Origin of the sequence: Burkholderia sp. S171 (genome assembly GCF_009766085.1) — a bacterium.
In the GTDB taxonomy this organism is placed as follows: Bacteria; Pseudomonadota; Gammaproteobacteria; order Burkholderiales; family Burkholderiaceae; genus Caballeronia.
In genome coordinates, this window is sequence record NZ_LMUF01000007.1 from 173,069 (window position 1) to 287,380 (window position 114,312).

At 60.1% G+C, this 114,312-nt stretch carries 102 protein-coding genes, 2 tRNA genes and 2 pseudogenes (1 of these 106 running past the window's edge); 66 read left to right on the plus strand and 40 right to left on the minus strand.

Annotated elements, in window-relative coordinates:
* Nucleotides 1-334: 334 nt before the first annotated feature.
* From rpsU to GSQ93_RS03790, 4 genes are all read right to left on the minus strand, one after another.
* The gene (gene rpsU / locus GSQ93_RS03775) at nt 335-547 is read right to left on the minus strand and encodes a 30S ribosomal protein S21 (protein ID WP_006999077.1); all 213 of its coding nucleotides are present in this window, start codon (nt 545-547) and stop codon (nt 335-337) included.
* Nucleotides 548-768: 221 nt separating this feature from the next.
* Nucleotides 769-1,125, minus strand: coding sequence for a 2Fe-2S iron-sulfur cluster-binding protein (locus GSQ93_RS03780; protein WP_158934294.1), 357 nt, complete (start codon nt 1,123-1,125; stop codon nt 769-771).
* A gap of 5 nt (nt 1,126-1,130) precedes the next feature.
* A complete protein-coding gene (locus tag GSQ93_RS03785; protein ID WP_158934295.1) occupies nt 1,131-1,724 on the minus strand; it encodes a YigZ family protein in 594 nt (197 codons plus the stop codon).
* A 150-nt stretch (nt 1,725-1,874) separates the two neighbouring features.
* Nucleotides 1,875-2,420, minus strand: a complete 546-nt coding sequence (locus tag GSQ93_RS03790; RefSeq protein WP_158934296.1) for a GNAT family N-acetyltransferase — start codon at nt 2,418-2,420, stop codon at nt 1,875-1,877.
* A 472-nt stretch (nt 2,421-2,892) separates the two neighbouring features.
* Between GSQ93_RS03790 and GSQ93_RS03795 the strand changes: the two genes are divergently transcribed.
* The 9 genes from GSQ93_RS03795 to astE all read left to right on the plus strand — a co-directional run bounded on the left by GSQ93_RS03795 (nt 2,893) and on the right by astE (nt 13,000).
* On the plus strand, nt 2,893-4,113 hold the full coding sequence (locus GSQ93_RS03795; protein ID WP_254073734.1) for an EAL domain-containing protein: 1,221 nt from the start codon (nt 2,893-2,895) through the stop codon (nt 4,111-4,113).
* A 33-nt stretch (nt 4,114-4,146) separates the two neighbouring features.
* Nucleotides 4,147-4,581, plus strand: a complete 435-nt coding sequence (locus GSQ93_RS03800; RefSeq protein WP_254073735.1) for a hypothetical protein — start codon at nt 4,147-4,149, stop codon at nt 4,579-4,581.
* A 144-nt stretch (nt 4,582-4,725) separates the two neighbouring features.
* Nucleotides 4,726-5,541, plus strand: coding sequence for an ABC transporter ATP-binding protein (locus tag GSQ93_RS03805; protein WP_158934298.1), 816 nt, complete (start codon nt 4,726-4,728; stop codon nt 5,539-5,541).
* A gap of 259 nt (nt 5,542-5,800) precedes the next feature.
* Entirely contained in the window at nt 5,801-7,012 is a 1,212-nt protein-coding gene (locus GSQ93_RS03810; RefSeq protein ID WP_158934299.1) for an aspartate aminotransferase family protein, read from the plus strand.
* A gap of 43 nt (nt 7,013-7,055) precedes the next feature.
* Nucleotides 7,056-8,111, plus strand: coding sequence for an arginine/ornithine succinyltransferase subunit alpha (aruF, locus tag GSQ93_RS03815; RefSeq protein WP_158934300.1), 1,056 nt, complete (start codon nt 7,056-7,058; stop codon nt 8,109-8,111).
* Entirely contained in the window at nt 8,108-9,145 is a 1,038-nt protein-coding gene (astA, locus tag GSQ93_RS03820) for an arginine N-succinyltransferase (RefSeq protein ID WP_158934301.1), read from the plus strand. The genes aruF and astA overlap by 4 nt, the downstream gene beginning before the upstream one ends.
* 11 nt (nt 9,146-9,156) lie before the next feature.
* Entirely contained in the window at nt 9,157-10,632 is a 1,476-nt protein-coding gene (gene astD, locus GSQ93_RS03825) for a succinylglutamate-semialdehyde dehydrogenase (protein WP_158934302.1), read from the plus strand.
* A gap of 9 nt (nt 10,633-10,641) precedes the next feature.
* Nucleotides 10,642-11,985 carry an N-succinylarginine dihydrolase gene (gene astB / locus GSQ93_RS03830; RefSeq protein ID WP_158934303.1) on the plus strand — a complete coding sequence of 448 codons (1,344 nt, stop codon included), beginning with the start codon at nt 10,642-10,644 and terminating at the stop codon, nt 11,983-11,985.
* A complete protein-coding gene (gene astE / locus GSQ93_RS03835) occupies nt 11,969-13,000 on the plus strand; it encodes a succinylglutamate desuccinylase (protein WP_158934304.1) in 1,032 nt (343 codons plus the stop codon). The genes astB and astE overlap by 17 nt, the downstream gene beginning before the upstream one ends.
* Here astE and GSQ93_RS03840 read toward each other — a convergent pair.
* From GSQ93_RS03840 to GSQ93_RS03855, 4 genes are read right to left on the minus strand one after another with little or no spacing between them, the layout of a single operon-like run.
* Nucleotides 12,995-13,873, minus strand: coding sequence for an HlyD family secretion protein (locus GSQ93_RS03840; RefSeq protein ID WP_158934305.1), 879 nt, complete (start codon nt 13,871-13,873; stop codon nt 12,995-12,997). The genes astE and GSQ93_RS03840 overlap by 6 nt on opposite strands.
* 25 nt (nt 13,874-13,898) lie before the next feature.
* Nucleotides 13,899-14,099, minus strand: coding sequence for a DUF1656 domain-containing protein (locus tag GSQ93_RS03845; protein WP_158934306.1), 201 nt, complete (start codon nt 14,097-14,099; stop codon nt 13,899-13,901).
* Entirely contained in the window at nt 14,089-16,269 is a 2,181-nt protein-coding gene (locus tag GSQ93_RS03850; RefSeq protein WP_158934307.1) for an FUSC family protein, read from the minus strand. Before GSQ93_RS03850 ends, GSQ93_RS03845 begins: the two co-directional genes overlap by 11 nt.
* 2 nt (nt 16,270-16,271) lie before the next feature.
* Nucleotides 16,272-17,771: an efflux transporter outer membrane subunit gene (locus GSQ93_RS03855; RefSeq protein ID WP_158934308.1), complete on the minus strand. Its 1,500-nt coding sequence runs from the start codon at nt 17,769-17,771 to the stop codon at nt 16,272-16,274.
* A 207-nt stretch (nt 17,772-17,978) separates the two neighbouring features.
* Here GSQ93_RS03855 and GSQ93_RS03860 point away from each other — a divergent pair, with 207 nt between their 5' ends.
* Complete coding sequence (locus GSQ93_RS03860; RefSeq protein WP_158934309.1) at nt 17,979-18,917, plus strand: LysR family transcriptional regulator; 939 nt, start codon at nt 17,979-17,981, stop codon at nt 18,915-18,917.
* A 181-nt stretch (nt 18,918-19,098) separates the two neighbouring features.
* Nucleotides 19,099-19,269: a hypothetical protein gene (locus GSQ93_RS03865; protein ID WP_158934310.1), complete on the plus strand. Its 171-nt coding sequence runs from the start codon at nt 19,099-19,101 to the stop codon at nt 19,267-19,269.
* Nucleotides 19,270-19,517: 248 nt separating this feature from the next.
* On the opposite strand, the gene GSQ93_RS03870 is transcribed toward GSQ93_RS03865, so the two are convergent.
* The 4 genes from GSQ93_RS03870 to wrbA form a co-directional block, all read right to left on the minus strand.
* Nucleotides 19,518-20,321: a metallophosphoesterase gene (locus GSQ93_RS03870; RefSeq protein ID WP_158934311.1), complete on the minus strand. Its 804-nt coding sequence runs from the start codon at nt 20,319-20,321 to the stop codon at nt 19,518-19,520.
* 35 nt (nt 20,322-20,356) lie between these two features.
* Nucleotides 20,357-21,850 (minus strand): FAD-binding oxidoreductase, encoded by a 1,494-nt coding sequence (locus tag GSQ93_RS03875; protein WP_158934312.1) that lies wholly within the window; start codon nt 21,848-21,850, stop codon nt 20,357-20,359.
* 110 nt (nt 21,851-21,960) lie between these two features.
* Complete coding sequence (locus tag GSQ93_RS03880) at nt 21,961-22,413, minus strand: DUF2069 domain-containing protein (RefSeq protein WP_158934313.1); 453 nt, start codon at nt 22,411-22,413, stop codon at nt 21,961-21,963.
* Nucleotides 22,414-22,416: 3 nt separating this feature from the next.
* Complete coding sequence (gene wrbA, locus GSQ93_RS03885; RefSeq protein WP_158934314.1) at nt 22,417-23,019, minus strand: NAD(P)H:quinone oxidoreductase; 603 nt, start codon at nt 23,017-23,019, stop codon at nt 22,417-22,419.
* 122 nt (nt 23,020-23,141) lie between these two features.
* On the opposite strand from wrbA, the gene GSQ93_RS03890 reads away from it, so the two are divergent.
* A complete protein-coding gene (locus GSQ93_RS03890) occupies nt 23,142-24,449 on the plus strand; it encodes a YihY family inner membrane protein (RefSeq protein ID WP_158934315.1) in 1,308 nt (435 codons plus the stop codon).
* A 36-nt stretch (nt 24,450-24,485) separates the two neighbouring features.
* Here the strand turns inward: GSQ93_RS03890 and GSQ93_RS03895 are convergent, their stop codons facing one another.
* The 3 genes from GSQ93_RS03895 to GSQ93_RS03905 all read right to left on the minus strand — a co-directional run bounded on the left by GSQ93_RS03895 (nt 24,486) and on the right by GSQ93_RS03905 (nt 27,172).
* Nucleotides 24,486-24,806: an Mpo1-like protein gene (locus GSQ93_RS03895; RefSeq protein ID WP_060819075.1), complete on the minus strand. Its 321-nt coding sequence runs from the start codon at nt 24,804-24,806 to the stop codon at nt 24,486-24,488.
* Nucleotides 24,807-25,028: 222 nt separating this feature from the next.
* A complete protein-coding gene (locus GSQ93_RS03900; protein ID WP_158934316.1) occupies nt 25,029-25,850 on the minus strand; it encodes an alpha/beta fold hydrolase in 822 nt (273 codons plus the stop codon).
* Nucleotides 25,847-27,172: an O-acetylhomoserine aminocarboxypropyltransferase gene (locus GSQ93_RS03905; protein ID WP_158934317.1), complete on the minus strand. Its 1,326-nt coding sequence runs from the start codon at nt 27,170-27,172 to the stop codon at nt 25,847-25,849. Before GSQ93_RS03905 ends, GSQ93_RS03900 begins: the two co-directional genes overlap by 4 nt.
* Before the next feature lie 266 nt (nt 27,173-27,438).
* On the opposite strand from GSQ93_RS03905, the gene GSQ93_RS03910 reads away from it, so the two are divergent.
* From GSQ93_RS03910 to aroC, 3 genes are all read left to right on the plus strand, one after another.
* Nucleotides 27,439-27,891, plus strand: coding sequence for a CBS domain-containing protein (locus GSQ93_RS03910; protein ID WP_031359018.1), 453 nt, complete (start codon nt 27,439-27,441; stop codon nt 27,889-27,891).
* Between the two features lie 233 nt (nt 27,892-28,124).
* The gene (locus tag GSQ93_RS03915) at nt 28,125-30,059 is read left to right on the plus strand and encodes an MFS transporter (RefSeq protein ID WP_158934318.1); all 1,935 of its coding nucleotides are present in this window, start codon (nt 28,125-28,127) and stop codon (nt 30,057-30,059) included.
* Nucleotides 30,060-30,208: 149 nt separating this feature from the next.
* Nucleotides 30,209-31,312, plus strand: a complete 1,104-nt coding sequence (aroC, locus tag GSQ93_RS03920) for a chorismate synthase (RefSeq protein WP_158934319.1) — start codon at nt 30,209-30,211, stop codon at nt 31,310-31,312.
* Between the two features lie 62 nt (nt 31,313-31,374).
* Here the strand turns inward: aroC and GSQ93_RS03925 are convergent, their stop codons facing one another.
* Nucleotides 31,375-33,048, minus strand: coding sequence for an electron transfer flavoprotein-ubiquinone oxidoreductase (locus GSQ93_RS03925; protein ID WP_158934320.1), 1,674 nt, complete (start codon nt 33,046-33,048; stop codon nt 31,375-31,377).
* A 226-nt stretch (nt 33,049-33,274) separates the two neighbouring features.
* Here GSQ93_RS03925 and GSQ93_RS03930 point away from each other — a divergent pair, with 226 nt between their 5' ends.
* Nucleotides 33,275-34,048 (plus strand): SDR family oxidoreductase, encoded by a 774-nt coding sequence (locus GSQ93_RS03930; RefSeq protein ID WP_158934321.1) that lies wholly within the window; start codon nt 33,275-33,277, stop codon nt 34,046-34,048.
* A complete protein-coding gene (locus tag GSQ93_RS03935) occupies nt 34,045-34,512 on the plus strand; it encodes a thioesterase family protein (protein ID WP_158934322.1) in 468 nt (155 codons plus the stop codon). The genes GSQ93_RS03930 and GSQ93_RS03935 overlap by 4 nt, the downstream gene beginning before the upstream one ends.
* Here the strand turns inward: GSQ93_RS03935 and GSQ93_RS03940 are convergent.
* Nucleotides 34,509-35,054: a LuxR C-terminal-related transcriptional regulator gene (locus GSQ93_RS03940; protein WP_158934323.1), complete on the minus strand. Its 546-nt coding sequence runs from the start codon at nt 35,052-35,054 to the stop codon at nt 34,509-34,511. The two genes, GSQ93_RS03935 and GSQ93_RS03940, sit on opposite strands and share 4 nt — an antisense overlap.
* 208 nt (nt 35,055-35,262) lie before the next feature.
* Between GSQ93_RS03940 and GSQ93_RS03945 the strand changes: the two genes are divergently transcribed.
* From GSQ93_RS03945 to GSQ93_RS04010, 14 genes are all read left to right on the plus strand, one after another.
* Complete coding sequence (locus GSQ93_RS03945; RefSeq protein WP_158934324.1) at nt 35,263-35,967, plus strand: CoA transferase subunit A; 705 nt, start codon at nt 35,263-35,265, stop codon at nt 35,965-35,967.
* A 2-nt stretch (nt 35,968-35,969) separates the two neighbouring features.
* A complete protein-coding gene (locus GSQ93_RS03950; RefSeq protein ID WP_158934325.1) occupies nt 35,970-36,611 on the plus strand; it encodes a CoA transferase subunit B in 642 nt (213 codons plus the stop codon).
* Between the two features lie 291 nt (nt 36,612-36,902).
* On the plus strand, nt 36,903-37,820 hold the full coding sequence (locus GSQ93_RS03955; RefSeq protein WP_158934326.1) for an alpha/beta fold hydrolase: 918 nt from the start codon (nt 36,903-36,905) through the stop codon (nt 37,818-37,820).
* A gap of 48 nt (nt 37,821-37,868) precedes the next feature.
* Nucleotides 37,869-38,222 carry a RidA family protein gene (locus GSQ93_RS03960; protein WP_158934327.1) on the plus strand — a complete coding sequence of 118 codons (354 nt, stop codon included), beginning with the start codon at nt 37,869-37,871 and terminating at the stop codon, nt 38,220-38,222.
* Nucleotides 38,223-38,255: 33 nt separating this feature from the next.
* The gene (locus GSQ93_RS03965) at nt 38,256-40,490 is read left to right on the plus strand and encodes a bifunctional (p)ppGpp synthetase/guanosine-3',5'-bis(diphosphate) 3'-pyrophosphohydrolase (protein ID WP_158934328.1); all 2,235 of its coding nucleotides are present in this window, start codon (nt 38,256-38,258) and stop codon (nt 40,488-40,490) included.
* Between the two features lie 171 nt (nt 40,491-40,661).
* Nucleotides 40,662-40,738 (plus strand) — tRNA-Val (locus GSQ93_RS03970).
* Between the two features lie 278 nt (nt 40,739-41,016).
* Entirely contained in the window at nt 41,017-42,924 is a 1,908-nt protein-coding gene (thrS, locus tag GSQ93_RS03975) for a threonine--tRNA ligase (RefSeq protein ID WP_158934329.1), read from the plus strand.
* 50 nt (nt 42,925-42,974) lie between these two features.
* Nucleotides 42,975-43,499, plus strand: a complete 525-nt coding sequence (infC, locus tag GSQ93_RS03980; RefSeq protein ID WP_075583340.1) for a translation initiation factor IF-3 — start codon at nt 42,975-42,977, stop codon at nt 43,497-43,499.
* Nucleotides 43,500-43,725: 226 nt separating this feature from the next.
* Nucleotides 43,726-43,923: a 50S ribosomal protein L35 gene (gene rpmI, locus GSQ93_RS03985; protein ID WP_158934330.1), complete on the plus strand. Its 198-nt coding sequence runs from the start codon at nt 43,726-43,728 to the stop codon at nt 43,921-43,923.
* A gap of 29 nt (nt 43,924-43,952) precedes the next feature.
* Complete coding sequence (gene rplT / locus GSQ93_RS03990) at nt 43,953-44,312, plus strand: 50S ribosomal protein L20 (RefSeq protein WP_007585475.1); 360 nt, start codon at nt 43,953-43,955, stop codon at nt 44,310-44,312.
* A gap of 210 nt (nt 44,313-44,522) precedes the next feature.
* On the plus strand, nt 44,523-45,536 hold the full coding sequence (gene pheS, locus GSQ93_RS03995) for a phenylalanine--tRNA ligase subunit alpha (RefSeq protein WP_174254573.1): 1,014 nt from the start codon (nt 44,523-44,525) through the stop codon (nt 45,534-45,536).
* A 96-nt stretch (nt 45,537-45,632) separates the two neighbouring features.
* Nucleotides 45,633-48,068, plus strand: coding sequence for a phenylalanine--tRNA ligase subunit beta (gene pheT, locus GSQ93_RS04000; RefSeq protein ID WP_158934331.1), 2,436 nt, complete (start codon nt 45,633-45,635; stop codon nt 48,066-48,068).
* A gap of 47 nt (nt 48,069-48,115) precedes the next feature.
* Entirely contained in the window at nt 48,116-48,526 is a 411-nt protein-coding gene (locus tag GSQ93_RS04005) for an integration host factor subunit alpha (RefSeq protein ID WP_031359001.1), read from the plus strand.
* 87 nt (nt 48,527-48,613) lie between these two features.
* Nucleotides 48,614-49,003 carry a MerR family transcriptional regulator gene (locus tag GSQ93_RS04010; protein ID WP_158934332.1) on the plus strand — a complete coding sequence of 130 codons (390 nt, stop codon included), beginning with the start codon at nt 48,614-48,616 and terminating at the stop codon, nt 49,001-49,003.
* Between the two features lie 129 nt (nt 49,004-49,132).
* On the opposite strand, the gene GSQ93_RS04015 is transcribed toward GSQ93_RS04010, so the two are convergent.
* Nucleotides 49,133-49,378, minus strand: coding sequence for a hypothetical protein (locus GSQ93_RS04015; RefSeq protein WP_089160902.1), 246 nt, complete (start codon nt 49,376-49,378; stop codon nt 49,133-49,135).
* A 735-nt stretch (nt 49,379-50,113) separates the two neighbouring features.
* Here GSQ93_RS04015 and GSQ93_RS04020 point away from each other — a divergent pair.
* The 3 genes from GSQ93_RS04020 (at nt 50,114) to GSQ93_RS04030 (ending at nt 52,841) form a co-directional block, all read left to right on the plus strand.
* Nucleotides 50,114-50,584, plus strand: coding sequence for a VOC family protein (locus GSQ93_RS04020; protein ID WP_158934333.1), 471 nt, complete (start codon nt 50,114-50,116; stop codon nt 50,582-50,584).
* Nucleotides 50,585-50,882: 298 nt separating this feature from the next.
* Entirely contained in the window at nt 50,883-52,382 is a 1,500-nt protein-coding gene (locus GSQ93_RS04025) for an MFS transporter (protein ID WP_158934334.1), read from the plus strand.
* Between the two features lie 132 nt (nt 52,383-52,514).
* Nucleotides 52,515-52,841 carry an NIPSNAP family protein gene (locus tag GSQ93_RS04030; protein WP_158934335.1) on the plus strand — a complete coding sequence of 109 codons (327 nt, stop codon included), beginning with the start codon at nt 52,515-52,517 and terminating at the stop codon, nt 52,839-52,841.
* A 128-nt stretch (nt 52,842-52,969) separates the two neighbouring features.
* Here the strand turns inward: GSQ93_RS04030 and GSQ93_RS04035 are convergent, their stop codons facing one another.
* Both GSQ93_RS04035 and GSQ93_RS04040 read right to left on the minus strand, forming a co-directional pair.
* Nucleotides 52,970-53,272: a hypothetical protein gene (locus tag GSQ93_RS04035; protein ID WP_158934336.1), complete on the minus strand. Its 303-nt coding sequence runs from the start codon at nt 53,270-53,272 to the stop codon at nt 52,970-52,972.
* Between the two features lie 625 nt (nt 53,273-53,897).
* On the minus strand, nt 53,898-54,239 hold the full coding sequence (locus GSQ93_RS04040; RefSeq protein ID WP_254073736.1) for a hypothetical protein: 342 nt from the start codon (nt 54,237-54,239) through the stop codon (nt 53,898-53,900).
* Nucleotides 54,240-54,407: 168 nt separating this feature from the next.
* On the opposite strand from GSQ93_RS04040, the gene GSQ93_RS04045 reads away from it, so the two are divergent.
* Nucleotides 54,408-54,647, plus strand: a complete 240-nt coding sequence (locus tag GSQ93_RS04045) for a hypothetical protein (protein WP_158934337.1) — start codon at nt 54,408-54,410, stop codon at nt 54,645-54,647.
* Nucleotides 54,648-54,794: 147 nt separating this feature from the next.
* Here GSQ93_RS04045 and GSQ93_RS04050 read toward each other — a convergent pair.
* The 5 genes from GSQ93_RS04050 to GSQ93_RS04070 all read right to left on the minus strand — a co-directional run bounded on the left by GSQ93_RS04050 (nt 54,795) and on the right by GSQ93_RS04070 (nt 58,413).
* A tRNA-Pro gene (locus tag GSQ93_RS04050) sits at nt 54,795-54,871 on the minus strand.
* 173 nt (nt 54,872-55,044) lie between these two features.
* Nucleotides 55,045-55,422: a hypothetical protein gene (locus GSQ93_RS04055; protein ID WP_158934338.1), complete on the minus strand. Its 378-nt coding sequence runs from the start codon at nt 55,420-55,422 to the stop codon at nt 55,045-55,047.
* A gap of 121 nt (nt 55,423-55,543) precedes the next feature.
* Nucleotides 55,544-56,512, minus strand: a complete 969-nt coding sequence (locus GSQ93_RS04060; RefSeq protein ID WP_158934339.1) for a LysR family transcriptional regulator — start codon at nt 56,510-56,512, stop codon at nt 55,544-55,546.
* 66 nt (nt 56,513-56,578) lie between these two features.
* Nucleotides 56,579-57,559, minus strand: a complete 981-nt coding sequence (locus tag GSQ93_RS04065) for a LysR family transcriptional regulator (protein WP_158934610.1) — start codon at nt 57,557-57,559, stop codon at nt 56,579-56,581.
* Between the two features lie 38 nt (nt 57,560-57,597).
* Complete coding sequence (locus GSQ93_RS04070) at nt 57,598-58,413, minus strand: IclR family transcriptional regulator (RefSeq protein WP_158934340.1); 816 nt, start codon at nt 58,411-58,413, stop codon at nt 57,598-57,600.
* A 255-nt stretch (nt 58,414-58,668) separates the two neighbouring features.
* Between GSQ93_RS04070 and GSQ93_RS04075 the strand changes: the two genes are divergently transcribed.
* The 8 genes from GSQ93_RS04075 (at nt 58,669) to GSQ93_RS04110 (ending at nt 68,764) form a co-directional block, all read left to right on the plus strand.
* Nucleotides 58,669-59,373, plus strand: a complete 705-nt coding sequence (locus GSQ93_RS04075) for a 3-oxoacid CoA-transferase subunit A (protein ID WP_158934341.1) — start codon at nt 58,669-58,671, stop codon at nt 59,371-59,373.
* Nucleotides 59,374-59,481: 108 nt separating this feature from the next.
* Nucleotides 59,482-60,150 carry a 3-oxoacid CoA-transferase subunit B gene (locus GSQ93_RS04080; protein WP_158934342.1) on the plus strand — a complete coding sequence of 223 codons (669 nt, stop codon included), beginning with the start codon at nt 59,482-59,484 and terminating at the stop codon, nt 60,148-60,150.
* A 25-nt stretch (nt 60,151-60,175) separates the two neighbouring features.
* Nucleotides 60,176-61,378 (plus strand): 3-oxoadipyl-CoA thiolase, encoded by a 1,203-nt coding sequence (gene pcaF, locus GSQ93_RS04085; protein WP_158934343.1) that lies wholly within the window; start codon nt 60,176-60,178, stop codon nt 61,376-61,378.
* Nucleotides 61,378-62,763 carry a 3-carboxy-cis,cis-muconate cycloisomerase gene (locus GSQ93_RS04090; RefSeq protein ID WP_158934344.1) on the plus strand — a complete coding sequence of 462 codons (1,386 nt, stop codon included), beginning with the start codon at nt 61,378-61,380 and terminating at the stop codon, nt 62,761-62,763. Before pcaF ends, GSQ93_RS04090 begins: the two co-directional genes overlap by 1 nt.
* Nucleotides 62,763-63,551 (plus strand): 3-oxoadipate enol-lactonase, encoded by a 789-nt coding sequence (pcaD, locus tag GSQ93_RS04095; protein WP_158934345.1) that lies wholly within the window; start codon nt 62,763-62,765, stop codon nt 63,549-63,551. The genes GSQ93_RS04090 and pcaD overlap by 1 nt, the downstream gene beginning before the upstream one ends.
* 1 nt (nt 63,552) lies before the next feature.
* Nucleotides 63,553-63,939 carry a 4-carboxymuconolactone decarboxylase gene (gene pcaC / locus GSQ93_RS04100; protein ID WP_089160921.1) on the plus strand — a complete coding sequence of 129 codons (387 nt, stop codon included), beginning with the start codon at nt 63,553-63,555 and terminating at the stop codon, nt 63,937-63,939.
* Between the two features lie 603 nt (nt 63,940-64,542).
* Nucleotides 64,543-67,605, plus strand: coding sequence for a YadA-like family protein (locus GSQ93_RS04105; protein WP_158934346.1), 3,063 nt, complete (start codon nt 64,543-64,545; stop codon nt 67,603-67,605).
* 94 nt (nt 67,606-67,699) lie between these two features.
* The gene (locus GSQ93_RS04110; RefSeq protein WP_158934347.1) at nt 67,700-68,764 is read left to right on the plus strand and encodes an OmpA family protein; all 1,065 of its coding nucleotides are present in this window, start codon (nt 67,700-67,702) and stop codon (nt 68,762-68,764) included.
* Nucleotides 68,765-69,001: 237 nt separating this feature from the next.
* Here the strand turns inward: GSQ93_RS04110 and GSQ93_RS04115 are convergent, their stop codons facing one another.
* Entirely contained in the window at nt 69,002-70,021 is a 1,020-nt protein-coding gene (locus tag GSQ93_RS04115; RefSeq protein WP_367889733.1) for a DUF3443 domain-containing protein, read from the minus strand.
* Here GSQ93_RS04115 and GSQ93_RS38635 point away from each other — a divergent pair.
* Complete coding sequence (locus GSQ93_RS38635; RefSeq protein ID WP_367889736.1) at nt 69,924-70,388, plus strand: hypothetical protein; 465 nt, start codon at nt 69,924-69,926, stop codon at nt 70,386-70,388. The two genes, GSQ93_RS04115 and GSQ93_RS38635, sit on opposite strands and share 98 nt — an antisense overlap.
* On the opposite strand, the pseudogene GSQ93_RS04120 reads toward GSQ93_RS38635, so the two are convergent.
* Nucleotides 70,324-70,817 (minus strand): annotated as a pseudogene (locus tag GSQ93_RS04120) (DUF2844 domain-containing protein). The gene GSQ93_RS38635 and the pseudogene GSQ93_RS04120 sit on opposite strands and share 65 nt — an antisense overlap.
* 509 nt (nt 70,818-71,326) lie before the next feature.
* Between GSQ93_RS04120 and bamC the strand changes: the two are divergent.
* Together bamC and GSQ93_RS04130 are read left to right on the plus strand one after the other, a co-directional pair.
* Nucleotides 71,327-72,538, plus strand: coding sequence for an outer membrane protein assembly factor BamC (gene bamC, locus GSQ93_RS04125; protein ID WP_158934349.1), 1,212 nt, complete (start codon nt 71,327-71,329; stop codon nt 72,536-72,538).
* 630 nt (nt 72,539-73,168) lie between these two features.
* Nucleotides 73,169-73,456 carry a putative quinol monooxygenase gene (locus GSQ93_RS04130; protein WP_158934350.1) on the plus strand — a complete coding sequence of 96 codons (288 nt, stop codon included), beginning with the start codon at nt 73,169-73,171 and terminating at the stop codon, nt 73,454-73,456.
* A 96-nt stretch (nt 73,457-73,552) separates the two neighbouring features.
* Here GSQ93_RS04130 and GSQ93_RS04135 read toward each other — a convergent pair whose 3' ends face one another.
* The 3 genes from GSQ93_RS04135 to GSQ93_RS04145 all read right to left on the minus strand — a co-directional run bounded on the left by GSQ93_RS04135 (nt 73,553) and on the right by GSQ93_RS04145 (nt 75,360).
* Entirely contained in the window at nt 73,553-73,816 is a 264-nt protein-coding gene (locus GSQ93_RS04135) for a hypothetical protein (protein WP_031358965.1), read from the minus strand.
* Nucleotides 73,817-74,042: 226 nt separating this feature from the next.
* Nucleotides 74,043-74,282 (minus strand): hypothetical protein, encoded by a 240-nt coding sequence (locus tag GSQ93_RS04140; protein ID WP_158934351.1) that lies wholly within the window; start codon nt 74,280-74,282, stop codon nt 74,043-74,045.
* Between the two features lie 298 nt (nt 74,283-74,580).
* Nucleotides 74,581-75,360 (minus strand): YdcF family protein, encoded by a 780-nt coding sequence (locus GSQ93_RS04145; protein ID WP_158934352.1) that lies wholly within the window; start codon nt 75,358-75,360, stop codon nt 74,581-74,583.
* A gap of 253 nt (nt 75,361-75,613) precedes the next feature.
* On the opposite strand from GSQ93_RS04145, the gene GSQ93_RS37970 reads away from it, so the two are divergent.
* On the plus strand, nt 75,614-75,928 hold the full coding sequence (locus GSQ93_RS37970; protein ID WP_158934353.1) for a hypothetical protein: 315 nt from the start codon (nt 75,614-75,616) through the stop codon (nt 75,926-75,928).
* Nucleotides 75,929-76,243: 315 nt separating this feature from the next.
* Here the strand turns inward: GSQ93_RS37970 and GSQ93_RS04155 are convergent, their stop codons facing one another.
* A complete protein-coding gene (locus GSQ93_RS04155; RefSeq protein ID WP_158934354.1) occupies nt 76,244-76,513 on the minus strand; it encodes a hypothetical protein in 270 nt (89 codons plus the stop codon).
* A 456-nt stretch (nt 76,514-76,969) separates the two neighbouring features.
* Nucleotides 76,970-77,356 (minus strand): annotated as a pseudogene (locus GSQ93_RS04160) (transposase); the annotation flags it as partial.
* A 413-nt stretch (nt 77,357-77,769) separates the two neighbouring features.
* On the opposite strand from GSQ93_RS04160, the gene GSQ93_RS04165 reads away from it, so the two are divergent.
* Both GSQ93_RS04165 and GSQ93_RS04170 read left to right on the plus strand, forming a co-directional pair.
* Nucleotides 77,770-78,684: a LysR family transcriptional regulator gene (locus GSQ93_RS04165; protein ID WP_158934355.1), complete on the plus strand. Its 915-nt coding sequence runs from the start codon at nt 77,770-77,772 to the stop codon at nt 78,682-78,684.
* Between the two features lie 171 nt (nt 78,685-78,855).
* Nucleotides 78,856-80,142 carry a pyridoxal phosphate-dependent aminotransferase gene (locus GSQ93_RS04170; RefSeq protein WP_158934356.1) on the plus strand — a complete coding sequence of 429 codons (1,287 nt, stop codon included), beginning with the start codon at nt 78,856-78,858 and terminating at the stop codon, nt 80,140-80,142.
* A 133-nt stretch (nt 80,143-80,275) separates the two neighbouring features.
* On the opposite strand, the gene GSQ93_RS04175 is transcribed toward GSQ93_RS04170, so the two are convergent.
* A complete protein-coding gene (locus GSQ93_RS04175; protein ID WP_158934357.1) occupies nt 80,276-80,542 on the minus strand; it encodes a hypothetical protein in 267 nt (88 codons plus the stop codon).
* Between the two features lie 27 nt (nt 80,543-80,569).
* Here GSQ93_RS04175 and scpB point away from each other — a divergent pair, with 27 nt between their 5' ends.
* From scpB to truB, 7 genes are all read left to right on the plus strand, one after another.
* Nucleotides 80,570-81,700: an SMC-Scp complex subunit ScpB gene (scpB, locus tag GSQ93_RS37975; protein WP_254073737.1), complete on the plus strand. Its 1,131-nt coding sequence runs from the start codon at nt 80,570-80,572 to the stop codon at nt 81,698-81,700.
* A 100-nt stretch (nt 81,701-81,800) separates the two neighbouring features.
* Nucleotides 81,801-83,771, plus strand: a complete 1,971-nt coding sequence (gene rluB / locus GSQ93_RS04185; RefSeq protein ID WP_254073738.1) for a 23S rRNA pseudouridine(2605) synthase RluB — start codon at nt 81,801-81,803, stop codon at nt 83,769-83,771.
* A 435-nt stretch (nt 83,772-84,206) separates the two neighbouring features.
* Nucleotides 84,207-84,668, plus strand: a complete 462-nt coding sequence (rimP, locus tag GSQ93_RS04190; protein ID WP_047898052.1) for a ribosome maturation factor RimP — start codon at nt 84,207-84,209, stop codon at nt 84,666-84,668.
* Nucleotides 84,665-86,140, plus strand: a complete 1,476-nt coding sequence (nusA, locus tag GSQ93_RS04195) for a transcription termination factor NusA (protein ID WP_158934358.1) — start codon at nt 84,665-84,667, stop codon at nt 86,138-86,140. Before rimP ends, nusA begins: the two co-directional genes overlap by 4 nt.
* Nucleotides 86,141-86,233: 93 nt before the next feature.
* The gene (gene infB, locus GSQ93_RS04200) at nt 86,234-89,233 is read left to right on the plus strand and encodes a translation initiation factor IF-2 (RefSeq protein ID WP_158934359.1); all 3,000 of its coding nucleotides are present in this window, start codon (nt 86,234-86,236) and stop codon (nt 89,231-89,233) included.
* A gap of 96 nt (nt 89,234-89,329) precedes the next feature.
* Entirely contained in the window at nt 89,330-89,773 is a 444-nt protein-coding gene (rbfA, locus tag GSQ93_RS04205) for a 30S ribosome-binding factor RbfA (protein WP_158934360.1), read from the plus strand.
* A 3-nt stretch (nt 89,774-89,776) separates the two neighbouring features.
* Nucleotides 89,777-90,706: a tRNA pseudouridine(55) synthase TruB gene (truB, locus tag GSQ93_RS04210; protein WP_158934361.1), complete on the plus strand. Its 930-nt coding sequence runs from the start codon at nt 89,777-89,779 to the stop codon at nt 90,704-90,706.
* A gap of 72 nt (nt 90,707-90,778) precedes the next feature.
* On the opposite strand, the gene GSQ93_RS04215 is transcribed toward truB, so the two are convergent.
* From GSQ93_RS04215 to GSQ93_RS04230, 4 genes are all read right to left on the minus strand, one after another.
* Nucleotides 90,779-92,338 (minus strand): DHA2 family efflux MFS transporter permease subunit, encoded by a 1,560-nt coding sequence (locus tag GSQ93_RS04215; protein ID WP_158934362.1) that lies wholly within the window; start codon nt 92,336-92,338, stop codon nt 90,779-90,781.
* Nucleotides 92,339-92,369: 31 nt separating this feature from the next.
* On the minus strand, nt 92,370-93,626 hold the full coding sequence (locus tag GSQ93_RS04220) for an efflux RND transporter periplasmic adaptor subunit (RefSeq protein ID WP_158934363.1): 1,257 nt from the start codon (nt 93,624-93,626) through the stop codon (nt 92,370-92,372).
* Nucleotides 93,627-93,668: 42 nt separating this feature from the next.
* Nucleotides 93,669-95,201 carry an efflux transporter outer membrane subunit gene (locus GSQ93_RS04225; protein WP_158934364.1) on the minus strand — a complete coding sequence of 511 codons (1,533 nt, stop codon included), beginning with the start codon at nt 95,199-95,201 and terminating at the stop codon, nt 93,669-93,671.
* A 132-nt stretch (nt 95,202-95,333) separates the two neighbouring features.
* A complete protein-coding gene (locus GSQ93_RS04230) occupies nt 95,334-95,855 on the minus strand; it encodes a MarR family winged helix-turn-helix transcriptional regulator (protein ID WP_158934365.1) in 522 nt (173 codons plus the stop codon).
* 403 nt (nt 95,856-96,258) lie between these two features.
* Between GSQ93_RS04230 and typA the strand changes: the two genes are divergently transcribed.
* The 6 genes from typA (at nt 96,259) to GSQ93_RS04260 (ending at nt 106,210) form a co-directional block, all read left to right on the plus strand.
* Nucleotides 96,259-98,085, plus strand: coding sequence for a translational GTPase TypA (gene typA / locus GSQ93_RS04235; protein ID WP_158934366.1), 1,827 nt, complete (start codon nt 96,259-96,261; stop codon nt 98,083-98,085).
* A gap of 336 nt (nt 98,086-98,421) precedes the next feature.
* The gene (locus tag GSQ93_RS04240; protein ID WP_158934367.1) at nt 98,422-101,280 is read left to right on the plus strand and encodes a 2-oxoglutarate dehydrogenase E1 component; all 2,859 of its coding nucleotides are present in this window, start codon (nt 98,422-98,424) and stop codon (nt 101,278-101,280) included.
* A gap of 225 nt (nt 101,281-101,505) precedes the next feature.
* The gene (gene odhB, locus GSQ93_RS04245) at nt 101,506-102,807 is read left to right on the plus strand and encodes a 2-oxoglutarate dehydrogenase complex dihydrolipoyllysine-residue succinyltransferase (protein ID WP_158934368.1); all 1,302 of its coding nucleotides are present in this window, start codon (nt 101,506-101,508) and stop codon (nt 102,805-102,807) included.
* A gap of 105 nt (nt 102,808-102,912) precedes the next feature.
* Nucleotides 102,913-104,343 (plus strand): dihydrolipoyl dehydrogenase, encoded by a 1,431-nt coding sequence (lpdA, locus tag GSQ93_RS04250; protein WP_158934369.1) that lies wholly within the window; start codon nt 102,913-102,915, stop codon nt 104,341-104,343.
* A gap of 116 nt (nt 104,344-104,459) precedes the next feature.
* On the plus strand, nt 104,460-105,557 hold the full coding sequence (zapE, locus tag GSQ93_RS04255) for a cell division protein ZapE (protein WP_158934370.1): 1,098 nt from the start codon (nt 104,460-104,462) through the stop codon (nt 105,555-105,557).
* A 167-nt stretch (nt 105,558-105,724) separates the two neighbouring features.
* Entirely contained in the window at nt 105,725-106,210 is a 486-nt protein-coding gene (locus tag GSQ93_RS04260; protein WP_158934371.1) for a transposase, read from the plus strand.
* A gap of 122 nt (nt 106,211-106,332) precedes the next feature.
* Here the strand turns inward: GSQ93_RS04260 and GSQ93_RS04265 are convergent, their stop codons facing one another.
* The 3 genes from GSQ93_RS04265 to GSQ93_RS04275 all read right to left on the minus strand — a co-directional run bounded on the left by GSQ93_RS04265 (nt 106,333) and on the right by GSQ93_RS04275 (nt 110,937).
* Complete coding sequence (locus GSQ93_RS04265) at nt 106,333-106,806, minus strand: DUF2147 domain-containing protein (protein ID WP_158934372.1); 474 nt, start codon at nt 106,804-106,806, stop codon at nt 106,333-106,335.
* Nucleotides 106,807-106,978: 172 nt separating this feature from the next.
* Nucleotides 106,979-108,682 carry a ShlB/FhaC/HecB family hemolysin secretion/activation protein gene (locus tag GSQ93_RS04270; protein WP_158934373.1) on the minus strand — a complete coding sequence of 568 codons (1,704 nt, stop codon included), beginning with the start codon at nt 108,680-108,682 and terminating at the stop codon, nt 106,979-106,981.
* A 488-nt stretch (nt 108,683-109,170) separates the two neighbouring features.
* Entirely contained in the window at nt 109,171-110,937 is a 1,767-nt protein-coding gene (locus tag GSQ93_RS04275; RefSeq protein ID WP_158934374.1) for a collagen-like triple helix repeat-containing protein, read from the minus strand.
* 881 nt (nt 110,938-111,818) lie between these two features.
* Here GSQ93_RS04275 and GSQ93_RS04280 point away from each other — a divergent pair.
* The 4 genes from GSQ93_RS04280 to cpaB all read left to right on the plus strand — a co-directional run.
* Nucleotides 111,819-111,980 carry a Flp family type IVb pilin gene (locus GSQ93_RS04280; protein WP_158934375.1) on the plus strand — a complete coding sequence of 54 codons (162 nt, stop codon included), beginning with the start codon at nt 111,819-111,821 and terminating at the stop codon, nt 111,978-111,980.
* Between the two features lie 231 nt (nt 111,981-112,211).
* On the plus strand, nt 112,212-112,781 hold the full coding sequence (locus GSQ93_RS04285; protein WP_158934376.1) for a prepilin peptidase: 570 nt from the start codon (nt 112,212-112,214) through the stop codon (nt 112,779-112,781).
* Nucleotides 112,782-112,894: 113 nt separating this feature from the next.
* Nucleotides 112,895-113,314 (plus strand): TadE/TadG family type IV pilus assembly protein, encoded by a 420-nt coding sequence (locus GSQ93_RS04290; RefSeq protein ID WP_254073757.1) that lies wholly within the window; start codon nt 112,895-112,897, stop codon nt 113,312-113,314.
* 33 nt (nt 113,315-113,347) lie between these two features.
* Nucleotides 113,348-114,312, plus strand: the 5' portion of a protein-coding gene (gene cpaB / locus GSQ93_RS04295; RefSeq protein WP_158934378.1) for a Flp pilus assembly protein CpaB. 1 nt of this gene lie beyond the right edge of the window; 965 of the gene's 966 nt are visible here — the first part of the coding sequence; the start codon lies at nt 113,348-113,350; only part of the stop codon is in view: it crosses the right edge, with 2 bases visible at nt 114,311-114,312.

Here is a 114,312-nt window from a genome sequence, read left to right on the forward strand (position 1 = left end):
GGAAGCATGGAGCGCGTTTTATGATTCGCGCGATCTATTCATGCGGACGAGTCGTCATGATTGATTCAGCCACTGCGCTTTAAACGGTGCTCAATGCGGCTGCCGCCTGAGCTTCGCCCGGGTTCGCCTCGATGGGCGAAGTGCTTCATGATTGATTCGTGGGTCGAGCCACAAATTGGCCGCCGGGCTAGGGCGCCTCGGCCGGTAACTGAGGTCCGGCACTGATCCGGCCTAATACCCCGGGACTTATCGGTATCGAATAAGCTCCCGGCTACTCGGCGCTTCGATCGAACGTGATTCGACCTGCAAGCCGCCGGTCAGACGTGCAACAACATCAATAGAATTTCTTCGGCAACTGTGCGCGACGGATCTGCTTGCGCAGGCGAGCAACAGCAGCAGCTTTCTTGCGCTTGCGCTCGGTGGTCGGCTTTTCATAAGCCATACGCGACTTCAGTTCCTGAATCAGGCCGGTACGTTCGACGGTGCGGCGGAAACGGCGCATGGCGACGTCGAAAGGCTCGTTCTCTTTCAACAATACTTTAGTCATTGAGATCTCAGTTGGTCTGGCCCTGCCAGAAAATTGGGCAAAACGCAATTGTACACTTTTCGGGGCCTTCATTACAGGCCGCTGAACAATCGGACGCGCTTCGCCGCTCGGGATTGTCATCGTATGTCTTTGATAAAAGACAACAATCCCGGATTACCCGGGGGCGGGCTTGAGGGCGTCGGCGATTCGCGCGCGCTCGTGCCGAGCCCGATTTAAAGCGCTCAGAAGCCCCGGCCGCGACCTCGTTTTGTGTCGCCGGTGTCGGCGGAATTTGGAATTTCCAGAAAATCCACTTGATCGATAAGCAGGTCGGACGTGGGCAGCGCCACGCACGGCAGGATCCAGCCAGTGGCTTTTTCGTCCGCACTCAGACCCGGCCAGTCGATCCGATACTGCACGGTGCCATCGAGCAGACGACACAGGCACGCGCGGCACGTACCGTTGCGGCACGAACTCGACAGGCGTAGTCCAGCGAGCGCGGCCGCTTCGAGGATCGTGGTCTGCCCGGTCGACGCAAAGCTCCGCCGGGAGGGAAGCAGCGTGATCGCAAAAGAGTGCGGGTCGTCGGCGGTGCTCATGATGGTCAGTGCGATTTGGTAATGACCGCGCGACCGTGGGTCAGGTCGCGGATAACGTCGGCGGCCTGGTCACGCACGGCAAGCGGCATCTGGATCGACAGGCGGACGGTCATGCCGTAGCCGGGTTCATCGAGGGCATGGCCTTCCTGCTCGACCCAGCGCCGCACGCGCGCTTCATCGGCGTAATCCACTTCCACTTGCAGCAGGCCGAGCGCGACGCGTTCTATGCGTTCGGCCAGTTGCATCGTGGTGGCAATGGCGTCCGTGTACGCACGGACCAGGCCTCCAGCACCGAGCTTGATGCCGCCGTAGTAGCGCACGACGGCGGCCAGTACGCCATCCACTTCATGATGCCGCAGCACTTCGAGTATTGGTCGGCCGGCTGTGCCGGAAGGCTCGCCATCGTCGGACATGCCGGATTCACCGCCCGCCAGCAGCGCCCAGCAGACGTGCGTTGCGCCGGGATGCAAGGCGCGCAGCGTGTCGAGTTCGAGCATCGCGGCTGCGCGGTCGGCGACAGGAATTGCCAGCGCGATAAAACGGCTTTTGCGAATGTCGATTTCGGCACTGACGGCGGCAGCGAGGGTGTAAGTGGGCAACTAAAGCTCAAGGGGTAAGAGAGGCGACGAGCGGGTCGCAACGTAATTCAATTCAACGTAATGCAATGCAATGGTATGGGGAAAGCGCTGCCGCTGCGAACTATCCGGCGATGAACCCCGTGCTCGGACCGCTGCGGCTTATGCTGCGTCTCATTTCTGCGCAATCAACGCCTTGTCTTCGCCGAGGGAGCGTTGCATCAGCACCGTGTCCACCCATTGGCCGTGTTTGTAGCCCACCTTGCGCAACACGCCGACATGCTCGAATCCAAGGCGCGCATGCAATGCGATCGACCCGGCGTTGCTACTGTTACCGATCACCGCGATAAGTTCGCGCCACGGCCCGGCATCGCAACGTTCGATCAGCGCCGTTAACAGCGCGAGACCGAGGCCACGCCCGCCGAAACCATCGGCGATATAAACCGAATCTTCAATCGTGTGCCTGTACGCCGACCTGGGCCGATACGCCGTCGCATACGTATAACCCACCACCACGCCGTCCATTTCAGCCACCAGATAGGGCAGGCCCGCGCCGGTGATCGATGCGTGCCGGGCGCGCATTTCGTCGACACCCGGTGGCGTTTCCTCGAAGGTCGCCAGGGCATGCAGCACGTAGTGGGCGTAAATGCGGGTGATCGTATCGAAATCGGCGGCGTTCGCGTCGCGGATTGTTAGAGCGTTGGCTTGGTGCAATGTCATCGAGTGCCTCCGTGGTTCGGGTGTTGATCGTCTTAATCGGGTTGATCGTGTCAATCGGCCAGTGAGAAAGGTCATCAACCGGAGGTTTGATTTTCTCACGACTAACGGACTCATCCGCCAATTGCCAGACGTCTGGGCACGCGCGCCGGAAAAGCATCGAGCCGGCGTGCGCCAGCCCACCAAAGCGGGCATTTCGTGAGCAGCGAAGCATTGAAGCCCGACGTACCCGGCCGCTACACTGGGCTGTTTGCAGGGACGATGCAAGGAACAAGGATACAAACAGGGATACGATTGTCAGCCAAGTGGACACGACTTACGGCGCGAACAACCGGACCATAAACAACGACGCTAACAGCGCGAGCGACCCACGTTGACCCAATCGCGCACGACACAGATGTCATCAGGTGCCTCATTAAAAACGATTATGCAGCGCGCATCCGGCGCAAAGGCGTCGCTTCATGAAAAGCGCACGATGAACACGTTCAAACGCAGCGGGCGCGTCGCGTTCCTGGCTGGCATCGTGCTGATCGTGGCGTTGCTGCCGGGGGTGTTGTGCGTCCTGTTTGCGCCCGGCGTGGACGAGCGCGTCGCTGCAGCCCGGGAAGCCGCGGCGCTAGAAAGCTATGTTGTGCGCATGGTCGATACCGGCGCGATACGTTTGATTGCCAACACGTCGGTGGCCGCGCCTTCCAGGCTGTTTGCCCAGTTTCCGGTACCTGCATTCGCCGCGACGGCGATGCCTTCGATCCCCAGCACGGCCCACCGCGCTTACGAGTCAGCGCGTGCATCAAACGCATCAAACGCAGCGAACACATCGGACGCGACGTTCGCTGAACGCCTGCGCGCGCTGCCCTGGACCTGGCTGCTTGCAGGCGTCGCGGGCGGCCTGACGCTCTCTGCGTGGCTCGGCCTCTTGATGGTGCGCCGTCTCTCGCCGGTCGGGCAGCTTAGCGACGCCGTGCGCCGGCATCAGTTCATCGTGGCGTACCAGCCGATCGTCGATCTCACGACGCGGCGATGTATTGGCGCTGAAGCGCTGGTGCGCTGGAAGCACCAGGATCGCATCGTGCGTCCCGATCATTTCATTCCGCTCGCGGAACATCGTGGCTTGATCCAGGCCATCACGGACCAGGTATTCGATACGGTCCTGCTCGAACTCGGCGAGTTCTTGCAGCGCTACAGCGAGCTCTACGTGTCGATCAACCTGAGCGCGCCGGACCTGACCTCGCGGCGGTTCCTGGAGCGCCTGACGCCCGCGCTCGCGGCGGCGAACATCTCTCCACGGCAGATCCGGATCGAGGCGACCGAGCGCTGTTTTCTCGATGCCGACGCCGCTAAGGAAGTGATCCAGGCATTCCGCGATGCCGGGCATCCGGTGTATATCGACGACTTCGGGACGGGTTATTCGAGCCTCTCGCATCTGCAGAATTTTCAGGTGGATGCGCTGAAGATCGACAAGTCTTTCGTCGATACCGTCGATCAAGATTCGGCGTCCAGCAGCGTGGCGTCGCACATTATCGACATGGCGCTGACGCTGCATGTGCAGGTGGTCGCCGAGGGGATCGAGCGCGAGGAACAGGCGTGTTACCTGCGCACGCGCGGCGCTCAATTCGGGCAAGGCTGGCTCTTTTCCGCGCCGCTGACCGCGCCGGATTTTATTCGCTATGTAGGGCGCGGTCTGGTGACGGTGTAGGCTTGGCTCATTTTCCACTTCGGGGCAATGACCATGACCGTCATCAGGATGACCGACCCGGTCGCGACCACGTTTCTCAAGGACGTGCGCCATCCGCTGCTGGCGCTGCACCGTAGCATCCTCGACGAACTGCGCACCCGCCACGAAGCCGAATTCGGCGCGGTGTCGCCGGGCGAGTTCCTGCAGATCGTGATCAACGGCAGCGCTTACAAATGGCTTGGTCCGCTCTCCACGCTGATTGCGGCGCTTGACGACGTACTCGACGATACCGACGCCACGCCCGACGGCCGTATCGACATGGCGCACGCGGTAACGGCCATGTTCGGCGCGAAGGATCGCAACGCCGCATTCGATACCCAATACCTGCCAATGCTGCAAACCAGCCCCGAAATCGCGATGGCCAATGGCCGCGTGGCACAGCAAGTGCGGGCAGCGGCGCCGCCGCCTGCCCCGGACGCAAAGGAGTGACCAGGGATCAATGACCGCCGGCCGCCGGGCGAGGGCGTTTGTCCCTATGCCTGCCCGCTGGCGGCTTTCGGTAGAATCCGCAGCCATGATCAACCTAGGGCGGGTTTCTTGGACCCGTCAGACCCACCTTCCGGGGAGAATGCGTTGGAATCATCCGCACAAAATGCTGCATCGGCTGCCGCGCAAAACGCAGCGGTCAAACTCGTCGCCCGCGATATCCACAAGCGTTTTGGCGAGAACGAGGTGCTCAAGGGCGTGTCGCTCGCTGCCAACGCCGGCGATGTGATCAGCATCATCGGCTCGAGCGGCTCGGGCAAAAGTACCTTCCTGCGCTGCATCAACTTCCTCGAGCGGCCGAACGCGGGCGAGATTATCGTCGACGGCGAGCCGGTGCGCACGAAAGCCGATCGCATGGGCAATCTCGAAGTCGCGGACCACAAGCAGTTGCAGCGCGTGCGCACGAAGCTGGCGATGGTGTTCCAGCATTTCAACTTGTGGGCGCATATGACGTCGATTGAAAACGTCATGGAAGCGCCGATGCACGTGCTGGGGTTATCGAAGAAGGAAGCGAGCGAACGGGCGCGCGAATGCCTGGAGAAGGTCGGGCTGGCGCCGAAGGTCGAGAAGCAATATCCGTCGCATTTGTCGGGCGGGCAGCAGCAGCGGGTGGCTATTGCTCGCGCGCTTGCCATGCATCCTGATGTGATGCTCTTCGACGAACCCACCTCCGCGCTTGATCCCGAACTGGTGGGCGAAGTGCTGAAAGTGATGCAGAAACTGGCTGAAGAAGGACGCACGATGATCGTTGTGACGCATGAGATGGGCTTTGCGCGCAATGTATCGAATCATGTGATGTTTCTGCACCAGGGCCGCACGGAAGAAGAGGGCGCGCCGGGTGAAGTGCTGAGCACGCCCAGGAGCGAGCGGCTGCAGCAATTTTTGTCGGGCAGTCTTAAGTAAGGCTGGGCTTTTCGGCGCGGGCTCCGGCATGGCTGCGGGAGCCTGGCGGGGCGATCAGCGTGATCGCTCCGCGTTCAATGCGCCGTGGCGCCTCAGACGCCTATGTCTTTCGGCTGACTTACACACGTCAATCCTCTCGAATACCATGAAACCTTGTCGCGTTCCCGCAAGACGCGACGCCCGCGCACGCCTACCATCTGATAACGATGCGTAAGCTGGAACATAAGCTGGAATACCCGAACAAGCAAAGGAGCGGTTCATGACGGATCTCAATGTAACGCGCGGTACGTTCGACGAAGTAATGGTGCCTCTATTCTCCCCGGCGAATTTCGTGCCGGATCGCGGACTGGGTTCGCGCGTATGGGACACGGAAGGCCGCGACTATGTCGATTTTGCTGGCGGTATCGCGGTGACGGCGCTGGGCCATGCGCATCCCGAACTGTTGAAAGTGCTCCACGATCAAGGCCAGAAGCTCTGGCATATCGGTAATGGCTACACCAACGAACCGGTGCTGCGGCTTGCGACTCGCCTCACCAACCTGACCTTCGCTGACCGTGCGTTCTTCGCCAACTCCGGCGCGGAAGCGAACGAAGCCGCGCTGAAACTCGCGCGCCGTTACGCGATCGACACCACCGGTCCGCAGAAAGTCGAAATCATCTCGTTCACGCAGTCGTTCCACGGCCGGACGCTGTTCACCGTCAGCGTGGGCGGCCAGCCGAAATACGCCGAAGGCTTCGGCCCGACGCCGCAAGGCATCACGCATCTGCCCTATAACGATTTGGCTGCTGCCCGTGCAGCAATCGGCCCGCAAACCTGCGCGGTGATCGTCGAGCCGGTGCAAGGCGAAGGCGGCGTGCTGCCCGCCGATCCCGCGTTCCTCCAGGGTCTGCGCGATGCTTGCGACCAGCACGGCGCACTGCTGATTTTTGACGAGGTACAAACGGGCGTGGGCCGTACTGGCACGTTCTACGCATACATGGGATACGGCGTCACGCCGGACATCCTGACGACCGCGAAAGCGCTCGGCAACGGCTTCCCGATCGGCGCGATGCTGACCACGGACAAGATCGCCGCGCATTTCAAAGTGGGCGTGCACGGTACGACGTACGGTGGCAATCCGCTGGGCGCGGCTATCGCGGAGAAGGTGGTTGAACTGATCAGCGACCCTGCCGTGCTCGAAGGCGTGCAGCAACGCAGCGCTGCGATCAAGGCGCATCTGAAGCGCATTGATGAGCGTTTCTCCGTGTTCAAGGAGATCCGTGGCAAGGGCCTCTTGATCGGCGCCGAACTCGCCGATGCCTACAAGGACCGCGCGAAGGACGTGCTCACCGCTGCCGCGAAACACGGCGTGATCATGCTGATCGCCGGGCCGAACGTGCTGCGTTTCGCGCCGTCGCTGATCATGCCCATGGCCGACCTCGACGAGGGCTTCGCGCGCATCGAAAAGGCTATCGCCGACGTGGCGCAATGAACGTGCGGACTTCGGTCCATCCTCTCAACCAATGGAACCGCCGATGTTAATCGTCCGCCCCGCAAGACTCGCCGATCTCGACGCGCTCGAACGGATGGCGAATGCCGCGCATCCGGTGCTGCATTCGTTGCCGCGCGACCGGCGTGTACTGGAAACGCGCGTTGCGCTTTCCGAAGATTCGTTTCGTGCGGAAGTCGAGTTTCCGGGCGAGGAGTTTTATCTCTTCGTGCTTGAAGAGACCACGACTGGCGCGTTGCTCGGCACGTCGAGCATCGTGGCATCGGCGGGATATTCGGAGCCGTTCTATGCGTTCCGCAATGACGCGCTGATCCACGCATCGCGCGAACTCAAGGTGAACCGCAAGATCCACGCGCTCACCATGTCGCATGAACTCACCGGCAAGAGCCGCCTGACAGGTTTCTACATTGAGCCATCGGTGCGCGAAGCCACGCACGATGCCGCCGCGCATCTGCTTTCGCGCGCTCGCATGATGTACGTGGCCGCGAACCGCAAGCGTTTCTCCGACGACGTCTTCTCGCTGATGCTCGGCGTTACCGATGAAGCCGGCGTATCGCCGTTCTGGGAAGCGGTGGGGCGGAAATTTTTCGGTCGCGATTTCGAGCAGGTCGAACTGGAATCGGGCGGCCGCAGCCGGACGTTTATCGCAGAAGTTATGCCGAGTTATCCGCTCTACGTGCCGCTGTTGCCGCCTGAAGCGCAACGCGTGTTGGGCGAGCCGGATGACGGCGCGTTGCTCGCGTATGACATCCATCTTGAGGAAGGATTCGAGCCGGATCGTTTTGTCGATATCTTCGATGCCGGCCCGGTCCTGACCGTTGCGGTGGAACGCAGCGCGTCCGTACTGGCGAACGAAGTTCGCGCCGTGCGAACGGCTCAGGATGACACGGGCACGTCAGGGACGCCGTACCTGATCGCAGCCGGTGGCGCGCACGCGTTTCGTTGCGCTGTAGTCAATCTGCCGTCCTCGCGTTCGACCGGTGCGCCGCTGTCTGCGGAACTGTGCAAGGTTTTAAGCGTGAAAGATTCCGATACGGTGCGTTGTGTGCCGCTTCATCAGGCTTCGGGAGAATTGCAATGATTGTTGTCCGCTGCGTGCAGCCTGGAGATGTCGACGCGCTCGTCGCGCTCGCGCACGAGACCGGACCGGGACTCACCACCTTCAAGCCGGATCGCGATGCGCTGACGGCGCGCGTTGAACGTGCACGACGCACGCTCGCCGACGAAGCGGACGCCTTCGAAGCAGGGTATTTGTTCGCGATGGAAGACACTGCTACAGGCGATATTGCGGGGGTGTGCGGTATTGAAACGGAAGTCGGGCTGGAGCAACCGTTTTATAACTATCGTGTGTCGACGGTCGTTCATGCCAGCCGCGATCTGGGCGTGTGGACCAAGATGTCGCTGCTCAACATTTCGCACGATCTCACCGGTTACGCCGAAGTCTGTTCGCTTTTCTTAAGTCCGCGATATCGCACGGCAGGCGTGGGCGGTTTGCTGTCGCGCTCGCGCTTCATGTTTATGGCGCAATTCCTCGAGCGTTTCCCTGAACGCCTGTGCGCTGAATTGCGTGGCCACTTCGATGAAACCGGCGCGTCGCCATTCTGGCAGGCAGTGGGATCGCACTTCTATCAGATCGATTTCAACGCCGCCGACTATCTCAGCTCACACGGCAAGAAGTCGTTCCTCGCCGAGTTGATGCCGCGGTATCCGGTCTATCTCGCAATGCTTCCCGACGATGCGCAAGCGGCGGTTGGGTTGACGCATCGCGACACCCTGCCCGCGCGGAAGATGCTCGAAACGGAAGGGCTGCGCTATGAAAATCACGTCGATATCTTCGACGCCGGTCCCGTCCTCGAATGCCACGTCGCGGATTTGCGCACGGTGCGCGAGAGCGTGCTGGTGACGGTGCGCATTGGTGAGCGTGCAGAGCACGGCGAGGCTCGCAGCCTGGTATCGAATACATCGCTTGAGGACTTCCGCTGCGGCGCGACGTTCGGCGTGCCCGAGGACGGCACTTTCCTGCTGACACCGGAGGAAGCCGCCGCGCTGCGCGTGCAAGCCGGCGATACGGTGCGTGTACTGGCATCGCAACCGCGCCTGAAGAACGCAAGTTAAGGACAAGGAACATGACGAAGTTTTCGACTCAATTGTTTATCGATGGCGCGTGGAGCGAGGGTACGGGTGCACCGTTCGCATCACGTAACCCGGGCAATGGCGACGTGGTGTGGGAAGGCGCGAGCGCAGCGGCTCAAGACGTCGAGCGTGCCGTGCTTTCAGCACGACGCGCGTTCGCTTCGTGGTCCGCGTTGACGCTGGACGAACGCATTGCGATCACGCGGCGGTTCGCGGCGCTGCTGACCGAGCACAAGGAAACGCTGGCTCACACCATCGGTCTCGAGACCGGCAAGCCGCTGTGGGAAGCGCGGACCGAAGTCGCGACCATGGCCGCTAAAGTCGATATCTCCGTCAAGTCGTACCACGACCGCACCGGCGAGAAGCGCCAGGAAATGGCCGATGGCATCGCGGTATTGCGGCATCGCCCGCATGGCGTTGTTGCCGTGTTTGGACCGTATAACTTCCCCGGACATTTGCCGAACGGGCATATTGTCCCTGCGCTGATCGCGGGGAATACGGTTGTGTTCAAACCATCGGAATTCGCGCCCGGCGTGGCTGCGCTGACGGTGGATTTGTGGGCGCAGGCCGGCTTGCCTGCCGGCGTGCTGAATCTTGTGCAGGGCGAGAAGGACACCGGCATTGCGCTGGCGAATCATCGGCAGATCGATGGCTTGTTCTTCACTGGCAGCTCGGATACCGGCACGTTGCTGCATCGGCAATTCGGCGGACGTCCGGAGATCGTGCTCGCGCTGGAAATGGGCGGCAACAATCCGCTGGTCGTGGCTGAGGTCGAAGACATCGATGCCGCCGTGCATCACACGATCCAGTCGGCGTATTTGTCGGCAGGGCAGCGCTGCACGTGCGCGCGTCGGTTGTTCGTTCCAGACAACGCATTCGGCGAGCGCTTTACCCAGCGATTGATCGACGTAACATCGAAGATTAAAACGGGCGCTTTCGATGCTGATCCGCAACCGTTCATGGGCGCGGTGATCTCGGCACGCGCAGCCGCGAAGCTCGTGCAGGCGCAGACGCAGTTGATCGAAGCGGGCGGCAAGCCTTTGCTTGAAATGACGCAACGGTCTGCGCAACTTGGCTTCGTCACCCCGGCGATAATCGACGTCACGAATGCGCGCAACATCCCCGACGAAGAGCACTTCGGCCCAATGCTGCAACTCACGCGCTACAGCAACTTCGATCATGCAATAGAGCGTGCCAACGACACCGCGTTCGGTTTATCCGCGGGTTTGCTGGCCGACGATGAAACCGCGTGGACCCATTTTCAGCGCACGATTCGCGCCGGCATTGTGAACTGGAACCGGCCGACTAACGGCGCGTCGTCAGCCGCGCCGTTCGGTGGTATCGGACGTTCGGGCAATCAGCGTCCGAGCGCGTTTTACGCAGCGGATTACTGCTCGTATCCTATGGCATCGGTCGAAAGCACCCAGTTGCAAATGCCCGCGAGCGTCTCGCCCGGCCTTCAGTTCTGAGGAACCACGATGCAAGCATTCGAAGCGAACTTCGACGGGCTGGTCGGCCCGACGCACAACTACGCGGGGCTGTCGTTCGGCAATGTCGCGTCGCGCAACAACGAGAAATCGGCTGCCAATCCGAAGGCCGCGGCGAAGCAGGGTCTGCGCAAGATGAAGCAACTGGCCGACCTTGGATTTCACCAGGGCGTGCTGCCGCCGCTTGAACGGCCGTCGCTCAAGTTGCTGCGCAGCCTGGGTTTCACCGGTGACGACGCTGCGGTAGTCGAACGTGCGTCGCGAGAAGCGCCGGAATTGCTCGCCGCTGCGAGTTCCGCTTCGGCAATGTGGACCGCGAACGCGGCGACCGTAAGCCCATCGGCGGATACGAACGATGGCCGTGTGCATTTCACGCCGGCTAACCTGAGCACGAAGTTGCATCGTGCGATCGAGCATGAAGAAACGCGCCGTTCGCTCTCGGCCATTTTCTCCGATGAGGAGCATTTCAGGATTCATCATGCGTTGCCAGGAACGCCCGCATTAGGCGATGAAGGCGCGGCCAATCACACGCGTTTTTGCAGCGAGTACGGCGAGAAGGGCGTGGAATTTTTCGTGTACGGACGCAGTGAATACGCTCAGGGCGCGGCTGAACCAAAGCGATTCCCCGCACGCCAAACGCTGGAAGCAAGCCGTGCCGTCGCGCGCCTTCATGGTCTTTCCGACGACGCTACCGTGTTCGCGCAGCAACTTCCTGACGTGATCGATGCCGGTGTGTTTCATAACGACGTGATCGCAGTCGGCAACCGCAATACGTTGTTTTGCCACCAACGGGCGTTCCTGGATCAGGACAACGTGTACGACCAGCTTCGCGCGAAACTTGATGCCCACGGCGGCGCGTTCACCGCGATCGAAGTGCCGGAAGACGAAGTCAGCGTGGCCGATGCCGTCTCGTCGTATCTGTTCAACAGCCAGTTGCTGACACGTCCGGACGGCCGGCAAGTGCTGGTCGTGCCGCAGGAGTGCCGTGAAAACGCGCGGGTCGCCAAGTACCTTGATTCATTGCATGCACGGTCCACGTCTATTGACGACGTCCTCGTCTTCGATCTGCGCGAAAGCATGAAGAACGGCGGCGGTCCCGCCTGCCTGCGCCTGCGCGTGGTGCTCAATGAGGCGGAGCGCGTCGCAGTGAACCCCGGCGTGTGGATGAACGACACGTTGTTCGCGCAACTCGATGCCTGGATCGACACGCATTATCGCGACCGCATTGCGCCCGCCGATCTCGCCGATCTGAAACTCCTCGATGAATCACGCGCGGCGCTTGATGCGCTGACCGGCATTCTCAAGTTGGGTGCTATCTATGACTTCCAGCGTTGAGCCGGCCATGTTCGCGAACTTTCTCGACTTTGTGCTCGATGGAAAAAAGCCCGCGCTGACTGAAGGCACGTTGCCAAGCGGCGTGAAGTGGACGTGGCTCGGCGAGGGCATTGTTCGATTTGAACCCGAGGGCGCGGTGCGGCAGAGCGTGGTGGCATCGGCGGGGATTCACGGGGATGAAACCGCGCCGATCGAAATCCTGTCGATGCTTGTCGCGGATATCGCGAGCGGCAAGGCGGTGTTGCAGAGCCGCGTGCTGGTCATCTTCGGCAACATCGACGCGATGCGTGCGTCTTGCCGGTATCGCGACGACGATCTCAACCGGCTGTTCAACGGCCGCTATCTTCAACTCGCAGCAAGTCATGAAGCGCCGCGTGCAGCGGAACTGGAGAATGTGACGCGTGCGTTTTTTGCCGAAGCTGACGGCGACGCTACACACGCGAAGTGGCACATTGACATGCACACGGCTATCCGCCCCTCGGTGTTCGAGCAGTTTGCGTTGCTGCCGTACACGGGCGAGCCGCTGTCACGCCTGATGTTCGACTGGTTGCAGGACGCGGGGTTGTCGGCTGTATTGCTGCATAAAGAGAAGTCGAACACGTTCACGCATTTCACGGCGGAGCAATCGGGCGCGCTCGCCTGCACGCTGGAGCTCGGCAAGGTGCGGGCGTTCGGGCATAACGATCTGTCGCGCTTCGCCGCATCGGACGCTGCATTGCGGCGGTTGATCGCGGGGCTTGGACCTGTCGAACCGTCCAGCCAGACGTTGAAGGTGTTCACGGTCGTCGGACAAATCAATAAACAGAGCGAGGCGTTCAAGCTCCACGTAGCCGGCGATGTCGCCAACTTCACGCCATTCGCGCGTGGCACGGTGCTCGCCGAGGATGACGGTTACACGTATGAAGTGCTGCGCGACGAGGAGCGCATCGTATTTCCGAATCCGACGGTGAAGCCGGGTTTGAGGGCGGGGCTCATGGTCATCGATACGACTCAGGAAACGTTCGACTCGCTATGAACGGTTCGTCTTGCCGGTGGGCTCGACAACCACCGTGCACGTCGTCCCCGCAGCCAGCACGACATCTTCTGGAACCTCGTCGATATGAATCCGCACCGGCACGCGCTGCGCGAGCCGTACCCAGTTGAACGTGGGGTTCACATCGGCGAGCAGTTCGCGGCTTTGCGGATTATCGCGGTCATAGATGCCGCGCGAAATACTCTGCACGTGGCCCTTCAACATGCCGCCGCTCATCAGCCGCATCTCGGCTTTATCGCCGATACGCACACGCGGCAGTTTCGTTTCCTCGAAATATCCATAGACCCAGAACGAATGGCTGTCGACGATAGCGAGCTTCGCTGCGCCCGTTGTCGCATAGTCACCGCGATGCACGTTCAGGTTTGTCACGTAGCCGTCCACCGGCGCGAACACCTTGGTGCGTGCCAGATTGAGCTCGGCGGCGTCGAGCGCTGCCTGCGCTTGCTGCAAGTTCGCAGCCGCGCCGGATGCAGCCTGGCTTGCATTGTCACGCGACTCCTTCGACACCACTTCGTTGTCCATATCCGCCCGGCGCGCGGCGTCGTCGCGACGCATGCGTAGATCTGCGTTGCGTGCTGCGACGGTGGCCTGTGCCTGTTCCACCGCGATCTTGTAATGCGACGGATCGATCTCCATCAGCAGATCGCCCTTGTGCACGAACTGGTTATCGGCGACCGGCATGGTCACAACGGCGCCCGAGACATCCGGCGCGACGTTGATGACGTCGGCGCGCACGCGACCGTCGCGGGTCCACGGCTGGTCCATGTAATGCACCCACAGCGCGCGCCCGATCAAGATGGCCGCGCAGAAAATGAGCGCGGTCATGAAGATGCCGAAAATTTTCCTGATGATCATGATGCGGTTCTAGTCCTTCAATATTTCAGCGATACACCGCGAGCCCGAGCAGGCCGCAGGCAGACACGAGCAGACATGCGCGAAAGAGCGACGGATGCCACACCACGCGATACAAACCGGTGAGCGCGAGCAGCCGGTCGATGAACCAAGTCAACAAGCCGCCCGCGATAAACAGCAGCAGGATCGTTGGTACGTAGGCATCGAGAATGGCGATATCACGCGGCATGGGGCGCTCCTTCGTGCGAGCGTGCGGGCTGGTTGAGATGGCCTATCGGCGATTGTGGATCGAGCAAGGCCGTACGAATGAAATGCAGGTGACTCGACATGCGTTGCAACCGATGGCGTTCCTCGCGAGGCTCATGCACGGTATCGAGCTGCGCACGCAGATCGTCGATGGCCAGCGTGGTCGCCGACAACGCGGCATCGAAGTATCGAGGGGTGGGGTGATCGAAGAGGCGGGCTACCTGATGCAGCGCCTGCTTGATTAATGCGCTGGATGCCAGCGCGGTCGTGTCCGAGCGAGTGCCCGAGAGGCTCAACTCGGTACGCAGATCAATCACCGCGTGGCCCACTTCAAGCACCGCGAACAACCAGCGCAACGCCTCGCGCTGCAAATCCTCTCGACCCGCCGCGAGCGCATCGATCTGCGAAAGCAGATCGCGCGCGCCGCTTTCAAAACGCATCGCGAGCCGGGTCAAGTTGCCCTTGCTCGTCATCACGACTTGCCGCCGCAGTTCACGCATCAGCAGACGGCGCAGCCACGGTGCGTCCGTGGGCAGCAGCACGGCAAAGGCCATCGAACAAACGAGCATGGAAACGACCAGCGCGATAGCGTCGTTGATGAAGGCTGACGGATCGTACTGAGTGACGTTGTCGGGCCCGGCGAGGAAGCAGAAGAAGATGCAGTAACCGGCGCCAATGCCCATCATGCCGGGCCGCGTGCTGATGAAAACGCCGAGCATCAGGAACGGCAGGAGCACAGCCGACAGCAGCAAGAATCCGTCAATATGGGGATACAGCGCAAACACTACGATCATTCCGGCGACGGCTGCGAGCGCGGTTCCCCCTGCCATCTGGAAAGCCATTTGCGTCGGTCGCGGCGACGATGAGGCCAGTGCAATCACCGCTGCCGCGTCGAGCACGGCGGTGCCACCGCTCGGCCACGCCGACAGCATCCAGAAGCCGCTCAGGATCAGGATCACGATGAACGCCCGCAGTCCGGAAACGCCCGCCGCGAGCAGGCTGGTCTTGGGTACATAACGCGTGATGCGGTGCTCGCGTTCGTGCGTGGGCACCGCGAGGGAGGCGTAGGTCAGCGTGTAGGCATGCAGGTCATCGACGAATCGATACAGCAGTTCGGCGGCGGTATCGAATTCCAGTAGGTCGATTGCCGGATCGAGCGCGAGCCGCGTTGCCCGGATGCGCTTGGGCAGCGCCGCCTTGAACGTGTCGAGTTGCGCGGCGGCGTGGACGGCATCGGCGGCTTTCTCCACCGGCGCGCCCGCTGCGCTCAGCAAAGGCGCGACTTCGCGGAAATAGGGTTCCAAAGCATCGACCGTCGGCGCTGCGCCGTTGACCCGAAGCCGGTTCATCAACTGATGCAGCGCGTGAAAGCGCGTGGATACGCTCATGAATTCGCCGTTCAGCCGCGCGACCCGGCCGCTGCGCATGCGCGTGTCGGGATCTTCGAACACGGCCACGCTGCGCGCAGCCTCGAGCCCGACTACGTCCGCGACGAACGCTGCGTTGATACGCTCGATCTGCGCGCGTTCGATACCCCCGCCCAACGCCTTCGACACATAGTCCACGAACGCGGTGAAACGCTTTCGCACGGTAGCCCGGACTTGCTCGCCGGCATTCCGTGGGAAGACGAGCGCACTGACTGCGCCAGAACACAGGATCCCTAACGATACTTCGGCAACTCGGGTCATCGCTGTGAGGAAGGCAGCATCCGCATGCTGCGCGGCGGGTATGCCAATGAGCGCGGCGGTATAACCCGACAACACAAATCCGTATGAACGGAAGTTGCGGTTACGCGCCGCGCCCGCTGTGCAGATGCCGACCCAGAGCGCTGTCGCCGACAGAAACAGGACAGGTTGCTGCGAGAACAAGCTGATCAGCGCGAGCATCACGACGAGGCCGACGAGCGTCCCGCAGAAACGGTAAAAGCTTTTCGCCAGCACCATGCCGCTTTGCGGCTGCATCACGACAAACACCGTCGTCATGGCGGTGCGAGGTTGCGGCAGATCGAGACGCATCGCGATCCACAGTGCCAGGAACGCTGCTAGCGAGGCCTTGAAGATGTGAACCCACGCGAGACCGTCGGTAGCCGCCCAGTCCGCGAGCAGGGGGTAGAAACGGTTCAGCCTGTTCGGCGTAGAGGAGGGCGTCGACATGCTCACTCGCTCCGCTCGCTGGACGACGCGTTCTTGTGCTCCGCAAACGGCCCGATGTGCTTCGCGGGGTTCATCTGCGTGTCGGCGGGGCTTTCACTGGAACTATCGATGCCGTCGCCCAACGCTGCCGAGAACGTCGCGTACACCGCGAGCCGTTCAGCGCGCACGCGCGCTTCCCCATCCTGCGCGCGCAGCAATTGCGTCTGTGCGACGAGCACGTTCAGGTAATCGGTCAGGCCGCGCTTATACCCCTCGTCCGCCAGCCGATAACTTTTCTGCGCCGCCGCAACCGAGCGGCCTGACGCATCGAGCTGTCGATCGAGCGATTTGATTCGCACGGCCTGATCGGCGATATCGCGCAATGCAGCAACCAGCGTGGCGTTGTAGTGATCCACGGCCTGGTCGTATTGCGCCGATGCCGCCCCCAGTTGCGAGCGCAGCCGGCCGCCTTCGAAAATAGGCAGAGTCACCGCGGGTCCTGCAGTCCAACCGCTGCCATTGCCGGTGAGGAACGTCAGCAGCGCACCGCCCGCGGACATTTGCGTCAGCGACGCCATGAGGTTGATGTTCGGATAGAACTGTGCCTTCGCGACATCAATACCGCGCGCCTGAGCTGCAACCGTCCAGCGCGCCGCCACCACATCCGGACGACGTCCAATCAGCTCAGCGGGCAAGGCCGACGGCAAGCCGAGCGGGGTTGCCAGCGAAAGCACGGGGCGCGTGATCGAATCGCCCGCACCTGGCCCAGCGCCGGCAAGCGCCGCGAGCTGATTACGGGCGAGCGCGATGGCTTCGTCGTAGGTTTCTACCTGACGCTCGTAGTCTGGCAATGACGCTTCCGCCTGCGCGACTTCAAGCTGCGTGCCAATCCCGCCCTGCAGCCGCCGACGCGCACGCGCCGCGATTTTCTGCTGCTGGTCGAGCGTGGATTGAGCGATGTCGCGCAGCGCAAATCCCTGCGATAAACCGATGTATGCGCGCACCACGTTCGCTTCGAGTTCGAGTTGCGCGGCGCGGGCATCGGCGGCGCGAGCGTGGGTGGCATCCAGTGCGCGTTCCGCGGCGTTACCGTCGCGACCCCAGAGGTCGAGGTTGTACGACAGTTGCAGCGCGCCCGTGTTGTCCCACGTGTTGACGTTGTTGAACGGGCCGGGACCGTAATAGCCGTTTTCCGGCCACTGTTGGCGGTTGATCGCCAGCGACCCGTCGACTTGAGGCGCGAGGGCGGCTTGCGCCACGCCTGCCATCGAATGGGCTTCGCGTACGCGCGCGGCGGCCAGCGCCAGGGTCGGATTTCCGGCCTGCGCACGCGCAACCCACGCGTCGAGCTGCGGGTCGTTGTAGGCGCGCCACCATGTCGACGCCGGCCACGCCGCGTCGGCGTTAGCCGCGCGCAGCGTCGCGCCGGCATCGAGCGAAGACGCGTCCTTGAGAGTATCTTCGGGAGCGACGTTTTTAGTGCTCGCGCAGCCTGCGATTGTTAGAATAAATGTAAGAACCATCGTAATGATGGTCTTTCTGATCGTGCGGTCGGGCAAAATTATTTCTCAAAATGGATTGAGACACAGACCAGAATTATATTTTTGCCCTGATTGGCGAGTAACCGGTAAAAATGCAAAGCATTGTTACGCGTTATGAGATAATAATCATTGCTCAGATTGCAACAATAGGGCAACAATGTTAGATCATTTGGACGAGACTGAAGGCTCATGGATACGCTTCAAAACATGCGTGTGTTTTCACGGGTTGTCGAAGCCGGCAGCTTTACGGCCGCGGCTCAGCAACTGAACACGACCACCGCCTACGCTTCGCGCGCGGTCTCGGATCTCGAAGCGCATTTGCGGACTCGCTTGCTCAACCGGACGACGCGCCGGATAGCGCTGACCGAAGCCGGCGAGCGCTACCTGCAGCGGTGCGAGCAAATTCTGGCTTACGTAGATCAAGCCGAAGCGGAAGCGGGCGATGCGCACGCGCGCCCGGCCGGCAAACTCAAGATGCACGCCATGGCGGGTATCGGCCAGCATTACATCGTGCCGATGATTTCGCGCTACCAGAAGCTTCATCCGTCGGTGCAGATCGACCTGACGCTCGCGCAGCGCGTGCCCGACCTGCTGGATGAAGGCTTTGACGTGTCCATTGTGCTTGGCACCGAACTGCCTGATTCAGGACTGGTTTCCCAACGACTGGGAAGTGCGTTCAGCATTGCCTGCGCATCGCCGGGCTATATTCAGGAACACGGCGTGCCACACGTTTTGTCTGATCTGGTGCGGCATACGTGCTTGCAACTCATGACGCCCGCGTTTCCGCCGAACAAATGGACCTTTGATGGTCCAAACGGGCAGGAAACCATCAGTCTCGGACCGGCAACCTTTACGGTGAATGTGGCCGAAGCCATGGCGGTGGCAATTAGCGAAGGCATGGGCGTGGGAATATTGCCCACTTCGTCCGCATTGCCTGCATTGCGTGCAGGGACCTTGGTGCGTGTCTTGCCGCAATACACCATGCAGATGCTCAACGTGTTTGCGCTGTATCCGTCACGTCAGTACCTGGATGCGAAAATACGGACCTGGGTAGAGTATTTGCGCGCAGAGTTGCCCGCCGCACTCGCCGCCGACGAAAAATCGCTGCAAGAATTTGTGGCGTCGTAAGCTTATGAGCAGGAGAATGGGGGTAAGCCGGCTGATGTGCTTTCATCAGGTTTTTCGTTTGCCGCGACGCAACACTTGCTTACGTCTATTTCAGCCTCATCTTGATAGCTTGTGGTTTGTCTTACATGCCTTATAGTTTCACCGATACGCTTTTACCGATTCGACAACATCCGAGGAAGTTATGAATACGCCGCTGATGATCGCCATCTATGCACTGCTGGCTCTGATCGCCGTGCCCGCTACCCGTGAACTGCTCCGTACGGCCCGCGAAAACGCGAAACGCGCGCGTCTGATCCCGATTCGTATTGACGAACGCAAGAACCGCCAATCGCGCGATTCTTCGGATCGCTGAGATAAAAGACCGATCTATCGGTCTTTTTGTTTGCATGTGGCGCAGCGAGGTTTAATCCTGCGCTGGGTAAGCTGTATCCAGCGGCCGAGCTTTCTCGGCCTGGAAAGGGTGTTTTTTGCCCATAACGCTGACGGGCGGGCGGTTCCTCCGTGATCGGTTAGCGTTCTCACCGGCCGCTCGCGTCTCCAGCGGATCTAACCGAAATTCCCTGAAAGCGCGATTCTTAGCGAATCATTGCCGCTGGCTGCTCATATCTCGACCACCTTGTCCCATTTGAACAACGGATTTTCAGGCGCCCCCGTGCGCCGGTCGCGATATCCGCGCGGATTACAAATCACGCGGGTTCCCTCCGCGAAATAATCGAATGCGGTATGCGTGTGGCCATGAATCCACAGCGAAACCGGCGCGCGCACGAGCGAGGGTAGATCGCTCACAAAACCTGCCGATGCCCGATCCGTCGCGAACTTTTCTGCAAGGCTTGGTTTGAGGGGAGCGTGATGCGTGACGACAATCGTCTTGCCATCGAAGGGCTTTGCCAGCTCATCCTCCAGCCATGCCCGCGCTTGCTCGTGGAGGGCAAGCGAGTCGCTGGGACTAAACGAGCGTGGCTCGTCTTCGGGCTCGGGCCATGCGACCTGGATCACGCCCCGGAAGTCGAGCATCACCCGCTCGGCCGCGGCGATGGACTCGCGCAACGCCTCATCGCTCGCACCGAACAGCCTGAAATCTGTCCACAACGTAGTGCCGAGTACGCGCCATTTGCCGTATCGGTCGGTGAGGGCGGTGTTGTTCAGGAAATGCACGTTGGGCAGGCTGCGCGCGGCGTCCTGCATCGCGCTTTCAAGTGCGCCGAATTCGCCGTCGTAATACTCGTGGTTGCCCGGCACATAAACAACGGGTACTTGCGAACCGAAGTTTTCCGCCGCCCAGCGCAGGCCTTCCGCGTGATTGTGGATGTCACCGGCCAGCACGACGAGATCAGCCTCCGCGTACGGAATGGCGAGCGGTTCGTCGTGCTCGAGATGCAGGTCGGACAGAACACGAATCTTCACAGCGCTTATCTCCTCAATACTGTTTTTACTTGCACTCACGAAGGCAGGTGCGACGCACCTGACGCATTCGGCGTAAGCACCGCACCCGGCGCACGCACGTCCGGCAACACCTTGGCCGGATTCATCAGGTTCTCAGGGTCAAGCGCTGTCTTGAGCGCGCGCATGAGGCGCAATTCCACCGGCGACTTGTAGTGCATGGCTTCGGCTACCTTCAATTGCCCCAACCCGTGCTCTGCACTGATACTGCCGCGATGCGCATGCACGCTTTCATACACCAGCGCATTGACCGGCGCCTGGAATTCGGCGAGAAAGCTTTCGGGATCGACCCCTTCCGGCGCCTGCACGTTGTAGTGCAGATTACCGTCGCCGAGGTGGCCGAATGTCACCATGCGCACACCCGGAATGGCTTGGGCGATGAGCGCATCGGTTGCCTGAATAAAATGCCCGATGCGGGAAATAGGCACCGCGATATCGTGCTTGATGTTGAGCCCTTCCGCTGCTTGCGCAAGCGGAATATGTTCGCGCAAGTTCCAGAACGCCCGCGACTGCGACAAATTCTCCGCTACGACTGCGTCCTCGACCAGGCCTTGCTCCATCGCATGTTCCATCAGCCGTTCGAACAGCGCGCGGCCGTGCTCCTCGCTCTCGCTATCTGACAACTCAAGTAGCACGGTCTGGCCGTGTTTCTTATTGAACGGATAACGCATCTGCGGGAAATGCGTGGTGACGAGATGAAGCGAAAAATCCGACATCAGTTCGAAGCCGGTCAGCAACGGGCCTGCATAACGCTGCGCGGTAGCAAGGAAAGCGAGCGCGGCCTGCGGTGAAGCCAGCGCCGCGAGTGCCGTTACGCGAGCGACCGGCGCCGGATGCAGTTTCATGACCGCGGCGGTGATGATGCCGAGCGTCCCTTCCGCGCCGATATACAAGTCGCGCAGATCGTAACCGGTGTTGTCCTTGCGTAGCCCGCGCAAACCGTCCCAAATTTCACCTTGCGGCGTCACCACTTCCAACCCAAGGCACAACTCACGCGTGTTGCCATAGCGCAGAACGGCCGTGCCGCCGGCATTCGTTGAAAGATTGCCACCGATCGTGCAACTGCCCTCGGCGGCCAGGCTCAGCGCAAAGAGTCGCTGCTCCTGCTCGGCGCGCGACTGGATATCGGCGAGGATCACGCCGGCTTCCACCGTAATGGTGTTGTTGAGCGGATCGACATCGCGAATCCGCTTCAGTCTGCGCAAGCTGATGACCACTTGTGTGCCGCTGGCGTCTGGCGTTGCCCCACCGGAATGACCAGTGTTGCCGCCTTGCGGCACGATAGGAACCCGAAATTCCCGCGCAAGCTGCACAACTTTAGCGACCTGTTCGGTGGTGCCGGGAAGCACCACGGCGCGCGTCTGACCATGATAACGCTTGCGCCAGTCAGTGAGAAACGGCGCGGTGTCGTGGGCGTCGGTCAGCACATGGGCGCCGCCGATCGCTTCGATGCAGGCTTGAACAAAGTAATTTGAACGGTCGGATGCGGTCATGAGGTTCGGTAGCAGTGGCGTGGACGACAGGTGACACAGTATCGCGTAACGTCGGGCCGGGCGAATCCTGGCCTGATGGCATAGGTCTCGTTCACGCTGACTGTTCCGTGCTACAAATGATTTCCGTCGAGCGTTGAGTCTTGCGTTGAGGCTGTCGCAGCCGTCGCGGCCTTTGCTCGCTTCGCGGCACGTGCAGCGCGTTTGAACGGCGCGACAAAGCCAAGCGCGCAGACGAAGAAAACCAGAGCGAGCAGCGCTTCGAGCCAGCCAAGGCGTGCTGACAATCCACCGTCCGTCATACCGCGCACAATGCCTTCAGCGAGGTATAGCAGCACGAGCATCGACGCCCATTGCAGCGTGTACACGTTACGCCGGAACGTGCCGCGCAGCGCGAACAGCAGCGGGACAGCCTTGAGCGCTAGAGCGGAGCCGCCCGGGCGCAGCGGCGCGAGCCAAAGCTCCCACGCGATCGACAACGCAATCAGCGCAATCAGGCTGAACAGCGCGCCGCGTGCAAAGCCGGGTTGGGTGCTGTCCGCATCCAGGACGGGCGTAGTGGTCATCAATCAGGCGCCGCGTTGAAGCGTGAGCGCCGTCGTGGCCAGGCGTGCGCCCAAGGCCATGGCCAAGGCTTTCTCGTCCGCGGAGATGCCGCTGTCCGCCGTTTCAGCGCGGGCGAAATGGGATGCGCCATAAGGCGTGCCCCCGGTTTGCGTGGTGGTCAGCTTCGGCTCCGTGTACGGAATGCCCACGATCAGCATGCCGTGGTGAAGCAAGGGCAGCATCATGGAAAGCAGGGTGGTCTCCTGCCCGCCATGCAAGCTGCCGGTTGAGGTGAAGACGCTGGCGGGTTTGCCGGCGAGCGCGCCGGACAACCATTGCGGCGATGTGCCGTCGAGGAAATATTTCAGCGGGGCGGCCATATTGCCGAACCGCGTGGGCGACCCGAGCGCGACTCCGGCGCATTCTTCTAGGTCGCGCACTTCGGCGTAGGGAGGGCCGTCGGCGGGAATATCCGGCTGCGTGGCTTCGCAAACGGTGGAGACAGGGGGCACGGTGCGCACGCGCGCCTGCATGCCGGGCACGCTGTCGACGCCTTGAGCGATCGCCTGGGCGAGTTCGCGGGTAGCGCCGTTGCGGCTGTAATAGAGCACGAGAATGTCGTTCATGAGCCTTTTCGGTGAACGGGTATTATAAGGATCAGGTGCGTGGGCATGGCGTTTTGGCATGGTTTCGCCTGCCATTCAAGCCGCGTTGCGGATCTGTTGTAGTGTTTCAAGGAGAGAGATTCTTGCTGAAGTTTCCCATCGATCTCGACACAACGAAGCGGCTTGCCGCATTCGTCGCCCGTCGTACGGGTGAGGATCGCGTGCCGCAGGTAGCCGGCAGCCTGACATTTACCACCGTGTTGTCGCTCGTGCCGCTTGCGACGGTCGCGTTCGCGCTCTTTACCGCGTTTCCCATCTTCGCTTCGTTCCAGATGTCGCTGCAGGATTTTCTTGCCGCGCACCTGATGCCGTCGCAGATCAACAGCCAGATCTTCAAGTATCTGAACCAGTTTGCGTCGAAGGCAAAGGGGCTTACTACGGTCGGCATGATCATCTTGTTCGTCACGTCGGTGATGACCATGATGACCGTCGAGTCCGCGTTCAACGTGATCTGGCGCGTGCGTAAATCGCGGCCATTCGCTCAACGCGTCCTGGTGTACTGGGCCATCATCACGCTCGGGCCTATCCTGTTCGGCGTGAGTCTGTCCATGTCGTCCTACCTGTTCGCGCAATCCATTGCATTCGCCGGCTCTCATAATCTCCTGCCGCCGGTGGTCGAGTGGGCGCTTGCCAGCGCGACGTTGCCGTTCACGATGCTGGCGTTCTCCATGCTCTACGTGTTCCTGCCGAATTGCAAAGTGGAGTGGCGCGACGCGCTGGTTGGTGGGCTTGTCGCGGCGATCGCGTTCGAACTGACGAAGCGCGGTTTTGGCTATTACGTGCGCCGTATTCCAACTTATACCGCCGTGTATGGCGCGTTCGCGGCGTTGCCCGTGTTCCTGCTATGGGTCTATTTGTGCTGGATGATCACGCTGATCGGCGCGATGCTCACGTCGGCGTTGCCGGCTATTCGGATCGGCCAGTTTCATCGAAATGATTTTCCGGGGAGCGATCTGCTCGATGCCCTCGAATTGCTTGCTCGCCTTGCGGAGGCGCGTGAAGCCGGCTTGCCGGGTTACACGGGGTTGGAGCTTGCACGGATGCTGCGATGTGACATGGATACCTCCATGCGCCTGGTTCGAAAGCTTGACTCCCTGGAATGGATCGCGCGGCTGGAGAACCTTCGTGTGCCGCGCTATGTGCTGATTGCCAATCCGCAACAGATCACGGTGGCGCGCCTCTTCGACCTGTTCGTGATCGAGCGTGAAGAGCTGGACTATCAGTTGCGCCTCGATTCGTCGCACATTGACCGTGCTGTATTGATGAACGCGCTGAGCAACGAGAAGCTTGACGTCACGTTGGCTACGTTGCTGGCTGCGCGCGCCGCGTCTCGTCAGGAAGACACTCGCGCGGCGCAAGGGGTCGCGTCCATGCCGCATCAAACTGCCTGAAGCGACCTCCTAAGGCGCCTCACGCGCCGAAGTGGGCTAAAGCGAAATCCTGCCGATGCAGATGTCCTTGAACATGACCCAGTCGCCCATCAGGCTGTAGAGCGGATGGCGAAAGGTCGCCGGACGGTTTTTCTCGAAGAAAAAATGGCCGACCCAGGCGAAGCCGTAGCCACAAATCACGGCTGCCGGAAGCCAGAGCCAGTCGCCTGTGGCGATGGCCATTGCAAGGCAGCCAATCACGCCTAGCGACCCGATGAAGTGCAGCCGACGCGAAACCACGTTGCGGTGCTCTTCGAGGTAATACGGATAGAACTCGGCGAAACTCGCGAAGTGATCGGAATGCGCGGTTTGGGCCATGACAGTCTCCTTCGAGCAGGTTGCAGCATCGGCTCAGCAAGATTCATTCTCCAGCGATTGGACCCTCTGCGCAACTGCGTTTTCTGGTCTGGAAACAAGTTGGACACCCCCTCCCATCCGGCTAATAGCGGAGCGGGGAGAGGGCGGGTAAGCTTGCTTCATTGGCTGCGTTCATGAGCCGGGTTCGCGGATTGAGTCTACGAGCGCAGAGCGATCTGTCACCTAAACCGGTCGCGTCGCGAAGCTGAATAATGCGGTGAGGGTCGCATCGGGTTGTTCACTCATCAGGGCGTGCCCGGCGTCCAGCATGATTGTTTCGACCGGGACCCCCGCTTGTTTCATTGCGTCAATCAGCGCCCGGTTGGCGCGGGGCGGTGTCATGGCATCGTGGCGGCCGGCAATGACCTGTACCGGGCAACGTAACGCCGCTGCCCGTTCAAGGCCCTCGGCATAGGTGTTGCATGCGCTGAAATCGGTATGGAAGAGATGGGGCTCACCGAGTGCGGCTACTCGATCCATCAGGCGCTGGTTGGCGCCATGCAGCCAGAAGCCCGGCGCGGGGCAGGACGGTTTTGCGGCGATCGACGAGTGCGACCACTGGTTGACCATGTCGATGGCGTCGGCTTCCCGATTGAGCGCGGCATCGAGAAGCGTGTCGGACACGGTCATCGGATACGCGGTGGCGAGCAGCGCCAGACGGGTAACGCGCGACGGATAGCGCGCGGCGCAGTCGAGCGTAATCAACGAGCCCATGCTGTGACCGATCAGCATCGCTTCGTTGACGTTGGCAGCGTCCAGTGACGCAACAAGCCAGTCCGCGAGCGCTGCAATGCTTCGCCGCGCCGGCCCCGCGCTGCGGCCGTGACCGGGAAGGTCGACGGCGAGCACGTTCAGGCCGTGATGGGCAAAGTAGCGTGTCTGGAGTGCCCAGACGCTGTGATCGTGCTGTGCGCCGTGCACGAACACGGCCACGGGGCGGTTTGGCTCGAACGCGTGTCCGCCGGTGTAGGCGTAGGCCGGAGCGCCCTCGACTTCGAGCATCATGTGCGGCTCCCGTCGTTGCTCCGCGGGGCAGTGGGCGAAGCCTTCTGTGAAGCCTTGAGACCGCGTTTGAGGTCGTCAATGAGATCGTCGGGATCTTCCAGGCCGATCGACAGCCGGATACGTCCCGGTGCAATGCCCGCTGCAGCGAGGGCAGCGGCATCCATGCGGAAATGCGTGGTCGAAGCGGGGTGGATGACGAGCGAGCGTGCGTCGCCAACGTTCGCAAGATGCGAGAACAGCGTCAACGCTTCAATGAAGCGCCGCGCTGCCGCCACGTCGCCCCGCAGATCAAAGCTGAACACGGCGCCCGCGCCGCGCGGCAGCAGGCGTTTGGCGAGCACGTAGTCGCGATGGCTGTCGAGTTCCGGATAAGCCACGCCTTCAACGGCCGCGTGAGCGAGGAGGAATTCGACCACCTTTCGGGTGTTGGCGACGTGCCGATCCATCCGCAAGGGCAAGGTTTCGATGCCCTGCAAGAGTTGCCACGCAGCTTGCGGATGCAGGCAGGCTCCGAAGTCGCGCAACCCCTCGCGACGGGCGCGCAGCAGGAACGGTGCGACGGTGCTTTCTTCGGCGAAGACCATGCCGTGGAATCCGTCGTAGGGTTCGGTGAATTCGGGGAAGAGATCGGTAGCGGTGAAGTCGAACGTGCCGCCGTCCACCAGCACGCCGCCAATCGTGGTGCCGTGGCCGCCCAGGAATTTGGTCGCCGAGTGGTAGACGAAGTCGGCGCCATGGTCAAACGGACGAAGCAAATAGGGCGTGGTGAAGGTCGAATCCACCAGGAGCGGTACATGGTTCGAATGGGCGATGTCCGCAATGGTCTCGATGTCGAGGACATCGAGACCCGGGTTCCCCAGCGTTTCGCCGAACAGCAGGCGCGTGTTGGGCCGGATAGCCGCGCGCCAGGCGTCGGGATCGTGGGGCGGCACGAAAGTGGTGTCTATGCCGAAGCGCCGCATCGTGTAATGCAGCAGGTTGTGCGAGCCGCCGTACAGCGCGCTCGACGCGACCACATGCGAGCCCGCGCCCATCAGCGTAGCGATCGCCAGATGCAGCGCGGCCTGTCCGCTGGCCGTGCCGATAGCGCCCACGCCGCCTTCCAGCGCGGCTACGCGCTCCTCGAATACAGCGACGGTCGGGTTGGAAATGCGCGAGTAAACGTGTCCGGAGCGCTCCATGTTGAAGAGCGACGCAGCGTGGTCGGTGTCGCGGAACGAGAAAGACGTAGTCTGGTAAATCGGCGTGGCGCGGGCGCCGGTGGTAGGGTCGGGCGCAGCGCCGGCGTGGAGCACGAGCGTGTCGAAGCGGTTGGCGGGCATCGTGGGCGGGCTACCAGTGGAAAAGAGTCATTTATCGTAACATCGGGTGTGGCCCGACAAACTTGGGGTAGACGCCAGCGTCGGCGTTTGCACCATTCGGCGCCATGCCACGCAAGGGCAGCCTTGGCGATGCATGCGCCGACCCGGTGCAAAAGCCCGCCACGCTTGGCTTTTGCAGACAAAACACGGGGTTCTTGCGCGCTTTCTTTTTAAGTGCCTTTCCGCTAGGATCGACAGATATTCATGCTTTTCGCGAGGAGACAATCATGCGAGTCAGCGACATTTTGAACGTCAAGGGCAATGCGCTCTTCACGGTTACACCGGACACGCCGCTGCACGAAGCCATCAATACAATGGCGTCACACGACATTGGTTCACTCGTGGTGATCGAGTACGGCGATCTCGCCGGCATGCTGACGTTCCGCGAGATTATTCTCACGCTGAGCGAGAACGGCGGCAGCGTGGGTACTTCCACTATCCGCAAGGTCATGGACGATCACCCCATCACGTGTACGCCGGAAACGGACGTGAACGAGGTGCGCCGGATGATGCTGGAGCATCACGTTCGTTACCTGCCGGTCATGGAAAAGAACGTGCTGATGGGCGTTATTTCTTTCTACGACGTGGCCAAGGCCGTGGTAGAAGAGCAGGGTTTCGAGAACAAGATGCTCAAGGCCTATATTCGCGATTGGCCGGAGCAGCAAGAAGAAGCGCGTTGATCGAGGGCGCGCACGGTTAGCGCGATTAGCGCGACTGACACGGGCTGCACGAGTTACGCCACCCGGTCGAAACGCATCCTAACGTCACGCACAAAATGCGCGCCCGAGCGGCGCGCATTTTTTTCGTCCCTTCGGTCCTTTGCGCTCGGTATCGGGCCCGGTCATCACGGATTCGCCTGTAACCGTCAGACTCAACAGATCACCACTCTCTCAGCGACCAATTCCAATAATCCATGAGCGAAACATCTGCATCACCCCGCGCGAAAAAGGCCGGCGCCCAACATGGCGACGGTCAGTTCCGCCTGTTGCGTGAACGTCGTTTCGCGCCGTTCTTCTGGACGCAGTTTCTCGGCGCACTCAACGACAACGTCTTCAAGGTCGGCTTTACGTCGCTGGTCACGTTTCAGGCCGCACGCTTTTCGGGTGTCGATCCGAAAACCGCCGCTTTCCTCATTTCCGCCATCTTCATCATCCCTTTCGTGCTTTTTTCCGCGACATCCGGCCAAGTCGCCGATAAATACGACAAGGCCACGCTCACGCGCTTCGTGAAGACATTCGAAATCGTGGTGATGCTGATCGGCGGCGCGGGTTTCATCTTGCACAGCGCGCCCCTGCTTTACGTCTGCACGTTCCTTATGGGCGTGCATTCGACCGTGTTCGGACCGGTGAAATACGCGTATTTGCCACAACACCTCCAGCCATCAGAACTTGTTGGCGGCAATGGCCTCGTCGAAATGGGGACGTTCGTGGCCATTTTAATCGGGACGATCATCGGCGGCGCGGCGGCGGGGCTGACCGAGCACGGCGCCATAATGCTTGCCGCGTGCTGTGTGACGGTTGCACTGATCGGGCGCGTGGCGTCGAGTTTCGTGCCGAAAACAGCGGCGTTGCAGCCTGATCTCAAGATCAACTGGAACCCGTTCACCGAGACGTGGCGCAATCTCGCGCTCGCGCGCCAGGACCGCACCGTATTCCTGAGCCTGCTTGGGATTTCGTGGCTCTGGTTCGTCGGTGCGACGTTTCTCACGTCGTTTTTCAACTTCGCGAAGGACGTCCTGTCGGCGAATCCGGACGTAGTCACCGTGCTGCTCGGCACGTTTTCGATCGGTATCGGCATCGGTTCGCTGATGTGTGAAAAGCTCTCGAAACGCCGTGTTGAGATCGGACTGGTTCCGCTCGGGTCAATCGGCATCAGCGTTTTTGCCATCGACCTGTTTTTTGCCAGCCACGGCATTGTGCCGGCTGGTCATCTCATGGGCGTCGGCGAATTCCTTCAGATCGGCGTGCACTGGCGCATCCTGGCCGACCTGTTCCTGCTTGCCATGTTCGGCGGCTTCTACAGCGTGCCGCTCTACGCGCTGATCCAGTCGCGCAGCCAGCCGACGCATCGCGCGCGCATCATCGCCGCGAACAATATTCTCAACTCGTTTTTCATGATCGTGTCGGCGTTGATGGCGGTCGGTTTGACGTCGGCGGGCGTTGGCATTCCCGGGTTGTTTCTCATCACGGCGTTGTTGAATATTGTGGTGGCCGCGTATATCTATTCGCTCGTGCCCGAGTTCCTGCTGCGCTTTCTCGCGTGGATTCTCGTGCATACGTTCTACCGGATCAGGCTCGTGAACGCCGAGCGCATTCCCGAGCACGGCGCTGCCGTGCTGGTGTGCAATCACGTGAGTTTCGTCGATGCCATCGTGATCATGTCGGAAAGTCCGCGGCCGATCCGCTTCGTGATGGATCACCGGATTTTCCGCTCGCCGCTGGTCGGCTGGCTGTTCCGTCACGTCAAGGCCATTCCGATTGCACCGGCTCACGAGGACGCAAGACTGCTGGAAAAAGCCTACGACGCCTGCGGCCGTGCGCTCGCCGACGGCGATCTGGTCTGCATCTTCCCGGAAGGCAAGCTCACCCGAACCGGCGATATCAACCCGTTCCGCCATGGCATCAGCGAGATTCTCAAGCGCCATTCGGCAGTGGTTGTACCTATCGCTTTACGCGGCTTGTGGGGCAGCGTTTTCTCCCGTCACGACGACAACCGCTGGCCGCGTCCTATTCATCGCGGGGTGATGAGCCGCTTGACGCTGGCGGTTGGTGAGCCGATTGCCCCAGCCGATGCCACGCCTGAGCACTTGCAAGAGTTGGTCTCAGCGCTGCGAGGCGCTCGTAAATAAGGCGCGAAAGGGGCTTCGCGCAGCCAAGAGTCTTCGTTAAGCGGTGTTTTTGCCGACGAAAGGGCTGCGCACAACCGGTTTCGAGCGTGGGCGCATCATCTGTCGGCTGGCATAATATCGGCTCTTTCGCTTTTTTCAGGACGACGCTCATGTCCGGCAATACACTCGGCACGCTTTTCACCGTCACGAACTTTGGCGAGTCGCACGGTCCCGCGATCGGCTGCGTGATCGACGGCTGCCCGCCGGGCATGGAGTTGTCAGAGGCGGATATCCAGATCGAGCTGGATCGGCGCAAACCGGGTACGTCGCGGCATGTGACGCAGCGTCAGGAAGCCGATCAGGTCGAGATTCTGTCCGGCGTGTTCGAAGGTAAAACGACCGGTACGCCTATCGCGTTGCTGATCCGGAATACGGACCAGCGCAGCAAGGATTACGGCAATATCGTCGAGACCTTTCGTCCCGGGCACGCCGATTACACCTACTGGCAGAAGTACGGAATCCGCGACTATCGCGGGGGCGGACGGTCGTCAGCGCGGTTGACGGCGCCAACTGTCGCGGCCGGTGCTGTAGCGAAGAAATGGCTGCGTGAGCGTATGGGCATCGAAACACGCGGGTTCATGAGCGCGCTCGGCGAGATCCCCATTCCGTTCGTTGCGTGGGAACACGTGCGCGAAAACCCGTTTTTCGCGCCGAATGCGGAAATCGTGCCGCGCCTCGAGGAATACATGGACGCGCTGCGCAAGGACGGTGATTCAATTGGCGCGCGCATCGGCGTGATGGCGACTGGCGTGCCGGCCGGGCTGGGCGAACCGCTTTATGACCGCCTCGACGCCGATATCGCGAAAGCGATGATGGGCATCAATGCGGTGAAAGGCGTTGAAATTGGCGCGGGTTTCGCGAGCGTGGCGCAACGCGGTTCGGTTCACGGCGACGAAATGACGCCCGAGGGGTTCGCGGCGAACAACGCTGGCGGCGTGTTGGGCGGCATTTCGAGCGGGCAGGACATTACTGTATCGATCGCGATCAAACCGACGTCGAGCATTCGCACGCCGCGTGAGTCCATCGATAAAGCCGGTCATTCCGCGACGGTCGAAACCTTCGGTCGCCATGATCCGTGCGTTGGCATCCGGGCGACGCCGATCGCTGAAGCGCTGCTCGCGCTCGTGCTGATCGATCATGCGTTGCGGCATCGCGCGCAGAACGGCGACGTGGTGACGACAACGCCTCATATTGCTGCGCATATCGCCAAATAAAAAATCGCCGGTTCTTAACATAAAGAACCGGCGATTTTTTTTAAAGCTTCAACTCCGAACACTCACATATTCGGATAATTCGGCCCACCGCCGCCTTCCGGCGGTACCCACACAATGTTCTGCGTTGGGTCTTTGATATCGCAAGTCTTGCAGTGCACGCAGTTCTGCGCGTTGATCTGCAGGCGCTCGCTGCCATCATCGTTCTTCACGAACTCGTATACCTGTGCCGGGCAATAGCGTCCTTCCGGTCCCGCATAGGTCCTTAAATTCACATCCACCGGCACCGATGCATCCTTCAGCGTCAAATGTGCCGGCTGGTTTTCCTCGTGATTCGTATTCGATATAAACACCGATGCCATCCGGTCGAACGTCAGCTTGCCATCGGGCTTCGGATACACGATCGGCTTGCATTGCGAAGCGGGTTTAAGCGTTTCGTTATCGGCGTGCTGATGATGCAGCGTCCAGGGCACATTGCCGCCCAGGACCTTCTGCTCAAGCCCGACCATGAACGTGCCGAGGTACAAACCCTTGCTCATCCACTGCTTGAAATTGCGCGCACGATAGAGCTCGGTCTTGAGCCACGAGCTATTAAACGCGTCAGGGTAGGCGCTCAGTTCATCGGCTTGACGACCGGCTTGCACAGCGTCGAACGCGGCTTCAGCGGCCATTTTGCCGGACTTGATCGCGGCGTGACTGCCCTTGATCCGCGATGCATTCAGGAACCCGGCATCGTCACCCGCCAGTGCTCCGCCCGGGAATACGAGCTTCGGCAACGACATCAACCCTCCGGCCGTGATCGCCCGTGCGCCGTACGACACGCGCTTGCCGCCTTCAAGGAATGTGCGGATCGCCGGATGTGTCTTGTAACGCTGGAATTCCTCAAACGGTGACAGGTACGGATTCGAATACCCCAAGCCGACGACAAAGCCCACCATCACCTGGTTATCGTCCATGTGATAGAGGAACGAGCCGCCATACGTATCGGTTTCCAGCGGCCAGCCGGCGGTGTGAATCACGAGGCCCGGCTTGTGTTTGGACGGATCGATCTGCCACAGCTCTTTGATGCCGAGGCCGTAGACTTGCGGATCGGCGTCGCGGCCGAGCTTGAATTTATCCATGAGCTGGCGGCCCAGATTGCCGCGTGCGCCCTCGCAAAACAGCGTGTATTTGGCGTGCAATTCCATGCCGAGCTGGAAGTTGCCGGTCGGCTCGCCGTCCTTGCCCACGCCCATGTTGCCCGTCGCCACGCCGCGTACGGCGCCGGCTTCAGTGTAGAGCACTTCGGCCGCAGGAAAGCCCGGGAATATCTCGACGCCCAGCGCTTCAGCTTGTTGTCCCAGCCAGCGCGTGACGTTCGCGAGACTCACGACATAGTTGCCGTGGTTCTTGAAGTTGTCCGGGAGCAGCCAGTTCGGAACTTGCTTTGCGCTGTCCTTCGACAAAAACAGGAAGCGGTCTTCGGTGACTTCCACATTAAGCGGTGCGCCCTGGGTCTTCCAGTCGGGGAGCAGTTCGCTTAAACCCCGCGGGTCCATCACGGCGCCCGAGAGGATGTGCGCACCAATCTCTGAGCCTTTCTCCAGCACGCAGACGCCGAGTTCCACGCCTTTTTCCTGCGCGAGCTGCTTCAGCCGGATCGCCGCCGATATCCCCGCAGGACCGCCGCCCACGATCACGACGTCGTACTCCATGGATTCACGGGGACCGTACTGCTCGATGAGACTCTCCGGGGTCATCCAATGCTCCTGTCTAACGTTAGAATGCTTTTTTTGGGGATCGCGTATTGTCAGGGAACCCTTCGCGGGGTGCAACCGACGATCCTGAAATTAGCACGACCGTATTATTTTAGGATAGCATATCGGCTGTGTCGATTCGATGCTTATTTGGGGCGAGCCGCGGGGCGAACGACGTCAAGCCGGTCCGCTTTCGGGCACCTCAATCGCTTTCAACCAAGGAAAAACAATGGGCCGTTCGATTAACCTGGAAGGCAAATGCGCGCTGATCACCGGCGCCTCCAGCGGACTTGGCAAGCGCTTTGCGCAAGTGCTGTCGCAGGCGGGCGCACGGGTCGTGCTGGCGAGCCGGCGCACGGAGCGCCTGAAGGAACTGCGCGCCGAGATCGAAGCATCTGGCGGCGCGGCGCACGTTGTGTCGCTCGACGTCACTGACTACCAAAGCATCAAGTCGGCCGTCGCGCACGCGGAGACGGAGGCTGGCACGATCGACATCCTCGTGAACAATTCGGGCGTGTCTACCCAGCAAAAACTGACGGATGTGACGCCGTCGGACTTCGACTTTGTATTCGATACCAACACGCGCGGCGCGTTTTTTGTCGCTCAGGAAGTAGCGAAACGGATGATCATGCGCGGCAACGGCACGGTCAAGCCGGGTTATCGGATCATCAATATCGCGTCCATGGCGGGGCTCAAGACCTTGCCGCAGATCGGCGTTTACTCCATGAGCAAGGCCGCCATTATTCATATGACGAAGGCAATGGCGCAGGAATGGGGCCGTCACGGCATCAATGTGAACGCGATCTGCCCGGGTTATATCGATACCGAACTCAATCACCATCATTGGAAAAGCGAGGCGGGCCAGAAACTGCTCGCCATGCTGCCGCGTCGCCGGGTGGGTACGCCTGAAGACCTGGATGGCTTGCTGCTGCTGCTTGCCGCGGACGAATCGCAGTTCATCAATGGCTCGGTGATCGCGGCCGACGACGGATTTGGTCTATGAGCCAGGTTCTTGAGCAGGCGGCCGTAACACCCGGTTTTCATCGCGTAATCGATCTGTCCATGCCGTTGCGGTGGGGCGACATGGATGCATTCGGCCACGTGAACAACACGGTCTACTTCCGTTTCATGGAGGAAGTGCGGATTTCGTGGTTCCGGCAACTGGCCCTTGCCGGTGCAAATGTTGAAGGGCAGGGACCGGTGATTGTGAATGCGTCGATGGAGTTCCTGAGACAGCTCCACTATCCCGGCGATGTCATCGGCAGCATGTTCGTGGGGCCGCCGGGCCGCAGCAGTTTCGACACACGTTTCGAGCTGTTTCGTGCCGACGATCCCGCGACGCTCTACGCCCGGGGCACAGCGAAATGCGTGTGGATCGACTACGCGGCGGCGAAATCGGTGCAGATTCCTGACCTGTTGCGCCATGCCATTGAAACGGCTGCAGTGGGCATCAAACCGGGCGCCTAGTCTCCCAGCAGCCGCTGTAACAACTCGGTCGCGTTGCCCGTGTCGTATTTGCGCATGAGCTTTGAACGGTAGACGTCCACGGTCCGCGAACTGATATCCAGCGCGCGGCCGATCTGCTTGCTGGTCTTGCCGGTGACGAGCTGCGCGGCAATTTCACGTTCGCGCGGCGTCAGTTCGATAGCAACCCGGCGGGTGGCGCTCAGATCCTCGAAAGTCCAGACACCGGCGGCGTGCGGCGCGCTCAGATCGAGCGAGCGCCCGGTCACATGGCACCAGAACAATTCCCCGTTTGCGCGTTTCATGATGCGGTCGTCGGCGTAACTGCCTTGCCGCTGCATCAATGCGGCGATCCGGGCGCCGATCCGCTCGAACTCCACCGGCGACGGATACAGAACCTGGAACGACTGGCCCAGCAGGGCCTTCGGCGCAACACCGAAAATCGCGCAGAGCTGCTCGTTGCAGTCTTCGATGATCCGTTCCCGTGACAACACCAGTCCGACTGGCGCAAGATGAAACGCTGTTTGGTAATCCAGTTGACGCATTTGGCTCGCACGTGTCGGGTTTAACCCGCGTTTAACTATTTCATCGCCGTGCAGTACGGCAATTACTTATGTATTTTTGCGTATTGTGCCGGATCGATCCGGCGTCGTACTCTTTTGCCACGTCAGAAAGTCGTCTCGCGCTATGCAAGCCGGTCGCGCGGACGGCTTAAATAAACGGATTTCATCCAGATCAGGAAGGGACAAACAGATGAACAAGGTCTATCCCAGCGCGAAAGAGGCGCTCGATGGCATCGTAAAGGACGGGCAGACGTTCGCCGTCGGCGGTTTTGGCCTGTGCGGCATTCCCGAGGCGCTGATCGCGGCATTGCGCGACACGGGCGTCCAGGGCATTACGTGCATCAGCAACAACGCGGGCGTTGACGGCTTCGGACTCGGGCTGCTGCTCGAAACCCGTCAGGTCAAGAAAATGATTTCGTCGTACGTCGGCGAGAACAAGGAATTCGAACGCCAGTATCTGGCCGGCGAACTCGAGCTTGAATTCACGCCGCAAGGCACGCTGGCCGAAAAGCTGCGCGCGGGCGGCTCGGGCATTCCGGCATTCTTCACCAACACGGGTTACGGCACGGTGATCGCAGACGGCAAGGAAACGCGCCAATTCGGCGACAACCATTACGTACTCGAACATTCGCTGACCGCTGACGTCGCGCTCGTAAAGGCGTGGAAAGCCGATAAATCAGGCAATTTGATTTATCGCCGCACGGCCCGCAACTTCAACCCGATGTGCGCCATGGCCGGCAAGATCACAGTGGTCGAAGTGGAGGAAATCGTGGAAGTCGGCGCGCTCGATCCTGACGCCATTCACACGCCGGGCATCTTCGTGCAGCGCATTGTGCTGAACGCGCATCCGGAAAAACGCATCGAACAACGCGTCGTGCGCGCAAAAGGAGACTGATCATGGCATGGGACCGGAACCAGATGGCCGCGCGGGCGGGCAAGGAATTGCAGGACGGTTTTTACGTGAATCTGGGCATTGGCTTGCCCACGCTGGTGGCGAATTTCGTGCCGGAGGGCATGGAAGTGTGGCTGCAATCGGAGAATGGCTTGCTCGGTATCGGGCCGTCGCCTACCGAGGAAGAAGTCGACGCCGACCTGATCAACGCCGGCAAGCAAACGGTGACCACGCTGCCGGGGTCGTCGATTTTTTCGTCAGCGGATTCGTTCGCGATGATTCGTGGCGGCCACGTGAACCTGGCCATCCTTGGCGCCATGCAGATCAGCAAGACGGGTGACCTCGCCAACTGGATGATCCCCGGGAAGATGATCAAGGGCATGGGCGGCGCGATGGACCTTGTCGCGGGCGTCAAGCGCGTGATCGTGTTGATGGAGCACGTGGCGAAGGGCGACCAGCACAAGATTCTCGACGCATGCACGCTGCCGCTGACGGGTGTGGCCGTGGTCGACCGGATCATTACGGATCTTGGCGTGATCGATGTCACCGACGCAGGTTTGAAACTCGTCGAACTGGCGCCGGGCGTCAGTGTGGAAGAGATCCAGCAGAAAACCGGCGCACCGTTGGATGTGAGCGGCGTCAAGTAAGGTTTTTCTGCATCTGCGCCAGTTTGTTTTCCGGCCGAAACGAGCCGTTCCGACGTGAGTCGGGGCGGTTTTTTTATTTTGGATGATGGCGTTTGTTAAAGCCGAGGCGGGCCGTAAAGGGGCTCTTTGGGGGCTCGTGGTCCGCGTTTTCTGCGAGGCATGGTGCGTTTTCGTACAGGCCATTCGGCTAACGCTGCGGCATCGCGCCGAAGCGCACCCGGCAAAGCGTTTACAATCGATTTCGGTTGAGTTGTTCGCATGTCGCAGCGCCATCGCACAGAGGAAAATCTTATGTCCGCGTCTATCGTCGAAGCTGCGCTTTCGTTTGTTCCCACGCCACGCCAACGTCATGTGCAGTGCATCAGCCCGTCGGGCCTGCATCGGATGGCTTATACCGAATGGGGTGATCCGGCGAACCCGCGCGTGCTCGTGTGTGTGCATGGGCTGACGCGCTCCGGCCGGGATTTCGACGCGGTGGCGAAAGCGTTCGCTGGCGAGTATCGGGTGGTGTGCCCGGACGTGGTGGGGCGAGGTTTGTCTGACTGGCTGGTCGATCCCAAGCATTACGGGGTGCCACAGTACGTAGCTGACATGGTCGCGCTCATTGCACGGCTGAACGTGGAAACGGTGGATTGGTTCGGGACGTCCATGGGTGGGTTGATCGGCCTTGGGCTTGCCGGACTGCCGAATTCGCCGATCCGGAAAATGCTGCTCAACGACGTGGGGCCGCATATTGAACCGGTGGCGCTCGAGCGTATTGGTACCTATCTTGGCCGCGGCGATACCTTCGCGACGCTGCAAGAAGGTATCGACAACGCGGCGCAGCTCGCTGCGTCGTTCGGACCCTTGACCGCCGATGAATGGCGCGCAATCAACACGCCGTTGATGCGGGAGCACGAGGGGCGCTGGGGGTATCGGTACGACCCGAAAGTCGCGGTCCCATTTGCCGCGGCCGACGCAAATGCGGCTTCGCTCGGCGAGGCGATTTTGTGGCATTCGCTGGCGTCGATCCAGCATCCGGTGCTGGTCGTTCGGGGTGAGCATTCGGATTTGCTGTCGCGCGAGACCGTCGAAAAAATGGTCGCAAGCGGGCAGGCCGTGACGGCCAGGGAATTCGCGGGTGTGGGTCACGCGCCAGCGTTTTTGACACCTGATCAGATCGCGATCGCATACCGGTTCTTCCTCAATACGGAAACGTCCGAGGCATAATATTGAGCTTCGTACGGTTTTTTTGACCATTCACTCTCAGGAACACTCATGGCAGTCATTCGTCACCATGTCGGCGCGCGTCTTTCCGAAATCGCGATCCACAACGGCACCATTTATCTTGCCGGCCAGATCGCGGAAGACACCGAGCAGGACATCACGGGCCAGACCCGTGAAGTGCTTGGCCATATCGACCGTTTGCTGGAAGAAGCCGGCAGCGACAAGACGCAGCTTTTGTCGGTCCAGATCTATCTCGCCGACATGGGCAATTTCGCGGCCATGAACGCAGCGTGGGACATGTGGGTTCCAGAAGGCAATGCGCCGCCGCGCGCTACCGTGGAATCGAAGCTTGCCAACCCGGCGTGCCTCGTGGAAGTGGTGGTCGTGGCTGCGGTCCGCAGCTAAGCCGGGAACATTTGGAGCACTAGATTAATCCGTATGCCTGATACCGCCGTTTCTCCTGCGCTGACACCCGAGCCGTCCTTGGACGACGCGCTCGCGTTCGTGCGCGAACACGCGGGAGATGCGCGGTTGACCAGCGGGGAATTGCTGGTCGAGCACGCGGCCGGCACGGCGCGGATCATGCAAACGTTGAACGTCGATCCTGCAGCTATTTTGGCGGCGGCGCTGTTCGCAATTGCGCCGCATATCGACGACCCCGAGCGTGTCATCAGCGAGCGTTTTGGCGCGGAAGTGCAAGGCCTCGTTGCGGATGTCCGCAAGCTGTGGCGGCTGGGTTCGGTCAGCTCGAGGGCCTCGCAGGCAACGTTGCCGGAAACAGGCCGTGAAGCGCAAGCTGCGCGCCGTGCCCAGGTCGAAGCGTTGCGCAAGATGTTGCTCGCGTTCGCGCAGGATATTCGCGTGGTGTTGATCCGCCTGGCGTCACGGCTGCAGTCACTGCGCTACTACGCGGCGAACAAGCTCGAACCTTCGCCCGACGTGCCGCGTGAAACACTCGAGATCTATGCGCCGCTCGCAAACCGGCTGGGCATCTGGCAATTGAAGTGGGAACTGGAGGACCTCGCGTTTCGCTTCGAGGAACCGCCCACCTACAAACGCATCGCGAAGTTGCTCGACGAAAAGCGGGTCGAGCGCGAAGCGTATGTGACCGACGCTATCGCACGTTTGCAGAAGGAACTGGCCACCGCGACTATCCGGGCGGAAGTGAGCGGCCGGCCGAAGCACATCTACAGCATCTGGAAAAAGATGCGCGGCAAGGAACTGGATTTTTCCGAGCTGAATGACGTGCGCGCGTTTCGCGTGATCGTCGACGACATCAAGGATTGCTACACGGTGCTCGGTATCGTCCACAATTTGTGGCAGCCGGTGCCGCGGGAATTCGACGACTACATTTCACGGCCGAAAGCGAACGGGTACCGGTCGCTGCATACCGTCGTGGTAGGCGACGACGGGCGAGCATTTGAAGTCCAGATCCGCACGCAGGAGATGCACGGCTTTGCCGAATATGGCGTGGCGGCCCACTGGCGCTACAAGGAAGCCGGCGCGCGCGCATACGGCGGGCAGGTTACTGCCAGCGACAAATACGACGAAAAGATTGCGTGGTTGCGCCAACTGCTGGCGTGGAAAGAAGACGTCTCCGAGGCGGATCAGCCGGGCGCGCAGCCCTGGCAGCATTTGCGCGAGGCCACACTCGACGACGACCACATCTACGTACTCACGCCGCAGGCACGCGTGATTGCCATGCCGCAAGGCTCGACCGCTGTCGACTTCGCGTATCACCTGCACAGCGAGCTTGGGCACCGTTGCCGCGGCGCGCGTGTCGACGGGGCCATGGTGCCGCTCAACACGCCCCTGCAGAACGGCCAGACGGTCGAGATCGTGGCGGTGAAGGAGGGCGGCCCGTCACGCGACTGGCTCAATCCGTTGCTTGGCTACTTGCACAGCCCGCGAGCGCGGCAAAAGGTGCGCGCGTGGTTCAACGCGGTCGATTCCGAGGAAAACATCGCGAACGGGCGCACGCTCGTTGAAAAGACCCTGCAGCGTGAGGGCAAGACGTCCGTCAACCTCGATCAACTGGCATCGAAACTCGGCTTCAAGACGCCTGAAGATCTGTACGCGGTCGTCGCCAAGGAAGAGTTCAGTCTGCGCAACGTCGAGCAAGCGCTGCACGACACACCGCCGCCGGAACCTGAACCCGAAGCGCCGGCGCAGTTCGAGAAGCGCAGCAGCGGGCAAAGCGTGGCGCAGGGTGCGTCTACTGGCGTGCTGGTCGTCGGCGTAGATGCGTTGCTGACGCAACTGGCACGGTGTTGCCGTCCGGCTCCGCCGGACGGCATCGCGGGCTTTGTCACGCGTGGCAAGGGTATGTCGATCCACCGCAGTGACTGCGCGACCTTCCAGCGCATGGCCGAACGCTCACCCGAACGGGTGCTTGAGACCGCGTGGTCCGCGGACGTAATGAGCGGACGCGGATCGTCGGTGTACCCGGTCGATCTCGCCGTGGAATCGAACGATCGGCAGGGCTTGCTGCGCGATATCTCCGAAGTGTTCGCGCGCGAGAAAATGAACGTGACTGGCGTAAAGACGCAGAGCCGGCGTAACGTCGCGTACATGCAATTTACGGTCGAGGTGTCGAGTGCCGCGCAAATTCAACGCGCGTGCTTGTTGCTGGGGGAAGTGCAGGGTGTGATGCGCGCGTCGCGACGGGCGTGAGCCGCACCGACGTATAAATTCCTGCTTGACCTACGCGCTTGATGCGTTGATAAGGCGTTGAATTTGAAGCGCATTGTTGAGGCTTCTTAAACGTATCGACGAATATCTGCAGTGTCATCGCATGAAAGCACTTGCCAAGATTCAAAACGCTCCATATAATTTCGCTTCTTCAGGCTCGTAGCTCAGCTGGTTAGAGCACCACCTTGACATGGTGGGGGTCGTTGGTTCGAGTCCAATCGAGCCTACCAACGAAAGTGAAAATCCGGTTCACGCTGGATTTTCAAAACTGCAGCAAGCGTCTTGGCGCGAAAGGCAAATGAATAAGATGGCACCGCGAACGTTGACCGAAACAACTTCGGAACGACGCTAGTCGAGGACCACTTTCGCCTTTGCAGTTGTAGGAAAGTGAATGCGGCCCCTCAAAATGTGGGGCCGCATTTTTTTTGCCTTCGCGCGGTCGACTTGGCGTTTGCAAGGCATTGTTGAATGAACTTGGGCGTCGGCTGCCGGCGTCTTGGAGAACGAAATGGTTTCGATACGTTTGCCCGACGGGTCAGTTCGACAGTACGACCACCCTGTGACGGTCGCGGAAGTCGCTGCGTCGATTGGCGCGGGACTCGCGAAAGCTGCCTTGGGCGGCAAGCTCGACGGCGAACTCGTCGATACGTCCACGCTGATCGATCACGACGCGTCGCTTGCCATCGTCACTGAAAAAGACGCTGACGGTCTCGACATCATTCGTCACTCCACGGCACATTTGCTCGCCTACGCGGTCAAGGATCTGTATCCGGACGCACAAGTGACGATCGGCCCGGTGATCGAAAACGGCTTCTACTACGACTTCGCGTACAGCCGTCCGTTTACGCCGGAAGATCTCGAGAAGATCGAAAAGCGCATGGCCGAAATCGCGAAGAAAGACGAGCCGGTGTCGCGCCGGGTGGTAACGCGCGGCGAAGCGGTCGATTACTTCAAGAGCATCGGCGAAAAGTACAAGGCCGAGATCATCGAATCGATCCCCTCCACCGACGACATCAAGCTGTACTCGCACGGCAGTTTCACGGATCTTTGCCGCGGCCCGCACGTGCCGTCTACCGGCAAGTTGAAGGTCTTCAAGCTGATGAAGGTCGCGGGCGCTTACTGGCGCGGCGACTCGAAGAACGAACAATTGCAGCGTATCTACGGCACGGCCTGGACGAAGAAGGAAGACCAGGAAGCGTATCTGCACATGCTCGAGGAAGCCGAGAAGCGCGATCACCGCAAGCTCGCCAAGCAACTCGACCTGTTCCATCTGCAGGAAGAGGCGCCGGGCATGGTGTTCTGGCACCCGAAGGGCTGGGCGATCTGGCAACAGGTCGAGCAATACATTCGCCATCGTCTGAACGAAGTTGGTTATCTTGAAATCAAGACGCCGATGATCATGGATCGCTCGCTATGGGAAGCGTCGGGTCACTGGCAGAACTACCGTGAAAACATGTTCACGACGGAGTCGGAGAAGCGCGATTACGCGATCAAGCCGATGAACTGTCCTGGACACGTGCAGGTGTTCAACCATGGCTTGCGTTCATATCGCGATCTGCCGCTGCGTTACGCGGAATTTGGCTCGTGTCATCGGAATGAAGCGTCGGGCGCATTGCATGGCCTGATGCGCGTGCGTGGTTTCGTTCAGGACGATGCTCACATTTTCTGCACGGAAGACCAGTTCATCGAAGAGTCGATCGCGTTCAATACGCTCGCGATGAGCATCTACAAGGATTTCGGCTTCGATCACATCGACATCAAGCTGTCGCTGCGTCCCGATTCCCGTGCCGGTACCGACGAAACCTGGGATCGCTCGGAACAGGGCCTGCGCGACGCGCTGACCGCGTGCGGTCTCACGTGGGAAGAACTGCCGGGCGAGGGTGCGTTCTATGGTCCGAAGATTGAGTACCACATCAAGGACGCGCTTGGCCGCTCGTGGCAATGCGGCACGCTGCAACTTGACATGGTGCTGCCGGAGCGCCTGGGCGCCGAATACGTCGCGGAAGACAACAGCCGCAAGCGGCCGGTGATGTTGCACCGTGCGATCGTCGGTTCCATGGAACGTTTTCTTGGTATTTTGATCGAGCACCACGCTGGTGCAATGCCGTCCTGGCTCGCGCCTGTGCAGGCTGTGGTCTTGAATATCGCTGAAAGTCAGGCTGAATATGCACTGCAAGTGACCCAATCGTTGCAAAAACAAGGGCTTAGAGTAGAGAGCGATTTGCGCAACGAGAAGATTAGCTATAAAATACGAGAGCACACGCTGCAGAAGGTCCCCTATTTGCTGGTCGTCGGGGACAAAGAGCGTGAGGCACAAACCGTAGCCGTGCGTGCTCGTGGCGGTATTGACGCTGGCGTGATGCCCGTTGATGCATTCCTTGAGCGTCTGCAGCAGGACGTGCAGGCGTACAAGTAAGCCCACCCGCAGCGCGGCTAGTTTTTTTAGATTTTTAGAGGAAACGTAACATCGCTACTGATAAGTCTGCACATCGCATCAACGGGGAAATCACGGCACCTGAATTGCGCCTGGTCGGAGTGGACAACGAGCCGCTGGGAATCGTGAAGCTCGCCGATGCTTTCCGTATGTCGGAACAACAGGACGTGGATCTCGTCGAAATCGCGCCTCAGGCTGTCCCGCCTGTTGCCCGGTTGATGGACTACGGCAAGTTCAAGTACTCGGAAGCCAAGAAGCAGCACGAGGCGAAACTCAAGCAGAAGATCGTTCAGGTCAAGGAAGTCAAGTTCCGGCCGGGCACCGACGACGGTGACTACAACGTGAAATTGCGTAACCTCACGCGCTTCCTCGAAGATGGCGACAAGACGAAAATCACGTTGCGTTTTCGCGGTCGGGAAATGGCTCACCAGGAAATCGGCATGCGTGTGCTCGAGCGGTTGAAGACCGATCTCGAAGAGCACGGTCAGGTCGAGCAAATGCCGAAGATGGAAGGGCGCCAGATGATCATGGTCATGGCCCCGAAGAAAAAGAAGTAGTTGAAGAATCAATCGATGGATCGCGTGGCCGGGAAAGTCTTCAAAGGTCTGCGCGGCATCGAATAAGCAGGTTTCAGGGCATTGCCGGATAATGGCGGCGCTCATGAAAAAGCGGCGGCTGTCAAAAGCCTGCTGCTCATAAGTGGCATGTGGGTTTCGAAGGGCGGGTCAGGATCGAATGGATCGACCGCACACCCATATCCATCTAATAAACTGGAGTAGTTTCATGCCGAAGATGAAGACCAAGAAGAGTGCTGCAAAGCGCTTCGTGGTGCGTCCGGGCGGTACCATCAAGCGTGGTCAAGCCTTCAAGCGTCACATTCTTACCAAGAAGACCACCAAGGTAAAACGCCATTTGCGCGGTTCCACGGAAGTTCATGCAGCTGATATGAACTCTGTGCGCGCAATGTTGCCGTTCGCTTAACCCTTAACTGACACTCACAGGAGCGCACTATGCCTAGAGTCAAACGTGGGGTTACCGCACGGGCCCGTCACAAGAAGATTATCAAGCTGGCCAAGGGTTACCGCGGCCGTCGCAATAACGTCTATCGCATCGCCAAGCAAGCGGTCATGCGCGCAGGGCAATATGCCTATCGCGATCGCCGCAACAAGAAACGTGTGTTCCGCGCTTTGTGGATCACGCGTATCAACGCTGCGGTGCGTCAGCACGACATGACGTACAGCGTGTTCATCAACGGCCTGAAGAAGGCTTCGATCGAACTCGACCGCAAGGTGCTGGCCGACATGGCTGTGTTCGACAAGGCTGCTTTTGCTGCGATCGTCAAGCAGGTAAAAGCCGCCGTTGCAGCCTGATCGAGCTTGTTAGCAAGATTGGTACTGCGTGGTTCGTTGTGGCGTCGTCTCTAACCTGACGGCGCAACAACTAAAAAATGGGGCTCTTGTCGAGCCCCGTTTTTGTTGGTGAAGCCGGTGAAGCTGGGCTGACGCGCAAAGATGCACCGGTTGCGCAAACATCGGCCCGGGAACGATCAGAAGAACTTTGACGCGGAAATGATGGGATCAATGGATTTGGACCAGATTGTCGCCGACGCGCGAAATGCCTTCGAAAACGCCGCCGATGCGGCCACGCTCGAAAATGAAAAGGCCCGCTTTCTTGGTAAGTCCGGGGTGCTCACGGACCTGCTGAAAGGCTTGGGCAAACTTGATCCTGAGGCCCGCAAGACCGAAGGCGCACGCATCAATGCGGTCAAGCAGCAGGTGGAAGCGGCACTGAACGCGCGCCGTCAGGCGCTGGCGGACGTGTTGCTGAATCAGCGGCTTGCGTCGGAATCGATCGATGTCACGTTGCCCGGCCGTGGTCTCGGCGCCGGCAGCCTGCATCCGGTGATGCGCACGTGGGAACGCGTGGAACAGATTTTCAGCACGATTGGTTTCGATGTGGCCGACGGCCCCGAGATCGAATCCGACTGGTACAACTTCACTGCGCTGAACAGCCCGGAAAATCATCCGGCGCGTTCGATGCAGGACACGTTTTATATCGACGGGAAAGATGCGGATGGCCGGCAACTGCTGCTGCGCACGCATACCAGCCCGATGCAGGTGCGCTACGCGCGCATGAACAAACCGCCGATCAAGGTGATCGTGCCGGGCCGGACGTATCGGGTGGATAGCGACGCCACGCATTCGCCGATGTTCAATCAAGTCGAAGGCTTGTGGATCGAAGAGAACATCAGCTTTGCCGACCTGAAGGGCGTGTACTCTGATTTCCTGAAGAAATTCTTCGAGCGCGACGACATTCTGGTGCGTTTCAGGCCGTCGTATTTTCCGTTTACCGAGCCGTCGGCCGAAATCGACATGATGTTCGAGCATGGCAAGAATGCCGGTAAATGGCTCGAAATCTCGGGTTCGGGGCAAGTTCATCCGAACGTGATCCGCAACATGGGACTCGATCCGGAACGGTATATCGGCTTTGCATTCGGCAGCGGCCTCGAGCGCCTGACGATGCTGCGCTATGGCGTGCAGGACCTGCGCCTGTTCTTCGAAAACGATCTGCGTTTCCTCGAGCAATTTGCCTGACGTACGTTGAGCATGTTGCTGCGAGCCGTTGTCCGGACAGTTACGTCCGGACGCAGACACGACTTATGTCGAACCTCATTTCGAACCTAGACACACATGCAATTCCCGGAATCCTGGCTTAGAACTTTCGTCGATCCCAAGCTCTCGACCGATGAACTCTCGCACGCGCTGACCATGGCGGGTCTCGAAGTGGAAAGCCTCGCGCCCGTCGCGCCGCCGACCACGAAGATCGTCGTCGGGCAGGTGCTGGAAGTGGCGAAGCATCCGAACGCCGACAAGCTCAACGTGTGTCAGGTCGACGCCGGCACCGGCGAGACGCTGACCATTGTGTGCGGCGCGCCGAATGTGTCGCCGGGAATCAAGGTGCCGGTCGCGCTGGTCGGCGCCGAACTGCCGCCGGCCGAAGCCGGCGGTGCGCCGTTCGCGATCAAGCTGTCCAAGCTGCGCGGGGTGGAAAGCCAGGGGATGTTGTGCTCGGCACGCGAACTGAAGCTGTCGGAAGATCATAGCGGCTTGATGATCCTGCCCGCCGATACCCCGATTGGCCAGGACATTCGCCAGACGCTTAACCTCGACGATACCGTTTTCGAGATCAAACTCACGCCGAACAAGGCCGATTGTTTGTCGGTTTTCGGCGTGGCGCGGGAAACCGCCGCCATCACGGGCGCGCCGTTGCGCGCGCTCGACATGCCACCGGTCGCTGTCACTATCGATGAAATTTTGCCGGTCAAAGTGCTGGCGCCGGATCTGTGCGGACGCTTCTCCGGCCGCGTGATTCGCGGTGTGAACGCGCACGCAAAAACTCCGCATTGGATGGTCGAGCGTCTCGAACGTTCGGGCCAGCGCAGCATCTCCGCGCTCGTCGATATCTCCAATTACGTGATGCTTGAGCTCGGCCGGCCGTCGCACGTGTTCGATCTCGACAAGATCCACGGCGGTATTGAAGTGCGCTGGGGAAAGATGGGCGAGACGCTCAAGCTGCTGAACGGCAATACGATCGAGCTCGATGAAAACGTCGGTGTGATCGCGGATGACCGCCACGTCGAAAGCCTCGCCGGAATCATGGGCGGTGACAGCACCGCTGTGTCGCTGGACACGACGAACATTTACCTGGAAGCCGCGTTCTGGTGGCCGGACAGCATTCGTGGCCGCGCGCGCAAGTACAACTTTTCCACCGACGCGGCGCATCGCTTCGAGCGCGGAGTGGATTATTCGACGACCGTCGAGCATATCGAGCGCGTTTCTAAACTCATCCTCGATATTTGCGGCGGCAACGCCGGTCCTGTCGACGACCAGACGCTCAACGTGCCGACACGCGAGCCGGTGAGCATGCGCGTATCGCGGGCGAACCGGATTATCGGCGTGGCGATTGGCGCTGAAGAAATTGCGCAGATTTTCACGCGACTCGGCCTCACGTTCACGCACGATGGCGACACGTTCGCGGTCACACCGCCGCCGTATCGGTTCGACATCGAGATTGAAGAAGATTTGATCGAAGAAGTCGCGCGCATTTACGGCTTCGAGAAGATCCCGGCGCGTCCGCCGGTCGCGACCAGCGAAATGCGTCCGACCAACGAGACGAAGCGTTCGATTCACGTGCTGCGACACGCCGTGGCCGCGCGGGATTACGCGGAGACGGTGAACTTCAGTTTCGTCGATGCTGAATGGGAAGCGGATTTTGCTGGCAACACGAATCCTGTGAGATTGCTGAATCCGATCGCCAGCCAGCTTTCGGTCATGCGAACCACGTTGTTCGGCAGCCTGATCAACGTGTTGCGCCACAACCTGAACCGGCGCGCGGACCGGATTCGCGTGTTCGAAGCGGGCCGCGTGTTCCTGCACGATCCGGCGATCAAAGCAGGCGAGCTGGCCATTGAAGGTTTCGATCAGCCGAAAATGATTGGCGGACTGGCTTATGGTCCGGCGTTCGAAGAGCAGTGGGGCGCTAAACCGTCACGCAGCGTTGATTTCTTCGATGTAAAAGGCGACGTGGAAGCGCTGTTCGCGCCGGTCGTGCCGCGTTTCGTGAAAGCGGAACATCCGGCGCTGCATCCGGGACGCAGCGCACGGATCGAAATCGACGGCCGGGCAGTGGGCTGGATCGGCGACCTGCATCCGCGCTGGATGCAGAAATACGATTTGCCGCACGCGCCGGTTTTGTTCGAAATCGAATCTGAAGCATTGATGCAACGCGCGTTGCCGGTGCCGTCCGACGTGTCGAAATTTCCGCCGGTTCGCCGCGATATTGCGATTGTCGTGGACCAGAAGGTCGAGCTGCAGGCGCTCATCGACGAGCTGGAAAGTGCCCGTTCCGAGCCCGCCTGCAAGCATGTCACCAGGGTTGCTTTATTCGACGAATTTCGTCCAAAATCAAGCACTTCCGGTGGGTTGGACGCGCATGAGAAAAGCCTTGCCTTCCGTGTAACGTTGCAAGATACTGGCGGGACGCTTCAGGACGAAACGGTCGAAACGGCCATCAAAACATTGGTGGAACGCTTGGCTCGAGTACATGGCGCGCGATTGCGCGGATAGCCTGCAGTTGGCCCCCTCCGTCTTCATCGGCACGCCATTTTTTCGATATGAACCAAATGAACTCGAGTGATTTCGAAGCCCTTCTTTCGGCGCAACGTAGCGCCATGATCCGAGATGTTCCCACTTCGAACGGTGCGGCAACGGCAGAAACGCCTACGCTGACAAAAGCCGAATTGGCCGAAATGCTATTTGACCATGTCGGGTTGAATAAGCGCGAAGCCAAAGATATGGTGGAAGCATTTTTCGAGGTCATTCGCGACGCGCTTGAAAGCGGCGACAGTGTCAAGCTATCCGGCTTTGGCAACTTTCAGCTACGCGACAAACCGCAGCGTCCCGGACGTAATCCTAAAACGGGGGAAGCCATTCCCATCGCGGCGCGTCGTGTTGTCACGTTTCATGCGAGTCAGAAGTTGAAAGCACTGGTCGAAGCCGGTGCTGAAAACAGTTTCGGCCGCTGAAGTGACGGGCATTTGCCTTGTGCTGCCCGAGCGCTTTTTAGCGACATTTGCCCCATTCGCGACATTCACCACGATGGTTGATTGACGATGGAAAAAGTCGTCCTGCCTCCGATTCCGGCCAAGCGCTACTTCACCATCGGTGAGGTCAGCGAGCTATGCGGCGTCAAGCCGCACGTGCTGCGCTACTGGGAACAGGAATTCACGCAACTGAGGCCGGTAAAGCGACGTGGCAATCGCCGCTATTATCAGCATCACGAAGTACTGTTGATCCGCCGCATTCGTGAATTGCTTTATGAGCAGGGTTTCACGATCAATGGCGCGCGCAATCGGCTCGATTCACATGGTCGTCCGAACGGCTCGGCTGGCGATATCGAGGACATGCAGGAAAGCGGTGCGATTCCTCAAATGAATGTCGCGGTCGATGTCGATCAATTGCGTAAGGACATTCTGAAAGTGATCGATTTACTGGGCGAATGACAGCTCGCTGGGATCAAGCAGAAACTCAAGCAAAAAGGCGTCGCGATTAATCAGCGACGCCTTTTTCATGTTTGATCGAAGCAGGAGTGTGCGCTCGGTTTTACACGCTTTAGGCTTTGCCCGAAGCCGTTATTTTCTAGCGTTATCGCGTTTGAATTCGAGGATCGGCAAATCAGGTTCTGAAAGCATTGCCTTCAGTACATCATTCGCAAACTCCTCAACCACCGCATGCCATTCAATCGTGCCGACCGGAAAATCGCCGGGGCATTTTTTCCCCTGCGCCTTCCGGATTGCGCCGACGCTCAGACTCAACGCTCGCGCCCTCAGAAAGGTCGGATCGTTTGAGTCGGCTGGCGGGTTGATTTCGTGGTCCATAGATGGGCTTTCGGCAGCGGGTGAAAAAACTTTAGGGTGAATTTGGCGAAAAAGATTTGCGCGCCGGAAGGCGCCGGAACATGAGTGTACACAAGCAAAACAGGGCCGGAAGTGCGCAAAACGGGGACATAACCCATAACGACACGGTTCCCCTGATTGCCCCAGTCTGCGCTCAGCCGGTATCGTGCTTCGAGAACAGGGGAAAGCCGCGCGGCACGGCGGAGGCATTGGCGTCGCGATCAGCGACGCGGGCGTGAGGGGCAAAGTTCATACGTGAGCGATCTGTCTCGCCGGCGCAACGGTATGTTGCTTCGCCACTTTGCCGGTGTGTCATGGGCAAGTTCTGCGCAATGTTTCGAGGCGTTCATCGTGAAACACTTACTCGCTGATTCGTGGCGACAGGATTATCAGCGTGGCAAGGAAATACGAATGAATATGCTGATGAAATCTTCTAAATGACTTGTTCACACTGCGCTGTCAAATAAACGACCGCTTCATTGCAGGACAATCGACGCATGAACCGGTTCGATATAGACACGTTGGCTGTTTGTGCCGTCGTCGCGGTGTCGTGCGCCAACAATCCCGCATCTCTCGGTAACCAAACGCCAGTTTGAATAAAAAATTCTGCCTGACGTGTCGATTTGCGGGCTGATCGCGCGTCATATCGACAGGGGACGCGGTTCGGCGCGGTCTCTCTAGTTTGTTGGTCAACCCGTTACATCCAGGAGCAAAGCAATGTCCAATTCAGCTGTGAAACCGATCCCGGAAGGGATGCATACGATCACGCCTCACCTGGTTTGCAAGGGCGCGCCCGACGCCATTGAATTTTACAAAAAAGCATTCAACGCGGTCGAGCACATGCGTTTGCCGACGCCCGACGGCATGGTAATGCACGCCATGCTGGGCATCGGCGACTCGACGCTGATGCTGGCTGAGGAATTCCCGAATTGTGGCCATAGCGGGCCGCTGACGCTCAAGGGCTCGCCCGTCACGCTGCATTTGTATGTGAAAGACGTCGATGCCGCCGTCGCGCAAGCCGTCGCGGCCGGTGCAAAGGTGACCATGCCCGTCGCCGATATGTTTTGGGGCGATCGCTATGGCCAGATCGAAGATCCGTTCGGTCATCACTGGTCGCTCGCAACGCATACCCGCGACCTGACCGAGGACGAGATCCGCGAAGGAATGCCAAAGGCGATGCCGACGTAATTGCCGGCGAGTTAAGCTCGAAAGGCAGCGGGGCGCCGCGTATAGCCGCGTCTGGGGCGATAGTTCGTGGCGTCAACCCGGCGCACCACTTTAGTGCGCTGGTGGGTTCTGTGGGCATGGTCAAGCTTGATATCGCGGGGCTCGATCGGTTTATCGCGGCGAGTGAATAAGAGACAAGCGGCGGCCATGAGCGTTCTGTCAGCCGTCATTCAATAAATAACAAAAATGAATTTGGGATGACGAGCGTACGCCGGTAGGATCGCGCGTTCCGCAGCCTCTGCCATTGCACCCCGTCTCCATGTCGATATCCTTTGCGCCAGAGCCCGCCTTAGCGCCTGCATCCGCCTCAGCAGGCGCCGCCGCGCGCCCCGTCATCCGCAGCGCAGCCGATGTTTCGAAGCTCGTCAATCGTGGCGCCGCAGTCGGCAGCGACGCGCGCATCGTCATCGCCATTGCGCTCGGGGGCGTGTTCCTCGATGCCTATGATCTCGGCGCGCTCGCGTTCGGCGTGAAGGACATCGCCCGGGAGTTTTCGCTCACGCCGGCCGCGACCGGTTTTGTTGCTTCAGCGATTACGTTTGGCGCGATCATCGGCGCGTTCCTGGGAGGCTATCTGACCGACAAGATCGGCCGATACCGCGTTTTCATGGCCGACATGTTCTTCTTCGTGGTCGCCGCCATTGCATGCGGACTTGCGCCCAACGCCTGGGTGCTCGGCGGGGCACGTTTTGTCATGGGATTAGGCGTGGGCATCGATTTGCCGGTCGCGATGGCTTTCCTCGCAGAGTTTTCGCGCCTGAACGGGCGTGGCAACAAGGCGGCACGCATCGCGATGTGGTCCCCGACCTGGTACGCCGCCATCAGCGTGTCCTATTTGCTCGTGCTCGCGTTATACGCCGTACTGCCAGCCAGCCATTCCGGCTGGCTGTGGCGGCTGACGTTGGGTTTCGGTGCGCTGCCGGCGCTCGTGATCATTGCAGTTCGTAGCCGATATATCAGCGAGTCACCGGTCTGGGCTGCGAACCAAGGTGACTTGCGTGGCGCGGCGCAGATTTTGAAGCGCTCGTATGGCTTAGATGTCGAGGTCGATCCGGCCGCACTGCAAGGCTCCAAGAACCCCGTGCATAAAGCGACTTGGAGCAATTACGGCGCGTTGCTGCGGGGCGTATATCTGCGCCGGACGGTGCTTGCGACTGTCATCGCGGTGGCTTCATCGTTTGCTTACAACGCGGTGGCGTTCGGACTGCCGGTCATCATTTCCAGCTTCCTCGCGCAGTCGATGCTCACCACCATTCTCGCCTCGCTCGCGTTGAATCTGTGCTTTGCATTCGTGGGTGGATTGATCGCTGTGCGAACGGTGCCGAAGGTCGGAGCGTGGAAGCTGACCGTGCTGGGTTACGCGTTTCAATTGGCGGCGCTGATCGGGCTGGCGGTTGTCGGGCGTCCCTCGGGTGGGGCGCAGGTCGCGCTTGCGATTGGGTTTCTCGCGGTTTTCCTGCTTGGGCAAGGCTTCGGTCCGGGTTCACACAGCATGACGTTTGCGTCGCTCAGTTATCCGACGTCGTTGCGTGGTGTGGGCGTGGGTTTCAATCAGACGCTGATGCGCTCGAGTTCGACCGTTTCGCTGTTTTTGTTCCCCGTGCTTTCGGCGGCGCTTGGCACCAAGGTTTTCTGGATCATCGCGGTCGCGCCGCTCGCCGGGTTGATCGCGTTGCTGGCGATCCGGTGGGAACCGTCGGGATATGACGTCGATGCTGAGGATTTCGATACGGCTTCCGTCACCGTTAAACAAGCTTGATGTTAGTAAGCCGGCAGGCGATGTTTGATTGGCCGCGTGCGGCCTGAGCCAAACGCCGGTACGATTCCCTCATGGTGAATTCCAACCGCAGCGGGTTTGATCGCTGCATTACTTCAAGTCCATGAGGAAAAAATGATCGTAGAAATGCGTATTTATCACTGCGCGCCGGGTCGTCTGCCCGCATTGAACGACCGGTTCGCGAACATTACGCTGGGCTTTTTCAAGAAATACGGAATCGAACCGATCGGGTTCTGGACCACGCTGGCCGGTCCGAGCAACCACGCGCTGACCTACTTGCTGAAATGGGACAGCCTGGCTGAGCGCGAAACCAAGTGGAACGCGTTCCAGGCCGACGCCGAGTGGATCGCGAAGCGTGCCGAAACCGAGGCTAAGCAGCCTATTGTCGAGCGGATTGAAAATCACTTTCTGTCGCCGACAGCTTATTCCACCTTGCGTTGATGGCTTGATGCAGCTTTAAGCAGTAAATGTCGCGATGATGCAGCGATACGCCCGGTTATCGGATTCGATAACCGGGCGTTTTTGCGACTGACTTAACGAGGCGAGCTACAGTGCCGGATGCAGCGATGTCATGCTGCGTTAGCCGAACATGCGCTATCCGCCTTCGACGTATTCCGCGAGGTCCGGCGTCGCGGCGGCGCGGGCCGCGCAATTTCCGGCAGGCATCCATGCATTTGAAAGTAGTCGACTAATTCGGCTGCGGCCTGATAGTCGCGCTGGTTGAACCAGCCTTTCAACGCGTCCAGGAACGCATTGACGGCTTTATCGCCGTAGTCTTTCGTGACTTCCGCAACGGCTTCGGCCAGTGCGTTGTTACGCTGTGACGCGGACAACGTGCTCGCAATATGCGAAGCGTTCCTTGATACGGTCATCGCTTGAACAGGCGACAACTTGATATCGAATTTGGCGCTGATGCTAGTTGCCCGACTGGTTCTATGCGTCCGACTTTGTTGACTGGTTTTCATGTGTGTGACCCCGTTTCAGCAGATCAGGCCGCGGTAAATGCAATCCGCGGCTGTCTGGTAATTTTTATGTGTGTTGGATGCATGTGTTCAGACGGGTGTTTGCTACAGCAGTGCGCCGGCTGGACACGTTATAGATGCCGCTGCAAACAGGGTGCGGTCATCCATAGGTCAATACGCGGCGGGGGCGAAATTGGATGCGTGCAATGCAGCAAATTGCTGACTGCAGGGCGATAATTTTCCGACGCGGGTTTCATCGAGAAAATGCAAATGAGTTCGGCATGGATGCGCAAACGTTTGGCGCGGCAGATGTAAAAATTCAGGCGGTACAAGTATCTGGGCAGATCAGAAGTCGCTAAGAACGCCGGGCATTGTGCCGTTCACACAGTTCGAACGGAATGCCACCTAAAAAAATCGGTTTCGTTGTACGTAGTTATCCAAATCAATCAACGTGATTTCTCCATCGCGTCAAAGCAGTTTCGCTAAAGTGCACGTCGTAACCGCCGAGCATTGCTCAAACCTCACCATCCATCTCTTAGCCTAACGGTTTCGCTAAAATCACAAGGGCTTCACCTGCCGCGGCTATCGCGATGGCGGATTCAACCGGGTTCGTGCTGAGGAACGTCCAAAGACCGATATCGTCTCTGAACTGGTTCCAGGTTCCGACAAAACCGAGCGACAAAATTAGCCCGAAGAGCAGGCTGAATGCGATTGCCGCAGACAGCCACTTGTTGTGATCGACACTGGCCGGTGAAAACGCGAACGCGCTCAGACAGAGCAATTGCACGGCGAGAACCGCCAGTAATCCTGGATGGTATTGGACACCGTTGTACGTGAACGAACGCGACATGCGCGAGCGTTCATATCTGTTCCCCATGGCGCGTCCTCCTTCAATCGCTGTTCCGACCCATTCGCGAATCAGTTCGCGGGTCACTCTGTGGCTGCTGCACTACTGCCAAGATACGCGACGCGCCCCGCAGATTGGCTAAAGTTTTCCCGATTCTTGTCGTTATACCGGGCGCTACCTATTAGACCGGAGACCGTAATGAAGTCGGTAAGCGCAGAAATCGACATGGTGGAAAAGACGCTGTATGAACTCGTTCGGCGTCCACGCTTGATTCGCAGCAACTACTGGTCTACGCACATAGAGAGTTTTCTAGCGCGTCCGGGACTTCGGGTTCAGGATAAAGCGCGGCTTACTGCTTTGCGCGATTTGATCAGCGGCGTGGTACCAGCCGAAGAGATATCCCAGGATTTGCCAGTCGACGCTTTGACTGCAAGCTGAGCGGCACTGGTGCTGTCGGCGAACTGAATCGATCTGCTCAGACGCAGTTGATTCACGTGAGCTCCTTCGGGGTGGAGGAGTGCACGCAGCAAAGAAAAAAGGACTTAGCCCGTGAGAGCTAAGTCCTTGATTTTCCTACTGCTGTCTTGGTCGGGGCGACAAGATTTGAACTTGCGACCCCCTGCACCCCATGCAGGTACGCTACCAGGCTGCGCTACGCCCCGAAAGAAGGAAGAGTATATCAGAGACTCTTAAATTTTAGAACCTGCAGACTCATGTTCGAAGTAAAAGCCCGTCAGTTTCACTCTTCCATCGAGCAAATTGCGTTCATTCCGCCACCGTGCCGCATGCCGGAACGCAGCGCCGCGATTCGGCTCAGACTGCAACCCGTCCGCACTCAATATCGCAACTCCGACTGCGTGTATTCGGACGTCTGGATGGTCACCGACGGATCGACCGAACTTCGGCTCCTCGCGCGAAATCTCAAGGCCATCACAGCGGCAACTACGCACGGAATCGCGTAAGCCACCGCGCGCTCACCGCAAGCGGACAACGACGATAAATCGATGTATCGCTCACGATCGGTCGTGGTAGCTGAAGCGAAAACGAAAGTCAGCGTGAAATCCAGCAGCATCGCCAGGCAGCAGAAGCCCATGAAAATGAGCGCGCCGTTGAACATTGACGTGCGGCGCCCGGTGTTCAGCGTGTTGCAGACAAACACAAACGCCCCCAACAGCACGAAATTGAGGATCAACGGAAACCAGGGGAAATTCATCACACGCCCGCTTGGTAGTCTTGGTAGTGGAGGGAAAGAGCCATCGGTCAACGATTCCAGAGAATCGAATGAGCGAAGTGGCGCGATCTTCACACGAGCGGTAATGTGATTTGAATACGATTTATCCTAGTTTTCCAGGCGCGGGCGAAGAAACGCGTGAGCGACCGGGTGGAATCGGACGCGGCATGGAGCCGTCGACGGAATCATCGGTGGCGAGTGCTGCCGAGACGAAATCGATGAACGTCCGCACCTTCGTCGTCATGTATTTGCGGCTCGTGTAGACGGCGTACACGCGCGGGGCGAATGTCGTGTAATCGGGGAAAAGGCGCGTCAGCGCGCCCGACGCCAATTCCTGCGCGACGATCCATTCGGGGAAGTAGGCGAGGCCAATTCCAGCGCGCACCAGTTGCAGCATCATGGAGCTGTCGTTGGTCTTGAGCACCGCGCTGTTCTTCACCGCGAACACGCCATCCGGCCCCGAGAACTCGACCGTGTCCACACTCGTATAAGTCGGCAGCACGATTTCATGACGTTCGCTGAGTTCACTGGGGTGCAGCGGATAACCCCGCCGCTTCAAATACTCTGGCGAGCCAACGAGCACGAACGGTACTCTGCAGAGCGGTCGCACGATCATCGTAGGGGACGGTTCGGAGGTTGCTCGCAACGCCATGTCATAACCTTCTTCCACCAGATCGACGAAGCGGTTTTCCAGGCGCAGATCGATCAGCACGTCCGGATAACGCGCCCGATACGCAACCAGGATATCGGCGAACTTCGCGGTCGCGAACCAGCCCGGCGCCGTGATCTTCAGCACACCTCGCGGCTGATCGGTCTGTGACCCGACCGCGGCTTCAGCAGCCTGCAAAATATCCAGCGCTTCCCGGCACTGCTCGTAATAAACACTACCGGCTTCCGTCAGGCTCAGATGACGCGTGGTCCTGTTCAGCAAACGAACGCTGAGTTGCCGCTCGAGATTGGCGACGTGCTTGCTGGTCATCGCCGTGGAAATATCCAGCCGCTCGGCGGCTTTGACAAAACTGCCGGCTTCGACAACATCGCGGAAAACTCGCAGGCTGGTTAATGCATCCATGACACGGCATCCATGACACTTCCTGGCAGGAAACAAAGTGCTTAGTTTATCGGCGCTTATCGGCGTTTAGCGGTGTTTGTCGGCACGCCGAGGGTGCTCGGGAAGCTTAGGCCACTCGTCGAGTTCATCGTTGAACAGCGAAGCGACTACGCCGCGCAGCCACAGGGTGCGCGGATCGTTGTGAAACTTGCGATGCCAGTGCTGCTTCAGATCGAAGTTCGGCAAGGGCAGCGGCGGTTCGGCGAGCGTGATGGACGCATGTTCAGCCACGTACGCATAGCCGATGGCGTGCGGCACGGTCGCGATCAGGTCGGTGCGCGACAGAATGAACGGCAACGACATGAAGTGCGGCGTCTCAAGCACAGCGCGGCGGCGGATACGTTTCTTATCGAGGAAATTCTCCAGGACTTCCTGGCTTCGGCCCTCGGCTCGCACGACCGCGTGGCCGCATTCAACATACTGCGCAAGCGTCAGCGGGCCGCGCGAATAGGGATGATCGCGCCGCATCAGGCAAATGAAGCGATGCGAAAAGAGCCGCTGCTGGAAGAAATTGTTGCCGGCGAGATCGGGAAAATAACCGATGGCCAGATCGATGTCACCGCTCTCCAGAGCACGCTCGACCTGATCGTGTTTCAACGATACCGAGCGCAGGTTTGCCCGAGGCGCGACGCTGGCGAGGGTCTGCAACAAACGTGGCAAGAACACGATTTCACCGACGTCCGAGAGCGCGATGGCGAAGGTATCGGTGGTGACCGCGGGATCGAAGTGCTGGGTATCGAGCAATCCGCGCTCGATCCGGTTAAGCGCCTCGCGAGCAACGGGCACGAGCGCCAAGGCACGCGGCGTCGGCTCCATGCCGCGCGATGTCCGCACGAACAACGGATCATTGAAATACTCGCGCAAGCGGCCGAGCGCCGTGCTGACACGCGGCTGGCTCACGCCAAGCCGTTCTGCTGCCCGGCTCACGTTGCGCGTCTCCTCGATCGCGACCAGATACGGAATCAGGTTGAGATCGAGGTCGTGTAGCGCGAGATCCCCGGGTTTCATCGCCATGGTTTGATCATCATGATTCGGTCGGCCTCCGCCTAGCCGCGTCTCGCGACCATCTCGGAGACACGCTGGGCCGCGTCCAGCAGCGGGTCGAGAAATGCCTTCACCATTTGCTTCGCGTTCTTGCGCTGCGCGTTGCCGCTGATATTAAGTGCCGCGATGACGCGTCCCTGGCGGTCGCGGATGGGCGCGGACATCGAAATGAGGCCTTCTTCCAGTTCCTGGTCGACGATCGACCAGCCTTGCTTGCGCACCACGGCCAGCGCGGCTTTCAGCACGGTTTTGTCGGTAAGCGTGCGAGGCGTGCGGGCTTCCAGCGGACTGGCATCCAGCACGGCGTCGAGTTTGTCGTCGTCGAGCGAGGCGAGCAGTACGCGGCCGAGCGACGTGCAAAACGCGGGTAATCGGCTGCCGATAGACAAGTTGATCGTAATGATCTTATGCGTGGGCACGCGCAGCACGTACACAATTTCCGTGCCGTTCAGCACGGCCGCCGAACAGCTCTCGTGCACCTGGCTCACCAGTTCTTCCATCACCGGTTCGGCCAGATTCCAGAACGGCATCGATGTCAGGTAGGCGAAGCCAAGGTCGAGGATTTTCGCGGTCAACGTGAAATGGCGGCCGTCGGCATCGACGTAACCGAGCGCCTGAAGGGTCAGCAGAATGCGGCGCGCGCCGGCGCGCGTCAGCCCCGACGCGGCGGCGACTTCCGACAAGGTTTGCGCCGGGCGCGTAGCATCGAAGGAGCGAATGACCGATAAACCGCGCGCGAACGATTGCACATAAGCGTCGCCGGGCCGCGACGGAGACTCCGGATCAGGTGTATCGGCTTCGGCGGGGGACGTGGTCATCGCTGTCTGGTCCTGAAAAAATCGGGCAAATTGCGAGCAAATCGTGAGCACATCGGTACAAACCCGAGGATCATTGACAGCGCAACGAATGCGGGAATACCATACGTTTGTTCGCTAAACGAATCGATGTTCGCACAGCGAACTTAAAAATGCAAGCGACGCCGGTCGAAATCAAGTCACCCGGCGCGCTTTGATTCAGTTGCAATGCGGCTTTGGTGCATTCGGCATTCAGCACTCGTCAAAGGAAGAGACGGCATGATCAACAAGATTTTCGACTCGCTGAGTTCAGCGGTGAAGGACGTTCAGGACGGCGCGACCGTGATGATCGGTGGGTTCGGCACGGCGGGCATGCCGTCGGAACTGATCGATGCGCTGATCGAGCAGGGCGCGCGCGAACTGACCATCGTGAACAACAATGCGGGCAATGGCGAGATCGGCCTCGCGGCGCTGTTAAAAGCGAAACGCGTGCGCAAGATCATTTGCTCGTTTCCGCGTCAGAGCGATTCGCAAGTGTTCGACGGCTTGTATCGCGCGGGCGAACTCGAGCTTGAACTCGTGCCGCAGGGCAATCTCGCGGAGCGCATTCGCGCGGCGGGTGCGGGTATCGGCGGATTTTTTACGCCCACGGCCTACGGCACGAAGCTGGCTGAAGGCAAGGAGACGCGTTTTATCGATGGCCGGCATTACGTGCTCGAAGCACCGCTGCACGCCGATTTCGCGCTGATCAAAGCATTCAAGGGCGATCGGTGGGGCAATCTCGTGTATCGCAAAACGGCGCGCAACTTCGGGCCGATCATGGCGATGGCAGCGAAAACGGCCATCGTGCAAGTCTCCCAAGTTGTTCCGCTCGGCGCGCTGGATCCGGAAGACATCGTGACGCCGGGCATCTTCGTGCAGCGCGTGATCGAGGTGCCGCAAGCGGTGCACGCGGCAGAGCTGGCGGCGGCAAAAGCGGCTTAATAGCGCCGCTTTTGTGCACGCAGCGCATGCGGCGACGCTAAGGCTAGCTTCTTAGACCAACGCCATAGCCCAGCCGCAACAACGAATGCATCAAGCAAGGACATCGACATGAAAAAACTGACTCGTGACGAAATGGCGCAACGCGTCGCCCATGACATTCAGGAAGGCGCGTATGTGAACCTGGGCATCGGCGTGCCGACGCTCGTCGCCAACCATCTCGCGGCGGATCGCGAAATCTTCCTGCATAGCGAAAACGGTCTGCTCGGCATGGGCCCGGCGCCGGAGAAAGGCGCGGAAGATGACGAACTGATCAACGCCGGCAAACAACACGTGACGCTGCTCACCGGCGGCGCGTATTTCCACCACGCCGATTCGTTCGCGATGATGCGCGGCGGCCACCTCGACATCTGCGTGCTCGGCGCGTTCCAGGTGTCGGCCAAGGGCGATCTCGCGAACTGGCACACGGGCGCACCTGATGCCATTCCCGCTGTTGGCGGCGCGATGGATCTGGCGATCGGCGCGAAGAAGGTCTTCGTAATGATGGAGCTGCTCACCAAGCAAGGCGAAAGCAAGCTGGTGCCCGAATGTTCCTATCCGGTAACGGGCGTGAATTGCGTGAATCGCGTGTACACGGATCACGGCGTGTTCGACGTGACGCCGAACGGGTTCGTGGTGCGGGAAATTATCGAAGGCCTGTCGTTCGACGAACTGCAGAAACTGGCGCAGGTGCCGCTGACGTTTGAACCGCTCGAAGCGGCTACTACGCTCGACGCGTAATCAAAGAGTATTCAAGGAGATGGGCATGAAAGAAGCTTTCATTTGCGACGGGATTCGCACGCCGGTCGGCCGTTACGGCGGCGCGTTGTCCTCAGTTCGTGCCGACGACCTCGGCGCCGTGCCGCTGCGAGCGTTGATGGAGCGCAATAAGGACGTGGACTGGAACGCCGTCGATGACCTGATCTTCGGCTGCGCGAACCAGGCGGGCGAAGACAACCGCAACGTCGCGCGCATGTCGGCGTTGCTGGCCGGTTTGCCCGACAGCGTGCCCGGCTCGACGATCAACCGCTTGTGCGGATCGGGTATGGACGCAATCGGCGTGGCCGCGCGGGCGATCAAGTCGGGCGAAGCGACGCTGATGGTTGCGGGCGGCGTGGAAAGCATGAGCCGTGCGCCGTTCGTGCAGGGCAAGGCGACGACGGCGTTTTCGCGTCAGGCAGAGATCTTCGATACAACCATCGGCTGGCGTTTCGTCAATCCGCTGATGAAGAAACTGCATGGCGTGGATTCGATGCCGGAGACGGCCGAAAACGTCGCGACCGACTATAAGGTGAGCCGCGAAGACCAGGACGCGTTTGCTGTGCGCAGCCAGCAGAAAGCGTCGCGCGCTCAGAAGGACGGCACGCTTGCACAAGAGATCGTGGCGGTGTCGATCGCGCAGAAAAAGGGCGATCCGGTGCTGGTCACGCAAGACGAACATCCGCGTGAAACGAGCATGGAAGCGCTCGCGAGACTGAAGGGTGTCGTGCGTCCGGATGGCACGGTGACGGCGGGCAATGCGTCGGGCGTGAACGATGGCGCGGCGGCTTTGCTCATCGCCGATGAAGACAGCGCCAAGCGCTTCGGCCTCGTGCCGCGTGCGCGCGTGTTGGGCATTGCGACCGCTGGCGTGCCGCCGCGCGTGATGGGCATCGGGCCGGCGCCGGCGTCGCAGAAGCTGATGAAGCGCCTGGGCATGACCATCGATCAATTCGATGTGATCGAGTTGAACGAGGCGTTTGCGTCGCAAGGTTTGGCTGTGCTGCGCATGCTTGGCATTGCCGACGACGATCCTCGCGTCAATCCGAACGGCGGCGCGATCGCGCTCGGCCATCCGCTCGGCATGAGCGGCGCACGCCTGGTCACGACCGCGATGTATCAGTTGCATCGGACCGGCGGACGCTTTGCGCTGTGCACGATGTGCATCGGCGTGGGTCAGGGCATTGCGATCGTCATCGAGCGTGTGTGATGTCTGAGCCGACATTTTCGGCAGCGGGACGGCTGACGGACCTGATCTGCGGCACGCGCGAAATGAACGCCGTGTGGTCCGCGCGCCAGACCGTCCAGTCGATGCTGGATGTCGAGGCGGGGCTCGCGCGGGCATCGGCGTTGCATGGCGTGATTCCGGCGAGCGCGGTCGATGCGATCGTGACTGCTTGCAGCCCTGATCTGATCGATGCCGACGCGTTGATGATCGGCGCTGCGTCCGGCGGCAATCTTGCGATTCCGCTAGTGAAATTGCTGACCGCGGCGGTCAAACTTAAGGACGCCGATGCCGCCAAGTACGTGCATTGGGGCGCGACGAGCCAGGACATCATCGATACCGGTACGGTCCTGCAACTGCGCACCACGTTCGATCTATTGGACGCCGGTTTGAATGACGCGTGCGAGGCGCTTGCACTTCAGGCGGAGAAATATCGAACAACGCCGGCAATCGGCCGGACGTGGCTTCAGCAAGCCTTGCCGATCACGCTCGGCCTTAAATTCGCTCAATGGCTCGATGCGTTGACGCGGCATCGCGAGCGTCTTGCGCAGTGCCGCTCGCGTGTGCTCGCGCTGCAATTCGGCGGCGCGGCAGGCACGTTGGCAAGTTTGAGGGACAAGGCACCGTTGGTCGCCCAATCTCTTGCCGATGACCTCGGCCTGCAACTTCCTTCGTTGCCGTGGCATACCCAACGCGATCGCATAGCGGAAGCAGCGGCATCTTTCGGCATCCTGATCGGTACGCTGGGGAAAATCGCCCGCGATATCTCCTTGCAGATGCAAACGGAAGTCGGCGAGCTGGCCGAGCCGGCTGCAGCGGGCAAGGGCGGTTCATCAACGATGCCGCACAAGCGCAACCCCGTAGGCTGCGCTGCTGTTTTAACGGCCGCCATGCGTGCGCCGAATCTGGTCGCGACCGTGTTCAGCGGCATGGTTCAGGAGCATGAACGCGCGCTCGGCGGCTGGCAGGCCGAATGGGAAGCGCTGCCCGATCTTGCACGCCTGACGGGCGGCGCGCTCGCGCAGATCACGGTGATTGTGTCGAACATCGAAGTGAACGCCGGGCGGCTTGCAGCCAACCTGGAGCTCACGCATGGGCTGATTCTCGGCGAAGCGGTGATGCTCGCGCTCGGCGACCGGATTGGCAGGCTCGACGCGCACTCGCTCGTGGAACATGCATCGAAGCAAGCCGTGGCGACTGGCGCGACCCTTTACGATGTGCTCGTGAGCGACGAGCGTGTCACGCACCATCTCTCCCTTGTCCAACTGCAAGCGCTGCTTGATCCGGCGAACTACGTGGGTCAAGCGCACGCTTTTGTCGATGCCGCGTTGCGCGCGCATCGACTCCCTTCATCCAGGAGTCTTCCGTAATGCCTTTTGCCGCCGTCAACGGTATTCAACTCTTCTATCGCATCGACGCCACTGCAGGCAGCGACGCGCCCTGGCTCGTGTTGTCGAATTCGCTCGGCGCCGATGTCTCGATGTGGACACCGCAAGTCGAAGCGCTCGCGGCGAAATATCGCGTGTTGCGTTACGACACGCGCGGTCATGGCCGTTCGGACGCGCCCAAGGGTCCGTACACACTCGCCCAACTCGTAGGCGACGTGATCGGTTTGCTCGACACACTCGGCATCCAGCGCGCGCATTATTGCGGCCTTTCGATGGGCGGCCTGACCGGCATCGCGCTCGCTGCACGCCACCCGGAGCGCTTCGAGCGCGTGGTGCTGTCGAATACGGCGGCGCTGATTGGCTCGGACGCAGTATGGACGCCTCGGGCTGCGAAGGCCCGCGAGGAGGGCGGCATGCCTGCTCTGGCCGATGCCGTCCTGCCCCGCTGGTTTACGGCTGGCTTCATGGCAGCACAGCCCCTTTTACTATCGGGTATTCGCGACGTATTCCGCCACACATCGGGCGAAGGTTACGCGTCGAATTGCGAAGCGATTCGTGACGCCGATTCGCGTGAAGAAGCGAGGACCATCAAGGCGCCGGTGCTGGTTATTTCGGGCACGCACGACCAGTCGACGACTGCCGCGCAAGGACGCGAACTGGCCAGATACATCGCGGGTTCGCGTTACGTCGAACTCGATGCCGCGCACTTGTCGAATATCGAGCAAGCGGATATCTACACAAAAACGTTGCTCGATTTCCTGGGAGCCTGACATGACCGAAGACGAACGTTACGAAGCGGGCTTGAGCGTACGCCGTGAGGTGCTGGGCGATGCCCATGTCACGCGCTCGCTCGAGAACCGCACGGACCTCACGACCGAGTTCCAGAACCTGATCACGCGCTACGCATGGGGCGACATCTGGACGCGTCCCGGCTTGCCGCGCCATACCCGCAGCCTCCTGACCATTTCGATGATGGTCGCGCTCAACCGCAGCGAAGAACTCGCGCTGCATTTGCGGGCAGCGAAAAACAACGGCGTCACGCGTGAGGAAATCAAGGAAGTGCTGTTGCAGACCGCCATTTACTGTGGGGTGCCGGCGGCAAATTCGGCGTTTCATCTGGCACAAAAGATCTTTGATGAGGATGATCGCGCAGCGTAGCGCTCGTCCGGGGGCGAATTAAAGATTCGGGTAGAGACAAGCATGGCCTCGCTGGATGTGTGACGGTTTGTAGGATGTTGCTCGGATGTTGCTTGGATGTTGGACGATCAGGACGGCGGCGTGGTTTACCACGCCGCCGTCTTTGCATTTGGGGTAACGGGTTTTGGTTTGCGGCGCGTTGCTTGTCTGAACACGTGATCGATCTCAGCTCACGCACTTAACTGATTAATTTAACGTATTCAGGATACATCGGAGGATCGCCTCTGGGAATCTCGTCTTGATCGCTCCATTCAAATAAACACAAAATCCGCGCATTAAAGGCTCTAAACCTCTACCGAATGGACTATCGCCTCTCGTTTTAAGAGTTTACTGATAGGGGAAATTTATCTTGACCTGTCACAGTGGCACACGAGCGTGCCATTGGCTTTCTGCCTGACAGGAAACACATCAGTGACCGTTTCTGGCTCTCGAAGCAATTCGGTGCCTGGGTGCATTCCTGCGCACGCTCAAGTCGCTGGTCCCGATCGATCGACTATCCGGGACCCGATGCCAATGATTCCGAGGGCGCGTCCGCGTGTCTAAGACCTGAGTGAGCAAAAGAAAATGAATAAGACGCAGCGCGTGGTATTGAAGAAACAAAATGAAGTGTCAGTCGACCTGTGTGAGGCTAGCTTGTACGGCCTTTCGGAGATCGCGTGCTCCAGTCGGCGAACGAGAATGGGTATCGCGGTATTCCTGGCGCTTGTTCCCGTCTCCTTGATGTTGGTGCCGCAAGTATCAAGGGCTGTGCTTGTCGACAACCTGGCGAAGGTGTCGAACGAACGCGCTCAGGTCTATTCATCACAATCGGGGGCGGCACTGAGCGCTGTTGCTCCGCACGCTTCTGGGTCGGGCAGTGAAAATGCAGGCCGGCTTGCGGCGGTTGCCTTATACGGGTCCGGCCTTACACCGGATCAACTGATTGTGTCCGGGGCGATCGACGGCTCAACGCCAACTGCCGCGGTCGGCACGAATGCGGTTGCAATGGGCGTGAACGCTCACGCGGCCGGGGATTATTCCGTTGCGGTGGGCTCTTACGTGAGCGCGACCGCAGGCTCAGCGGCACTTGGAATGGGAGTGTCCTCAACCGGCAACGAATCAACTGCGCTAGGCGTTCGCACAAGTGCTGGTTCCGACCATGGACTTGCCATGGGCTGGCGCACGAGTGTCGACACGGATGCCACGGACTCACTTGCAATTGGCTCGGCTACGCAGGTGCATGCCGCAAGTGCGGGAGCGATCGGCAAGGACAACGTCGTGGGCGGAGCGGGAAGCTACGCGGTCGGAAACGGTAACGAAGCGTTTGGCGCAGATTCGTTCGTGCTGGGCAGCAACGTAACGGCGAGAGGAAAAAACAGCGTCACGCTCGGCGCGAACAGCGATGGTTCGTTGGATAACGCGGTATCCGTGGGTGACGTCGGGTCGGAGCGGCGCATCGTGCACATGGCGCCCGGGGTTACTGCAACGGACGCGGTCAACATGAGCCAACTAAACGCACTTGGTGCGACCACGAATACCCTGGGCACAATGACCAATGCCTTTGTGGCGTATGACGGCGTCGATAAAGGTGTGATTACGCTGGGCGGGGCATCGCTGGGAACGTCGGGGCAGGCAACTGTGGCCGCCGTGACGCTCACGAACCTCAAGGCGGGCGTGTTGAGCACGCAAAGCAGCGACGCGGTCAACGGTGCCCAATTGAACGCGACCAATACAAACGTACAAGACGTAGCATCCTCGCTCGCCACGCTGACTCGAGCAGAGCCGTTGAAACTTGCGTACACGAGCGACAACAAATCGAACGTCGTGCTGGGTGGAATCGGTGGCACCGTCCTCTCGAACCTGAAGGCGGGCGTGGCGGATCAGGACGCGGTGAATGTTGCTCAACTGAAGGACGCGGGGTTGATCGATTCGACGGGCAATACGCTTTCGTCCGTCACCTATGACACTAAAGCGGATGGCACGATTAATCGAAGCAGCGTAACGCTTGGCGGGTCAGGTGCCGCTGTGCCGGTCGCATTGCGCAATGTCGCCGCCGGGGACGTGAAGGCGGGCAGCACGGACGCGGTCAACGGTGATCAGTTGTTTCAGACAGCGCAACTTGTGGACAGCCTGCAGAACGGGGCTGCACTGAAGTACTTCAACTCGAACACAATGCTCGCAGCAGCCAAAGCAAACGGCCAGGACGCCACCGCGATCGGCGGGAATGCGCAAGCCAGCGCGGACAGCACGGTCGCCCTTGGCGCCAACTCGGTAGCCGATCGCGCGAATAGCGTATCGGTGGGTGCGACGGGCAACGAACGGCAGATTACTAACGTTAAGGCCGGCAGCGCGGATCACGACGCGGTCAATGTGGAGCAACTCAAGAACGCAGGCCTGATCGATCCAACGGGCAATACGATTGCTGCCATTACCTACGACTCTAAAGCGGATGGCTCGGTGAATCGAAGCAGCGTGACGCTGGGTGGTTCGGACGCGACGTCGCCCGTCGCACTACACAACGTGGCAGCTGGCGCCGTAAAAGCAGGCAGTACGGACGCGGTCAACGGTGATCAGTTGTTTCAGACAGCGCAACTTGTCGACGGCCTTCAGAACGGCGGCGCGCTCAAATATTTTGTATCGAACACAACGCTTGCCGCAGCAACCGCAAGTGGCCTCAATGCCACTGCGATCGGCGGTAACGCGCAAGCCGTTGCCGGCAACACGGTCGCCCTCGGCGCGAACTCGGTGGCGGATCGCGTGAACAGCGTGTCGGTGGGCGCACCGGGCAACGAGCGGCAGATCACCAATGTGCAGGCAGGCACGGCTGACACGGATGCCGTCAACGTCGGGCAATTGAAGAGTGCAGGCCTGGTCGACCAGACTGGCAAGGCAGTCACAGCACTCGCTTATGACAAGAACGCAAGTGGCGCGACGGATTTCGGCAATGTCACGCTCGGGCAGGGCATTGCCGGTGGCACCGCAATCCATAACGTGGCTGCCGCGACGCTCGCTACCGACGCCGTGAACCTGGGTCAGTTGAACGATATCGTCACCCATGTCAGCAACTTCGTGACATCAAGCAGCGCGCTTTACAGCGCGGCTGGAGATACATCAACCGAAGCAGCCACTGCAAGCGGCACGCATGCCGTCGCAATGGGGGCGAACGCCACGGCCAGCGCGGCCAATTCGGTGGCGCTGGGGGCGGGATCGCTGGCAGATCGCGCGTCATCGGTATCGGTGGGAGCGGTGGGCAGCGAGCGGCAGATCACCAATGTCGCGGCCGGTACGTCGGCAACGGACGCCGTCAACCTGAGCCAATTAAACCAGTCAGCCAGCTCTACGCTCAGTCAGGCCAACAGCTATACCGACCAGCGTTTCAACAATACCGACCAACAAATTCGCGACCTCGATCGCAACACGCGCAAGGGGATTGCGTCTGCGTCGGCGCTTAACGTCGTAACACCGTACCTGCCGGGGCGAACGACGTTGAATGCGGGCGTCGCAGCTTATCGCGGGCAGGCGGCAATGGGTATTGGCGTTTCGCGCTGGAATGACAAGGGCAATATTAATTTCAATGGCGGAGTGTCGTCGTCGGGTGGCAACAGCACCATCGTGCGTGCGGGCGTGGGTTACGTGTTCGGCGGTTGACCAGCGTAGCGAATTGAACATTGCCGCCGTCTCGGGCGGTACGCACAGCAAGTCCACGGAGCCTGAGGCGCCGTGGATGTCACCGGGTCGAACCATGAAAAACGTTATCTTCGCCGTAGCCTGCGCTTATGCGCTGGCGGGTTGCGCCAACACTGAACTACGTGACAGCCTGGGCATACAGGATCCTACCGTTCTGCAAACGGGGTTTGGCACCCAGCAGAGCACGCAAGCAGGTGCGGCTGTGGCGCCGTGGGGGAGTGTCTATGGGCAAATTGAGAAACCTCGTGAACTGCTGGTACAACTGCAAGCACGCCTCGACCAACTGGATCAACGCAAGGACAACTATTTTGGCTACAAAGACCAATGCTGGATCGACGTAGCAAAAAGCGAGATCGACGCGGGAGATCGTTGGGGTTTTGTAGAGGAGTCGATCGGCGAAGCTGCGCACTTGACCGCTGGGCTTGAAGGTACGCAGCCGCTGTCGCCCGATAATCCTCCGCTGCGCACGGTCGCGGTGCTGCGCCCGGACCTGACGACAAGCCTGCAGGCGATCATTGCCGACCCACGGTTTGTCTATTGTCCGCACGCACAAAAGCAGACAGCATGCGCTGAAGTCAAATTGACGCATGCGGGCCATGATGCGTGGACCCGCCAGTTCGGCAAGGCAAAAATCAAGGTCGACATGGTCGAGTCAACGGTTGGTGAAGCACGGCAGAGTCTTGACAGTTGCGTGATACCGCGGGAAGAGTTGAGTTCGACGGACCCATTGCCCAAACTTGTCGCGTTATCTGTTGACGCGTTGTTCGCGTTCAACGGCAGCAGCGTTGAATCGATTACACCGGAAGGCCGTGAGCGGCTCGATGGCTTGATCGCGGCCGTGAAGGGTGACGGCGCCGTGTCGTCGATTACCGTGTCAGGTTTCACTGACCGTCTAGGTAGTGAGGCCCACAACCGGCGGCTCTCGCATCAGCGTGCCGAAACTGTCCAGCGTTATCTGGTATCAGGTGGCGTGGCGACTACCGTTCAGGCACGAGGTTATGGCCGGGCATCGCCGGGAACGGATTGCCGGATGCGGGACCGACGAAAGCTAGTAACTTGTCTGGCAAACGACCGGCGGGTCGAGTTGCGCTTTTTATACAAGGAAGATCAGGGGGCGTGAGGCACGTTGATCCAGTCATGCACGGGTATCTCCGAAACGGTTAGCTTCAGAACGTATTTTGGAAGGACGTGGACGTACTTCACAGGACCGGCGAGCGACGCTATTGCAGGCAACAATAATCACGCTCGCGAGCACCGGGAACCAGGAGAGCTCGAGCACGCACGAATGGTGAAGAACCCTTCGACATGTGCGGCGACGACTTGGCGATCACGAGCTGTCGCCGCACAGGATCAACGCCTAGAACGCATAGTACGGACCGTTGCCCGCGGGTGTCGCACTCGCTTCGATCGCGGTATAGATGCGCCTCCCGAAGAAGAAGGGCAGGCCCCAGTCGAAGTAGTTGCTTGCTGTACCCGCTAGATTGCTGAGCGCATAGTTGCCGCTTGCGAACAGCGACGTCGCGTTGCCCATCGTGAACGTCACGTTGCTCGTTGCGCCATTGATGCCGGCAACAGTTGCCGCCAGACTTTGCACGGCGGTTGGACAGAACCAGAAGCCGCACGTGGGCACGGAGCTCAGCGGGAAGAACAGGCCATTCGATCCGCTGTCGATGAAACTCGTGCTGTAAGTTTTCCCTTGAAAGACGGTCGAAACAAACCCTGTCATCGAGTTACTTGGGAGGACCTGAGCGCTGCCAAGCAGATTATTCGACTGTGAGCCGATGCCGAATGTCATGGTGCCAGTGACGCTCGCTGCGCCCGTGGCCGCGACCGCCGGGAGATCGATGACAAGACCATTGTTGTCGGTGGCGAAACGGCTTATCGGATTGGTCACCTGCTGCGCAACCGGCATCGCCGCTGCTACACACGCGCCCGACGAGCAGCCGTAGTACCAGCGCGGCAGCGCGGCAGCCGAGCAGCCGCTGCCGCAGTCAGCGCTGAACGGGCCTACGCCGAGAATCCCGTTGCTTCGCAGCGCCGTAGCGGTCAGCATCGGCAGGCCGGAGTTACTGCAGTCCGTGGGCACGGCCGGAATAGCCGGGTCCGCGATGACCTGGATCGATGTCGCAGCGGCCACCTCGCCGGCCAGATGCACGTCGGCAGTTCGCACTGAACCCCATGTGTAACCCGAGCCGAATACGGTGCAGCTTGCCGCGGTCGTACCCGTGCTGCTCGTTACGGAGGGCAATGCCAAAGTTGGATCTAGCGCGGAAGCCAGGATGCGCAGTCCCTGGGATCCCGTATCTACCTGGATATTGCTGATCGTCTGGCACGTGCTGGTTCCCGGAACGCAGATCGTCACACTGGTTTGCAGCATGTTCCTCGTACCGGTTGCGATTTGTGCAACGGTGATGGGCAGCACGTTGGGCGTGGTCGACTGGGCGACCGTGTTGGCTGGTGCGCTGGCAGGTTGGGCGGGGGCCGCGGCAGCAGGCGCGCTGGCAGCGGATGCGCCGCTAGATGTCAGCGGAGCACTTGCGGCGGTCGGGGAACTTGCCCCGGGCGCTGCGGCGCTGGTTGAATCATTACTGCCACCGCCACCACCGCAGCCGGACATCATGGCGCTAGCGGCAACGATCGCCGTGATAAGTACACAAGTCAGATTTCGCATGGTCACCCCTATTCAATGTCTGCGGCCGCGACGCCGGCCGGCAACGCGCTGGGGAGCCACGCCCGGCCGCTGAAATCGCGCAGGCGCACTGCTGTTTCCACCATCAAATCACTGCTGTTCACCCGCGATGAGTGCAGCCCGCTCGCGTTGGGTAGAGCCGCGCTCGCTTCTTGCCGATATCGATCGAACCAGGTGCCGAGCAGTACCGCGACATCGGGCATGGCCGGGCCGCCCAACTGACGGCATAGACCTGTCCCGAAGAAGACACGTACTGGCGCACGCGAATCTGATTGGTATCGGTCGATTCCTGCCAGCGCACCGCGCTGTTCGCGGCCTGATGCAATACGGGAGCAGTGGCATCCGCTGGGTTGGACGAGCTCGATGTGCCTGCTGCAGCGATCGCGACGGTGGTGCCAAGTTGTGCGTGCGCCGGTCCGCTTGCCGCAATCACCAATGCGGCAGCGGTTGCCCGAAGAAGGTTGAAGGACTTGACATGAGGCATGGTGTTACTCCGTTCTCGTGGCCGTTCTTGTTATCGAGAACTAATTTTAGGATAGCGGTGCGTTGAAAAATCGAGATAGGAATTGTCTTGTAGGGTCTTTAAAAACGTCTCAAAAATTAGTTAAAAGTGCTTATTAAACAATGCGTTGGTTATGAAAATAAGACTAAGACAAAGCAAGAGTGAATGTCACAAATTGTCTTGGTGGTCATCCGGAGATCGATTTATGAGATTGAAAGTGGACTTCGGTTGGTGAGGAAAGGAAGTCAGATAGGGCGTTGAAAACGGACGCACCGGCGCGGGCAAGCGTGGCCTGATTCGCGTCTTCGGGTGGCGCGATTCCGGTTCAATTCTCCCGGATGGAATTCGTGCTCCGGCGTCCTGGCGCGTGTCGTGTCATCCGGGCCATACGACGTCAGGGGCACTGTTTTTGCACGGCGGCGCGTCGGACCGGTAAAATGCTTGGTTGATCCACGGAAAACGCCGTGGCGTAGCGGAAGGATTTCCCAAACATGACAGATTTTCGTGTGAACAAGCCGGCTTTGAAGGTCGCGGCCCTCTTGATGGTGGGAGGCCTTGTTGCCGGATGCGGTACGTCGTCTCCCAATGCAATCAATTACAAGAGCGATTCGCGGTCAAAACAGGCGTCCCTCGCGGTCCCGCCCAATCTGCTCGACGAAACGGGGGATCAGCGCTCTTTGCCGCCGCAAGGCGGGCAGGCGTCGCTATCGGACCTCCAGCAAGTGCAGAAGGCTGCACCGAACGCACCTACGGTCATCCCGCCGGTGTCAGGCATGCATATTCAGCGTGACGGCACGGAGCGCTGGCTGGTCATCGACACCAAAGCGCCCGAGCAGGTCTGGCCGCAGATTCGTCGTTTCTGGCAGGAACAGGGCTTTCTGCTGGTCGTGGACGCGCGCGACAAGGGCGTCATGGAAACCGACTGGAACGAAACCCATCCGCAGATCTCTGACGGGCTGATTCGCAACACGCTGTCAACGGCAACGGGCAACTCGTACGTTGCGGCGGAACGCAACAAGTACCGCACCCGGCTTGAGGTAGCGCCCAACGGCGGCACGTATGTGTTCATCAGTCAGAAAGGCATGCGCGAAGCGCTGACGGGAACCAACAACGATCAAAGCCAGTGGCAGGCCAAGCCTAACGATCCCGCGCTGGAAGGTGAATACCTCAAGCGCCTGATGGCGAACCTTGCACTGTCTGATGCACGTCAGGCTAGCGGCCAGACCGGCGCGACAGACGCTGCCATGGCCGCGGCGGCAGCAGCGAGTTCACCCACGGCAACGACTTCGGCACAGAGGGCGGCACAGAACGCTGCCCTCGCGGCGCAGACACCCATCAAGGAAGACGTGGTGCCGGAAGCCAGCTCGGTTGAGATCAACCTGCCTGAGCCCTACGATCGCGCCTGGTTACGCGTGGGTCTGGCGCTTGACCGGACGAACTTCACCGTCGACGACCGCGATCGTGGCCGCGGCATTTATTTCGTCCGGTATGTCGACCCGAAGGACATGACGTCGGCTGAGCAGGGCTTCTGGAACCAGGTGTTCCACGGTAAGAAAGAGAAGTTGGCCAAGAACTATGAGATCAACGTGCGGGCGCTGACGGAAACGCAGACGCGTGTGTCGATCATCGACAGCAAGGGCGCCGTCGATTCCTCGCCGCAAGCGCGCCAGATCATGGGCTTGCTCGACGACCAGTTGCGTTGAACCATATCGCGGTGACCGTCGGCAGGCTGAGTCGGAACGTTGAACCAATAAGCTGATTGTCACGCGAAGACTGCGCGTGGTGACTAATACGCGACTAACCCGCCTGAAGTTCAGGCGGGTTTTTTTGCGTCTGAGATTAGTTGAAGCATTTGAAAATGCCTTTTGCATTCAAATGCGCGGTAACGCGCGTGAGTGAATGCGGTCACCGCGTTACGCTTCGGGCGAGGACCTCAGAGGGAAGGGCTCGGACCTCTGATGATGTCGGTGTCACGTTACAGCAAGCAGTTACATTGTTCGGTTCAGACGCTGTTTCTGCGTTTTTATGTGCGGGAAAGCTTATAGGAATCAACTGCATAGGGATTACATTGCATCTGTGGCATGTAATCTGCGTGACGCCTGCGTGAAGCGGTGTCCTGCTTCTCGCCGCCCTGTGTCACCCATTTATTTCACGAATTGCGGTCCGCTGGCCAAGCGGATCTCGATGGCCCCGTCGCCTATCCTCGTAGGGCGACGGCTTTTGCCCGCGCTCCCCAAAGGGAACGCGGGCTTTTTTCTTGTCCGTTCAATAGCCGTTTCAGCGAGTATGAAGCGTCGACGTTATGCTTGATCCCTTTAATCTGGAGTCAAGTCATGACGGAAATTGCCGTGGTCGCAACGTTTGTCGCCAAACCGGGCAGCGAAGACAAGCTCAAGGAAGCGCTGCAAGGCATCGTGGCGCCGACGCTTAAGGAACCGGGTGCGCTGCAATATGACCTGCATCGCGACATCAAGGAGCCCCGTCGATTCGTATTCTTTGAGCGTTGGCTGAGCGAGCCTGCGCTGGCGCAACACAATCAGACACCGCACATCCAGGCGCTCGGCAAAACACTGCCGGACCTGATCGAACACGGAGAAATCAACGTGGTGACAAAGCTCTGAGCAGGCTGAAGGAACCACGCAGACGTCAGTGCGTCCGCGCGGCAATGGCCCCGTGCATCATCGGCGCCTATCTCAGCAGCCCATTGCCGGTCAGCCTTAATGAGTCTCGTGCGGTACGTCGAGGATCAGGATGATAGTCCAGTCGGCGTCGCCGTCATGATGGTACTGACGTTCGGCCACGATAAACGGTTGTTGTTTTCCGTCCGGGCCGAGAAACAGCACGTCGCCTTCCATGGGCAGGCACTCCACCGGCGGCAGCGCGAGATACGCGTCCTTGTCCTTTGCGTTACGCGGCATCAGCTTTTCAATCTTGCGTGATGCTGCTTCGGTCCATTCGATGTCCAGCTGGATGTTGCTCATACGATCCTCCGCACACGAGTGCGATTCAATTTATCGACGCGGAATGTAGCATACGCCGCGCCGGTGAACCCATCGTTGCCTGAAGTCGTCGCTAACGAACAAAAGCCGGATACAACGCCTCGTGCGTCATATCCGGCTTTTTTGGCGAACGCATCGCGAGACGGCTTGCGGAATGTTTCAAAACCGCTAACGTTTGCGCGCCATTGCGACGTTTAAACCCGATCGCTTATTCGGCCGTGCCTTTCGAATGCTTCATGCCTGACTTCTTGTGATGCATGGTGCTCTTGTGCATCGGCATTTCGGTCTGCATGTTCGACTGGCGTGTCTGCAGGTCCTGCGCGCGCTGCTCGATATCCGAGATTTTGGCCGGATCCGTACTCATCGTGACGCCCTGATCGGATTGCGCAAACGCCGCGCTCGTCATTGCGCTCAGGGAAAACAAGACTGCCAGGGACATTTTCTTCATTGTTACCTCCATAGACTCGTTGAACCCGGGTTGGCCTGTCCCGATTAGCGAGACATTACACGCTGCGTAGCAAATACCGATCCTGCCCGCGAATCGTTACATGTAGTTACAGCGCCGTCACATTTCAGCAATGACGCTGCGATTCGACTCTAACAGAGCATCATCCCGGCCAGTCGATTGACTGAGCCGGCGATAATACCGGCGAAGCGCATTGCTTTCTAGTACTGAATTTCGAGATAAGTAACGATCTTGACACGCGACCGGCAGCATCAAGTCGATTCGATCAAGTCGAGTCGATTCAATACAGCCCCAACTTTCGGTACACATGAAAGCGTGCGATGCCGACGAGTTCATGCAGGGCAGTTTCAGCATCGATGAAACCGCGCGAGCGGGGAAAGAAAGTAGCCTCGGGTCGCCGCACATTGCTAGTGAACGCTTGTGTGTCGAGGCCAAAGGCATTGAAGGCAAGCAATGACCGTGGCATGTGATACGCAGAGGTAATCAGCACAAGGGTTTCGTCGCGCTCGGGCTGCACGATGCTCGCGACATTGCGAGCGTTCTGGTACGTGTTGAGGCTTTCGTTTTCGAGCACGAGATCGCTGGCGCTCACGCCGCGAGCGAGCAGGAAGGGTCCGTAGTTATCGGCTTCAGCTTGCTCGTGATGCTGCGGATTGCCGCCGCTTACGATCACACGGCAAGCGCCGCCCGCGCGCCGGCACTCACGATACAACTCGGCTGTGACAACAATACGCGTGAACGCATCACGTTTTGGAATCAGGCGTTTGTCGCCGTCGTAACGTGTGCCGCCACCCAGCAGGATAAAAGTCGTTCGCGATGCGAAATGCACGTCCTGCGGCGTCGATTTCTCTTCGAATCCGCGTTGCGCAAGGTGAAGCAGAGGCGCAGAAAGCCAACTCGCGCCCAGCGCCCAGAACAGCACGACGCAAACAAGCGCGACCGCGCGCCGGCGTTGTCGCCAAACTGCGAACAGTGCAAAGAAAAGCAGCAATAAAGTTATAAGAACCAATTTGGTTTGAGGTAACGTATAGGTTTTCGAGATAATCCGCTTCGTGGTCATCGCATTCGTGAGAATGCATCGCCGGAACTGCGGAACGCGTTGTGTAGTGCGCGTTTAACGGGCGCTCGGAATTATAAGTAGCGGTAAGCAGAAATAAGCAGCACCTAGCGCAAGCGGCGGCTGCGAGTTCCGGTCAGGGGCCGCGAAGTCGGCATTTTGACTGGTTTCGGGGCGTGCCGCGTTTAGTCGGTGCCGCTGGCAGTCAGTTACTGCCATGCGGTGCCGTCACGGCTGCACTGGAAGATATAACGAGATGACCACGTATTCAAACGAAGCCGTACTTGAAGCGCTCCGGCGAGCTCAGTATCGTCAAGTTCCGTGGGCAAGACGCCCAAACGTTTTCAGCCATCTACGCGACTTGGGCCTGCTGGAGTTGGTCCGGCAGCGCACTGTAGCACCCGCTCCTGGTTTTCACGCTCCCGTGGACATTGCCGTGGTGACCGAGAGGGGCAAACTTGAGTTTTCCCGTCTCGCACGCGACGAGCGTTCGATGGACTGGGACCTGCACCGCGCCTTACCTTATTCTCCGGCTGTCATCCAGGAACCCTTGGCCGAAGCACGCGCTTAAAGGTCTTCCTCCGTACTTCCCGTTAAAGCGCGTCTTGCGCTTCAACGACCCGGCAAACGGTTGCGGCTGCCGTAGCGCGATTTATGCGTCGATTGAATGAGGCTGTGAAAGCGGCCCGCTCATGACAGCGGCAAAACGCCGACAAAAAAAAGCCCGTATCACGAGGATACGGGCATACCGGATCTGCTACTGCCACGCTGTGCTCATGGCATCAAGTCGGACTGGCGCGACAAGGAAGGGTTCCCGTAAGCACCTCCATCGACTTAATTTTGCTTGAATGCGCGGTATTCCGGCGCCTTCGCGCTTTGACACCCCTCAATGCTTACGCGTCGTACCTCCGCGATCCGGTTCCGGCCGTGCGCGTGCATTACTCGCAATATCGCCCCGCAAATCCCCGCGCGGCGCGGTTTCGGTCATGTTGCTGCCGCGTACCGGTTCCTTCCTCCAATCCTGCGGACTGGCTTGCGTATTCACTGTATTGGCGCGCAGCGCGAAGTTGCCCGCCGACGATTCCGCGCGCACCGAAGTCGCCGCACCCAGCGATGAAAACACAATGCCGCACACTAGCAGTGACATTGGTTTCATGATGAGAACTCCCCCTCGGACCGGTATTGGTCCGCTAGCCAGCTTCATAAGCTATGCCAGGGCGCGAAAGCATGCTGTAAATAATGGTAAAGAGTTGTTTCCCGGGTTCTAGACTGAACGCAACAAGTCGTCGTCGGACTCAAGTTCGAGCGACAGCAACGTCCGTGTGCGTGGAGACAATGCACGCCATGCGCTCCCTTTCAATCAACGAAAGGTGAGCGCTTGCCGGCAGATTATTGACTGACTAAAACGGTCTGCGAGCGCAGACCGGCGGCGCATCACTCGAGGAGATACATCGGTGAGAACCGGGATAAAACGCAGGAAACCTGCGCGCGGGTGCTTCGCGTAAATTTAGCCATACAGCGCTGGTCGTCAAGCGAGGGTCGCGCAGCGATCGACCAACCCATCCGAACGTGCTGCTTACCGCGTTGTGCCAGGAGGCTGTCAGGCCATCTTGACAGGCGCCCGCCACGATTCCGGATTCGTCCAGAATGCGCCACGCAAACGGTCGCGGCTCGGCGGTGCAGGCGGTTTCGCAGCAGTGGAACCGATCCGGCCCCGCAACGACACCTCACGACCGTTGTTGCCCAGCCGTTTTACGATTTCGGCGAGCGTACCATCTGCTTGCCACTCGTCGAACCGTCGACGGCAAGTCGGCGGCGACGGGTAGCGGCCCGGCAACTTCGACCAGCCTTCGCCCGTGGACAGGACCCACAAGACGGCATTGACGACCGCACGTGCTTCCACGCGCGGACGGCCGCGCCGTTCGCTGCGTGCCGGTTCTGCGCAAAACAAGGCCTCTACCAGCGCCCACTCGTTATCTCTTAAATCGTCGAACATCATGTTTCACCTCAGCGAAGCTAACCCCGGTGCGCTGCCCCGCGCCGCGCACTCTGGTCGGAATTCGAAGATCGAACCCAGGTAAGGTCGGGGCAGACATTGCGACGGACGATTTGCGTTTAAAACTGCAATGGCCCCGACCTCTGCGCAAGTAAATGCGAAAACCGTGCCATGCGTGTATCGATCGGACGGAAAGCCTCGCGGCAGTAGGCTGGCGCGGTGCCAGCATGGCCCGTATGAGACGCTATAAGTGCAGTTAATGAAATCGGGACAATCACCAATCAAGTGCAATAAGCCCATCCTGCGTGCGCGAATGCATTTTTGCTGCACCGCAGCGTGTCGCCCGATGAAACCGTTTTCTTAGCGCCCCTTGATCTACAATTTGCATCTATGAGATGGATTGATGAGGGAAGAGTATGAGTCGAGCGCTCAATGTGACGTTGCGCCAGCTACGTGTGTTTATTGAAGTTGCCCGGCTGCAAAGCTTTAGCCGGGCCGGCGATGAAATCGGCCTGACGCAGTCGGCGGTGAGCCGGTGCGTGCGCGAACTCGAGGGGGAAATCGGCCTGAAACTGGTCGACCGGACCACCCGTGAGGTTCAGCTCACCGACGTCGGCACGAATCTCGTGGGCAGTGTGTCACGGCTGCTGTCGGACCTCGATGAAGCGCTGCGCGAAATCCGGGATCTTGGGCAGCAACGGCGCGGCAGGGTGATTGTCGCCGCCAGTCCGACCGTTGCGTGCCGCCTGATGCCGCTCGTCATTTCAGCCTGTGTCCGGGAATTTCCGTTGATTTCACTGGGTTTGCGTGACGACCTCCAGAGCGACGTGATTCGCAAGGTCAAATCCGGCGAAGTCGATTTCGGTGTGGCGATCGGGCCGTACGCCAACGACGACCTGTATGGAGAGGTCGTGATGACTGACTCGTTTTGCGCGGTCGCGAGGCGGGACCATCCCTTTGCCGCGGCGCAGGATGTACCGTGGGCCGCCTTGTCCGGCGAACGTCTGGTGATGCTGGACCATGCTTCCGGAAGCCGTCCGATAATCGATGCCGTGCTGCGCGAACATCACGTTATCGCCGACGTGGTGCAGGAACTGGGTCACTCCGCTACGGTGTTCGGGCTGGTGGAGGCGGGTGTCGGCATTAGCGTACTGCCCTGGCTGGCCTTGCCATTGCCGGCGAACTCGTCGTTAATCGCGCTGCCGTTGGTGCCGCGGGTCGAGCGAACCGTCGAATTGGTGCGCAGGCGCGACCGGTCGTTATCGCCTGCGGCCGAGTCGGTGTGGGGGCTGGTCGCCGGATTGCCGAAACGCGTTGAAGAACTGGCTTAGCCGATTGTTTGCTCGCGTGGTCCCTCAGTTCGTGGGCCGTTCTCGTGTGATCCAGGGATTCTTAGGCCCGCAACGGGCGCTAGAACTGGCCTGATGGCTAACGCGCCCGCCGTACAGCGCTTTTCCAAGGGCGGCGCGTTAGACTTTCGCTTTCCATCGGCGGAGGCGGTAATGAGCGAGTCTGAAGGGGCGGTTATCTCGGAACTTGGCGCGCTGGCAAATGCAAATGCAAATGCCAATGCAAGCGCACAGGCGGGTGCGCAGAGCGTGCAGACAGAAGACGATCGTGCACCGAATGCGCGCGACGCCGTCCGTGCGCTGCGCCCGTCGCAGATTCGTGAAGTCGCCAACGCGGGTTTCGGTGTCCCCGACGTGCTGCCTTTCTGGTTCGGCGAATCAGATCAGGTCACGCCGCAGTTCATCCGCGATGCCGCCAGCCGCGCGCTTGCCGATGGCGCAACCTTCTACACGCACAACCTGGGCATTGCGCCGCTGCGCGAAGCGCTTGCTGACTACGTCGGCAAGCTGCACGGCGCCACCCGGCCGGCTGAAATTGCCGTGACAAGCGCCGGCGTCAATGCATTGATGCTTGCGACGCAGTTGGTCGCGGGGGCAGGCGACCGTGTGGTGGCGGTCACCCCGCTGTGGCCGAATCTCGTGGAAATTCCCAAGATTCTTGGCGCTTCGGTGGAAACGGTCGCGTTGACCTACGGCGGCAACGGCTGGACGCTTGATCTCGATCGATTGCTGGACGCTCTCACGCCCGGTACACGCATGCTGATGATCAACTCGCCGAACAATCCCACCGGCTGGGTCATGACACGCGAGCAGCAGCAGGCGGTCCTTGACCGGTGCAGGCAACTCGGCATCTGGCTGGTCGCCGACGAAGTCTACGAGCGCCTCTATTACGGCGATGACGCCGCGGTCGCTCCTTCGTTCCTCGATCTGGCGAGTCGCGACGAACGGGTAATAGCCGTGAATTCGTTCTCGAAGGCCTGGCTGATGACGGGCTGGCGGCTCGGCTGGATCGTGGCGCCCGAGCGCCTGATGGAGGATCTCGGCAAGCTGGTTGAGTACAACACCTCTTGCGCGCCATCGTTCGTCCAGACGGCAGGGATCGCAGCGGTGAAGGAGGGCGAGCAATTTACGCAAGCGCTGGTTGCCGACCTGCGCGCCAGCCGCGATTACCTCGTGACGGCGTTGCAGCGGATTCCGGGTGTCGATGTGCGGGCGCCGGCCGGTTCCATGTACTTGTTTTTCAGGCTGCCGGGTGCGAACCACAGCCTGGACCTGTGCAAGGCGCTCGTGCGCGAGAGCGCGCTCGGCCTTGCGCCCGGCAGCGCGTTCGGCCCCGAAGGAGAGGGGTTTGTGCGCTGGTGCTACGCTTGCGACACGGCTCGCTTGGACGCTGGGGTCGCACGCCTGCGAGCGTTCATGGAAGCGCACTCGGCCGCGTGAGCGGGTAATTGGCTAAGCGGTTGGCTGGTCGCAAGGGTCGAGGTAAAACAGGGACACGGCGGCAAGGTTCCGGCGTCAGACGGCGCCGGAAGGCCGCCAGACGTGAGTCTGGAGGCGACCCAATGTTTCACCTTTACGCATCGTTTGTTTTTGCGTAATATGCGTCCAGTCCCGCGCTTCCGCCTTGGAAAGTGCTACTTCGTCCGGCTGGGAAAAATTCGGCGATCAGGATCTGATCCCGTGTTTTAGCTCCCCCCGGTGCGTGCTCCCAATCAATATGACCGATCAGAAATCGGGCGAGCGCGTCGTCAGTATCCTCGTCCACGGTTTTCCAGTCTGAACGTTGCGAATGGTTCGAGTAGTCGGCGTCATTCAATTCGGCCTGACTTGACCGGTTCATAGACCATACAGGGTCCTATCTAGCTGCATGAATACCCAAGAGGCGAAGATCGTCCTCGAGACTGCCTTGATCTGCGCGCAGGAGCCGCTGAAACTCGCCGAGTTGCGCAAGCTTTTCGCCGACGATATCTCGGCAGACACGGTTCGCACCTTGCTCGACGCCCTGAAGCAGGATTGGTCGGGACGCGGCGTGGAACTCGTGGCGCTGGCGTCCGGATGGCGGTTTCAGAGCAAACCTGCAATGCGGGCCTATCTCGATCGGCTACACCCGGAAAAGCCGCCCAAATATTCGCGCGCCGTTCTCGAAACGCTCGCGATCATTGGTTACCGGCAGCCTGTGACACGTGGCGACATCGAAGAAATTCGCGGTGTCACGGTGAACACGCAGGTCGTGAAGCAACTCGAAGACCGCGGCTGGATCGAGGTGATCGGTCATCGCGACGTGCCGGGCCGGCCAGCGCTCTATGCCACTACCAAGCAGTTCCTGGATGACCTGGGGTTGAGCGCGCTGGATGAACTGCCCGCGCTCGACAACCCGTCGGCGCAACTGGAAGCGTCGTTGCTCGCCCAGCACGCTATCGATTTCCCCGGCGACGACGCTGCGGCAATCGGCGCTGCGCTGGTGCAAGGGCTGGAATCGAAGCGCGAACCCGCTTTGTTGCCGGACGCCTCGAGCGCGATCACGCATGAAGCGACTCAGTCGTCGAATTCGCAGGAACCCGTCGCGGCCGAAGCAGTCCACCTGGAAGAGACGGCGTTTTTGCATTCACCAGTCGGCACGGATAACGGCGCTGATGAGCCTGAGAATGCGGAAAACGCCGATGCGCATACGAACGCACCGGTGCAATTTGAACCGCAGCAAGCGGCGTCCCTGACCGGCTCGGAATCGCTCGAAGCGGTAGCGGGTGCCAGCGGGGACCCATTACAAGCAACGCCCGGCGACGCGGTCAACCGTCGCGAGGCGGCGCCGGATGCCGGTGCATTGACAAGCGACGCTGCGGGACACGCATTACCGCACGCCGCAGATGAATCCGATGGCGCTGACAACGCGAATACACCGGATGCATCGAAGCTATTCGACGCATCGAATGCGCCGGACGAATCAAGCGAAACCGACGAATTCAACGCACCGGACGACCAGACTGCGCGCCGCGCCTGAGGCCTGTTTGCCCGAACCTTCATTCGGCTGCTAATCACCATCGGCCGGATTTTTTGACGCGCCCGCGACGGGCGCGCGACCCGACACAATTGAGGTTGTTTTGACACATTCCCACGACAGCGATTCGCCCGAATCCGAGCGCCCCGTTCGTGCCGATGAAGCACATGGCCAGGCCGATGCAGGCGAACGCACACGCAACGACGAACCCGGCGAGGGCGAAGACCGTCCGCGTCGCGGCTTGCGGCGCGGGCCTCGCAGCCTGATCGCCCGCCGTCGCGCCGTCGCCAAGACGAAGGGCGCCGACGGCGCGTCGTCAGCGGCGCCGGCTGGCGTGATCGCCGAGGCACCTCCGGATGGCGTGATCGCGGCGCAGGTGCGCATGCCGCGCAAGGATGCTGGCTCACGTGGGCCACGCAGTGGCTCGGGTGGTGCAGACGGCGCACGGACCGGGTCCGGCGGAAAGCCCCGTGTTCCGCGTGAAGGTTCGGCTGACGGCGCTCGCGAAGGCCAGGCGCCGCGTGAAGGCGGCCGTCGCCCGGCGCGCCAGGCTCAACAACCTGGACAAGCTCAAAAGCGTGGTCGCCGCGATGACGCTGCAACACAGGCAATGCCGGCAGCAACTACAACCGCAGCAGGCAGCGAGGACGACGTTTTCGCGTATGTGACATCGCCTGCATTCGACGCCGACAACACCTCGGGCAGCGTGAACGCTCCCATGTTGCGTCGTGGCCGCCCCGTTCCTCAAAAACGTGTGCTCGAAGCGGATGACGACACGCCGAAGCTGCACAAGGTGCTGGCCGAAGCGGGCATGGGTTCGCGCCGCGACATGGAAGAACTGATTGTCGCCGGCCGGGTATCGGTAAATGGTGAGCCGGCGCATATCGGCCAGCGCATCATGCCGACCGATCAGGTCCGCATCAACGGCAAGCCCGTCAAGCGCAAGCTCGCGAGCAAACCGCCGCGCATCCTGCTGTATCACAAACCGACGGGCGAGATCGTCAGTCACGCCGATCCGGAAGGCCGTCCTTCGGTCTTCGACAACCTCCCGCCGATGAAAACGGCCAAATGGCTTGCGGTCGGACGACTCGACTTCAACACGGAAGGGTTGTTGCTGCTGACGACATCGGGCGACCTGGCCAACCGGTTCATGCATCCGCGATACAGCGTCGAGCGTGAATACGCGGTGCGGGTCGTGGGCGAATTGTCGGAAGGTATGCGCCAGAAGTTGCTGCACGGCGTGGAGCTGGAAGACGGCCCGGCGAACTTCCTGCGTATCCGCGATGGCGGCGGCGAGGGCACGAATCATTGGTATCACGTGGCGCTGGCTGAAGGCCGGAACCGCGAAGTGCGCCGCATGTTCGAAGCGGCCGGCCTGATGGTGAGCCGTCTGATTCGTACCCGGCACGGCCCGATCGCGTTGCCGAAGGGGCTTAAGCGTGGCCGTTGGGAAGAACTCGAAGACAATGAAGTGCGTGGCCTTCTGGCATCGGTCGGACTGAAAGCGCCGGCCGAAGAGCGGGGCGCGCGCAGCGCTGCACCGCGCATTCAGCCGGATCCGCTGCAAACCTCGATGGGCATCATCACGCGTGAGCCGGTGCTTAGTTCGCATGGCCGGTTCGCCCAGACGACGCCTACACGCGGCGGCCCCGGTGGCTCGGGCGGTCCGGGCGGACGGCGCGGCGCACCCGGCGGTTTCGGCGGCGGTTCCGGTTCCGGCGGCGGTTACGCAGGCAACGGCGGCAGCGGCGGTGGTTATGGTGCGCGTGGCAGCAATGGCGGCCGGGAAGCAAACGGCAATCGTGCGGGCGGCGAAGCAAATGGCAACCGCGCAATGCCGCGTCCAGGCGGCTCCGCTGGCGGCCCGCGCGGCAGTCGTCCGCCCGGCTCACCTGCCATGGGTAGCGGCAATGGTGCAGGCGGACGTTCGGCAAATGGCGGCGGCAAGCGCCCCGGTCAGGGCGGCCGTCAAGGTCCGGCTGGCGCGGGTGCGCAAGGTAATGGCGGTAACGCAGGCGGCGCAGGCCGCGGCGGTGCGCGCCCGGCTCCGCGCAACCGGACGCGCGGACGCTAAAGGTCAGGTGGCGCGCCTGACACGAGCGCTAGCGTGTTCGAAAAGGCGCGACACGCGACTCGGACGGAGTGGCGGGCATGCGGACAGTCGCATTGCTCGCTTGTCCATAAAATTCAGCACGATGACTTTAGCCTCGGGAAACTCCGACAAAAACGTGATGAATGCTTTCGATTTGCCTTGTAAATGGCCGTCAAATGGCTATATACAGGGCGCATTGGTTGCGTTTATCCCGAAAAATGGCTAAAATCACGAAGTCGCTGGGCATGGTGTTTGTTTCGCCGCCCGGATGTGATCTCGGTACAGAAGGATGGGCGTTGCGCCCATTTTTTTTTGGCCGTTCGGTTCAGCATCTTGGGGCAACGAAAGTGCGCCAGCTCAAGGCGCGGTCCGCAGGTGTTCGGCGTGGAGCGCGCGAACATCTTGGAGTCTTTCACTGTGCAACTGACGGAAATCATCGAAACCACGGTCTCGGGCCTGGGCTACGAACTTGTCGATATCGAGCGCGCGGGGGGCGGTTTGCTGCGTATCTCCATCGACCAGCCCGCCGGCATCGCGATCGAAGACTGTGAGAAAGTCACACGTCAGCTTCAGTATCTGTTCGAAGTCGAGAATATCGATTACTCACGGCTCGAAGTCGGGTCGCCGGGTCTCGATCGTCCGCTCAAGAAATTGGCGGATTTCGAACGCTTCGCAGGCAGCGAAGTCACTATCACATTGAAGAAGCCGCTGGACGGGCGCAAGTCGTACCGTGGCATCCTGCATGCCCCGGACGGCGAGTCGATCGGTTTGGAATTCGAAGGGAAGGACGGCGGCGCTGCGATGCTCGATTTCACGCTCGCAGACCTCGATAAAGCACGTCTCGTCCCCAAAGTTGACTTTAGGAGCCGCAAACAATGAGTCGCGAAGTTTTGATGCTGGCGGATGCGCTGGCGCGCGAGAAGAACGTCAACAAGGACGTGGTGTACGCAGCGCTCGAAGCAGCGCTTGCTTCGGCAACGAAGAAGCTGTTCGAGGAAGACGTGGACATCCGCGTGGCAATCGATCGTGAAAGCGGCGAGCACGAAACCTTCCGTCGCTGGAAAGTGGTGCCGGACGAAGCCGGCCTGCAGGAACCTGACCAGGAAATCCTGCTGTTCGAAGCGAAGGAAGATAAGCCCGACGCGCAAATCGATGAATACATCGAGCAGCCCATTCCGTCCATCGAGTTCGGCCGGATTGGTGCGCAGGCTGCCAAGCAAGTGATTCTTCAGAAGGTTCGCGACGCTGAGCGCGAGCAGATCCTGAACGACTTCCTGGAACGCGGCGAAAAGATCATGACCGGCGCGGTAAAGCGTCTGGACAAGGGCAATTTCATCGTTGAATCGGGTCGTGTGGAAGCGCTGTTGCGCCGCGACCAGCTGATTCCGAAGGAAAACCTGCGGGTCGGTGACCGGGTTCGCGCTTACATCGCGAAGGTTGACCGTACGGCACGTGGTCCGCAGATCGAACTCTCGCGCACGGCGCCTGAGTTCCTAATGAAGCTGTTTGAAATGGAAGTGCCGGAAATCGAGCAGGGCCTGCTCGAAATCAAGGCGGCCGCGCGCGATCCTGGCGTGCGTGCGAAAATCGGGGTGATTGCTTACGACAAGCGCATTGACCCAATTGGTACTTGCGTCGGGATTCGCGGTTCGCGGGTCCAGGCGGTGCGAAATGAGCTCGGTGGCGAGAACGTCGACATCGTGCTATGGTCAGAGGACCCCGCTCAGTTCGTGATCGGCGCGCTCGCGCCGGCTGCCGTACAGTCGATCGTCGTCGATGAAGAGAAACACTCCATGGACGTCGTCGTTGACGAGAACGAACTGGCGGTCGCCATCGGCCGTAGCGGCCAGAACGTGCGTCTTGCCAGCGAATTGACCGGCTGGCAGATCAACATCATGACGCCGGACGAGTCCGCGCTGAAGCAGAACGAAGAGCGTGGCACGTTGCGCAGCCTGTTTATGGCGCGGCTCGACGTTGATGAAGAAGTGGCTGACATTCTCATCGACGAAGGCTTTACCAGCCTCGAAGAGATCGCGTACGTGCCGCTCAACGAAATGCTCGAAATCGAAGCCTTCGACGAAGATACCGTTCACGAATTGCGAAACCGCTCTCGTGATGCGCTTCTGACGATGGCGATAGCGAATGAAGAGAAGGTCGAGGGTGTGGCGCTCGACCTGAAGAGCCTCGAAGGTATGACCGACGAGTTGTACGCGAAGCTCGAAGAACATCAAATCCGGACACGCGACGATCTCGCGGAGCTGGCTGTGGATGAACTGGTCGAGATGACCAGTATTGAAGAGGATGCCGCTAAGGCGTTGATCATGAAAGCACGTGAACACTGGTTCCAGTGAGAAATGACCATGGCGCACTGACATATCGCGGCCGTTAGGCCGCATGACCCCGATCAAACAGCAGGGAATTTGTCCTTGCATCAAGAGGAATGAATGGCGAGTAACAACGTAGCCCAATTTGCCGCGGAACTCAAAATGCCTGCGGGCGTCCTGCTCGAGCAGTTGCAGGCGGCTGGCGTCACGAAAGCGAGCGAGGATGACGATTTGTCCGAGACGGACAAGTCGCGCCTGCTCGAACACTTGCGGAAGTCCCACGGTTCCGCCGATGCCGACAAACGCAAGATCACTTTGACCCGCCGGCATACGTCGGAAATCAAACAGTCCGACTCTACGGGTAAAGCTCGCACCATTCAGGTCGAGGTCCGCAAGAAGCGCGTGTTTGTGCAGCGCGATCAGAGCGGTGTTGAACAGGTCGTTGAAGGTGCGAACCACGTCGAAGAAGACGAAGTGGACGAAGCCGAATTGCAGCGTCGCGACGAAGAGGCGCGTCACGCGGCCGAATTGCTCGAGAAAGAAGCGCTGGAGTTGAAGGAACGCCAGGAACGCTTCGAACGCGAAGAGGCTGAGCGGGTCGCGCATGAAGCGGCTGCTGAAGCCGAGCGTCGCCGTGCCGAGGAAGAAGAGGCGAAGCGTGCTGCCGCTCAGGCGGAAGCCGCGGAAATCTCGCGTGCTGCGTCTACGGCGCGCAAGGATTCCCGCGCGGAGTCGAAGACGGAACACGTCGCTGACGAACCGGTGAAGGCGGAAGTTGCCGCACCGCAGGTCGACGAGAAAGCCGCCGCCGAGCGTGCCGCTCAACGCGAAGCTGCGAAGAAGGCGGAAGACGCCGCTCGCGCTGCGACTGAAAAGGCGCGTGCCGAGCATGACCAGATCGCGAAGCGCCGTGCAGCGGCTGAAGCCGAAGCGCGTGCTATCCGCGAAATGATGAATACGCCGCGTAAGGCTCAACAGGCGAAACCGCCTGAGCCGTCGCCTGCCGCCGTGGCTGCTGCCGCGGCAGCGGTTGTCGCCGCCAAGGTGGCCGAAGGCGCGAAGGCTGCGGAAGCCAAGGGTACGTTGCACAAGCCAGCACGGCCGGAAGGCTCGGCACCTGCCCGTCCGGCAGTCGCGAAGAAGCCGGCTGCAGGCGCACCGGCGGCGACCACACCGTCGTTGGGACCGGACAAGAAGAAGGCCGGTGGCAAGAGCAGCTGGCAGGACGATGCAGCCAAGCGCCGCGGTATCAAGACGCGTGGCGACACCAGCGGTGGCGTAGATCGCGGCTGGCGCGGCGGCCCGAAGGGTCGTGGCAAGCATCAGGATCAGACGAACTTCCAGGCGCCGACGGAACCTGTGGTGCGGGAAGTGCATGTGCCGGAAACCGTGTCGGTGGCGGATCTGGCGCACAAGATGTCGGTGAAGGCTTCGGAAGTCATCAAGGTGATGATGAAGCTGGGCCAGATGGTCACGATCAACCAGGTGCTGGACCAGGAAACGGCGATGATTGTCGTCGAAGAACTGGGTCACAGCGCGGTTGCGGCCAAGCTGGACGATCCGGAAGCCATGCTGGTCGAAGGTGAAACGCAGGAAGAAGTGGGCGAACGCCTGCCGCGTCCTCCGGTTGTCACGGTCATGGGTCACGTCGACCACGGCAAGACCTCGCTGCTCGATTACATTCGCCGCGCGAAGGTCGCGTCGGGCGAAGCGGGCGGGATTACGCAGCACATTGGTGCATACCACGTGGAAACGCCGCGCGGCGTGATTACGTTCCTGGACACGCCGGGTCACGAGGCCTTCACGGCCATGCGTGCTCGCGGTGCAAAGGCAACGGACATCGTGATTCTGGTGGTCGCAGCGGACGACGGCGTGATGCCGCAAACGAAGGAAGCCATCGCTCACGCGAAGGCGGGTGGCGTGCCTATCGTCGTGGCGATCAACAAGATCGACAAGCCGGGTGCCGCTCCTGAGCGCGTGAAGCAGGAACTCGTGGCCGAAGGCGTCGTGCCGGAAGAGTACGGTGGTGATTCGCCGTTCATCGAAGTGTCGGCGAAGACGGGTGTTGGCATCGAAAGCTTGCTGGAAAACCTGTTGCTGCAAGCGGAAGTGATGGAGCTGAAGGCGCCTGTCGATGCACCTGCCAAGGGTCTTGTGATTGAAGCGAAACTCGACAAGGGCAAGGGTCCGGTTGCGACCATCCTGGTGACGTCGGGCACGTTGAATCGTGGTGACATTGTGCTGGCGGGTTCGGCTTTTGGTCGCGTCCGGGCCATGCTCGACGAAACCGGCAAGCCGATCAAGTCGGCGGGTCCGTCGATTCCGGTCGAGATCCAAGGTTTGTCGGAAGTGCCGGGTGCGGGCGAAGAAGTCATGGTCCTGCCGGACGAACGCAAGGCGCGTGAAATCGCCCTGTTCCGTCAAGGCAAGTTCCGCGACGTCAAGCTGGCCAAGCAGCAGGCAGCCAAGCTCGAAAACATGCTCGAGTCCATGACGGAAGGCAACGTGCAGAACCTGCCGTTGATCGTCAAGGCCGACGTGCAAGGTTCGCAGGAAGCGCTGGTGCAGTCGCTTATCAAGCTGTCGACCAACGAAGTGCGTGTGCAGATCGTGCACAGCGCGGTCGGTGCGATCAGCGAGTCGGACGTCAACCTGGCAACGGCGTCGAAGGCGGTCATCATCGGCTTCAACACACGTGCCGACGCTCAGGCGCGCAAGGTGGCGGAGTCGAATGGTATCGACATTCGTTACTACAACATCATCTATGACGCTGTAGATGAAGTTAAGGCGGCCATGTCCGGCATGCTGGCGCCGGAGAAGCGCGAAGTGATCACGGGTATGGTGGAAGTGCGCCAGATCATCCGTGTACCGAAGATCGGCGCGATCGCGGGTTGTATGGTCACCGACGGCGTCGTCAAGCGGAACTCGATGGTGCGTGTGTTGCGCAACAACGTGGTCGTTCACACGGGCGAAATCGATTCGCTCAAGCGCTTCAAGGACGACGCGAAGGAAGTGCGTCAGGGCTTCGAGTGCGGTATGTCGCTGAAGAATTACAACGACATGGTGGAAGGCGACCAGTTCGAGATCTTCGAAGTCACCGAAGTCGCGCGTACGCTATAAAAGATTCACCGCTGGACTCGAGGGCGGAGGGGGCTTCACGCCCGCTCCGCCCTTTTTATTTGCGGCGTCCGGCGCATACAAATTTACGGAAACATCATGGCCAAGAAACGTACTTCCCCCAACCGCAATGTGCAGATCGCGGATCAGATCCAGCGCGACCTCTCCGCACTGGTGCGCGATGTCAAAGATCCGCGCATTGGAATGGTGACGTTTCAGAGCGTTGAACTGACGCCTGATTACGCTCATGCAAAGGTGTATTTCACGACGCTGACCGGTGACCCGAAGGAAACGGAAGCCGGGTTGAATCACGCGGCTGGGCATTTGCACAACCTGCTGTTCAAGCGCCTGCATATCCATACCGTGCCGACGCTGCATTTCCACTACGACCAGACCGTGGTGCGGGCGGTGGAAATGTCGAAGTTGATCGATGAAGCGAATTCCACGCGCGCGAAAGACGACGACGTAGAAGAAACCAAAGCCGACGACGTGGAAGAAGACAAAGACGACAACGAAGACAAAGCCGACGAGAAGGGCGCCTGATCGATGAATGGTTCTACCCGCCCGAAGATTCCGCGTCGTCTGCTGGATGGCGTGTTGCTGCTCGACAAGCCGCTCGGACTATCGAGCAACGACGCGCTGATTCGTGCCAAGAAAATCTATCTCGCGAAGAAGGCCGGGCATACCGGCACGCTTGATCCGCTCGCGACGGGTCTGCTGCCGTTGTGTTTTGGCGAAGCGACCAAGTTTTCGCAGGATCTGCTCGAAGCCGATAAAACCTACGAATCGACCATGCGTCTCGGCGTGCGTACAACCACTGGGGATGCCGAAGGCGAAGCACTGCAAACGCGTGATGTGACCTGTGACGAAGCCGCTATTCACGCGGCCATGGCTCGCTTCCGTGGCGAGATCGCGCAAGTTCCGCCGATGTATTCCGCACTCAAGCGCGACGGCAAGCCGTTGTACGAGTATGCGCGGGCCGGACAGACGGTCGAGCGCGAAGCGCGCAACGTGACTATTCACGCGCTCGATTTGATTGCATGTGCGTTGCCGGATGTGACGTTTCGCGTGACGTGCAGCAAAGGCACTTACGTGCGGACGCTGGCCGAGGATATCGGCGAGATGCTGGGGTGCGGCGCGCATCTGGTTGCGCTACGGCGCACGGGTGTGGGCGCGTTGACACTTGAACACGCGGTGACGCTCGACGCGCTTGCAGAAGCTTCGCCAGCAGAGCGCGATGGCTGGCTGCAACCGGTGGATGCGTTGTTGTCCACGTTTCCGGCGGTTCACCTCGACGCTGATGCAACGCGTCGTTTCCAGCAAGGACAGCGGCTCAAGCTATCGGACATTGAAAACGCGCCGGCTGAGGCCGACCGCGTGCGTGTCTATTCTCGCGATGACCAGCGTTTGCTCGGCGTCGCGCGAGCAGGTGAGGGCGTGTTGGCGCCGGAGCGGCTGGTGGTATCGGTGGCTTGAAGATCGGCCAGTGCAATGCAAAAAAAACGCCACGAAATTTCGTGGCGTTTTTCTTTGCAGATCAAACAAGCTTCAATGCGCCGCCGAAGCCGCGGCCGCTGAATCTCCACCGCCGGATCTCTCCGGTTTGGTGATCCAGATCAACGCGATCAGCGCGACGAATATTCCCGCCGATATATAGAACAGATCGTTCACGCCCAACTGCGCGGCCTGCTGCGTGGCCATGCTGTTGAAGAGCCCGTAACCCTGCGACTGGCTGAAGCCGGCCGCACCGAACTGCTGCATGGAAGCAGTGAAGTTCGGGTTGTACAAATTTGCCTGCTCAACGAGTTGCGCGTGATGAATATTCGACCGATGGTCCCATGCCGTCGAAAAAATCGATGTGCCAATACCGCCGCACATGATCCGCACGAAGTTCGACAAGCCTGATGCCGCCGGAATCCGGCTTCCCGGCAACCCGGACAACGTGATCGATACGAGCGGGATGAAAAATCCAGCCATGCCGATGCCCTGGATCACGGTGGGCAGCATCAGCGAGAAGGTATCGACGCCGGTCGTATAGCGTGAACGCATCCAGAACACGAGTGCGAAGACGAGGAACGCGACGGTTGCGATCTTTCGCGGATCGATGCGCGGCAGGAACTTGCCGACCACTGGCGAGAGCAGGACCGCAAACAGTCCGACTGGCGCGAGCACGAGGCCGGCGTTGGTCGCGGTGTAGCCAATATCCGTCTGCAACCACAGCGGCAGCAGCACGAGATTGCCGAAGTAAAGTCCATAGCCGATGGCGAGCGCAATCGTCCCGCCGGTGAAGTTGCGCAGCTTGAAGAGTGACAGGTCGACGACCGGATGTTCCGCCGTCAATTCCCACACGATGAAAAACGCCAGCGAGATCACGGCGATCAGCGTCAGCACCACAATGGTGGTGGAGTTGAACCAATCGAGATCCTTGCCCTTGTCGAGCATGATCTGCAGCGAGCCGACCCACAACACGAGCAGACTGAGACCCACGGTATCGATAGGCGCCTTGCGGATGACCGAATCGCGGTCGCGGAAGATCATGAACGTCGCAATGGCCGCAACGAATCCCACCGGAATGTTGACGTAGAAAATCCACGGCCAGGAGATGTTGTCCGAAATCCAGCCGCCCAGGATTGGCCCGGCGACGGGCGCGATCAGCGTGGTCATCGACCACATGGAAAGTGCCATGGGCGCTTTCGCTCTCGGATAACTCGCGAGCAGCAAGGTCTGCGAGAGCGGAATCATCGGACCGGCAACCGCGCCTTGCAATACGCGCGCAGCGAGCAAAAAGGGCAGCGTAGGCGCAAGTCCGCACAACCACGAAGCGATCACGAACAGCACGATCGACGTCATGAACAGGCGCACCTGTCCGAAGCGCTGCGTCAGCCAGCCGGTCAGCGGCACCGAGATTGCATTGGCGACCGCAAACGACGTGATCACCCACGTGCCCTGATCCGACGATACCCCGAGGTCACCGGAGATCGACGGAATGGACACGTTGGCAATCGACGTATCGAGCACGTTCATGAACACCGCGAGCGACACCGCGATCGTACCGATCACGAGTTTCGCACCCTCTAGCGGCGGATGAGCGGCGTTTGGTTGAGACATATAACAGTTCCGGGAAAACGTGTGCGAGCGCTTACATCAGCTTGGCGAGATCTTGCTTTGACGCGGGCTGAACATTTTCCTTCGACGTCTTCTGCGAGCCGCCCGTACCTGGGCCCGAACTGCCTTCGTTCGCTTCGATAACGCGGGCGATCTCGGCGTCGGCCTGGTCGCCGTACTTGGCGAACACGTCGGTCTGGTACACGGTGTTCGGCGCGGTGCCGAGCTGGCCGCCGTTCTCGTCCTTGATCGTCACATCCACGTTCATCGACAAACCGATGCGCAGCGGATGCTTCTCAAGTTCCTGCGGATCAAGTCCGATCCGTACCGGCAAACGCTGCACGACCTTGATCCAGTTACCGGTCGCGTTTTGCGCCGGCAGCAGCGAGAACGCCGAGCCCGTGCCTGCCGAGAAACCGATCACCTTGCCGTGGAACACGACGCCTGAGCCATAAACGTCAGCGGTGAGTTCAACCGGCTGGCCAATACGCATCTGCGTGAGCTGGACTTCCTTGAAGTTGGCGTCGACCCAGACGCCGTTCAGCGGCACGATCGCCATCAACGGATTACCCGGCGAGACGCGCTGGCCGACCTGCACCGAACGCTTCGCGACATAACCCGTCACCGGCGCCGGCATGGTGTTGCGGGCATAGTTGATGTACGAATCGCGGACCTTCGCAGCAGCGGCGAGCACATTCGGATGGCTGGCGATGGTCGTGTTCGAGGTCAACGAACGGTTCGACTGCAATTCCTGTTGCGCCGCGTTGAGCGATGCTTGCGCACCGCGCACAGCGTCCTTGGCGTGCGAAATTTCTTCGCCCGAGACCGCGCCCGTTTGCGCAATCGTCATCCGGCGGCGCAAGTCGTCCTGTGCACGCGAGAGATCCGACTGACGCAGCGCGACTTGCGCCGCGTACTGGTTGTCGTTGACGAACAGCGTGCGCACCTGGCGCACCGTCTGCGCGAGATTCGCTTCGGCCTGATCGAGCGCGACCTTGGAGTCGGCGGGGTCCAGCACGACGAGCGGGTCGCCCATCTTCACGGTTTGCGTGTCGTCGGCGTTCACCGAGATCACCGTGCCGACCACTTGCGGCGTGATCTGCACAATATTGCCGTTCACGTAGGCGTCATCCGTGCTTTGGTGGAAACGCGCGATCAGGAAGTAGTACAGCCCGTAAGCGATAGCCGCGATGATCACGACCAGCACGATCAGGCTCATCAGCACCCGGCGCTTGGTGTTGTTGGTTTTGGGCGCCGGCGCTGCTGCGGCGTTTTGTTGAGGGTCGCTCATGAATGGCTCCGTATTCTCTGTCTTGGGTTGCTGCTAGTCGATTCAGTTGGCTGTCTTGGCCGCAGCCGACGCGGTCTGCGACGGTGCGCTTTTCGACGTTTGCCCGTCGATGGCCAGGTTCGTGTCCGCGGCGTCAAAACCTCCGCCCAGCGCCTTGATGAGACCCAGTTGCAGGTCGCGGCGCTTCATGCGCAGGTTCGTCACGGTCTGCTCGTTCGCCAACCGGTTCTGATCGGCGGTGAGCACTTGCAGTTGCTGCGATAAACCCGCTTTGTAGCGAATCACGGCGAGCTGATAAGCATGCGTCGAGGCATCGAGGGCGCGCGTGGCATCGCTGGTTTGCTGATCGACCGAACGGATCGATGCGATCTGCGTGGCGACGTCATTCAGCGCGTTGATCAGGGTCTGGTTGTAGTTGGCGACGTCCAGGTCAAAGTCCGCGTAACGGCCCTTCAACTGCGAGCGCAATGCGCCGGCGTCGAAGATCGGCAAGTGGATGGCGGGTCCCGCCTGGAACTGACGGCTGCCAAAGTTGAGGAAGCGGCCCCAACCGAAGGCATCGAAACCTGCTGCCGCCGACAAATTGATGTCGGGGAAAAACTCGGCCTTTGCTTCCTTGATGTCCGACGTCGCCGCTTCCACTTGCCAGCGGGCCGCGACAATATCCGGACGGCGCGAAATCAGATCGGCGGGCACGTTGTCCGGCAGCGTGACCTCGATCTTCGTATTGAGCACCGGCGTGGCGATCTTCAAGCCCCGGTCCGGACCTTGGCCAAGCAACGCGCCCAACTGATAACGCGTGGTCGTGATCTGGCCATCGAGTTCGGACAGGTTCGTCTGGCTCGTCGCGATATTGCCTTCGGCGGTGCGGCTTTCCACGTTTGTGTCGAGGCCCGCCAGCACACGGCCGTTCGTGATCTTTCCGATGTCCGTCCGGTTCGCGATCTCGCGCTGGGCAACCGCGCGCAGTGCGTAGAGCAGGGCGAGCTGGTTATAGGTCTGTGCAACGGAAGCGGCCAGCGTCACGCGCGCCTGCTGCATGTCGGCCTCGGCGGCCTTCTGCTGCGAGACCGCCTGATCCAGCCGTGCGCGATTCTTGCCCCACAGGTCGAGATCCCACGACGCGCTGACGAGCGCATTGTTTTCGCTATACCACGAGCCGCCGTACGGAGGCGGGTAGAGCGCATTGCCCGAATACAGTTCGCGCGTCCACGAATACGAGCCGTTCACCTTCGGATAAAGGCTGGAGCGTGAGGACTCAATGTAGGACGACGCCTTTGCAATGCGGGCTTGTGCCTGCGCGATGGACGGATTGCCGGCCAGCGCTTCGTCGATCAATTGCGGCAACTGCGGATCGCCGAACTGCTTCGCCCAGTCGAGCGACGGCCACTGGCCGCCTTGCGACGGAACGCTTTGCGCGGCTTGCAGCGCGTCGCTTTGCGGCTGGGCGATTTGCTTGTCGCTTTTAATGCCGGCGTAGTTCGCACAACCCGCAAGGGCGAACGCTGCCACGGCGGCAGCCAGTACGCTTCGCGCAGCGATGGGCGCGGATGCGGACGAATAAAAGAGTTTCATCGCTCGGCTCTTTGATAGGAAGGGTAAAGATGGACGCTGCAACTAATTTCTTTCATTTTTATTACGACGCCAGTCGCGCAACGGGAAAGTGCCGTCATCCCGCAGGCGTCATTAACGGCGCGCGACGTGACATCAATAGGAGGATTTAGAAGCGGATTTTTCCTGCATGCCGAGCAGCGCCGCAGACATGGGGTCGCCCGAATTCAACAGGATTCGACGTAGCATGCTTTTCAGGAAGCCTACTTCCTCTGGCGTAAATCCGCTTAACAGACGGTCGAGCACCTTCGTGAAAATGGCCGGAATCTGTCCTGCAAGCACCCGGCCTTCTTCGGTCAGCGCCAGCCGGACGACCCGCCGGTCTTCCTCGCTGCGCAAGCGCGTAATGAGTCCGCGCTTTTCCAGGCGGTCGATCAGGCGGGTTACGGCGCTCGCGTCGATCCCGTATTCGCGGGCGAGATCCGCGGCGGCGAGACTCCGTCCGCTTGCCAGCATGAACATGATGCTGGCTTGCGTGCTGGTGATGCCCAGATCGGCCATGGTGAGTTGCGTGACGTTGTTCCACAACGTCGAGCGGACGCGGCTAAGCAGATAACCCACGCTTTCGCTGAGTTCGTAGTTCGCAATCTCGGGGACCGGCTGGGGGACATCGCTCATAGATTCTCGTGCGCTTGCAATAATTGACTATGCAACATTATAGAATCACATAGTTGACGCGGCAAGTACTTCGCCAAAGCATATTAAGAATCTTCTTAATTCGATGCTGCTGTCGAAAGGGTGTTGTTATTTTGAGATTCGCGGTAGGCCTGCCGAGGCTGGACGGCAGGCGTTGACACCGGTTTTCGGCTGTCTTGAAATAGGAAAACGCTTCCGGGTTATGTCCTATTGCACGATGGGGAGGAAGAGGACACGCCAGCGTGTTACACTCTCGGGTTCCCATCGCGCCGAGTGCGGGGGGCGTGGAGATTTCTTTCTGAGTTGATCTTGGATCTAATTCTGCGGCCTGCTGCTTGCACCCACCCACGGCGCTCAACTGTATGTACAAGCTCCTCAGCCTCCTATGACTCGCGCCCTCCGCAATATCGCCATCATCGCCCACGTCGACCACGGCAAGACTACGCTCGTTGACCAATTGCTCCGCCAGACGGCCACGTTCCGAGAGAACCAGCAAGTCGTCGAGCGCGTGATGGACTCGAATGACATCGAAAAGGAACGTGGCATCACGATCCTTTCGAAGAACTGCGCGGTCGAGTATGAAGGCACGCACATCAACATCGTCGACACGCCAGGACACGCCGACTTCGGCGGCGAAGTGGAGCGCGTGCTGTCCATGGTTGACTCCGTTTTGCTGCTGGTGGACGCCGTTGAAGGCCCGATGCCGCAAACGCGCTTCGTGACGAAGAAGGCGCTGGCGCTGGGACTCAAGCCTATCGTGGTGATCAACAAGGTCGACCGGCCGGGCGCGCGCATCGACTGGGTGATCAACCAGACGTTCGACCTGTTCGACAAGCTGGGAGCCACCGAAGAGCAACTCGATTTCCCGATCGTCTATGCATCGGGCCTGAACGGTTATGCCGGACTGAACCCGGACGTGCGCGAAGGCGACATGCGTCCGCTGTTCGACGCCGTGCTGGAACACGTTCCGGTTCGCCCGGCCGATCCGGAAGCGCCGTTGCAGCTTCAGATCACGTCGCTCGACTTTTCGTCGTATGTTGGCCGTATCGGCATTGGCCGGATCACGCGTGGCCGTATCAAGCCGGGCATGGCTGTCGCCGTGCGTACCGGTCCTGACGGCGCGATCCTGAACCGCAAGATCAACCAGGTTCTGTCGTTCAAGGGCCTGGAGCGCGTGCAGGTTGAAGAAGCCGAAGCCGGCGACATCGTGCTGATCAACGGTATCGAGGAAATTGGCATTGGCGTGACCATTTGCGCCGTTGACACCCCGGAAGCGTTGCCCATGATCACCGTGGACGAACCTACGCTGACCATGAACTTCCTGGTGAATTCGTCGCCGCTGGCTGGCCGTGAAGGCAAGTTCGTCACGAGCCGCCAGATCCGCGACCGTCTGTTCAAGGAACTGAACCACAACGTGGCGTTGCGCGTGAATGAAACCGGCGATGAAACCACGTTCGAAGTGATGGGCCGCGGCGAACTGCACCTGACCATTCTTGTGGAAAACATGCGTCGTGAAGGCTACGAACTCGCCGTGTCGCGTCCGCGCGTGGTGATGACGGAAGTCGACGGCGTGAAGCACGAGCCGTACGAAAACCTGACCGTCGACATGGAAGATGCAAACCAGGGCGGCGTGATGGAAGAGCTGGGTCGCCGCAAGGGCGAAATGCTCGACATGGCGTCGGACGGCCGTGGCCGTACGCGTCTCGAGTATCGTATTTCGGCACGTGGCCTGATCGGCTTCCAGTCGGAATTCCTGACGCTTACGCGCGGCACGGGCCTGATGAGCCACACGTTCGATTCGTATCAGCCGGTACGGGAAGGCGGAGTCGGCGAACGTCGTAACGGCGTGCTGATTTCGCAGGACGACGGCGCGGCTGTTGCGTATGCATTGTGGAAGCTGCAGGATCGCGGCCGCATGTTCGTGTCGCCGGGCGACGCACTGTACGAAGGCATGATCATCGGCATTCATAGCCGCGATAACGACTTGGTCGTGAATCCGATCAAGGGCAAGCAGTTGACCAACGTGCGTTCGTCGGGAACGGACGAAGCGGTGCGCCTGGTGCCGCCGATCCAGATGTCGCTGGAATACGCGGTTGAATTTATCGATGACGACGAACTGGTCGAAGTGACGCCGCTGTCCATCCGTCTGCGTAAGCGTTACTTGAAGGAACACGAGCGTCGCAGCGCCAGCCGTAAGGGCGCAGTGGACTAACGCAGGGACTAAACCGCGCGAGTCAGCGTGTTGAGAAAAGCCGCCTTCGGGCGGCTTTTTTATTGCGTAAGCGCGGTACAAGCGCCCCGTGTTCGCACGCCGTTTAATGCGTCCCTTATTCGCGAAAGGTCCCCGAAAGCCCGCTGGATAAGCATCCCGGGTGCGGCTATCGGCGCGTCGACGTATTGATCTGTGCTATGCTAGAGAAAGTATTGCCAGTTTTAGGTCCTTCCAAGCAGACTTGATTCGCGCAATCCGCTAAACGGTCAGGCCGTGTTGCGGAAGGTTGAGTAACCCGCTATTTCTCGAGAAACTCGAAGAAAGGTGAGCGTAAAAATGATGAAGAATTCCCAGCTGAACTCCTATTTGTTCGGCGGTAATGCCCCGTATGTTGAAGATCAGTACGAGGCATATCTCGATAATCCCGCGTCAGTGCCCGAGACCTGGCGTACCTATTTCGATGCGTTGCAGAACGTGCCTGCATCGGATGGGACAAATCACAACGACGTGGCCCACGGCCCGATCGTCGAATCGTTCGCGCAACGCGCGAAATCGAACGGCTTCGTGCCGCGCGAAAGCAGTGGTGATCTGGCGACCGCGCGCAAGCAGGTCTACGTCCAGTCGCTGATTGGCGCCTACCGTTTCCTCGGCTCCCAATGGGCCAACCTCGATCCGCTGAAGCGCCGCGAGCGCCCGGCCATTCCTGAGCTCGAACCCGCGTTCTACGACTTCACTGAAGCCGACATGGATCAGATGTTCCATGCACAGAACCTGTATTTCGGCTTCGAACAGGCATCGCTGCGCGAGATCGTGAAGGCATTGCGCGACACGTACTGCGGCACGATCGGCGCCGAGTTCATGTACATCAGCGATCCGGAACAGAAGCGCTGGTGGAAAGAGAAGCTCGAATCGATCCGTTCCACCCCGAATTTCTCCCCCGACAAGAAAAAGCACATTCTTCAGCGCCTGACGGCGTCCGAAGGGCTTGAGCGTTTTCTGCACACGAAGTACGTCGGCCAGAAGCGCTTCTCGCTGGAAGGCGGCGAAAGCTTCATCGCGTCGATGGACGAAGTCGTGCGTCACGCCGGTGCGGCTGGCGTGCAGGAAATCATTATCGGCATGGCTCACCGCGGACGTTTGAACGTTCTCGTGAACACGCTGGGCAAGATGCCGGCTGACCTGTTCGCCGAATTCGAAGGCAAGCATGTCGATGACCTGCCGGCCGGTGACGTGAAATACCACAAGGGTTTCTCGTCGGACGTTTCAACCGACGGCGGCCCGGTGCACTTGTCGCTGGCGTTCAACCCGTCGCACCTTGAAATCGTGAACCCGGTGGTCGAAGGGTCGGCGAAGGCGCGGATGGACCGTCGCGGTGACATCGACGGCCTGCAAGTGCTGCCGGTCCAGATCCACGGTGACGCGGCATTCGCCGGTCAGGGCGTGGTCATGGAAACGCTGAACCTCGCGCAAACGCGCGGTTACGGCACGCACGGCACGCTGCACATTGTCATCAATAACCAGATCGGCTTCACGACGTCCGACCCGCGCGACGCGCGTTCGACGCTGTATTGCTCGGACGTGGCGAAGATGATCGAAGCGCCGGTGCTGCACGTGAACGGCGACGATCCGGAAGCGGTCGTGCTGTGCACGCAGCTGGCTATCGATTACCGCATGCAGTTCCACAAGGACGTGGTTGTCGACATCATCTGTTTCCGGAAGCTCGGTCACAACGAGCAGGACACGCCGGCGGTGACGCAGCCGCTGATGTACAAGACGATTGCGAAGCATCCGGGTACCCGCGCGCTGTACGCTGAAAAGCTGGTGCAGCAGAGCGTGATCACGGCGGAAGACGCTGACGGTTATGTGAAGGCCTACCGCCAAGCCATGGACGACGGTCATCATACGGTCGATCCGGTGCTCTCGAACTACAAGAGCAAGTACGCGGTGGACTGGGTTCCGTTCCTGAACCGCAAGTGGACGGATGCTGCTGATACGGCCGTACCGCTGGCAGAACTGAAGCGCCTCGCGGACCGTATCACCACGGTTCCCGATAACTTCAAGGTACATCCGCTGGTCGAGCGCGTGATCAACGACCGTCGTGCAATGGGTCGTGGCGAATCGAAGCTCGACTGGGGCATGGGCGAGCATCTGGCTTACGCGTCGCTGGTGGCATCGGGTTACGCCGTGCGTCTGACGGGCCAGGACTCGGGCCGTGGTACGTTCACGCACCGTCACGCTGTTCTGCACGATCAAAACCGCGAGCGCTGGAACGACGGTACGTACATCCCGTTGCAGAACATCGCCGAGGGTCAGGCGAAGTTCACCGTGATCGACTCGGTGTTGTCGGAAGAAGCGGTACTCGGTTTCGAGTACGGTTATTCGACCGCAGAACCGAACACGCTGGTCGCGTGGGAAGCGCAATTCGGCGACTTCGTGAACGGCGCACAAGTGGTGATCGACCAGTTCATCTCGTCGGGCGAAGTGAAATGGGGCCGTGTGTCAGGTCTCACCATGCTGCTGCCGCACGGTTATGAAGGGCAAGGTCCGGAGCACTCGTCGGCACGTATCGAACGGTTCCTGCAGCTTTGCGCGGATCACAACATGCAAGTGGTCCAGCCGACCACGCCGGCGCAGATTTTCCATCTGTTGCGCCGTCAGATGATCCGCTTGTTCAGGAAGCCGCTGATTGTCGCTACGCCGAAGTCGCTGCTGCGCCACAAGGAAGCGGTGTCGGATCTGTCGGAACTGGCGAAGGGCTCGTTCCAGCCGATCATCGGCGAAGTGGATGGCACGATCGAGCCGAAGAAGGTCAAGCGCGTGATCGTGTGTTCAGGTCGCTTGTATTACGACCTGGTCGCGCATCGTCGCGAAGCGAAGGCGAACGACATTGCGATCATCCGGATCGAGCAGTTGTATCCGTTCGCCCACAAGCAGTTCGACGCGGAAATCAAGAAATACGAAAACGCGAACGAAGTGGTCTGGGCACAGGACGAGCCGCAGAACCAGGGCGCCTGGTTCTACGTCGAGCACCATCTGCGTGAAGGCATGCGTGAAGGACAGAAGCTGGCTTACAGCGGCCGTCCGGCATCGGCATCCCCGGCAGTCGGCTATTACGCGAAACACTACGAGCAGCTGAAGGCGCTGATCGAAGGCGCGTTTGGTCGGTTGAAGGGCGCGCAGACGATCTCGAAGTAAGCGGCTGTAACCGGGGAGTGCCGCTGTTGGCGGCTCCCCGGTTTTTCATGCGCTGTCCTGTGATTCAAGTTTCGATTTTGAACGTGGAATGCACAAGCAGCGCTGGCGACGGGTAAGACCTGTTGAACGCGCGCTGCATCTACACGCTCTGATCACCCAAGAATTGACGGCGTCAAACTCTCCAAGAATTGACGTTGTACCCAGATACATTCAGGAAAAAACATAATGTCTATCGTAGAAGTCAAGGTTCCCCAGCTGTCTGAGTCCGTGTCGGAAGGCACTTTGCTGACGTGGAAGAAAAAGCCGGGCGAAGCAATTGCCATCGACGAGATTCTCGTCGAAGTCGAAACGGATAAAGTCGTGCTGGAAGTGCCGGCACCGGCTGCAGGCGTGCTCGCACAAGTGATCAAGCATGACGGGGATATTGTCACGGCGGAAGAATTGATCGCGACGATCGATACGGAAGCGAAGGCGGGCGCAGCACCGGTTGCTGCCGCTGCAGGCGCTGCTGAAGTGCAGCCGGCACCGGCCGCGCAACCGCAACAGGAAGCTGCACCGGCAACGGTGAGCGCATCGGCTTCGAACACCTCGGCTTCGCCTTCGGCTGCGAAGATCCTGGCTGAGAAGAACGTTTCGAGCGACCAGGTATCGGGTTCGGGCCGCGATGGCCGTATCACGAAGGGCGATGCACTGGCCGCTACGCAAGGCGCGCCGGCTGTTTCCGCTGCCGTTTCGGCACCGGCTGCAAAGGCAGCGGCTCCGGCCAAGGCTGCTCGTCCGTCCCTGCCGGACGTGAAGGCGCCGGGTGCGGATCAATGGCTGAAGGATCGTCCGGAACAACGCGTGCCGATGTCCCGTCTGCGCGCACGTATCGCTGAGCGTCTGCTTGAGTCGCAGCAAACCAACGCCATCCTGACCACGTTCAACGAAGTGAACATGGCGCCGGTGATGGATCTGCGCAACAAGTACAAGGACAAGTTCGAGAAGGAACATGGCGTGAAGCTCGGCTTCATGTCGTTCTTCGTGAAGGCTGCCGTCCACGCACTGAAGAAGTACCCGCTGGTCAACGCGTCGATCGACGGTAACGACATTGTTTATCACGGGTACTTCGACATCGGTATTGCCGTTGGTTCGCCGCGTGGTCTCGTGGTGCCGATCGTTCGCAATGCGGATCAATTGAGCCTGGCTGACATCGAGAAGAAGATTGCTGAATACGGCGTTAAAGCGCGCGACGGCAAGCTGTCGATCGAGGAAATGACCGGTGGTACGTTCTCGATCTCGAACGGCGGTGTGTTCGGTTCCATGTTGTCCACGCCGATTATCAACCCGCCGCAGTCGGCTATTTTGGGCGTGCATGCAACGAAGGAACGCGCTGTGGTCGAGAACGGCCAGATCGTGATTCGTCCGATGAACTATCTGGCGCTGTCTTATGACCACCGGATCATCGACGGCCGCGAAGCCGTGTTGTCACTGGTCGCAATGAAGGATGCGCTTGAAGATCCGTCTCGCTTGCTGCTGGACATCTAAGTTGTTGCGTTGACCCTTTAAATCAGGCAGTAAAACCTTATTTGGGACTCATGGCGCGCTCGATAGGCTCGGGCGCGCCGTGTATCCAACAAGAGAAGGATAGTCATGTCCAAAGAATTTGATGTCGTCGTGATTGGTGCAGGCCCTGGCGGTTACATCGCGGCGATTCGTGCAGCGCAACTCGGTAAGTCGGTTGCGTGTATTGAAAGCTGGAAGAACCCGGCCGGTAATCTGAAGCTCGGCGGCACGTGTCTGAACGTGGGTTGTATTCCGTCGAAGGCCTTGCTGGCTTCATCGGAAGAATTTGAAAATGTTTTGCATCACCTCGGCGATCACGGCATCAACGTGGGCGACGTGAAGCTCGATCTCACGAAGATGCTTGCCCGCAAGGAAGGCATTGTCGAGAAGATGACGAAGGGCATTGAGTTCCTGTTCCGCAAGAACAAGATCACGTGGCTGAAGGGTCACGGCAAGTTCACCGGCAAGACGGACGCCGGCGTGCAGATCGAAGTGAGCGGCGAAGCGGAAACTGAAACCGTGACGGCGAAGAACGTGATCATTGCGACGGGATCGAAGGCGCGTCATCTGCCGGGCATTACGGTCGACAACAAAATTGTTGCCGACAACGAAGGCGCGCTGTCCTTCGACGCCGTGCCGAAGAAGCTGGCTGTGATCGGTGCTGGCGTGATCGGGCTGGAACTGGGTTCGGTGTGGCGTCGTTTGGGCGCGGACGTGACCGTGCTCGAAGCGTTGCCTGCATTCCTCGGCGCGTGCGATGACTCGCTCGCGAAAGAAGCCGCGAAGCAATTCAAGAAGCAAGGTCTCGATATTCACCTCGGCGTGAAGATCGGCGAAGTGAAGACGACGGATTCTAGCGTTTCGGTGGCGTACACGGACAAGGACGGCAACGCGCAGACGCTCGACGCTGACCGCTTGATCGTGTCGATCGGCCGCGTGCCGAATACTGACAACCTCGGTCTCGAAGCGATCGGCCTGAAGACGGACGAACGCGGTTTTGTTCCCGTCGATGACCACTGCGCGACCAGCGTGCCGAACGTGTACGCAATCGGCGACGTGGTGCGTGGCCCGATGCTCGCGCACAAGGCGGAAGACGAAGGCGTGCTGGTGGCCGAGATTATCGACGGTCAGAAGCCGCATATCGACTACAACTGCATTCCGTGGGTGATCTACACCGAACCGGAAATTGCGTGGGTCGGCAAGACGGAACAGCAGCTCAAGGCTGAAGGCCGCGAGATCAAGACCGGTCAGTTTCCAATGATGGCGAATGGCCGCGCGCTGGGTATCGGCAAGGCGGACGGTTTCGTGAAGATGATCGCCGATGCAAAGACCGACGAACTGCTCGGTTGCCACATCATCGCGGCGAACGCGTCGGACCTGATCGCTGAAGCGGTTGTGGCGATGGAGTTCAAGGCGGCATCGGAAGATATCGGCCGGATCTGCCATCCGCACCCGTCGTTGTCGGAAGTGATGCGCGAAGCCGCGCTCGCCGTCGACAAACGCGCGCTCAACATGTGAACGTAGCATTACGCGGCACAGTTTGAGCAGCAGGACGAAGGCGGGCGGGAGTTTTCCCGCTCGCCTTTGTTTTATCCACGGCATTCAGCTTCTTTGGCCTTGAACAACCTCGCACCATGAACGTCAACGAATACTACGAACACGAACTGCAGACGCGGGGTTATCAGTCGGACGCAGCGCAACTGGCGGCGGTCGAACGTTTGCAACGTTGCTACGACGAGTGGGTCGCGTACAAGGCGCGCCGCTCGAATGCGTTCAAGAAGCTGATCTCGCATCCGGAGTTGCCGCGTGGCGTCTACATGTGGGGCGGCGTGGGGCGCGGCAAGAGCTTCCTGATGGACAGCTTCTTCGCGGTCGTGCCGGTGCAGCGCAAGACACGTCTGCATTTTCACGAGTTCATGCGCGAGGTGCATCGCGAGCTGGAAGAGCTGAAGGGCACGTCCGATCCGCTCGATGAACTCGCGCGACGCGTGGCGAAGCGCTACCGGCTGATCTGCTTCGACGAGTTTCATATCTCGGATATTGCCGACGCCATGATTCTTTACCGGCTGCTCGACCGCTTGTTTGGCGCCGGCGTGCAGTTCGTGATGACGTCAAACTATGACCCGGACTTGTTGTATCCGGATGGTTTGCATCGCGACCGGCTGCTGCCCGCTATTGAGCTGATCAAGTCGAAGCTGGACGTGATCAATGTCGATGCCGGCACGGATTATCGAAAGCGTACTTTGTCGCAAGTGACCGCGTATCACACGCCGCTGGGCGCTGCCGCCGACAAAGCGCTGCGCGCCGATTTCGCCAAGCTTGCTGCGGTGCCGGACGAGAGCCCGATCCTGCGGATCGAGAAGCGTGAACTCAAGGCGCTGCGCAAAGCCGATGGCGTTGTCTGGTTCGACTTCGCCACGCTCTGTGGCGGCCCGCGTTCGCAGAACGATTACCTCGAACTGGCGAGCCGCTTCCACGCGGTGATTCTCACCGACGTACCGAAGATGTCGCCGCGCAATGCATCGGAGGCACGGCGTTTTACCTGGCTGATCGACGTGTTCTATGACCACAAGGTGAAGCTGCTGATGTCGGCGGAGGTGCCTGCCGAAGAGTTGTACGTGGAAGGGCCGATGGCCAACGAGTTTGCGCGTACGGTGTCGCGCATTACCGAGATGCAGTCGAAGGAATATCTGGAGTCGGAGCGTCGGCTGGTGGACACATCGCTGACTTGATGAAAGCGTTGGCTGAACGGCCGAGTTGACAATGCGAGACTCATAATTTCGTCGCGAGCTTACTGCTGTAAGGCTCTGGACCGTATTTCAAGATTCGGACATGTCTTATTCCGGGGTGTCGGGCGGATCGGTATCTTCTAATCACTTACTTGTGATTGGAGAGAACCATGAAGCCTTACCGCGATATGTCCGACGAAGAATGGCAAATGGTCGCGCCTTTGTTGCCAGAGTTGCGGCCCCGTTCCGAGTTGCGCGGACGGCCGCTCGCCAATACCCGTGCAGTGCTCAACGGCGTGCTCTGGGTGATGTACAGCGGTGCTTCATGGTCAACGTTGCCGCGCAAATATCCGTCGTATCAGACGTGTCACCGGCGCTTCAAGGCATGGCACGATTCCGGTGTGCTCGGGCGTGTGATGCAGCAGTTGTTCGGCGTGGCGAGTGAAGGTTTGTATTCGTTGATGACCTCGCGCATGCGCGTGCCAACGGAGTTGCCAGAGGGTTTGGGCGGCCATGCGCTTGCGGCGGATCCCACCCGGCTTGCCGAGATGCATGGCGACGCCCGGCCAGTGCTGATGCCGCTGGTTCCGCTCGTGCCGCTCACCCCTCTTGGACCTGTTGAGTACCCGCGAAGCGGTGTGCGTCGCGCGGCCTGATATACGGTGTGACATAGGACGTGATACGCGAGCGAAGATCGCTAGCGTATAAAAAACCCGTCTGGAGACTTTGCGTCTCCAGACGGGTTTTTTTGTGCGTCAGATATTCGGACGCGACGTTCCTACTGCTGTCGAATCCAGGTTTGCGAACGTCCAAGCAGCGACACGCCAATATATCCGCGCACTACGAGTTTCTGCCCGCCATCGTCCAGATGCATCTTGCATTTGTACAGCTTGCCGTTCTCGGGATCGAGGATCTGGCCGCCGTCCCATGTGTCGCCATCGGGCTTCATGCCGTTGATGATGGTCATGCCTTTCATCAACTGGTCCTTGCGTGAATCGGTGCAGGCCGTGCAACGGCGGTTCGGATCGTCATTGTTGCCGAGTCCTGTGAGGATCTTGCCGGTGAGTGTGCCGTCGCCATCCTGGACAATTTGCACCAGTGCCTTGGGCTGACCAGTCTTGTCGTCGATGGTTTGCCAAAGTCCCGTGGGCGATGCAGCCTGCGCCATGCTTGTTGCGGCCGAGGCGAGTAGTGCGCCGGCAAGCAGGATGCGTCCCACATGCCGATGCGCGAGTCGGGTAAGTCCCGTCATGCTTCCTCCTTGAGGTAAAACGTCTCTTGATATGTTGACCATGTTGTCATTATTGCCGGCCGCGCAGGAGCAGGCGCAGGAGCCGCGTGCCGGACAGAATACGACAAAGCATGGAGAGCGTTTTGTACAAACCCTCTAGTCGGCAGGGTGTTCGCTTGGGGTCCGTCCCGCGTCAATTGAATTGGTAGGAGAAGGTCGCGTTGACGCGCGGGCTTCGTGATCCGTTGCCTTCCTGCGGGGCATCGCCAACCGGTTTCGCCAGCGATAAATCCAGGCTGTAGTACTTGGCATCGGAGATTCGGAAGCCCACGCCTATCGACGCTAGGCGGCTCGGTTTTGAACCAACGGCGTGAAGATACGTGTGGGCGGTATCGACGGAAACGTAGGGTGTGAAGGTCTTCATGAACGCCAGTCCGATCGCAAACGGCCGGTTGATTTCGGCCGATGCAGCCCAGCCCGAATCGCCCGATACTTCTCCAGGCTGGTAACCGAGCGCGAAGCGCTGTCCACCAAATGCGATCTGCTCCGACGTCGGCAGAGAGTCCGCGCTGTACTGCCCGGTTGCTGCAATCGAGGTGCCGATCTTGAACGGCCATTCATTGGTCTGCGAAACCGTTGCGCCCGTGCGTACGAACGTCAATGACGCAGGATTGGTTGTGACAACCCCGGGAATGTTCGTGTCCGCCGACTTCGACGCCCCAAGCACATCGAACGCTTTCGCCACGTTCAGGCTCGCACGCCGGACCGTTCCCGTATCCACGCCGGTGTAGTCGAGTTGCAAAGTCGTCACCCGCACTTGCGAACGCTGGCCAAGTTGTGCGCCCGTGATGGTGTTCTTGTAGCGGTCCTCGTCGTGCGACGCGTAGGCACCCACCGTGCCGATCAGGCTGCGCGTGTTGCTCAAGACAAACGGATACGACGCGGACGAGCCGACTTTGTCGTTGATAACGGTGCGCTCGACGTAGGAGGGCAGGCCGGGGTTGTCGACAGGATGTCCATAGTAGTGCGATGCATCGGCCTTGACGGTGAAGCCATCGGTGCCTATGGGCAATGAGCCATTGACGTCGAAATAGGTTTGATCGTCGCGGCCCTTCGGTAGCAGCGCGGAAACACCCAGCGTCTCGCCTTGACCCAGGAGGCCATTTTCCGTCGCGGTGACAATGCCCTGCACGCCGGGATGATTCATGTCGATACCGGTCGCGATATTGAACGGCTTGCGCTCGACGTCCAGATCGAGCGTGGTCGCGCCGTCGGTGGTCTGCGGCGGCGCAACGGTCGCCGCAATCTTCACGCCGGGCGTGAGGCCGAGCACATTGACGTAACGTTCGAAGGTTTCTTGCCGTAACGGCCGGTCGGCGCGAATCCGGTCAGCGATCGCGCGAATGCGTTTTTCAGCGGTGCCGGGATCGCCCTTGATCTTGATATCGGCGACGTAACCCTCCACCACCGTGATGCGCACCACGCCGTTTTCGAAGGTCTGAGCGGGCACGAAGGCGAACGAGAGCGCGTAACCCCGTTCCTTGTAGAGCGCGGTCACGCCGTTAGCCGTCTCCATCAGTTCGCCGATGGTGACGTCCTTGCCTACAAGTGGAGTGAAGCGCTGCGCGACTTCATCGAAGGGGATGGTTTTTACGCCTTCCACCTGGATCTTTTGCGGTGTCAGATGACGCGCAAGCAATTCCTGGATGTGCGGCGTTTGCGGCTGGACATCGACGGTAACGGCCGGTGGCTTTTGCGGCGCGTTCACTTGCGGCAACGCGTCCAGCGGGTTGCCCGCCAGCGCGGGCCGCGCGACCTGTCCACTGGTCTGCGCCTGGGCGGCATGCGTGGCCACCGCCGCAAGCAGCAGCGTCCATTTCCATTCTTTGATATTCACGGTACGGCCCTCGTTGGCTTTTTTCGTGCGAACTGCGGAGGAGGCCGGATCGATATGACCCGAGGTCCTGCTGCGTTCGTCATCGTTTGATGCTGGGTGCTGCTACTACTGCCTACCTCTGTATTACGGCTCTTTGCGGCCATAACCTTTGGCTTTATTCGTACCTCTCTCAAACTATTCTCGTTTATCCCTGCGTGTCATGGCTATTTTTGTAGGTTGTCCTTGCGGTATTTGAAATATCCCGCCGGATGTAAAACCGGCGCCGAGAGCGGCGCCGGGGAAGACGAGGTGTTACCAGAGACTAAAAGGGATCAGTGAGGGGTTGGGTACCCGACCCTCCTCGTCGCGAGGACGTAACAAAAGAATGCTTCAAACCGTGACCCGAATCTGGGGCGGTCCGGGTCACGGACCCGGTAGCCTCGAGTTCTCGCTCCAGGCGAAAAGTCTCGAGGCCCAAGCGTTGCGGCAGCGGTTTATATCACTTCATATCACTTGTTATGCGCACCGAGCAGACCGCCCAGCAGCGAGGTCACGCCGCCCAGCGGGTTGCCCGGCGAGCTGCTGCTCGCGCCGCTGCCCGTGGTGCTCGAGAGGCCCACCCCAACGCCTACGCCAGTGGTGGTCGTCGTTGCACCGGTCGACGGCGATTTCGTCGTCGTGGTCCCCGCGCCTACACCTGCACCTACGCCTGCTCCTGTTACCGACGCGAGCAACCCGCCAATCGGGTTCGCTGCGCCCGTACCCGTGCCCGCGCCTGATGCAGCGCCTGTCAGGCCGCCCACAAGCCCGGTAACCGATGCCAGCGGATTCCCCGCCGATCCAGCTGCGCCGCCCGATGTCGCGTTGGTCAGCGCGCCCGTGAGACCGCCCACCACGCCAGCCACGGGCGTCACTGCGCCGGTCGCCACCGTGCCCACCGTGTTCGTCAAGCCGCCGAGCAAGCCTGCGGCCGGAGCGAGCGGGCCTGCGCCGGGTGTCGAGCCTGCGCCGCCAATGGTGCCCGTCAAGCCACCGACCAGACCCGTGATCGGAGCCAGGGGGCCGCCTGAGCCTCCCGCGCCGCCCGTGCCACCAATGCCACCTGTCAGGCCGGAGAGAATTCCGCTGATGGGTGATAACGGATTCGTGCCCGGCGTGCCGTTCACCAGGCCGCCGGCCGATGCGAGCGTGGTTCCTGTCGTGGACACTACGCTGCCGAGACCGGTTGCGAGCGGATTGTTGCCCGTTGATGCGACCGTGCTGCCCGTCGACTTCAATACGCCGCCGAGCGTGGCGAGCAGGTTATCGGCGGGCGCGCCCAGGCCGGTTGCAGAACCGACGGTTTGCGTCAGCGAGCCGGCCAACGCCGTGATCGGCGTGATAGCCGTGCTGACTTGCTGCGTGATCTGGCTGACTGCGCCCGTCGAAAGCGTCGTACCGAGCGCGCCGCCGGCTTGCGTGACCGCATTGCCGAGGGTATCAACCACGCCGCCCAACGGCGTCGTCACGGGTGCAAGCGGGGAGAGCGCACCGCTGCCGACGCTCGTCACGAGATTACCGGCACTGCTGACGGCAGCGCCCGCTTGTTGAACCACGTTGCCTGTGCTGGCGAGCGTCGTGCCTACGGGGTTAGCGCTCGAACCAATCTGGCCGAGCCCTTGCGAGACGCCGTTGCCCAGCGCATCGACTGCGTCGCCGAGATGCGAGACGACACCGCCTGCCGCCTGTGTCGTGGCGGGGCTGACGCCGGGAATGTTTGCATTGCCGACTATCGTGCCCACGCCCGTCACTGTATTGCCCACTGCCGATACAACGTTGCCCGCTCCACCGGCTACTGCTGCAACCGGGGTCGTGACTGACGTGCCGCCACCTGTGCCGCCACCTGTGCCGCCTCCAGTTCCGCCGCCGGTGCCTCCACCCGTGCCGCCACCCGTGCCTCCACCCCCTGCGACCGTCCCTCCGCCAGAACCTGTGCCGCCACCGCCGACGCTCACGCCACCACCCGCACCTGTGCCGGAGCCATCGGTGCCGCTGCCTGCTCCCGTTCCGGTGCCAACCGTGGTGCTGCCGCCGCCGCTGCCGTCACCGGCGCCTGTTCCGCTACCCGTGCCACCGCCGGTGCCGCCGACGGTCGGGATCGCTCCGGATCCTGAACTGCCTAATTGTTTGCTGGTCGAGCCTGAGCCGCCGCAGGCGCCAAGAGTCAGCATGGTCGCGATAGCAGCAGTGAGAAAGGTGACGCGCAATGCGCCGCTTTGGATTCGGATGGTCTTCATAACGCCCTCGGATGGAATATAGTTTTTAGAACTGCCATCGTCTTATTGCAGGACGCGTGCCATTTGTACGGAGGATGACAAACGGCGTGGTAGGCACAACGGGTTAACCAGACGGTATAAAGCCTGGCATGGCTTTTCCGGTGGTCTGAAGGTCTGGCGAAAATGGAGTAACGCCGCAATGAGGCATCACGTAACGTAACGTGTGGTTTAAGTCGTTACGCCCCAAGCCGTAACGCGCGTTACGTTCGGTACGTTCGTTGCGTCCGTTACGCATCCGGCCGTGCGCTCAACGCTTAAAACGCGAGTTGTCGTCCGCGATCACCGTGCGTGTCTCTTTCGGGCACTGCCAGGAATTCATTTAACGGTAGTGCGAACGATTGCAATATGAAGCCGTCATTGAGCCGTCATCTGAGCCGGCCGAATAATGCGTATGAACTAGAGGGTACACACTAGATAAAAATCCAAGGAAGGTAATAAGAGACGCTCCGTTAACTAGATAGTTAGCCGTCGCATCGTTTGGTTAATGCGACAAAAATTGACTGTTACCGGTAAGTGTTTGAGTACAAAGTGTTGTTGCGGCACAAACATTACCGATCAAGGGTAACAACCGATGAAATTATTGCGTGTTACCCGTTGATTTCGAGATAGCGTTCGGCTATAAATCGTTTCAGGGATGCATCATTTAACATCCTGACTGATGGAGGTACCATCGATTACACGTCTAGAACCTGAGAGAAGCGGCAAATGAAGTCGCGCGCAACGACGCGCATCCAGGCATGCGGAGCCACGGCCGCGGGGAAGAGAGAACCCGCTGGCGGCGACCCAGAAAAATGCCGGAATATTTGCCACATGGCCATTAAAAATATCCGAGGGAAAGCATCATGTCTAATTTCATCAAGAGCTTCGTCAAAGACGAACGCGGTGTGACTGCCATTGAATACGCCATCATTGCCGGACTTATCGCGGTTGCACTCGCGGCGTCGGTCGGTGGCGTTGTCACGAAACTGCAAGGCGTGTTCACATCTATTGTGACCGCGCTATAGCGGAACGGGGCTTCGCGCCACCGGGCATCCGGCGCACATTCTTGTCGCTAGCAATTAACTGACTATGCCGGCTTATTCGCCGGTATAGCGGAATGACCTCGTGTGTTTGCATTAATGCGAATCACACGTAGGGGATCTGCTGCGCGCGGGCGTGACACTGGATTTTTCTAATCGACTGCTTGAAAGGGCGGTCGACGGGATTAGTTTGCCTGGTCGAAGCGAGTTCATACCATGATTAACGCCGCGTTATTCATTAGCTGGGCACTCGCGGTCGTTCTATTCGATTGCCGGTTGCGCCGCATACCCAACTGGCTCGTTATTGCGGGACTGGGGATGGCCGGTGTGCTTGTTGCCAGCGGCCATTCGCCATTTCACATCGACCTGTCCGATGCCGCGCTCGGTCTCACAGTCGGCCTGCTTGCGCTCTTGCCGTTCTATCTGATTGGCCTGATGGGCGCCGCCGACATCAAGGTCTTCGCTACGCTCGGTGCATGGTGCGGCTTTCACGCGTTACCCGCGCTGTGGATTGTGGCCAGTATTGCCGCTGGCATTCATGCGCTGTATTTGCTTGCGTCAGCGGTGATCGAAGGGAGACGCGCGAGCGCTGCAAGTTCGTTGGAGTCCTCAGCAAATTCGATTGCTTACCTGAACGGTCCTCACGACGTCACCGGGACCCGAGCCGAGCGACCGTCCCGGTACACCTTTATTGTCGGAGGCCGCCGCGCGACACCGTATGCCGCGTTGCTCGCCGTGTCCGCAATCGGATGCCTGACGCTGCACGTCTTCGAGGCCGCCCGATGACCCGAGTCAACTCCGCGCGACCTGTCTCGCCCGACGCCCGCCGGCGCGCTCACTCACATTCCCTCGCCCATACCAATGCACGCACCGCTCGGCGCCGGGCGCAACGGGGCAGCATGGCGGTGGAATTCGCCATTGTTTTTCCGCTGTTCTTCCTCGTGTTCTACGCGATCGTCACCTACAGCATGGTCTTCGTTGCGCAGCAATCGCTCACGATGGCTGCGTCCGAGGGCGCACGGGCAGCGCTGCGCTACCAGCCAGGCGCAACGAGCACAGCCGGCGCACTCGCGCTGCGCGCGAGTGCGGCCTGCGCGACGGCGACGGGGCTCGTCAACTGGCTCGCGGGCAGCGCTCCGTGCACCGCAACGTATGCGGGGTGCAGCTTCGACGCCACGATGCAATGCGTGAGCGTCGCCCTCAACTACAACTACGCAACCCGGCCGCTGGTGCCTCCATTGCCTTTGATCGGGCTGCCGGTGCCAACGAGTCTCACTGCAAGTGCGATGGTGCAACTGAACCCGGAGAACCTGTTTTAAGCGTTATTCACGTTTGGAACAACATAGACGATCATGGCTAACATTACCCGCATCCTTGCTGTTTCCCTGATCGCACTCGCCGTGCTGCTTGGCATTTTCGCGTGGTCGCTTTCGCGTCGCCCTCCAGTGCAAATACCGCAAATCGTGCAGGGTCAGGCAAGTTTTACGGTGGTCGTGGCAACGCGCGACCTGCCTGCCGGCAAACCGATCGACGCTAATGCCCTGACCATGCGGATGGTGCCCTCGCGTGGAGTCGGCGAGTTCGCCGATGCCACCGGGCTCGTCGGGCGCGTGCCGCTCGTCGCGATTACTGCCAATACGCCGCTCTCCGAGGCTAACCTCACCACTGGACTCGCCGATGCCATCGCGCCTGGTGAGCGGGCCATCGCAGTGCGGGTCGACGAGGGGAATGCGGTGGGCAACCGGGTGCGGCCCGGCAATTTCGTCGATGTGTTTTTCATGCTCAAACGCGATATGTCCGCCGGCCCCGGCACGGATGCGGAAGTAGGCGCGACGCAGGCGCGGCTGTTGTTATCGAGGGTCCGTGTGCTCAGTTTCGGCGATGCGACCCTTCCCGGGACATCCGACGCAACGGACACCGCGGCCAACGCGGCCAACGCCCCGCGCAGTGCGGGTGCGCGTACGGCGGTGCTGGCCGTGCGCACCGCGGATATCGACGCACTCACGCTCGCGGAGGGCGCGGGCCGCCTGGTGCTGGCGCTGCGCAATCCCGCCGATACAGACACAGCCGAGCCGCTTGCCATGGCGCCCCTTCTTGCATCGATAAGGACATCGAATGATGGCACGTCGCGCGCGGCTGCGGGTTTGTCGCTGGAGGCACTGGCGGGTGCTCATGCCGAGCGCTCGGCGCGCACGCCAGTCATGCCTCCGTTACCTGCCATGCCCTCCCTGCCTGCGGCGCGTGCGCCGCGTGTCCAGGCCGTGTCGAACGATCTTGAATTGATTCGGGGTGCTCATAGGGAAAAGGTGACGTACTG

What these genes read in the sequence shown, in the direction of transcription:
- aroC (WP_158934319.1), top strand. Translation starts at nt 30,209, where the DNA reads ATGTCCGGCAATACACTCGGCACGCTTTTCACCGTCACGAACTTTGGC.
- GSQ93_RS03810 (WP_158934299.1), top strand. Translation starts at nt 5,801, where the DNA reads ATGACGGATCTCAATGTAACGCGCGGTACGTTCGACGAAGTAATGGTG.
- GSQ93_RS04155 (WP_158934354.1), bottom strand. Translation starts at nt 76,513, where the DNA reads ATGAAACCAATGTCACTGCTAGTGTGCGGCATTGTGTTTTCATCGCTG.
- GSQ93_RS03940 (WP_158934323.1), bottom strand. Translation starts at nt 35,054, where the DNA reads ATGCGTCAACTGGATTACCAAACAGCGTTTCATCTTGCGCCAGTCGGA.
- GSQ93_RS03965 (WP_158934328.1), top strand. Translation starts at nt 38,256, where the DNA reads ATGCCTGATACCGCCGTTTCTCCTGCGCTGACACCCGAGCCGTCCTTG.
- odhB (WP_158934368.1), top strand. Translation starts at nt 101,506, where the DNA reads ATGTCTATCGTAGAAGTCAAGGTTCCCCAGCTGTCTGAGTCCGTGTCG.
- nusA (WP_158934358.1), top strand. Translation starts at nt 84,665, where the DNA reads ATGAGTCGCGAAGTTTTGATGCTGGCGGATGCGCTGGCGCGCGAGAAG.
- thrS (WP_158934329.1), top strand. Translation starts at nt 41,017, where the DNA reads ATGGTTTCGATACGTTTGCCCGACGGGTCAGTTCGACAGTACGACCAC.
- astD (WP_158934302.1), top strand. Translation starts at nt 9,157, where the DNA reads ATGACGAAGTTTTCGACTCAATTGTTTATCGATGGCGCGTGGAGCGAG.
- GSQ93_RS04030 (WP_158934335.1), top strand. Translation starts at nt 52,515, where the DNA reads ATGATCGTAGAAATGCGTATTTATCACTGCGCGCCGGGTCGTCTGCCC.
- GSQ93_RS04035 (WP_158934336.1), bottom strand. Translation starts at nt 53,272, where the DNA reads ATGACCGTATCAAGGAACGCTTCGCATATTGCGAGCACGTTGTCCGCG.
- GSQ93_RS04055 (WP_158934338.1), bottom strand. Translation starts at nt 55,422, where the DNA reads ATGAATTTCCCCTGGTTTCCGTTGATCCTCAATTTCGTGCTGTTGGGG.
- GSQ93_RS04065 (WP_158934610.1), bottom strand. Translation starts at nt 57,559, where the DNA reads ATGAAACCCGGGGATCTCGCGCTACACGACCTCGATCTCAACCTGATT.
- GSQ93_RS04165 (WP_158934355.1), top strand. Translation starts at nt 77,770, where the DNA reads ATGAGTCGAGCGCTCAATGTGACGTTGCGCCAGCTACGTGTGTTTATT.
- rbfA (WP_158934360.1), top strand. Translation starts at nt 89,330, where the DNA reads ATGGCCAAGAAACGTACTTCCCCCAACCGCAATGTGCAGATCGCGGAT.
- GSQ93_RS04275 (WP_158934374.1), bottom strand. Translation starts at nt 110,937, where the DNA reads ATGAAGACCATCCGAATCCAAAGCGGCGCATTGCGCGTCACCTTTCTC.
- GSQ93_RS03875 (WP_158934312.1), bottom strand. Translation starts at nt 21,850, where the DNA reads ATGACCGCATCCGACCGTTCAAATTACTTTGTTCAAGCCTGCATCGAA.
- GSQ93_RS03915 (WP_158934318.1), top strand. Translation starts at nt 28,125, where the DNA reads ATGAGCGAAACATCTGCATCACCCCGCGCGAAAAAGGCCGGCGCCCAA.
- GSQ93_RS04170 (WP_158934356.1), top strand. Translation starts at nt 78,856, where the DNA reads ATGAGCGAGTCTGAAGGGGCGGTTATCTCGGAACTTGGCGCGCTGGCA.
- astB (WP_158934303.1), top strand. Translation starts at nt 10,642, where the DNA reads ATGCAAGCATTCGAAGCGAACTTCGACGGGCTGGTCGGCCCGACGCAC.
- GSQ93_RS03925 (WP_158934320.1), bottom strand. Translation starts at nt 33,048, where the DNA reads ATGACCCCGGAGAGTCTCATCGAGCAGTACGGTCCCCGTGAATCCATG.
- pcaC (WP_089160921.1), top strand. Translation starts at nt 63,553, where the DNA reads ATGACCGAAGACGAACGTTACGAAGCGGGCTTGAGCGTACGCCGTGAG.
- rpsU (WP_006999077.1), bottom strand. Translation starts at nt 547, where the DNA reads ATGACTAAAGTATTGTTGAAAGAGAACGAGCCTTTCGACGTCGCCATG.
- astA (WP_158934301.1), top strand. Translation starts at nt 8,108, where the DNA reads ATGATTGTTGTCCGCTGCGTGCAGCCTGGAGATGTCGACGCGCTCGTC.
- pcaF (WP_158934343.1), top strand. Translation starts at nt 60,176, where the DNA reads ATGAAAGAAGCTTTCATTTGCGACGGGATTCGCACGCCGGTCGGCCGT.
- GSQ93_RS04025 (WP_158934334.1), top strand. Translation starts at nt 50,883, where the DNA reads ATGTCGATATCCTTTGCGCCAGAGCCCGCCTTAGCGCCTGCATCCGCC.
- GSQ93_RS04045 (WP_158934337.1), top strand. Translation starts at nt 54,408, where the DNA reads ATGAAGTCGGTAAGCGCAGAAATCGACATGGTGGAAAAGACGCTGTAT.
- GSQ93_RS04140 (WP_158934351.1), bottom strand. Translation starts at nt 74,282, where the DNA reads ATGAAGAAAATGTCCCTGGCAGTCTTGTTTTCCCTGAGCGCAATGACG.
- pheS (WP_174254573.1), top strand. Translation starts at nt 44,523, where the DNA reads ATGGATTTGGACCAGATTGTCGCCGACGCGCGAAATGCCTTCGAAAAC.
- GSQ93_RS03935 (WP_158934322.1), top strand. Translation starts at nt 34,045, where the DNA reads ATGAGCCAGGTTCTTGAGCAGGCGGCCGTAACACCCGGTTTTCATCGC.
- GSQ93_RS04285 (WP_158934376.1), top strand. Translation starts at nt 112,212, where the DNA reads ATGATTAACGCCGCGTTATTCATTAGCTGGGCACTCGCGGTCGTTCTA.
- GSQ93_RS03880 (WP_158934313.1), bottom strand. Translation starts at nt 22,413, where the DNA reads ATGACCACTACGCCCGTCCTGGATGCGGACAGCACCCAACCCGGCTTT.
- GSQ93_RS03860 (WP_158934309.1), top strand. Translation starts at nt 17,979, where the DNA reads ATGGATACGCTTCAAAACATGCGTGTGTTTTCACGGGTTGTCGAAGCC.
- GSQ93_RS04130 (WP_158934350.1), top strand. Translation starts at nt 73,169, where the DNA reads ATGACGGAAATTGCCGTGGTCGCAACGTTTGTCGCCAAACCGGGCAGC.
- GSQ93_RS04080 (WP_158934342.1), top strand. Translation starts at nt 59,482, where the DNA reads ATGAAAAAACTGACTCGTGACGAAATGGCGCAACGCGTCGCCCATGAC.
- wrbA (WP_158934314.1), bottom strand. Translation starts at nt 23,019, where the DNA reads ATGAACGACATTCTCGTGCTCTATTACAGCCGCAACGGCGCTACCCGC.
- infB (WP_158934359.1), top strand. Translation starts at nt 86,234, where the DNA reads ATGGCGAGTAACAACGTAGCCCAATTTGCCGCGGAACTCAAAATGCCT.
- GSQ93_RS03855 (WP_158934308.1), bottom strand. Translation starts at nt 17,771, where the DNA reads ATGGTTCTTACATTTATTCTAACAATCGCAGGCTGCGCGAGCACTAAA.
- GSQ93_RS03790 (WP_158934296.1), bottom strand. Translation starts at nt 2,420, where the DNA reads ATGACATTGCACCAAGCCAACGCTCTAACAATCCGCGACGCGAACGCC.
- GSQ93_RS04280 (WP_158934375.1), top strand. Translation starts at nt 111,819, where the DNA reads ATGTCTAATTTCATCAAGAGCTTCGTCAAAGACGAACGCGGTGTGACT.
- GSQ93_RS04075 (WP_158934341.1), top strand. Translation starts at nt 58,669, where the DNA reads ATGATCAACAAGATTTTCGACTCGCTGAGTTCAGCGGTGAAGGACGTT.
- GSQ93_RS03840 (WP_158934305.1), bottom strand. Translation starts at nt 13,873, where the DNA reads ATGATCATCAGGAAAATTTTCGGCATCTTCATGACCGCGCTCATTTTC.
- GSQ93_RS04040 (WP_254073736.1), bottom strand. Translation starts at nt 54,239, where the DNA reads ATGGGGAACAGATATGAACGCTCGCGCATGTCGCGTTCGTTCACGTAC.
- GSQ93_RS04240 (WP_158934367.1), top strand. Translation starts at nt 98,422, where the DNA reads ATGATGAAGAATTCCCAGCTGAACTCCTATTTGTTCGGCGGTAATGCC.
- GSQ93_RS03865 (WP_158934310.1), top strand. Translation starts at nt 19,099, where the DNA reads ATGAATACGCCGCTGATGATCGCCATCTATGCACTGCTGGCTCTGATC.
- GSQ93_RS04260 (WP_158934371.1), top strand. Translation starts at nt 105,725, where the DNA reads ATGAAGCCTTACCGCGATATGTCCGACGAAGAATGGCAAATGGTCGCG.
- GSQ93_RS03850 (WP_158934307.1), bottom strand. Translation starts at nt 16,269, where the DNA reads ATGTCGACGCCCTCCTCTACGCCGAACAGGCTGAACCGTTTCTACCCC.
- GSQ93_RS04265 (WP_158934372.1), bottom strand. Translation starts at nt 106,806, where the DNA reads ATGACGGGACTTACCCGACTCGCGCATCGGCATGTGGGACGCATCCTG.
- rpmI (WP_158934330.1), top strand. Translation starts at nt 43,726, where the DNA reads ATGCCGAAGATGAAGACCAAGAAGAGTGCTGCAAAGCGCTTCGTGGTG.
- GSQ93_RS04020 (WP_158934333.1), top strand. Translation starts at nt 50,114, where the DNA reads ATGTCCAATTCAGCTGTGAAACCGATCCCGGAAGGGATGCATACGATC.
- pcaD (WP_158934345.1), top strand. Translation starts at nt 62,763, where the DNA reads ATGCCTTTTGCCGCCGTCAACGGTATTCAACTCTTCTATCGCATCGAC.
- bamC (WP_158934349.1), top strand. Translation starts at nt 71,327, where the DNA reads ATGACAGATTTTCGTGTGAACAAGCCGGCTTTGAAGGTCGCGGCCCTC.
- GSQ93_RS04090 (WP_158934344.1), top strand. Translation starts at nt 61,378, where the DNA reads ATGTCTGAGCCGACATTTTCGGCAGCGGGACGGCTGACGGACCTGATC.
- GSQ93_RS04175 (WP_158934357.1), bottom strand. Translation starts at nt 80,542, where the DNA reads ATGAACCGGTCAAGTCAGGCCGAATTGAATGACGCCGACTACTCGAAC.
- GSQ93_RS04015 (WP_089160902.1), bottom strand. Translation starts at nt 49,378, where the DNA reads ATGGACCACGAAATCAACCCGCCAGCCGACTCAAACGATCCGACCTTT.
- GSQ93_RS03800 (WP_254073735.1), top strand. Translation starts at nt 4,147, where the DNA reads ATGACCGTCATCAGGATGACCGACCCGGTCGCGACCACGTTTCTCAAG.
- GSQ93_RS03950 (WP_158934325.1), top strand. Translation starts at nt 35,970, where the DNA reads ATGGCATGGGACCGGAACCAGATGGCCGCGCGGGCGGGCAAGGAATTG.
- GSQ93_RS04230 (WP_158934365.1), bottom strand. Translation starts at nt 95,855, where the DNA reads ATGAGCGATGTCCCCCAGCCGGTCCCCGAGATTGCGAACTACGAACTC.
- GSQ93_RS04005 (WP_031359001.1), top strand. Translation starts at nt 48,116, where the DNA reads ATGAACCAAATGAACTCGAGTGATTTCGAAGCCCTTCTTTCGGCGCAA.
- GSQ93_RS04070 (WP_158934340.1), bottom strand. Translation starts at nt 58,413, where the DNA reads ATGACCACGTCCCCCGCCGAAGCCGATACACCTGATCCGGAGTCTCCG.
- GSQ93_RS04110 (WP_158934347.1), top strand. Translation starts at nt 67,700, where the DNA reads ATGAAAAACGTTATCTTCGCCGTAGCCTGCGCTTATGCGCTGGCGGGT.
- rplT (WP_007585475.1), top strand. Translation starts at nt 43,953, where the DNA reads ATGCCTAGAGTCAAACGTGGGGTTACCGCACGGGCCCGTCACAAGAAG.
- GSQ93_RS03930 (WP_158934321.1), top strand. Translation starts at nt 33,275, where the DNA reads ATGGGCCGTTCGATTAACCTGGAAGGCAAATGCGCGCTGATCACCGGC.
- GSQ93_RS04135 (WP_031358965.1), bottom strand. Translation starts at nt 73,816, where the DNA reads ATGAGCAACATCCAGCTGGACATCGAATGGACCGAAGCAGCATCACGC.
- lpdA (WP_158934369.1), top strand. Translation starts at nt 102,913, where the DNA reads ATGTCCAAAGAATTTGATGTCGTCGTGATTGGTGCAGGCCCTGGCGGT.
- GSQ93_RS03905 (WP_158934317.1), bottom strand. Translation starts at nt 27,172, where the DNA reads ATGCCCGCCAACCGCTTCGACACGCTCGTGCTCCACGCCGGCGCTGCG.
- scpB (WP_254073737.1), top strand. Translation starts at nt 80,570, where the DNA reads ATGAATACCCAAGAGGCGAAGATCGTCCTCGAGACTGCCTTGATCTGC.
- GSQ93_RS04290 (WP_254073757.1), top strand. Translation starts at nt 112,895, where the DNA reads ATGGCGGTGGAATTCGCCATTGTTTTTCCGCTGTTCTTCCTCGTGTTC.
- GSQ93_RS04060 (WP_158934339.1), bottom strand. Translation starts at nt 56,512, where the DNA reads ATGGATGCATTAACCAGCCTGCGAGTTTTCCGCGATGTTGTCGAAGCC.
- GSQ93_RS04115 (WP_367889733.1), bottom strand. Translation starts at nt 70,021, where the DNA reads ATGCTGCAAACCAGTGTGACGATCTGCGTTCCGGGAACCAGCACGTGC.
- aruF (WP_158934300.1), top strand. Translation starts at nt 7,056, where the DNA reads ATGTTAATCGTCCGCCCCGCAAGACTCGCCGATCTCGACGCGCTCGAA.
- GSQ93_RS03795 (WP_254073734.1), top strand. Translation starts at nt 2,893, where the DNA reads ATGAACACGTTCAAACGCAGCGGGCGCGTCGCGTTCCTGGCTGGCATC.
- GSQ93_RS03845 (WP_158934306.1), bottom strand. Translation starts at nt 14,099, where the DNA reads ATGCCGCGTGATATCGCCATTCTCGATGCCTACGTACCAACGATCCTG.
- GSQ93_RS04010 (WP_158934332.1), top strand. Translation starts at nt 48,614, where the DNA reads ATGGAAAAAGTCGTCCTGCCTCCGATTCCGGCCAAGCGCTACTTCACC.
- truB (WP_158934361.1), top strand. Translation starts at nt 89,777, where the DNA reads ATGAATGGTTCTACCCGCCCGAAGATTCCGCGTCGTCTGCTGGATGGC.
- GSQ93_RS04145 (WP_158934352.1), bottom strand. Translation starts at nt 75,360, where the DNA reads ATGACCACGAAGCGGATTATCTCGAAAACCTATACGTTACCTCAAACC.
- GSQ93_RS03900 (WP_158934316.1), bottom strand. Translation starts at nt 25,850, where the DNA reads ATGATGCTCGAAGTCGAGGGCGCTCCGGCCTACGCCTACACCGGCGGA.
- astE (WP_158934304.1), top strand. Translation starts at nt 11,969, where the DNA reads ATGACTTCCAGCGTTGAGCCGGCCATGTTCGCGAACTTTCTCGACTTT.
- GSQ93_RS04215 (WP_158934362.1), bottom strand. Translation starts at nt 92,338, where the DNA reads ATGTCTCAACCAAACGCCGCTCATCCGCCGCTAGAGGGTGCGAAACTC.
- GSQ93_RS38635 (WP_367889736.1), top strand. Translation starts at nt 69,924, where the DNA reads ATGCGCAGTCCCTGGGATCCCGTATCTACCTGGATATTGCTGATCGTC.
- GSQ93_RS03895 (WP_060819075.1), bottom strand. Translation starts at nt 24,806, where the DNA reads ATGGCCCAAACCGCGCATTCCGATCACTTCGCGAGTTTCGCCGAGTTC.
- GSQ93_RS03780 (WP_158934294.1), bottom strand. Translation starts at nt 1,125, where the DNA reads ATGAGCACCGCCGACGACCCGCACTCTTTTGCGATCACGCTGCTTCCC.
- pheT (WP_158934331.1), top strand. Translation starts at nt 45,633, where the DNA reads ATGCAATTCCCGGAATCCTGGCTTAGAACTTTCGTCGATCCCAAGCTC.
- GSQ93_RS37970 (WP_158934353.1), top strand. Translation starts at nt 75,614, where the DNA reads ATGACCACGTATTCAAACGAAGCCGTACTTGAAGCGCTCCGGCGAGCT.
- GSQ93_RS04105 (WP_158934346.1), top strand. Translation starts at nt 64,543, where the DNA reads ATGAATAAGACGCAGCGCGTGGTATTGAAGAAACAAAATGAAGTGTCA.
- GSQ93_RS03955 (WP_158934326.1), top strand. Translation starts at nt 36,903, where the DNA reads ATGTCCGCGTCTATCGTCGAAGCTGCGCTTTCGTTTGTTCCCACGCCA.
- GSQ93_RS03910 (WP_031359018.1), top strand. Translation starts at nt 27,439, where the DNA reads ATGCGAGTCAGCGACATTTTGAACGTCAAGGGCAATGCGCTCTTCACG.
- zapE (WP_158934370.1), top strand. Translation starts at nt 104,460, where the DNA reads ATGAACGTCAACGAATACTACGAACACGAACTGCAGACGCGGGGTTAT.
- typA (WP_158934366.1), top strand. Translation starts at nt 96,259, where the DNA reads ATGACTCGCGCCCTCCGCAATATCGCCATCATCGCCCACGTCGACCAC.
- GSQ93_RS04225 (WP_158934364.1), bottom strand. Translation starts at nt 95,201, where the DNA reads ATGAAACTCTTTTATTCGTCCGCATCCGCGCCCATCGCTGCGCGAAGC.
- GSQ93_RS04220 (WP_158934363.1), bottom strand. Translation starts at nt 93,626, where the DNA reads ATGAGCGACCCTCAACAAAACGCCGCAGCAGCGCCGGCGCCCAAAACC.
- GSQ93_RS03945 (WP_158934324.1), top strand. Translation starts at nt 35,263, where the DNA reads ATGAACAAGGTCTATCCCAGCGCGAAAGAGGCGCTCGATGGCATCGTA.
- GSQ93_RS03960 (WP_158934327.1), top strand. Translation starts at nt 37,869, where the DNA reads ATGGCAGTCATTCGTCACCATGTCGGCGCGCGTCTTTCCGAAATCGCG.